92 protein-coding genes and 2 riboswitches are annotated in these 105,125 nt (G+C 37.8%); of the genes, 24 read left to right on the top strand and 68 right to left on the bottom strand.

From position 1 onward, the window contains the following. Positions 1 to 160 precede the first annotated feature (160 nt). Positions 161 to 1,402 (bottom strand): aminopeptidase, encoded by a 1,242-nt coding sequence (locus tag BMX40_RS13950; RefSeq protein WP_090870956.1) that lies wholly within the window; start codon positions 1,400 to 1,402, stop codon positions 161 to 163. A gap of 425 nt (positions 1,403 to 1,827) precedes the next feature. On the opposite strand from BMX40_RS13950, the gene BMX40_RS13945 reads away from it, so the two are divergent. Continuing rightward, positions 1,828 to 2,163 (top strand): winged helix-turn-helix transcriptional regulator, encoded by a 336-nt coding sequence (locus BMX40_RS13945; RefSeq protein ID WP_090870955.1) that lies wholly within the window; start codon positions 1,828 to 1,830, stop codon positions 2,161 to 2,163. A gap of 74 nt (positions 2,164 to 2,237) precedes the next feature. Here the strand turns inward: BMX40_RS13945 and hutG are convergent, their stop codons facing one another. From hutG to cls, 7 genes are all read right to left on the bottom strand, one after another. Beyond that, positions 2,238 to 3,185: a formimidoylglutamase gene (hutG, locus tag BMX40_RS13940; RefSeq protein WP_090870953.1), complete on the bottom strand. Its 948-nt coding sequence runs from the start codon at positions 3,183 to 3,185 to the stop codon at positions 2,238 to 2,240. Continuing rightward, positions 3,182 to 4,435 (bottom strand): imidazolonepropionase, encoded by a 1,254-nt coding sequence (gene hutI, locus BMX40_RS13935; protein WP_090870949.1) that lies wholly within the window; start codon positions 4,433 to 4,435, stop codon positions 3,182 to 3,184. Before hutI ends, hutG begins: the two co-directional genes overlap by 4 nt. A 15-nt stretch (positions 4,436 to 4,450) precedes the next feature. Then, complete coding sequence (gene hutU, locus BMX40_RS13930) at positions 4,451 to 6,103, bottom strand: urocanate hydratase (protein ID WP_090870947.1); 1,653 nt, start codon at positions 6,101 to 6,103, stop codon at positions 4,451 to 4,453. After that, on the bottom strand, positions 6,090 to 7,616 hold the full coding sequence (hutH, locus tag BMX40_RS13925; protein WP_090870945.1) for a histidine ammonia-lyase: 1,527 nt from the start codon (positions 7,614 to 7,616) through the stop codon (positions 6,090 to 6,092). Before hutH ends, hutU begins: the two co-directional genes overlap by 14 nt. 348 nt (positions 7,617 to 7,964) lie before the next feature. After that, positions 7,965 to 9,377: an alanine/glycine:cation symporter family protein gene (locus tag BMX40_RS13920; protein ID WP_090870943.1), complete on the bottom strand. Its 1,413-nt coding sequence runs from the start codon at positions 9,375 to 9,377 to the stop codon at positions 7,965 to 7,967. Between the two features lie 197 nt (positions 9,378 to 9,574). Then, the gene (locus BMX40_RS13915) at positions 9,575 to 10,102 is read right to left on the bottom strand and encodes an acyl-CoA thioesterase (protein WP_090870941.1); all 528 of its coding nucleotides are present in this window, start codon (positions 10,100 to 10,102) and stop codon (positions 9,575 to 9,577) included. A gap of 25 nt (positions 10,103 to 10,127) precedes the next feature. Further along, complete coding sequence (gene cls / locus BMX40_RS13910; protein ID WP_090870939.1) at positions 10,128 to 11,570, bottom strand: cardiolipin synthase; 1,443 nt, start codon at positions 11,568 to 11,570, stop codon at positions 10,128 to 10,130. 135 nt (positions 11,571 to 11,705) lie between these two features. Between cls and BMX40_RS13905 the strand changes: the two genes are divergently transcribed. Further along, a complete protein-coding gene (locus BMX40_RS13905; RefSeq protein WP_170840803.1) occupies positions 11,706 to 12,266 on the top strand; it encodes a short-chain dehydrogenase in 561 nt (186 codons plus the stop codon). Positions 12,267 to 12,275: 9 nt separating this feature from the next. Here BMX40_RS13905 and megL read toward each other — a convergent pair whose 3' ends face one another. After that, positions 12,276 to 13,394 carry a methionine gamma-lyase gene (megL, locus tag BMX40_RS13900; protein WP_425287861.1) on the bottom strand — a complete coding sequence of 373 codons (1,119 nt, stop codon included), beginning with the start codon at positions 13,392 to 13,394 and terminating at the stop codon, positions 12,276 to 12,278. A 329-nt stretch (positions 13,395 to 13,723) separates the two neighbouring features. On the opposite strand from megL, the gene rarD reads away from it, so the two are divergent. The 3 genes from rarD to metX all read left to right on the top strand — a co-directional run bounded on the left by rarD (position 13,724) and on the right by metX (position 17,817). Beyond that, a complete protein-coding gene (gene rarD / locus BMX40_RS13895) occupies positions 13,724 to 14,626 on the top strand; it encodes an EamA family transporter RarD (RefSeq protein WP_090870933.1) in 903 nt (300 codons plus the stop codon). Positions 14,627 to 14,707: 81 nt separating this feature from the next. Beyond that, positions 14,708 to 14,825: riboswitch (SAM riboswitch) on the top strand. Positions 14,826 to 14,915: 90 nt separating this feature from the next. Further along, on the top strand, positions 14,916 to 16,646 hold the full coding sequence (locus tag BMX40_RS13890; protein WP_090870931.1) for a PLP-dependent aspartate aminotransferase family protein: 1,731 nt from the start codon (positions 14,916 to 14,918) through the stop codon (positions 16,644 to 16,646). Between the two features lie 127 nt (positions 16,647 to 16,773). After that, a complete protein-coding gene (gene metX, locus BMX40_RS13885) occupies positions 16,774 to 17,817 on the top strand; it encodes a homoserine O-acetyltransferase MetX (RefSeq protein ID WP_090870929.1) in 1,044 nt (347 codons plus the stop codon). A 205-nt stretch (positions 17,818 to 18,022) separates the two neighbouring features. Here metX and BMX40_RS13880 read toward each other — a convergent pair whose 3' ends face one another. Next, on the bottom strand, positions 18,023 to 18,331 hold the full coding sequence (locus tag BMX40_RS13880; protein ID WP_170840802.1) for a hypothetical protein: 309 nt from the start codon (positions 18,329 to 18,331) through the stop codon (positions 18,023 to 18,025). 518 nt (positions 18,332 to 18,849) lie between these two features. Here BMX40_RS13880 and BMX40_RS13875 point away from each other — a divergent pair. Next, on the top strand, positions 18,850 to 19,752 hold the full coding sequence (locus tag BMX40_RS13875; protein ID WP_090870925.1) for an SGNH/GDSL hydrolase family protein: 903 nt from the start codon (positions 18,850 to 18,852) through the stop codon (positions 19,750 to 19,752). Between the two features lie 5 nt (positions 19,753 to 19,757). After that, complete coding sequence (locus BMX40_RS13870) at positions 19,758 to 20,396, top strand: YpmS family protein (protein WP_090870923.1); 639 nt, start codon at positions 19,758 to 19,760, stop codon at positions 20,394 to 20,396. 74 nt (positions 20,397 to 20,470) lie between these two features. Here BMX40_RS13870 and BMX40_RS13865 read toward each other — a convergent pair whose 3' ends face one another. Then, positions 20,471 to 21,097: a hypothetical protein gene (locus BMX40_RS13865; protein WP_090870921.1), complete on the bottom strand. Its 627-nt coding sequence runs from the start codon at positions 21,095 to 21,097 to the stop codon at positions 20,471 to 20,473. 235 nt (positions 21,098 to 21,332) lie between these two features. Here BMX40_RS13865 and BMX40_RS13860 point away from each other — a divergent pair, with 235 nt between their 5' ends. Continuing rightward, complete coding sequence (locus BMX40_RS13860) at positions 21,333 to 22,952, top strand: ABC-F family ATP-binding cassette domain-containing protein (RefSeq protein WP_090870919.1); 1,620 nt, start codon at positions 21,333 to 21,335, stop codon at positions 22,950 to 22,952. A 158-nt stretch (positions 22,953 to 23,110) separates the two neighbouring features. Here BMX40_RS13860 and BMX40_RS13855 read toward each other — a convergent pair whose 3' ends face one another. Both BMX40_RS13855 and BMX40_RS13850 read right to left on the bottom strand, forming a co-directional pair. Continuing rightward, positions 23,111 to 24,058 (bottom strand): L-threonine 3-dehydrogenase, encoded by a 948-nt coding sequence (locus tag BMX40_RS13855; RefSeq protein WP_090870917.1) that lies wholly within the window; start codon positions 24,056 to 24,058, stop codon positions 23,111 to 23,113. Positions 24,059 to 24,097: 39 nt separating this feature from the next. Further along, complete coding sequence (locus BMX40_RS13850; protein ID WP_090870912.1) at positions 24,098 to 25,288, bottom strand: glycine C-acetyltransferase; 1,191 nt, start codon at positions 25,286 to 25,288, stop codon at positions 24,098 to 24,100. A gap of 302 nt (positions 25,289 to 25,590) precedes the next feature. Here BMX40_RS13850 and BMX40_RS20800 point away from each other — a divergent pair, with 302 nt between their 5' ends. Next, positions 25,591 to 25,716: a hypothetical protein gene (locus tag BMX40_RS20800; protein ID WP_280139680.1), complete on the top strand. Its 126-nt coding sequence runs from the start codon at positions 25,591 to 25,593 to the stop codon at positions 25,714 to 25,716. A gap of 101 nt (positions 25,717 to 25,817) precedes the next feature. On the opposite strand, the gene BMX40_RS13845 is transcribed toward BMX40_RS20800, so the two are convergent. The 17 genes from BMX40_RS13845 to BMX40_RS13765 form a co-directional block, all read right to left on the bottom strand. After that, complete coding sequence (locus tag BMX40_RS13845) at positions 25,818 to 26,531, bottom strand: 3D domain-containing protein (RefSeq protein ID WP_090870910.1); 714 nt, start codon at positions 26,529 to 26,531, stop codon at positions 25,818 to 25,820. Positions 26,532 to 27,169: 638 nt separating this feature from the next. Then, positions 27,170 to 29,029 carry an oligopeptide ABC transporter substrate-binding protein gene (gene opp4A / locus BMX40_RS13840; RefSeq protein ID WP_090870908.1) on the bottom strand — a complete coding sequence of 620 codons (1,860 nt, stop codon included), beginning with the start codon at positions 29,027 to 29,029 and terminating at the stop codon, positions 27,170 to 27,172. Positions 29,030 to 29,219: 190 nt separating this feature from the next. Beyond that, positions 29,220 to 30,128 carry an ABC transporter permease gene (locus BMX40_RS13835; RefSeq protein ID WP_090870906.1) on the bottom strand — a complete coding sequence of 303 codons (909 nt, stop codon included), beginning with the start codon at positions 30,126 to 30,128 and terminating at the stop codon, positions 29,220 to 29,222. 21 nt (positions 30,129 to 30,149) lie between these two features. Then, positions 30,150 to 31,112, bottom strand: coding sequence for an oligopeptide ABC transporter permease (gene opp4B / locus BMX40_RS13830; protein WP_090870904.1), 963 nt, complete (start codon positions 31,110 to 31,112; stop codon positions 30,150 to 30,152). 6 nt (positions 31,113 to 31,118) lie between these two features. Beyond that, complete coding sequence (locus BMX40_RS13825; RefSeq protein WP_090870902.1) at positions 31,119 to 32,048, bottom strand: ABC transporter ATP-binding protein; 930 nt, start codon at positions 32,046 to 32,048, stop codon at positions 31,119 to 31,121. Next, positions 32,035 to 33,051 carry an ABC transporter ATP-binding protein gene (locus BMX40_RS13820; protein ID WP_090870900.1) on the bottom strand — a complete coding sequence of 339 codons (1,017 nt, stop codon included), beginning with the start codon at positions 33,049 to 33,051 and terminating at the stop codon, positions 32,035 to 32,037. Before BMX40_RS13820 ends, BMX40_RS13825 begins: the two co-directional genes overlap by 14 nt. Positions 33,052 to 33,660: 609 nt before the next feature. Beyond that, complete coding sequence (gene opp4A, locus BMX40_RS13815) at positions 33,661 to 35,481, bottom strand: oligopeptide ABC transporter substrate-binding protein (protein WP_090870899.1); 1,821 nt, start codon at positions 35,479 to 35,481, stop codon at positions 33,661 to 33,663. A gap of 200 nt (positions 35,482 to 35,681) precedes the next feature. Beyond that, positions 35,682 to 36,578: an ABC transporter permease gene (locus tag BMX40_RS13810; protein ID WP_090870897.1), complete on the bottom strand. Its 897-nt coding sequence runs from the start codon at positions 36,576 to 36,578 to the stop codon at positions 35,682 to 35,684. A 29-nt stretch (positions 36,579 to 36,607) separates the two neighbouring features. Beyond that, a complete protein-coding gene (opp4B, locus tag BMX40_RS13805) occupies positions 36,608 to 37,570 on the bottom strand; it encodes an oligopeptide ABC transporter permease (RefSeq protein WP_090870895.1) in 963 nt (320 codons plus the stop codon). A 5-nt stretch (positions 37,571 to 37,575) separates the two neighbouring features. Beyond that, positions 37,576 to 38,511: an ABC transporter ATP-binding protein gene (locus BMX40_RS13800; protein WP_090870893.1), complete on the bottom strand. Its 936-nt coding sequence runs from the start codon at positions 38,509 to 38,511 to the stop codon at positions 37,576 to 37,578. Then, positions 38,498 to 39,508 (bottom strand): ABC transporter ATP-binding protein, encoded by a 1,011-nt coding sequence (locus BMX40_RS13795; protein WP_090870891.1) that lies wholly within the window; start codon positions 39,506 to 39,508, stop codon positions 38,498 to 38,500. The genes BMX40_RS13800 and BMX40_RS13795 overlap by 14 nt, the downstream gene beginning before the upstream one ends. A 451-nt stretch (positions 39,509 to 39,959) precedes the next feature. Continuing rightward, a complete protein-coding gene (locus tag BMX40_RS13790) occupies positions 39,960 to 40,946 on the bottom strand; it encodes an ABC transporter ATP-binding protein (RefSeq protein ID WP_090870889.1) in 987 nt (328 codons plus the stop codon). After that, complete coding sequence (locus BMX40_RS13785; RefSeq protein ID WP_090870887.1) at positions 40,939 to 41,967, bottom strand: ABC transporter ATP-binding protein; 1,029 nt, start codon at positions 41,965 to 41,967, stop codon at positions 40,939 to 40,941. Before BMX40_RS13785 ends, BMX40_RS13790 begins: the two co-directional genes overlap by 8 nt. 19 nt (positions 41,968 to 41,986) lie before the next feature. Beyond that, positions 41,987 to 42,910, bottom strand: coding sequence for an ABC transporter permease (locus BMX40_RS13780; RefSeq protein ID WP_090870885.1), 924 nt, complete (start codon positions 42,908 to 42,910; stop codon positions 41,987 to 41,989). Then, positions 42,911 to 43,846: an ABC transporter permease gene (locus BMX40_RS13775; protein ID WP_090870883.1), complete on the bottom strand. Its 936-nt coding sequence runs from the start codon at positions 43,844 to 43,846 to the stop codon at positions 42,911 to 42,913. It abuts the gene before it with no gap. Positions 43,847 to 44,083: 237 nt separating this feature from the next. Further along, a complete protein-coding gene (locus tag BMX40_RS13770) occupies positions 44,084 to 45,799 on the bottom strand; it encodes a peptide ABC transporter substrate-binding protein (RefSeq protein WP_090870882.1) in 1,716 nt (571 codons plus the stop codon). Positions 45,800 to 46,085: 286 nt separating this feature from the next. Next, positions 46,086 to 47,003 carry a DUF1002 domain-containing protein gene (locus BMX40_RS13765; protein WP_090870880.1) on the bottom strand — a complete coding sequence of 306 codons (918 nt, stop codon included), beginning with the start codon at positions 47,001 to 47,003 and terminating at the stop codon, positions 46,086 to 46,088. A gap of 268 nt (positions 47,004 to 47,271) precedes the next feature. Between BMX40_RS13765 and BMX40_RS13760 the strand changes: the two genes are divergently transcribed. The 3 genes from BMX40_RS13760 (at position 47,272) to BMX40_RS13750 (ending at position 50,414) form a co-directional block, all read left to right on the top strand. Then, positions 47,272 to 48,468 (top strand): MFS transporter, encoded by a 1,197-nt coding sequence (locus BMX40_RS13760; protein ID WP_090870878.1) that lies wholly within the window; start codon positions 47,272 to 47,274, stop codon positions 48,466 to 48,468. A 267-nt stretch (positions 48,469 to 48,735) separates the two neighbouring features. Further along, positions 48,736 to 50,091, top strand: coding sequence for an MATE family efflux transporter (locus tag BMX40_RS13755; RefSeq protein ID WP_090870876.1), 1,356 nt, complete (start codon positions 48,736 to 48,738; stop codon positions 50,089 to 50,091). Positions 50,092 to 50,168: 77 nt separating this feature from the next. After that, entirely contained in the window at positions 50,169 to 50,414 is a 246-nt protein-coding gene (locus BMX40_RS13750) for a YuzB family protein (protein WP_090870874.1), read from the top strand. 149 nt (positions 50,415 to 50,563) lie between these two features. On the opposite strand, the gene BMX40_RS13745 is transcribed toward BMX40_RS13750, so the two are convergent. From BMX40_RS13745 to BMX40_RS13730, 4 genes are all read right to left on the bottom strand, one after another. Continuing rightward, positions 50,564 to 51,733, bottom strand: coding sequence for an iron-containing alcohol dehydrogenase (locus BMX40_RS13745; protein WP_090870872.1), 1,170 nt, complete (start codon positions 51,731 to 51,733; stop codon positions 50,564 to 50,566). A gap of 18 nt (positions 51,734 to 51,751) precedes the next feature. Continuing rightward, positions 51,752 to 52,129, bottom strand: a complete 378-nt coding sequence (locus BMX40_RS13740; protein WP_090870870.1) for a RidA family protein — start codon at positions 52,127 to 52,129, stop codon at positions 51,752 to 51,754. A 118-nt stretch (positions 52,130 to 52,247) separates the two neighbouring features. Beyond that, positions 52,248 to 52,865: a lysozyme family protein gene (locus tag BMX40_RS13735; RefSeq protein WP_244513556.1), complete on the bottom strand. Its 618-nt coding sequence runs from the start codon at positions 52,863 to 52,865 to the stop codon at positions 52,248 to 52,250. Positions 52,866 to 53,077: 212 nt separating this feature from the next. After that, entirely contained in the window at positions 53,078 to 54,424 is a 1,347-nt protein-coding gene (locus BMX40_RS13730) for an MATE family efflux transporter (RefSeq protein ID WP_090870868.1), read from the bottom strand. A 181-nt stretch (positions 54,425 to 54,605) separates the two neighbouring features. Between BMX40_RS13730 and BMX40_RS13725 the strand changes: the two genes are divergently transcribed. Beyond that, positions 54,606 to 56,222, top strand: coding sequence for a long-chain fatty acid--CoA ligase (locus BMX40_RS13725; RefSeq protein WP_170840800.1), 1,617 nt, complete (start codon positions 54,606 to 54,608; stop codon positions 56,220 to 56,222). 285 nt (positions 56,223 to 56,507) lie between these two features. Beyond that, the gene (locus BMX40_RS13720) at positions 56,508 to 57,800 is read left to right on the top strand and encodes a hypothetical protein (protein WP_090870866.1); all 1,293 of its coding nucleotides are present in this window, start codon (positions 56,508 to 56,510) and stop codon (positions 57,798 to 57,800) included. A 76-nt stretch (positions 57,801 to 57,876) separates the two neighbouring features. On the opposite strand, the gene BMX40_RS13715 is transcribed toward BMX40_RS13720, so the two are convergent. The 9 genes from BMX40_RS13715 to BMX40_RS13675 form a co-directional block, all read right to left on the bottom strand. Then, a complete protein-coding gene (locus BMX40_RS13715; RefSeq protein WP_090870864.1) occupies positions 57,877 to 58,203 on the bottom strand; it encodes a hypothetical protein in 327 nt (108 codons plus the stop codon). A gap of 237 nt (positions 58,204 to 58,440) precedes the next feature. Beyond that, positions 58,441 to 61,611 (bottom strand): DEAD/DEAH box helicase, encoded by a 3,171-nt coding sequence (locus BMX40_RS13710; RefSeq protein WP_090870862.1) that lies wholly within the window; start codon positions 61,609 to 61,611, stop codon positions 58,441 to 58,443. Between the two features lie 103 nt (positions 61,612 to 61,714). Further along, on the bottom strand, positions 61,715 to 62,902 hold the full coding sequence (locus BMX40_RS13705; RefSeq protein WP_090870860.1) for an MFS transporter: 1,188 nt from the start codon (positions 62,900 to 62,902) through the stop codon (positions 61,715 to 61,717). 701 nt (positions 62,903 to 63,603) lie between these two features. Then, the gene (locus BMX40_RS20685; RefSeq protein WP_280139679.1) at positions 63,604 to 63,711 is read right to left on the bottom strand and encodes a putative holin-like toxin; all 108 of its coding nucleotides are present in this window, start codon (positions 63,709 to 63,711) and stop codon (positions 63,604 to 63,606) included. A gap of 150 nt (positions 63,712 to 63,861) precedes the next feature. Beyond that, on the bottom strand, positions 63,862 to 65,262 hold the full coding sequence (locus tag BMX40_RS13695; protein WP_090870855.1) for a GntP family permease: 1,401 nt from the start codon (positions 65,260 to 65,262) through the stop codon (positions 63,862 to 63,864). Between the two features lie 84 nt (positions 65,263 to 65,346). Beyond that, positions 65,347 to 66,360 carry a 4-hydroxythreonine-4-phosphate dehydrogenase PdxA gene (pdxA, locus tag BMX40_RS13690; RefSeq protein WP_090870853.1) on the bottom strand — a complete coding sequence of 338 codons (1,014 nt, stop codon included), beginning with the start codon at positions 66,358 to 66,360 and terminating at the stop codon, positions 65,347 to 65,349. 1 nt (position 66,361) lies between these two features. After that, entirely contained in the window at positions 66,362 to 67,663 is a 1,302-nt protein-coding gene (locus tag BMX40_RS13685; protein WP_090870851.1) for a four-carbon acid sugar kinase family protein, read from the bottom strand. Between the two features lie 18 nt (positions 67,664 to 67,681). Then, the gene (locus BMX40_RS13680) at positions 67,682 to 68,431 is read right to left on the bottom strand and encodes a DeoR/GlpR family DNA-binding transcription regulator (RefSeq protein ID WP_090870850.1); all 750 of its coding nucleotides are present in this window, start codon (positions 68,429 to 68,431) and stop codon (positions 67,682 to 67,684) included. A gap of 176 nt (positions 68,432 to 68,607) precedes the next feature. Further along, positions 68,608 to 69,201 (bottom strand): superoxide dismutase family protein, encoded by a 594-nt coding sequence (locus BMX40_RS13675; RefSeq protein ID WP_090870849.1) that lies wholly within the window; start codon positions 69,199 to 69,201, stop codon positions 68,608 to 68,610. 295 nt (positions 69,202 to 69,496) lie between these two features. Here BMX40_RS13675 and BMX40_RS13670 point away from each other — a divergent pair, with 295 nt between their 5' ends. After that, the gene (locus BMX40_RS13670) at positions 69,497 to 69,871 is read left to right on the top strand and encodes a PH domain-containing protein (protein ID WP_090870847.1); all 375 of its coding nucleotides are present in this window, start codon (positions 69,497 to 69,499) and stop codon (positions 69,869 to 69,871) included. Between the two features lie 47 nt (positions 69,872 to 69,918). Here the strand turns inward: BMX40_RS13670 and BMX40_RS13665 are convergent, their stop codons facing one another. Continuing rightward, positions 69,919 to 70,428, bottom strand: coding sequence for a DoxX family protein (locus BMX40_RS13665; RefSeq protein ID WP_090870845.1), 510 nt, complete (start codon positions 70,426 to 70,428; stop codon positions 69,919 to 69,921). Between the two features lie 267 nt (positions 70,429 to 70,695). On the opposite strand from BMX40_RS13665, the gene BMX40_RS13660 reads away from it, so the two are divergent. From BMX40_RS13660 to BMX40_RS13630, 7 genes are all read left to right on the top strand, one after another. Further along, a complete protein-coding gene (locus BMX40_RS13660) occupies positions 70,696 to 71,421 on the top strand; it encodes a hypothetical protein (protein ID WP_090870843.1) in 726 nt (241 codons plus the stop codon). A gap of 14 nt (positions 71,422 to 71,435) precedes the next feature. Next, the gene (locus BMX40_RS13655; RefSeq protein WP_090870841.1) at positions 71,436 to 72,167 is read left to right on the top strand and encodes a hypothetical protein; all 732 of its coding nucleotides are present in this window, start codon (positions 71,436 to 71,438) and stop codon (positions 72,165 to 72,167) included. 50 nt (positions 72,168 to 72,217) lie between these two features. Continuing rightward, positions 72,218 to 72,616, top strand: coding sequence for a GntR family transcriptional regulator (locus BMX40_RS13650; RefSeq protein WP_090870839.1), 399 nt, complete (start codon positions 72,218 to 72,220; stop codon positions 72,614 to 72,616). Positions 72,617 to 72,618: 2 nt separating this feature from the next. Then, positions 72,619 to 73,503 carry an ABC transporter ATP-binding protein gene (locus BMX40_RS13645; RefSeq protein WP_090870837.1) on the top strand — a complete coding sequence of 295 codons (885 nt, stop codon included), beginning with the start codon at positions 72,619 to 72,621 and terminating at the stop codon, positions 73,501 to 73,503. A 2-nt stretch (positions 73,504 to 73,505) separates the two neighbouring features. Then, a complete protein-coding gene (locus BMX40_RS13640) occupies positions 73,506 to 74,405 on the top strand; it encodes a M23 family metallopeptidase (protein ID WP_090870835.1) in 900 nt (299 codons plus the stop codon). A gap of 70 nt (positions 74,406 to 74,475) precedes the next feature. Beyond that, on the top strand, positions 74,476 to 75,408 hold the full coding sequence (locus tag BMX40_RS13635; protein ID WP_090870833.1) for an ABC transporter ATP-binding protein: 933 nt from the start codon (positions 74,476 to 74,478) through the stop codon (positions 75,406 to 75,408). Then, a complete protein-coding gene (locus BMX40_RS13630; protein ID WP_090870831.1) occupies positions 75,401 to 76,642 on the top strand; it encodes an ABC transporter permease in 1,242 nt (413 codons plus the stop codon). Before BMX40_RS13635 ends, BMX40_RS13630 begins: the two co-directional genes overlap by 8 nt. Before the next feature lie 281 nt (positions 76,643 to 76,923). On the opposite strand, the gene BMX40_RS13625 is transcribed toward BMX40_RS13630, so the two are convergent. The 8 genes from BMX40_RS13625 to BMX40_RS13590 all read right to left on the bottom strand — a co-directional run bounded on the left by BMX40_RS13625 (position 76,924) and on the right by BMX40_RS13590 (position 84,425). Then, complete coding sequence (locus BMX40_RS13625; RefSeq protein ID WP_090870829.1) at positions 76,924 to 77,718, bottom strand: RDD family protein; 795 nt, start codon at positions 77,716 to 77,718, stop codon at positions 76,924 to 76,926. A 19-nt stretch (positions 77,719 to 77,737) separates the two neighbouring features. Further along, the gene (locus BMX40_RS13620; RefSeq protein WP_090870827.1) at positions 77,738 to 78,712 is read right to left on the bottom strand and encodes a stage II sporulation protein M; all 975 of its coding nucleotides are present in this window, start codon (positions 78,710 to 78,712) and stop codon (positions 77,738 to 77,740) included. Positions 78,713 to 78,740: 28 nt separating this feature from the next. Continuing rightward, positions 78,741 to 80,099 carry a DUF58 domain-containing protein gene (locus BMX40_RS13615; protein ID WP_090870825.1) on the bottom strand — a complete coding sequence of 453 codons (1,359 nt, stop codon included), beginning with the start codon at positions 80,097 to 80,099 and terminating at the stop codon, positions 78,741 to 78,743. After that, the gene (locus tag BMX40_RS13610; protein ID WP_090870823.1) at positions 80,050 to 80,979 is read right to left on the bottom strand and encodes an AAA family ATPase; all 930 of its coding nucleotides are present in this window, start codon (positions 80,977 to 80,979) and stop codon (positions 80,050 to 80,052) included. Before BMX40_RS13610 ends, BMX40_RS13615 begins: the two co-directional genes overlap by 50 nt. Next, positions 80,976 to 82,088, bottom strand: a complete 1,113-nt coding sequence (locus tag BMX40_RS13605) for a DUF4350 domain-containing protein (protein ID WP_244513557.1) — start codon at positions 82,086 to 82,088, stop codon at positions 80,976 to 80,978. Before BMX40_RS13605 ends, BMX40_RS13610 begins: the two co-directional genes overlap by 4 nt. A gap of 15 nt (positions 82,089 to 82,103) precedes the next feature. Beyond that, positions 82,104 to 82,754 carry a DUF4129 domain-containing protein gene (locus tag BMX40_RS13600; RefSeq protein ID WP_090870819.1) on the bottom strand — a complete coding sequence of 217 codons (651 nt, stop codon included), beginning with the start codon at positions 82,752 to 82,754 and terminating at the stop codon, positions 82,104 to 82,106. Between the two features lie 33 nt (positions 82,755 to 82,787). After that, positions 82,788 to 83,684, bottom strand: a complete 897-nt coding sequence (locus BMX40_RS13595; RefSeq protein WP_090870817.1) for a DUF7847 domain-containing protein — start codon at positions 83,682 to 83,684, stop codon at positions 82,788 to 82,790. 204 nt (positions 83,685 to 83,888) lie between these two features. Beyond that, positions 83,889 to 84,425 (bottom strand): ribonuclease FAU-1 family protein, encoded by a 537-nt coding sequence (locus BMX40_RS13590; RefSeq protein WP_090870815.1) that lies wholly within the window; start codon positions 84,423 to 84,425, stop codon positions 83,889 to 83,891. A 394-nt stretch (positions 84,426 to 84,819) separates the two neighbouring features. Between BMX40_RS13590 and BMX40_RS13585 the strand changes: the two genes are divergently transcribed. After that, positions 84,820 to 85,662 carry an N-acetylmuramoyl-L-alanine amidase family protein gene (locus tag BMX40_RS13585; RefSeq protein ID WP_244513554.1) on the top strand — a complete coding sequence of 281 codons (843 nt, stop codon included), beginning with the start codon at positions 84,820 to 84,822 and terminating at the stop codon, positions 85,660 to 85,662. Between the two features lie 201 nt (positions 85,663 to 85,863). Here the strand turns inward: BMX40_RS13585 and BMX40_RS13580 are convergent, their stop codons facing one another. The 5 genes from BMX40_RS13580 to BMX40_RS13560 form a co-directional block, all read right to left on the bottom strand. Next, on the bottom strand, positions 85,864 to 86,406 hold the full coding sequence (locus tag BMX40_RS13580) for a GNAT family N-acetyltransferase (RefSeq protein ID WP_170840799.1): 543 nt from the start codon (positions 86,404 to 86,406) through the stop codon (positions 85,864 to 85,866). Between the two features lie 80 nt (positions 86,407 to 86,486). After that, positions 86,487 to 87,530 (bottom strand): ribonucleotide-diphosphate reductase subunit beta, encoded by a 1,044-nt coding sequence (locus BMX40_RS13575; RefSeq protein WP_090870813.1) that lies wholly within the window; start codon positions 87,528 to 87,530, stop codon positions 86,487 to 86,489. Then, positions 87,511 to 87,945: a flavodoxin gene (locus tag BMX40_RS13570; RefSeq protein ID WP_244513553.1), complete on the bottom strand. Its 435-nt coding sequence runs from the start codon at positions 87,943 to 87,945 to the stop codon at positions 87,511 to 87,513. The genes BMX40_RS13575 and BMX40_RS13570 overlap by 20 nt, the downstream gene beginning before the upstream one ends. After that, positions 87,942 to 90,179, bottom strand: coding sequence for a ribonucleoside-diphosphate reductase subunit alpha (locus tag BMX40_RS13565; protein WP_425287860.1), 2,238 nt, complete (start codon positions 90,177 to 90,179; stop codon positions 87,942 to 87,944). Before BMX40_RS13565 ends, BMX40_RS13570 begins: the two co-directional genes overlap by 4 nt. 113 nt (positions 90,180 to 90,292) lie before the next feature. Then, positions 90,293 to 90,473: riboswitch (cobalamin riboswitch) on the bottom strand. A 179-nt stretch (positions 90,474 to 90,652) separates the two neighbouring features. After that, positions 90,653 to 91,690 carry a methyltransferase domain-containing protein gene (locus BMX40_RS13560; protein ID WP_090870806.1) on the bottom strand — a complete coding sequence of 346 codons (1,038 nt, stop codon included), beginning with the start codon at positions 91,688 to 91,690 and terminating at the stop codon, positions 90,653 to 90,655. A 239-nt stretch (positions 91,691 to 91,929) separates the two neighbouring features. Between BMX40_RS13560 and gdhA the strand changes: the two genes are divergently transcribed. After that, positions 91,930 to 93,306 (top strand): NADP-specific glutamate dehydrogenase, encoded by a 1,377-nt coding sequence (gene gdhA / locus BMX40_RS13555; protein ID WP_090870804.1) that lies wholly within the window; start codon positions 91,930 to 91,932, stop codon positions 93,304 to 93,306. A 562-nt stretch (positions 93,307 to 93,868) separates the two neighbouring features. Here gdhA and BMX40_RS13550 read toward each other — a convergent pair. From BMX40_RS13550 to BMX40_RS13500, 11 genes are all read right to left on the bottom strand, one after another. Further along, positions 93,869 to 94,663, bottom strand: coding sequence for an ABC transporter ATP-binding protein (locus BMX40_RS13550; RefSeq protein ID WP_090870802.1), 795 nt, complete (start codon positions 94,661 to 94,663; stop codon positions 93,869 to 93,871). Positions 94,664 to 94,667: 4 nt separating this feature from the next. Then, positions 94,668 to 95,651 carry an ABC transporter permease gene (locus BMX40_RS13545; RefSeq protein WP_090870800.1) on the bottom strand — a complete coding sequence of 328 codons (984 nt, stop codon included), beginning with the start codon at positions 95,649 to 95,651 and terminating at the stop codon, positions 94,668 to 94,670. Between the two features lie 108 nt (positions 95,652 to 95,759). Then, the gene (locus BMX40_RS13540) at positions 95,760 to 96,740 is read right to left on the bottom strand and encodes an ABC transporter substrate-binding protein (protein ID WP_090870798.1); all 981 of its coding nucleotides are present in this window, start codon (positions 96,738 to 96,740) and stop codon (positions 95,760 to 95,762) included. A gap of 173 nt (positions 96,741 to 96,913) precedes the next feature. Beyond that, positions 96,914 to 97,933, bottom strand: a complete 1,020-nt coding sequence (locus BMX40_RS13535) for an alpha-ketoacid dehydrogenase subunit beta (protein WP_090870796.1) — start codon at positions 97,931 to 97,933, stop codon at positions 96,914 to 96,916. 3 nt (positions 97,934 to 97,936) lie between these two features. Next, positions 97,937 to 98,992 carry a pyruvate dehydrogenase (acetyl-transferring) E1 component subunit alpha gene (pdhA, locus tag BMX40_RS13530; protein ID WP_090870794.1) on the bottom strand — a complete coding sequence of 352 codons (1,056 nt, stop codon included), beginning with the start codon at positions 98,990 to 98,992 and terminating at the stop codon, positions 97,937 to 97,939. 17 nt (positions 98,993 to 99,009) lie between these two features. Beyond that, positions 99,010 to 100,164, bottom strand: a complete 1,155-nt coding sequence (locus BMX40_RS13525) for a Glu/Leu/Phe/Val family dehydrogenase (protein ID WP_090870792.1) — start codon at positions 100,162 to 100,164, stop codon at positions 99,010 to 99,012. Positions 100,165 to 100,196: 32 nt separating this feature from the next. Then, positions 100,197 to 100,592: a thioesterase family protein gene (locus BMX40_RS13520; RefSeq protein ID WP_090870790.1), complete on the bottom strand. Its 396-nt coding sequence runs from the start codon at positions 100,590 to 100,592 to the stop codon at positions 100,197 to 100,199. Between the two features lie 277 nt (positions 100,593 to 100,869). Then, positions 100,870 to 101,838: an NAD(P)H-dependent flavin oxidoreductase gene (locus BMX40_RS13515; RefSeq protein WP_090870788.1), complete on the bottom strand. Its 969-nt coding sequence runs from the start codon at positions 101,836 to 101,838 to the stop codon at positions 100,870 to 100,872. Between the two features lie 42 nt (positions 101,839 to 101,880). Then, positions 101,881 to 102,657: an enoyl-CoA hydratase-related protein gene (locus tag BMX40_RS13510; RefSeq protein ID WP_090870786.1), complete on the bottom strand. Its 777-nt coding sequence runs from the start codon at positions 102,655 to 102,657 to the stop codon at positions 101,881 to 101,883. Between the two features lie 145 nt (positions 102,658 to 102,802). After that, positions 102,803 to 104,008: a thiolase family protein gene (locus tag BMX40_RS13505; protein ID WP_090870784.1), complete on the bottom strand. Its 1,206-nt coding sequence runs from the start codon at positions 104,006 to 104,008 to the stop codon at positions 102,803 to 102,805. Continuing rightward, complete coding sequence (locus BMX40_RS13500) at positions 104,005 to 104,880, bottom strand: 3-hydroxyacyl-CoA dehydrogenase (protein ID WP_090870782.1); 876 nt, start codon at positions 104,878 to 104,880, stop codon at positions 104,005 to 104,007. The genes BMX40_RS13505 and BMX40_RS13500 overlap by 4 nt, the downstream gene beginning before the upstream one ends. Positions 104,881 to 105,125 lie beyond the last annotated feature (245 nt).

Raw genomic sequence — 105,125 nt, 5'->3', positions numbered from 1 at the left:
GTTATCAACCATTAGCTCTAAGTTATCGACGTTCGTTTCCGATTATCAACCGTTATACCCAAGTTATCAGAGTTAACGCTTCAGCAGTGCCAGAAACATTCCTCCAATTGAAAATGCACCACACTCCGAACCGAGTGTGGTGCATTTTAATTTTGTATGATTAACCTTTTATATCTAACGCCCATGTACCGTTGCGGAATACTGGTTCTGTTGTTCCATCCGCTTTGACACCATCGATGTCTAGTTTTTCAGATCCGATCATAAAGTCAACATGTGTTAAACTGTCATTTACTCCATGCTTGTCTAATTCCTCTTCGCTCATTCCTGAGCCATCCTTAATATTTGTTGGATAAGCCTTTCCAAGAGCAATATGACAGGATGCATTTTCATCAAACAAAGTATTATAGAAAATTAAACCTGACTGGGAAACAGGTGATTCATGTGGTACAAGTGCAACCTCACCTAGTCTTTTTGCACCTTCATCTGTTTCTAGTAAATGCTTTAATGTACCTTCCCCTTGTTCTGCTTTAAAATCAACTACTTTTCCGTCTTTAAATGTTAAAGAGAAATTGTCGATTAAGCTTCCGCCGTAGTTTAACGGCTTCGTGCTGGAAACTGTACCATTCACACCATATTTATGTGGCATGGAGAATACTTCTTCTGTCGGCATGTTTGGATTGAATGTAATCCCTTTTTCCGATACAGCAGAACCACCCTTCCAAATATGTCCTTCTGGAAGCTCCATTTCTAACTCTGTTCCTGGTGCTTTAAAGACTAGCTTTTTATAATTTTTCTCATTTAGGATTTCACGTGCCGTAATTAGTGTTTGATTATGCTCATCCCAGGCAGCAACAGGATCTTCTTGATCAACACGAACAATTTTAACAATAGCATCCCAAAGACTTTCGATTGCATCTTCACGAGATTTATCTGGGAAAATTTTTTGAGCCCAATCCCCAGTTGGAATGGAGATGATAGACCAAGTAATTTTATCGTTCATTGTATACTTACGGAAATTCTTCATTGCTTGAGCTGCTGCTTTGTTTGCCTTGGCAACACGTGTTGGATCAATGTCTTTTAATAAATCTGGATTTGTTGAACGAATGTTTAATACAGCTGCTCCATCTTCAGCAAATCTATCATGGAGCTTAACCTTCCATTCTGGATAATCAGCAATAACCTCATCCGGTGCATTTTCATATTTTAACAATGTTAATTCATCGTCTACCCAATTAATATGTACATCTTTTGCTCCAATTTCATATGCTTTACGGACAACCATTTTTGTAAACTCTGCTCCTTCTAGTGGTGCATTGATCATTAGTGCTTGTCCTTTTTGTAAATTAACGCCAGTTCGTAACGCTAGTTCAGCGTATTTTTCTTGTGTTTGTTGAGAAACCATTCCTTAACCTCCATTAAAATAAATGTCTTCTATCGTTATTATTTCACAAACAAATGAATTTTCCAACTAACTTTTCCTAATTGTGCAAAGTTTCTATCCTAATCCCACGATGATAGGTTTTACACGACAAAAAGGATATGCTATGATAAAATTTAAGAGTTACTTTTTGTAAGTTTTTATTGAACAAAAGCGCAAGCGCCCTGTATAGAGACGTACGGACTGGACTGAGCCGTAGGAGATAAAGGAAACACGGCGACCGAAGGAAGCCGATGTTGACTTATCGTACGAAGGCGAGGGAAGTCTCGCTAGTCTCTGGGAGCTGGACGTGGCTGTTGCTGTAGGTAAACTTAACTAAGCCAAATTAATTTTTATAACTTCTTAATATATTAACAAAAGCGATGCTTCATGTTAACGAGGTGAAACGAATGAGTGAATTATGTCCACGATTTGAAAAAGCGATGGAAATCGTAAGTAAACGCTGGGTTGGTCTTATATTGTCTGAACTTCTAAATGGTAAAAAGCGTTTCTCTGAAATGGAAACAGACCTGCCAATTAGTGGAAGGTTACTTTCGGATCGCTTAAAAATGCTCGAAAAAGAAGGCATCGTTGAACGTAATATATATTCCGAATTTCCAGTTCGTATTGAATACTCCTTAACCGAAAAAGGGGAGGGGCTAAAGCCTGTTATTAATGAAATTCAAAATTGGTCTGATGTTTGGATTACACCAGAAGAAGTGCAAGATCAAATCACGGAAAAATGATAATGTAGGCTAGGAAAGCACCGTTGCTTTCCTAGCTATTACTAGCAGGCTCTTTGTAAGGCCTGTTTTTTATGTTAGCAGCTTTTCCCTTTCAATAATTGTAAGATCATATAAGCAGCAATTCGACTTGTCATATTTCGAATATCTACGGTCGGGTCGATCTCGACAATATCCATCGCAATTACTTCTTCCTGTTTAGCTAAGTATGAAATTCCTTCTATTAACATTTCCGTATTCATTCCTCCTGGACCAATCGCTGGGCACCCCGGAGCAAAAGCTTGATCCAATACATCCATGTCTAACGATATATATACCCGATCAACTTGCTTGCTTAATCGTTCTCTTTCTTTTTCTAAAATGTCACGTATCCCATCATTACGTATATTGCCCATTGAATACATCTTTACGCCATGTTCTTTTCCAAAATCATGATAAGCTTTTGCGTTGGAGAAGTCGCGGATCCCAATTTGAACGAGATTATCACCTTGAATAACCCCTTCTTCTAGTAACCGCCTAAATGGTGTACCATTTGTCGGTCCCCCGTCTTCCGTATTGCGAAAATCATGATGTGCATCGAATTGGATAACACCAATTGATTCATATTTTTCTTTAACGGCCTTTATCGATGCATAGCTTACGGAATGATCTCCACCTAACAACACCCATTTACCTGTCGCTTCGGTCGCTAAAATATCGGTCATCCCTTCATATAAACGATTCTGATTTCCTATAATATCTGTCGGGTCCATATATAAATCACCAAAATCGATTATGGGAGTCGTTAACTCCAATTCCGCTTCTCCTGAATATGTTGTATAACCTTGCAATGCGCTTCGAATTGCTCCTGGTGCAAATGATGCCCCAGAGTGACTGATAGACGGTTTTGACAACGGTAAACCAACAAGACCAAACGCTCCTGTTTCTCCAGATTTCCAAGGTCGTAACAGATCTTTCGCTTTCGTCGTATATCGATCTTTAAAGATCGCTTCTCCAGCTCGGCGCAAATGACGAATCTCACTCATCGAATCTCCTGCCTTTGATATAAAACATTTCCATTTTTAATTACGGTATTCACATGATTCACACCATAGTGATACGGAATATACATATAATTCGGAGCATCCCAAATAACGATATCCGCTTTTCGTCCAATGGCAATGGACCCTGCTTCATCCCCTCGACCAATAGCATGGGCAGCATTAACTGTAACGGCATGCCAAATTTCCTCTGGTGACATGTTTAACTTTAACGCCGCAATGGACATGATTAATTGCAGATTCTCTGTTACACAACTACCAGGGTTAAAGTCAGTCGATATGGAAACCGCAGCACCAGCATCAATCATTTTCCGTGCTCTTGCATACGTATCCTTCCCTAGATAGAAACTCGTTCCAGGTAAAATAACTCCAATCGTATCTGAGTTGGCTAGTCGATTAATTCCTTCGTCAGAGCTTACAGCTAAATGGTCCCCACTGATCGCCCCCATTTCAACGGCTAGTTCAGTCCCACCTAGAGGATCAATTTCATCTGCATGCATTTTAACTCTAAATCCTCTATCCTTCGCTTTTTGCAAATACCGCCGCGATTGTTCAACTGTAAATACACCTGTTTCTGTAAAAATATCAACAAATTCAGCAAGCTTTTCTTCCTTGATTTCATCAAACATATCCGCCATTTGATCCAGAAAAGCCTCTGGGTCTTGTTTAAATTCTGGTGGAATAGCATGCGCCCCTAAAAATGTGGATACGATATCAAGCGGATGCTTCCCCTTTACTTCTTTCACTACTTCCAATTGTTTTCGTTCCGTTTCCCGATCTAATCCATAGCCACTTTTTGCTTCTACGGTCGTTATTCCATGCATAGCCATCCGGTCTAAATGGAAGAGTGCTTTATCTACTAATTCTTCATGCGTTGCCTTCTGTGTTGCTTTTACAGTAGATAATATCCCACCGCCTTTTTGAAGGATTTCAAGGTATGGAACCCCTTTTTGCTTCAGGGCCATTTCCCTTTCCCTTGAACCACCAAAAACAAGATGTGTATGAGGTTCAACAAGGCCAGGCGATACTAGTTTTCCCCCTGCATCTATTACATGATTAGCTGTTACTTGATCCGTTTCATCGGTAGACCCAATCCAGACAACCTGATCCTTTTTGATTCCAACGGCAGCATTTTCCCAAACGGTCAGTTCATTCATGGCTATACCTTTTACAGGTCCATTATGATCCATTGGCAATAACTGTCCAATGTTCGTAATCAATGTATCTACTTGCATACTCTCTCCCCCTACTTATTTTTTCATAGGTATCGTAATATCATGATCCCTAGCAAATTGCGTAGCTTTCTCATAACCTGCATCAGCGTGGCGAATAATTCCCATTCCAGGATCTGTTGTTAAAACACGCTGTAACCGTTGTTTAGCTAAATCCGTACCATCTGCAACAGCTACCATTCCTGCATGAAGGGAGTAACCCATTCCGACACCTCCACCATGATGGAAAGAGATCCATGAACCACCTGCAGCCGTATTAATCAGCGCATTTAGTATCGCCCAATCCCCTACTGCATCACTACCATCCTTCATTCCTTCTGTTTCACGATTCGGAGAGGCTACCGAACCACAATCTAAGTGATCTCTACCAATGACAATAGGGGCTTTAAGTTCACCTTTTCGTACTAATTCATTAATCGCTAAGCCCATCTTGACACGCTCCCCATATCCTAACCAGCAAATCCTAGATGGTAGTCCCTGAAAGGATACACGTTCCTGCGCCATATCAATCCAACGGAGCAAAGCTTTATTTTCTGGAAACAATTCTTTAATTAGTTGATCTGTGCGATAGATGTCTTCCGGTTCTCCTGATAATGCAGCCCAGCGGAATGGCCCCTTGCCTTCACAAAACAACGGACGTATATACGCTGGAACAAAGCCAGGAAAATCAAACGCATTGGTTACTCCTTCATCTTGAGCAACTTGTCGAATATTGTTCCCATAATCAAACACAATTGCTCCTCTTTCGCGAAATGCAAGCATCGCCTCAACATGTTTCGCCATGCTTTGTTTTGCCAGTCTTATATACATATCTGGATTATGCTTTCGTAAATCCTCCGCTTCTTCAACAGTGTAATCAACTGGTATATATCCGTTCAATGGGTCATGAGCAGAGGTTTGGTCTGTTACAATATCAATGGATACGTTTCTTCTTAGGAATTCATGGTGAACGTCTGCTGCATTTCCAAGTAAGGCAATAGATAGCGCTTCTCCCTTCTCCTTCGCTTCCATAGCTAGCTTAATCGCTTCATCAATACTTTCGGTCATTACATCACAATACGACGTTTGTAACCGCTTTTCGATTCTGCTCCGATCCACTTCAACTGCAATCACGACGCCTTCATTCATTGTAACTGCGAGTGGTTGTGCTCCTCCCATTCCGCCAAGTCCAGCTGTTAATGTGATCGTACCATTAAGCGATGTACCATAATGTTTTTTTGCAAGCGCTGCGAAGGTTTCATAGGTTCCTTGAAGGATACCTTGCGTTCCAATATAGATCCAACTTCCTGCTGTCATCTGTCCATACATCATTAACCCTTTTTGATCAAGCTCATGGAAGTGCTCCCAATTTGCCCACTTTGGTACTAAGACCGAATTTGATAGCAGCACGCGAGGTGCGTGTTGGTGGGTTTTAAATACTCCAACAGGCTTTCCTGACTGAATCAGCATGGTTTCGTCATTTTCTAAATTCCTTAGTGTCCTTTCTATCGCTCGAAACGATTCCCAGTTTCTTGCCGCTTTCCCAATCCCACCGTAAACAACAAGCTCCTCTGGTTTTTCTGCTACTTCTGGATCTAAATTATTGTAAAGCATTCGTAATGCCGCTTCTTGCTCCCACCCTTTACATTCTATATGAAGTCCTTTTTTCACTCTGACATCAGCCTTGGTCATAGATAACCCCACCTTTATCACGTATTTTGAATTCACTCTTTTCCGTTAGCCATTGTGTAAGTCGCTCGATATCGCTAGCAAAAACACGATCCTGTGTAATACTCGGAACAACTTTGCGCGCTTCTTCGTAGTACTCGCGCGTACGTTTTGCCATTTTTTCAATTCCGCGATATTCCACTGCTTGCATAGCACAGATTAACTCAATCGCAATGACCCTTCTTGTATTCTGCAGCATTTGTCGTGCATGGCGTGCAGCAATTGTCCCCATACTCACATGGTCCTCTTGATTAGCTGAAGATGGAATAGAATCCACACTAGCCGGATGGGCTAATGTTTTGTTTTCCGATACTAATGATGCTGCACTGTACTGCATGATCATCGCACCAGATTCCAGTCCAGGATTAGGACTTAAGAAAGGCGGTAGATCGTTTAATTGCGGATTAACTAATCGCTCAATCCTACGCTCGGAAATATTTGCCGCTTCAGCTATACCCAGCTTTAGAAAATCCATTGCAAAAGCGATTGGCTCCCCATGAAAATTTCCACCCGAAATTACTTTTGACTGCTCCGAAAAAATCAACGGATTATCTGTAACTGCATTAATCTCTACTTCTAGCTTATCCTTGCAGTAGTTTAATGTTTGCCAGCAGGCTCCCAATACTTGAGGGATACACCTTAAGGAATAGGCATCCTGCACTCTTTTCTCCCCTTGGTTCGTTACCAAGCAGCTTCCTTGAACAAGTTGGTTTATTCGCGTCGCCACTTCAATTTGCTCTTGATGACCCCGTGCATAATGAATATCCAGATCAAATGCATCTATAATTCCTTGTAATCCTTCTAGCGACATCGCTGCAACAACTTCACTTTGGAACAATAACTTTCTTCCTTCCAAATACGTCATAACTCCAACAGCTGTCATTGCCTGTGTCCCATTAATTAAGGCTAGCCCCTCTTTAGCCTCTAACGTAATGGGTTGTATACCAACTTCTTTTAAAGCCTGGCCTGTATGCATCCGTTCTCCATCATAGTACACCTCTCCTTCCCCTAAGAGAGCTAATGCCAAATGAGATAATGGAGCTAAGTCACCACTTGCTCCCAATGAACCCTGCTGCGGGATGACCGGATGAATACCAACATTCAAATAGTCGATAAATTGCATTACAAGTTTAGGGCGAACACCAGAATAACCCTTAGCTAATGCATTTGCGCGTAACAGTAACATGGCTCGACTAATCGTCTCCGAAAACGGGTCTCCTACGCCACAAGCATGGGAATGGATAAGGTTTAGCTGCAAGCTTTCTAAGTCCTTTTCTTCAATAATGACATCACTGAACTTCCCAAAACCTGTATTAATACCGTACATCGTTTGTTTGGATGCTAGCATTTCTTCCACTACTTCTCGATTCCTTTGGATTTGACGGACCGAATCAGTAGCCAATGATACTTCCTCCTTAAGAAGTACGACACGTTCAACTTCTTCTAATGTTAATGTTGCCCCAGTAAGAATGACCAATTGGAATACACCTCCGTATTATCGCTTTACTACAATAAAGCAACCAAAGTAAAAGGAGGCTTAGGTTTCATCCAAGCCTCCTTGCAATTCTTTTATAGGTTCTCGCTTATTTTGCAACAAAATCATAGCTCCACCTCTAATAGTTTTAAATTTTCTAACTTCAATTGTAAGCGTTTTCCTAATTAAGGTCAACTCTTTTTCAGTAGGAACTTATTATTTACATTGCAGTACAGTTACCGGATAAGTAGTGACCATATCTTATGCTCTCTCCCACCTGAGGAATACCGTGTTTATCCTGCCACTAAGAAAAACCTCCCCGCTTTATCTAAGCAGAGAGGTTTACTTTTTTTACTTATCTTGTTTTCGTTCCCAATATTCAACCCCATCATCCTCATCTAGTACATCACGATAGAAGACTGGGTCTTTCCCGGCTTTTCGCTGTTCCCGATAATCCATAAGCACCCGGTGAGCAATTTTGTATAATTTCGTTATCGCATACAAGTTTATTAATGCCATTATCGCCATTGTTAAATCCGCAAGTCCCCAAACAAAGTCAAAAGAGGCCACTGCACCGAAGAACACCATCGCAATAACGGCAAGACGGTAAAGAAATAACGAAACTGTATTTTGTCTAATATACCCAATATTACTTTCACCGTAGTAATAGTTCCCTAAAATCGAGCTATACGCAAAGAGAAAGATGGCAATAGCTATGAAGAACTCTGCCCATGTTCCGATATGTGAAGCAAAAGCATTCTGTGTCAGTTGTATACCATCTAAATCACTACCGGCATAGCCACCAGCTGATAAGATAACAAATCCAGTTGCAGTACAAATCAAGATCGTATCAAAGAAGACTCCTAACGCCTGGATGAACCCTTGCTTGGCAGGGTGAGTTACTTCAGCCGTTGCAGCCGCATTGGGAGCACTCCCCATACCTGCTTCATTTGAAAACAAACCACGTTTAATCCCCATCATAATCGCTGCACCAAAGCCACCACCAGCAACCTCCTGAATTCCAAATGCATTAGAAACAATTAAGGAAAACATATCAGGTATGGCAGTAATATTAAGTATCAAAATGATGATAGCAACTACAATATAGATAATTGCCATAAATGGAACGATAATCTGGGTAACATTGGCAATTGTTCGAATACCACCAAAAATTACAATTGCGGTAAGAACAGCTAATACAGCTGCCATTACATATTGATTCACTTCAAATTCACCTGAAAAGGCTAAACTGATTGTGTTTGATTGAACGGAATTGAAAACCAATCCATACGTAAATGTAATCGTAATTGCAAAAACAATTCCAAGTGTACGATTCTTCAGCCCTTTTTCCATATAGTAGGCAGGTCCGCCACGATATTGATTTTTTTCGGGAACTTTATAGACTTGTGCTAGCGTACTTTCTACAAATCCAGAAGCAGCTCCAAATAAAGCAATAATCCACATCCAAAAGATCGCTCCAGGTCCACCTAATGCTACAGCTGATGCTACTCCAGCAAGATTTCCTGTTCCAACCCTCGACGCTGCACTTATTGCAAAGGCTTGGAAAGATGATGTCCCCTTTTTTCCAGTTGCAATTACTGTACGTTTATCAAATAAGGTTCGAAACATATCTGGAAGATTTCGAAACTGCACAAAATTAGTTCGAATGGTAAACCATAACCCTAGGCCAATCAATATGATAATCAGGACATAAGACCACAAAACATTATTAATTTCACCGATAATAGATTCTAGTAAATTCACCTAAACGCTCCTTTCAAATTTCTACGTACTAGTTAGCATAACCAATTTATGAAGAAATGCCCGCAAAAATTCTTTCCTATTATTATTTGAACCAATAGTTGCATGGGTTAATTCTACCAATAGTCCTTCGGCTGTTACAAGACGGGGATATCTTACTATAAAAAGCATGTAGCTCGAGTCTACATGCTCCTTTTACATTACACATTATTTTCATGATGCCATGGATAATTGGTACCAAACTTTGCTGCCAATTCTTTGGAATTCTTTCTTCTTTCTTTACGTTGCTCCGCTCGTTTAGGGGCATCCTTATGAAGCAACTTTTCCAACTCGGTTTCTGGATAAACATCCGGAACTGGTATTGGTCGTCCATTGTCGTCAACTGCTACAAAAGTTAAGAAGGCTGTTGTACACACTTTTCGATCCCCCGTTATTAACTCTTCCGTAACTGCTTTAACAAACACTTCCATCGATGTGTTATGTGTCCAAGTTACGAAAGCCTCTACACAAATGGAATCTCCTTCTTTTACTGGAGCTAAAAAGTCAACAGAATCAGTCGATGCTGTAACTACTGGTTTTCGTGCATGTCTTACTGCAGCAATTGCTGCTACATCATCAATATGTGCCATTAATTTGCCACCAAATAATGTACCGTGCGTGTTGGTGTCTGGCGGCAAAACATGCGATGTCTTAACTGCTAGAGAGTTGGAACAAGGCTTTTTCTCCATTTTATTTCCTCCTAAATATCTACCATTATAAAATAGGTGATAGTAATCTTGATATGGACTCTTTAATTCGTATCCCAATGGAACGCTTTTGATACAGCTTTAACGTTACTTGTGTGGAATGCTGAATATCATCTTTAAAGGCTTCCACTAACCGTTCAGCAAGCGCTTGGTCATATAGAAAGGCATTCACTTCAAAATTTAACCGAAAACTACGTACATCAATATTTGCTGTACCTACTGAAGCAATCTTCCCATCAACAATAAGCGTTTTTGAATGTAAAAATCCATTCTGATAAATAAACACTTCTGCTCCTGCGTTTAACAAGTCCCCTACATAAGAGAGAGTCGCCCAGTATACAAAGGGGTGATCAGGTTTGTTAGGTATCATTATTTTGACATGAACTCCTGAAAGTGCTGCGATACGTAATGCATCTCGCAAGCTTTCGTCTGGTATCAAGTAAGGCGTTTGAATATAAACATATTTTTTGGCTGAAAGAATCATTTTTATGTATCCGTTTTTTATTTGCTCCCAATCAGAGTCTGGACCACTAGAAACAATCTGAATACCCACATCACCAGAAGGCTCTGCTTCATAATACCGCTCATCATACAAAATGTCATTGCGTGAAGCTTGATTCCAATCTAAAATAAATCGTGTTTGCATTTGTTGAACTGCACTTCCTACAATACGTAGATGCGTGTCACGCCAATATCCAAATCGGCTGCTTTTCCCCAAATACTCGTCACCAATATTAAAACCACCGATATAACCTATTTTCCCGTCAATGATCGCTAGTTTTCGATGATTTCGGTAGTTAATTTTAAAGTTAATGTTTGGTATTTTCGGTGGGAAAAAGGATTCAACCTGTACGCCCGATTCGCGCAATCGTTTCAGGTATTTTCTCCCTATCCTTCTAGATCCCATATCATCATAGAGGACACGAACTTCTATTCCTTCTCTCGCCTTTTTCCTCAGTACATGGGCAATTCGTTGACCTAATTCGTCATTTCTCAATATGTAATATAGTAAATGAATATGGTCTGTTGCTGTTTCCATATCTTTGATTAAACGATCAAACTTCTCATGCCCGTCGGTAAAGATCTTAACACGATTATCTTGTGTTAGAATCGCATCATCATTCTTCAAATGTAGATAGTATAATGACTGATAATTTTTTAATTCCTCGTTTTTGAATGGAAACTGATTTGTTTCCATTTCCTTTAATTGGGTTTGAACAGCCTTTTGAACACCGAGCCTTGATTTTGTATCCCATGAAAAAATTCGTTGATTGCTTAAACGACGACCAAAAATTAAATAAAGAAAAAAGCCTGCTACAGGGATAAAAAGCAATACCATTAACCATGCCCATGCAGAGCTTGCATCTTTTCTTTCTAAAAAAACAATGGATACCCCTAATACAATATTAAAAAACATGACCGATCCCAATAAATAGGGCATGAAATCCATATGATAATCCCCTTCTATACATTAATGTCCTACTTATAATATAGCATAAAGTGGTAATACATACATTGCGACTCGCTTCGATTTGTTTCTGTTACCATCTATATACTATACTGTATGAAAAAGGGAGGACATTTGATGAGTGAAAGTGAAAAAGCCTATGCATTGGTAATTGGTGGAACTGGTATGCTAGAACGTGTTTGTCATTGGTTAGTGGAACAAGGATATTTCGTTTTTGTAATCAATCGGAACCGGGAAAAATTTGATACCATGAAAAGCCGAAATCCTAACCCTGAACAACTTCTTCCGCTAACGGTAGATTATCACGAGGAAGAACAGTTACTTCAAAAAGTTAGCAGCGCATTTGAGAAATACGGGGTGCCTGATTTAGTTGTCAGTTGGATCCATTCATCGGCGCCACACGCACTGCCGCTTATACTAAATCAATTCAAATCCCGAAACAAAACTTGGAAGTTATTGCATGTCCAGGGAAGCTCATCATTCTTTGTAAAAGAAAATACGCCTGTACCTGAAAACTGCCAGTACAGACGCATTTACCTTGGTTTTGTTATTGAGGATAATGTTTCCCGATGGCTAACACATGACGAAATTGCCAACGGTGTCATAAAAGTCATACAAAATGATTATCAAGAAACAATTGTTGGGACTTTAAAACCTTGGAACAAGCGACCACAGTAAAGCTGTATTTTATATCTGATCAAGCGCTTGTTTGAGGTCTGCCCAAATATCGTTCCATGCTTCTAAACCGACTGAAAGGCGAATAAGCTGGTCAGTAATACCCATTTCGAGCCTAGACTCTTCTGGAACCACCGCATGTGTCATTGTTGCAGGGTGCTCAATCAACGTTTCTGCATCTCCTAGGCTAACTGCTATTTTTAAAAAGCTAAGTTTGTTCAAAAATTGTTGTGCATCCGCTTTGGTTCCATCTATTTCAAATGAAATAACCCCACCACCGCGTTTCATCTGTTGTTCTTGAATGGATATTTCAGCACCTTCTTCTAGCGGATAGTAGACAGCTGTAACTTTTGAATGATGCTTTAATTCTGATACAATTTTTTCGGCATTGTCACAATGGCGATCCATCCGAATCGGTAATGTTTTTAAACCACGCAATAATAACCAAGCATCAAAAGGTGAAATGACCCCGCCAATATCTTTTTGTGTTGTCATCGCAACAGAATCGAGAAATTCCTTCGTACCTACTACTAACCCAGCAATGACGTCTCCATGACCACCAATATATTTTGTCGCACTATGAATCACAACATCACAGCCAAGCTCCAATGGTCGTTGTAGATATGGTGAAGAGAATGTATTATCAACTACGACAGGAATATTGTATTCTTTCGCTACTTCTGCGACCATTTTCAGATCAATCAATTTAATTGTTGGATTTATTGGTGTCTCTACATAAATGCATGCTGTCTCTGGTTTTATACGTGACCTCAGCGCATCCTTTGATTCCATTGCTGAAAAATCATGCGCAATATTATACTTTTCCTTCATCATGGTCAGCAGCCCAAATGTGCATCCATATAAACCAGAAGAACATAATATATGATCCCCTGCCTTCGTTAAAGCAATAAGAACTGCAGAAACTGCCGCCATTCCTGACCCAAACGCTAGTCCTCGTTCGCCATTTTCTAATGCTGCAATGCGTTCCTCTAATACCGTAACGGTTGGGTTCCCTAATCGCGAATAAATATAGCCTTCCTCTTCTCCGGCAAATCTTCTCTCTCCCTGCTCCGCCGAAGTAAATGTATACGTAGATGTTTGAAATAATGGTGTAGCCAAGCTTCCTAACATATCTTTTGCATCATATCCCTCATGAATGACAGACGTTTCAAATTGATTATATTTACGAGACAATGTAACTCTCCCCCTATTTATATTTTCGTTAGGTCCTTTATTACTATCATATTCTATAATTCTTATTTTTGAAAGCGTTTTCTTTTTTGTTATCTAGAAAGTCTTGTAAACAATTTAATTGCTTTTTTATAACCAAGGTTCTAAAATTACACTACTTATTAAGAAATATGGCTATAAGTGATGAATGAGCAATCTCCAACATATAGTTACGGACAGTATAAATAAATTACGAATAAAATAAGTCTATTTAAAAAGAAGGTCTGACGATGGAAAATAACACGGATAAATTAGGAATTATTTACACAGCAGGAGCATACATTTTATGGGGATTTTTGCCGATTTATTGGAAACTTGTCGATGAGGTTCCTGCAGGTGAGATTCTTGCACATCGAATCATATGGTCGTTTCTTTTTATGTTGATTATTGTTCTGGTCCTTAAAAAATGGCGACCATTTATACAGCAATGTAAAATTATTCTTCAAGATAGAAAAAAACTAATTGGCATTACACTAGCATCTGTTGTAATTAGTCTTAACTGGCTCACTTATATTTGGGCTGTTAATAGCGATCATGTTATCCAAGCAAGTCTTGGTTATTACATCAATCCATTGGTAAGTATATTGCTAGCGATTATTGTTCTTAAAGAAAAGCTATCCAAACAACAAGCGTTTTCTGTTATTTTAGCTGGAATTGGGGTTCTATACTTAACCATAAGTTATGGTGTTTTTCCATGGGTATCTCTAACCTTGGCCCTATCTTTCGCGTTATATGGGCTATTCAAAAAAACGGTAGATATCCCAGCTATGTTTGGGCTAACGATCGAAACAATGATCATCACGCCACTTGCCTTCATTTATCTATATATGATTCCCAAAAATACATTTGGGGCAGTAGATACAATAGCAACTACCAATTTACTGTTGATGGGTGCTGGTGTAGCAACAGCGATTCCGTTATTATTATTTGCTAGTGGAGCAAAACGAATCCCATTAGCAATGGTTGGATTCTTACAATATTTTGCTCCAACCATAATGTTATTCCTAGGAATTTTCGTATACCATGAAACATTTTCGCAAGCACATTTAATCGCTTTTAGTCTTATTTGGATTGCTTTATTTATCTATTTAGGATCGGTGTATAAGCACCCATTTCGAAAACAACGCAGCTAGTTCAAAAGATATAATCTTTTATTAATTTATTGACAATTCAAATTGACATCGATTATAATACTCATCAAGTTAACTTAAAATCTCTTATCAAGAGTGACGGAGGGAATAGGCCCGATGAAGTCCGGCAACCTTAACGCAAGAATATCTTGCATTTAAAGGTGCTAAATCCTACAGATCCATTTGATCTGGAAGATAAGAGGAGGAACGGTATTCCAATACGCGCCCTCTTCTTAGGAAGGGGGTTTTTTATTTCCTCTTCCTCCAGATAACTACTAAAGGAGGAATAAAAATGACAGAATTTCAAATTTCAAGTCCAGAAACAAATCTTTTACACGGGGGTCAGATCCCCGATCCAACTACGGGATCAAGAGCGGTCCCAATCTACCAAACTACTTCCTACGTATTCCGAGATACAGAACATGCCCAAAATCTCTTTGGACTACAAGAACCCGGTAACATATACACGAGAATTGGAAACCCAACCGTGGATGCATTTGAACAACGTATTGCATTACTTGAAGATGGCGTTGCTGCGGTTGCTACATCATCTGGAATGGCTGCTATTACGCTTGCTATTTTAAACATTGCAAGCTCAGGGGACGAAATTATTGCCGATAGTAATTTATATGGCGGTACCTATAATCTGTTTGCAAATACACTTCCCCGATATGGAATTGATGTAAAGTTTGTAGATGGAACAAACGTAGAAGAGATTAAAAATGCTATAACAGATAGAACAAAAGCCGTGTTTGGTGAAACTATTACAAACCCTAGCTTAAATGTTTTCGATATAGAGGCGGTTGCAGACCTTGCACACCAGCATCATATACCACTTATCATAGATAATACTTTCGGGACACCTATTCTTTCCAAACCACTTACATGGGGTGCGGATATCGTTGTCCATTCTGCAACCAAATGGATTGGTGGTCACGGTACATCCATTGGGGGTGTAGTTGTTGATGGTGGACGCTTCGATTGGGATAATGGCAAATTCCCTGGATTTACAGAAGCAGATGAAAGCTATAATGGATTAAAATACATCGATGTTGGTCCTGCCGCTTTTGCAACAAAGCTACGGGTTCAATTGCTACGTGATATTGGTGCCTGCCTAAGCCCACAAAATGCCTTTTTACTTTTACAAGGCTTAGAGACACTTCACTTACGAATGGAACGCCACATCGAAAACGCAGATAAAGTTGCTAGCTTTCTACAGAATCACCCTGCTGTCGAATGGGTTAACTATCCCGGTTTATCTGATCACCCATCCCATGAACTTGCTAAAAAGTACTTAAACGGCGGGTTCGGTTCCATGATTACATTTGGGATAAAAGGCGGACGTGAAGCAGGGAGAAAGCTAATTGACCAAGTGAAGCTTTGGTCCCATGTTGCAAATGTCGGTGATGCAAAATCGCTCATCATTCACCCTGCATCAACAACCCATCAGCAACTAACTGCTGAAGAACTAAAAAGCAGTGGGGTAACCGAAGAATTAGTACGTCTATCGATTGGTATCGAAGCAGCAACAGATATTATAAGAGATCTTGATCAGGCTATTTCCAAAGCAACACGACAAAGCCGTTTATACACTCAGACGGAGGAAGATACAATACGTTGGCTGTTAGCTTCTCCATTTGATCGCAGTAATGGATCGGTACGCCAAAAGGTCATTGCTGTATATTCCAATAAGATAGAGCAACTCCAGTCACTACAAAAACTAGGCTATCATGTTGTCTCAGTTGGATCATCGTTAGAGAACCAATTAGAAAGCTTTCATGAATTGGTTGATATTCCCTATGAAGTGGATGCTGTATTCGTTCATAATCACGATTTACCACCGACAACCATCGAACAATTCATTAATAAACAAGGAAAAATCATTTGGGTAGAGCAGTCCAATCAATCGGATCAGCTATTACAACACGCAAAAGCAGCAGGTATTTCTGTCATTGAAAATCGCTCGATTTCTGAGGAATTGCGCAATTTAAAGGGAGACATTGCATTACATCATCTTGTATGATTTTTATGGGGTAAACATAATGAATAAAATCCTTAGCTGGAGTTGCTACAGGTGATAATGCAGGACTAGGTTTTCTTTAGCGACAGTAATGGCTTGTTGCTAATTATAAATTTAAGGAAGTGGGATCATGGCTTATTTACAATCAGAAATACCGTATCAAACTGGAGAAGTGTCTATTGGTCCCCTCTCCTTATCTTCTGGTGAAACGTTAGAAAATGTAACCTTAACTTATGAGTTGGTTGGAGTTAGCGGAAAACCCATTATTCTTGTTTGCCACGCGTTAACTGGTAACCATATAACCGTCGGGAACGAAATTACTGCCGGCTGGTGGGATGGACTTATTGGTCATGATCGAGCCATTAGCACAATGCATTATCAAGTCCTCACATTTAATGTTCTAGGTGGATGCAATGGGTCGACTGGACCGACATCACTTGACCCGAAAACAGGTACGTCTTACCGCACAACCTTCCCTAAAATTACTGTACGCGATATGGTTCAAGCACAATATCTCGCATTAGAAAAATTACATATTAAATCACTACACGCTATCATTGGTGGATCATTAGGTGGAATGCAAGTTTTAGAATGGGGGTTACTATTCCCTACCTTTATGAACAAACTAATCAGCCTTGCCTCGACTCCCCGTTTTTCTGATTATGGCATTGCTTTTAATCATATTGCTGAAGCTACCATTCGAAACGACCCAAATTGGCAAAATGGAAGGTATTTCGCCAATCAACAAATTCACGGGTTAGAAATCGCTCGGATGGTTGGAATGGTTACCTATCGAAGTGCAGCTCTATTTACGGAGAGATTTGACCGCAAACATAGTAATGATTGCTATGCTGTTTCATCCTACTTAAATTATCAGGGGAAAAAGCTAGCAAACCGTTTTGATGCAAACAGTTATATTTATCTATTACAGGCAATGAACAATCATGATATAGGGAGAAATAGAGGTGGATGGAAAAAAGCTTGTCAATTATACAGGCGTCCATTGTTAGCTATAGGTTATGCTAATGACTTGATATATGAACCAAAGCACATCCAACAGTTTGCTGAAATAGCTCCCAACTGTACCTATCATTATGTCGAAACGATATTTGGTCATGACGGTTTTTTAACTGAATATCAAAAATGGGAAAATTACATAGCAGATTTTATCTAATTGCTTTTCTCAACGACGAGAGCCAGGAGGATATAACTAATTCTCGACTATAATAGGGTGAAGTAGTTAAGGTTGATTTAACCTTTGGATCTAATACGTAGTTGATGTATGATGCGACGTAAATTCATCAATGACAAGGTGGATCCTCATTCCGCTAAATGGACGAAATAATCCTTCTGGAGCGTGGTTTTGGATCCTCATTCCTTTATTTACCTTTTTTGGGTGCAATTTGCGCTGATTTATGGCTAATAGAGGAATGAGGATCCTCATACTCCTTGTTTGGGCGGTATTTTTGCCATTTAACGGAACCACAATCCTCATCAATGACAAGGTGGATCCTCATTCCGCTAAATGGAACAAATAATCCGTCTGAAGCATGGTTTGGGATCCTCATTCCTTTATTTACCTTTTTCGCGTACGATTTACGCTGATTTATGGCTAATAGAGGAATGAGGATCCTCATACTCCTTGTTTGGGCGGTATTTTCGCCATTTAACGGAACCACAATCCTCATCACGAACCCAGTGGATCCTCATTCCGCTAAATGGACGAAATAATCCTTCTGGAGCATGGTTTGGGATCCTCATTCCTTTATTTACCCTGGCCGAGGCAGTACCCGTGGAAAGCGAATGGCTGCAGCGGAAATCAAGTTGCTCTTACGTCACATAATATACATTATGTACATCAACAGTAACATCCGAACGAATTCTACATTTAAGAAATGAATCATTCGTTCGGTTTTTGCGTTGTCAAAAACCTTGTGTTTGATCCTATTATTGGTATTTGGAATCTGATGTTTTTTCCTATAAAATAAAGGGTAAGCTAGGTGTTTTCTAAGCTATTATTTCTCTTTTAAAACCTCTAAAAAATGGGTATATAATAAAAAGAGTAGATATGATTCGCTTTCATTCATATAATGTTAGAAAACTTGGCTTCTGCCTAAACTTTTAGGGCGAATGCCTTAGCTGCACTTATGCAGGTTTGGTTTTCCAATCTGCTAATGAAGAATCTTTGAAGGATAGGCGGGTATACATGAAGCGCAAATTAATTATCTTTACAATCCTACTCGTACTTATTTGTAGTGGAATTTTCTTATATATTCTTAACGATAAACCAAGGTCAACCCTAACCATTAACAAGCCCGATCGTCCTACCGAAAATCGCGAGGATGAAGAAACAATTGCCGAAGAAGCTGAGGAACAAATCGAAGAGTTAAATGAAGAAAGCACTGAGGAATCAAATAACAATTTAGGGGAGTTTATTTCTGAAGCTGTGGAAAGTACGATTGATTTTTTCAAGCATGAGGAAACAAATATTGTTGCTATCGGTGACTCCCTAACTCAAGGTGTCGGGGATGACACAAATCAAGGTGGTTATGTAGGGATTATTGAAGAGAAGCTTCTTCAGGCAAATGAACGGGTTCATTTTGACAATTTTGGAAAACGGGGAAATCGAACGGATCAATTATTAACTCGCCTGGAAGAGCCTGAAATAACAGAATCCATTCAGCAATCCGATCTTGTTCTAATTACAATAGGCGCTAACGACATTATGCAAGTAGTTAAAGAAAATTTTACGAACTTAAATTATGAACAATTCTCTAATGAAATCGTACATTATGAAAATCGCTTAAAAACGATATTAAACCGAATCCATGCATTAAATCCTCATACAGAGATTTATTTAATTGGATTCTATAACCCATTCTCACAATACTTCCCAGAAATTCAGGAATTAGATAGAATTGTTGATGATTGGAATAACGTAGGAAAAGAATTGATTGAAAACGAGGTGAGTGGTACATTTATCCCCACGAAAGACCTCTTTACGGAAACAGAATTAAATGTTTTTGCTGATGATCATTTTCATCCTAATGAAGATGGGTATAAAATGATAGCTGATCGCGTTTTAGAGTACTTAACGGAGGAAAGGTGAGCGACATGGCCGAAAACAAACAGCCAAAAAACAGAAATTGGCGTCAATTATTTTTTATTTTGCTCACATGTAATCTGTTAATCTTTGGCGTGTTGATTACCCTTATTTTTTGGCCAGTAAAGGAAGTTAAGGAATTAGCTGAACCGAAAGAAGAAAATAGTCAAAAAAGCTCCGAATTTATTATACGAACAACGAAGAAGAATTTAAATGAGCTGGTTAATGCCTACTTGGATGAAATGTTAAAAAACACAAATCATCAATATAGTATTGTATTAGAAGATGATGTACATCTTCTTGGAGAATTACCAGCATTTTCAACAACTGTGCCACTATCTGTACATTTAGAACCAATTGTACAAGATAATGGTGATGTCGTTTTAAAACAACGATCCATTTCGATTGGATTATTACAGCTACCCAACCAAAAAATAATGGAATACATGAAAAAATATTTGCCAACACCAGAATGGGTAGTGATCAACCCAAAAGATGAAGAAATATATGTTGCCGTAACAGAAATGGATATTCGAAGTAATTTTCATGTTAGTGTGGAACATATTGATTTAGGAGCAAACAATCTCGCATTTAAATTGAAGGTACCATATGAAACATTAGGAATTGACTTACCACCTGAATTAGAATAACTTCGACAATGTATTTACATGCCTAAGAAGAAGAGCCGCATCTATATGATGATACGGCTCTTCTTTATGTGCGTTTATCGAAAAACATATTGTTTAACCTTTTTAGATACAAGTAATAAAAATGATTGCTTCGGAACTAATGTCTCATCAGACTTAATGTCAGATTCGGCAATTAATTGATCTGGGTAATCACCAAGTTTCCCTTGATAGATTAATTGTAGTCCCAACTGCTCCCGAATATCAGCTGGGGTAACAAAGCAATGTGGCTTTTCTAGACAAAGCTCTTTACAGTCTTTAAGAACTGTTGCAACAAATTGCGAACAAAACAATGCGTTCTTTCGATTTATTTCAATCTGTAGTAGTACACCGATTAATCCGATAAAATTATATTTATAATTGCTTGCTTCCGCTTCTATCTCTTTAATATTCGTCAAAATCTTGTTATAATCAGATTCTGTAATTTGCATGGTGTAGATCTTGCAGTTCGCCCTTTCCAAAAAGTCCCCTCTAATATCTTCCTTAACGAATCCACCGCTAAATGGATTCCTAGGATTAATTCGACCAAAGCTGTATACTTCCTTTAACTCTGAATCAAATCCTATGGATACATGATTTAGAGACTGCTTGGTACAATAATTAATCGCTCTTGATAAATAAGTCCCTGTATCTGAAAAGAGAAGATAGATTGACTTTTCTCTCATTAAAACTCCCCCTCACTCACCCCAATAACAAAAAATTATAAATTATCATACTCAAAACTTTACCGAAAAAATGATAATTAAACAAGTTAATTTTTAGGATTTTAAAGAAATAATTTAATTTGTTACAAAATCCCCCATACAAATCGGTTAGAAATCGCTAAAACATTGACGAAATCCTTGAAATCACGTAAGCTAACGTTGATTGATTATTTATATTGGAGGATATTTTAAATATATGATAAACGTTACTAATGTTAGTTTACGATATGGTGATAAAAAGCTTTTCGAAGATGTTAATCTCAAATTCACTCCCGGAAACTGTTACGGTGTTATAGGTGCTAATGGAGCTGGAAAATCAACATTTCTTAAAATTTTATCCGGTGAAATAGAACCACAAACTGGAAATGTTTCTATGTCTCCAGGAGAACGCCTTGCTGTATTAAAACAGGACCATTTCGCATACGAGGATCATCAAGTGCTTGAAACGGTTTTAATGGGACACGAGAGATTGTTTGCGGTTAAGCAGGAAAAAGATGCGATCTATATGAAAGCTGAGTTTTCCGAAGAAGATGGTATGAGAGCAGCAGAGCTTGAAGGTGAATTTGCTGAAATGAATGGATGGGAAGCAGAATCCGATGCGGCTATTCTATTAAAAGGATTAGGGATTCAAGAATCTTTGCACACGATGAAAATGGCCGACTTAGCTGCTGATCAAAAGGTAAAAGTATTACTTGCACAAAGTTTATTTGGTAATCCCGATATTTTATTGCTGGACGAGCCTACGAACGGTCTAGATATCCAAGCGATTCAATGGCTAGAGGAATTTCTGATTAACTTCGAAAATACAGTAATTGTTGTTTCACACGATAGACACTTTTTAAATAAGGTATGCACCCATATTGCCGATGTTGACTATGGAAAAATTGAAATATACATTGGTAACTATGATTTTTGGTATGAATCGAGCCAACTGGCGTCGAAAATGGCGCAGGAAGCTAATAAGAAGAAAGAAGAGAAAATTAAAGAGTTACAAGCATTTATTGCTCGCTTTAGTGCGAATGCTTCCAAATCTAAGCAGGCGACCTCTCGGAAGAAGCTATTAGACAATATTACGTTGGATGATATCAAACCCTCCTCTCGTAAATACCCTTATATAGCTTTTAGTCCAGAGCGTGAGATCGGCAATGATTTATTACGTGTCGAAGGACTAACCAAGACGGTTGGAGGGAAAAAAGTTCTTGATAACATTAGCTTTACCATGAACAAAGATGACAAAATTGCACTTGTCGGAAAAGATGATATTGCTAAAACAACATTATTCAAAATCCTAATGGGTGAAATGGAACCGGATGCTGGGACTTTCAAATGGGGTGTGACCACATCGCAATCCTATTTTCCAAAGGATAATAGCAAGTTCTTTGAAAACAGTGACTTGACATTAGTCGACTGGCTTCGTCAATTCTCTCCAGAGGATGAAACAGAAACATTTTTACGCGGTTTCCTTGGAAGAATGTTGTTTTCTGGCGAAGAAGCATTGAAAAAAGCTAGCGTATTGTCCGGTGGGGAAAAGGTTCGTTGTATGCTTTCAAAGATGATGCTGAGTAATGCCAATGTATTACTACTAGATGAACCAACCAACCACTTGGACTTAGAATCAATAACAGCCTTAAATAATGGACTAATGAAATTTAAAGGTTCCATTCTCTTTACTTCACACGACCACCAATTCATCGAAAGTATTGCGAATAGACTTATCGAAATTACACCTAAAGGTATAGTTGATAAAGAAATGAGCTATGATGAATATGTATCTGATCGTGAATTACAAAATCAAATAAGCGAAATGTATGCTTAAGGTGAACGCTCCCTATGTAGGGAGCGTTTTTTATTTGGCGGGAAGAAAGGATAGAACTTGGTGCGGTTGGGTGCGGAATTCGGGGTATTGGTTGATTAAATTATGCATATATCAGACGAAAAAACGCCCCTTCATCATAGATAGGGACGCCTCTCTTATTATCTATTCGATTTTTCACTGATTTTCTCTAACATTTCTTTAGTCATTTTATCGAGATCATATTCTGCTTTAAAGCCCCATTCTTTTGCAGCAGCAGAAGAATCTATGCTGTTTGGCCAGCTATCTGCAATTTTTTGCCTTACAGGATCTACATCATAGGATAATTCAAATTCAGGAATGTGCTTTCGAATTGCCTTTGCAAAATCCTCTGGGGCAGCAGATATTGCTGAAATGTTAAATGCATTGCGATGCTCTAGCTTACTTGGATCTGCCTCCATCAATTGAACAATCGCATTTAACGCATCTGGCATATACATCATGTCCATATACGTACCTTCACCAATATAAGATGTGTATGCTTTATTTTTTATGGCTTCGTAGTAAATTTCAACAGCATAGTCAGTTGTCCCACCACCAGGAGGAGCTACATAAGATATTAGTCCTGGATACCGAACACCTCTTGTATCAACCCCAAATCGCTGACAGTAATAGTCACACAATAACTCACCAGAGACCTTATTTACACCATACATCGTAGTTGGACGCTGAAGTGTATCCTGTGGTGTCCCATCTTTAGGAGTCGTTGGTCCAAATGCTCCAATTGAACTTGGCGTAAAAAATTGTAAGTCAAGTTCTCTTGCTACTTCTAGCGCATTCACAAGACCACCCATATTAATATCCCAAGCAAGCTTTGGATTTTTTTCCGCAGTAGCAGATAATAATGCAGCAAGGTGCATTACGGTATCAACTTTATACTCCTTTGCTACTTCATATAAGCGTTTTTCATCAGTAACGTCGATAATTTCAAAAGGACCTTGCTCAACGACATCGCCTTCTTTACGTATATCTGATCCAATAACATTTGATGAGCCATAAAGCTCACGAAGCTTTGAAACAAGCTCTGAACCGATCTGTCCTAAAGCTCCCGTAACAAGAATTTTTTTCATTGTTTTCCCTCTCTAACCTTTGTCTGTGTTCCTTCCAGCTTAGATTAATCCCATTTCCTTACCGACTTTTTCATAAATAGCTATCGCATCATCTAACATCTCTTTTGTATGTGCTGCTGTCGGCATGTTCCGTACTCTTCCTGTTCCCCTTGGTACAGTTGGAAATACAATGGATTTTGCGTAAACACCTTCTTCGTATAAACGTTTACTGAACTTTTGAGCATCTTTTTCATCACCGATAACACATGGTGTTATTGGTGTTTCACTGTCACCAATATCAAAACCTAATTTCTTTAGACCTTCTTTTAAATAATTGCCGTTTTCCCATAGTCTGTCATGCAACTCTGTACTTTCCATTAACAACTCAACAGCCTTTTTACTAGCAGCTGCATCTGCAGGAGAAACTGCCGTAGAGAAAAGAAATGGACGGGAACGAACCTTTAACCAATCGATTAAATTAGCTTTACCAGCTACATACCCACCAATTACACCAATCGCTTTGGATAAAGTACCCATTTGAAAGTCAATTTTGTCCTGTAACCCAAAATGCTTAACAGTTCCTGCACCTTTTCCTAAAACACCAGAACCATGTGCATCATCAACATAGGTTATTAAGTCAAATTCTTCGGCAATTTTAACGATTTCAGGTAAATTCGCTACGTCTCCATCCATTGAAAAGACACCGTCGGTAATGACCATAATTTTATTGTATTGGCCAGATTCAACTGCTTCTTTCGCCTTTTGACGCAGATCATCCATGTCCGAATGATTAAACGGAATGATTTTCGCTTTTGATAAACGGCAGCCATCAATAATGGAAGCGTGATTCAATTGATCTGAGAGAATTGCATCATTTTTGTCCATAACAGCTGAAATTGCAGCCATGTTACAGTTAAATCCAGATTGGAACGAAATAACTGCTTCCGTTCCTTTAAATTCAGCTAACCTTTTTTCTAGTTCAATATGCAGGTCTAAGGTACCATTAATGGTACGAACGGCACCTGAACCTACCCCATGAGAATCAACGGCGTTCTTGGCTACTTCCTTTAATCTCTCATCTGTAGCAAGACCAAGATAATTATTGGAAGAAAGATTAATTAATTCCTTTCCTTCAATATTGATTTTAGGTCCATTTGCTCCTTGTACAGGATCGATTTCATTATATAGCCCTCGGTCCTTTAGGTCTGCAATATTTTCATTTAAAAATTGATCCAACACTTTACTGGACATAGTACATCCTCCTTATTTATGTAAGCGTTTTATAATTATTTGTCTATTTGAGACAAACACTAAACAGGGTTAAACCTTATTTTATACATAGTTTATCATAAAACTAAATAAATGTTTACTATGGGTATACATTGAAGAAATGATTACCTAGTATTAGTATCTTAAATAAATCATGAAACATACTTAAATTGTCTCAATTTATTTGTAAGATTTACCTCTAAAACCATTCATAAAAGGATAGCCATATAGAGAATTTTTTATTATACTATTCTATGTGAATTAATTTCTTGGAGGCATTAGGAATGAAAAAGGTATTAATCGCGTTATTTTTGATGCTGATTATCGGTTTTAGTATTGTCGGTATGACACAAAATAATGATGAGAATGAAATCGTTGACCCTGGTCAATCTATGAATAGACAATTCTAGTTATTAATATGAAAACTATTTTTCTTCACAAAAAAAAGGAAAGCATTTTATTTGATGCTTTCCTTTTACATTATGATTCGTAATCAGTAATAATAGTTCATCTACTCATTCATAATGGTTACATTTACTGTTCTTACTCCCCATTCTAGGGCTTCTTTTTTCGTTGGTAAATGAATATCAATCCTGTTCCCTTTTATCGCACTTCCAATATCTCCTGCTATTGCATATCCATACCCTTCTACATATACTTCAGTTCCCAATGGAATGACACTTGGGTCTACCGCAATCACCTTAGCATTTCGATTCTCATTTAAATTAATCCCTGTATACGTTATTCCACTACACCCATCACACTCTGCTGTATATGCTGTAGCTGATACCGAAATTGTTTTTCCTTCTGGTTCAACGTTTGAAGCAACGCCATCTTCAGATACAGTTGATGCTGCTCTAATTTCAGCTTCATCTGAAGTTGTTACGATGGATAATACTTGTCCAATTACAATTAGATCCGATGATAATTCATTCCATTCCATCAGCTCGTCTACCGATACATCATACTTTTTACCAATCCCGTATAATGTATCTCCCTTCCGGACTTCATATTCCTCATAGATTTGTAATTTTTGCTCTGGAAAAATTACGGTTTCTTCTAAATCGTTTATCTCTATAATTTCGTTAATTGTCGTATCAAATTCTTGAGCAATCTTCCAGAGGCTATCTCCTTTTTCTACTTCATATTCTTCTGCGGAAACATTATTTACAGAAACACCTGCAATCAGGCTAATTAGAGCAATTCCTGCTACTAATTTCTTCATAAGTAGTTCCTCCTTTGTTTTCCAGCATTACATCCTCTAAAATGCAATGCTGTTAAAGACTTTTTAAAAGTCTAGTACAAGGATTGACAGAACTACTAGATTTTATTACTAAAATAATAGATTTTCTTGAAAAATATTTAGATTTGTAATCCAATTGTCATTTTAGTAGTTTGTTACTTAACGTATATAAGGCGTCGTAACATTTTGTTTCGATTTTCCATTACTAATGGATGTAGTTTTAGAATACCGCTACGGCAGAATGCTTCGCTTTCCGCGGGCACGGCCACAGCCAGGGTACTACTTGATTATGCTTCTTTGTTCCTTTGCGCCGAGGAATTCGCTTCGAAGAGTTACTAGTAGACGCAGACGCACATGTTTTACACGAGGAGGCTCACCAACCGCACGCGGAAAAACGAAATGTGTTTCCGAAGCGGTGTAATAGCATGAATCTAAAATTACAAGTCATAACGCATAATACATCAAATACGCATCAAACTTATAACAACAACTAAATTTATAGATTCAATGATAAAAAGACAATTCATCCTACTTCATGACGAATTGCCTTTTATAGAGCTTTAAACATGTCTATTTCTAAGCAAATACAAAAGGAGCCCAACTTGGGCTCCTTTCTGCTATTATTCAGCTACTACTGGTTCTTCTTGAGTAACTGCAATTTCATGACGAATGTACTTATCTGGTGCAATTGAGTAGTTAATTACACGCTCGTTAACAGGAATTACTACAGAACGATATAGTGTAGGGAATACTGGAATATCCTCAACCATAAGCTGTTGCCATTCACTGTAAACTTCTTGACGGTATTCTACATCAAGTGCAGCTTCAGAGTTACCTTCAGCTAGTAAACGATCATTTTCTTCACTAGCATAACGTGGGTAGTTGTAGCTAGCATTTCTACCGTATAATCCAGAAGGGTTTACGTCAGTACCTGTACCCCAAGCGCCTTGGTAAATATCGATATCTGGATCATCCGCTTCAACACGGTCATAGAAAGAGTTGAACTCCATTAATCGACCATCTACTAGTTCAACTTTAAGACCTACATTTTCCCAAGATTGAATGTAGTAGTTTGCAATAGGTTCTGCAGTGTCTCCACCTGACATCGAAGCAAAGTTAATTACTAACTCTTCTCCTTCAGGATTTTCACGGATTCCATCACCATCTACGTCTTCATATCCAGCTTCGTCAAGAAGTCTATTGGCTTCATCTGGATCAAAAGTTGGTGCATCAATTGTATCATCATAGTAGTCTGGGAAGAATGGAATGATTAACGATGTTGCATTCCAACGTAACCCATTATAGAACTCTCTACCTACAGCATCATTATCTACTGCATGCCACATAGCTCTACGTAAATTCACATCAGCCATTTTTGCATCTGGATCCATGACAACTTCACCAGCGTCTGCATCCCAATGACCTAATTTAAATCCAATGTACGTATATGCATTGTCGATCATACCTAGATATTCAACGTTTGACATATCCGCATTATCTGGGAATTGATCTGTTGGGAAGCTGTTAACTAAGTCTACTCCACCAGTTTCTAATTCATTAACAACTGTTTCTGGAGCTACTACTTTAAGAACAACTTCATCTAATTTAGGCTCTCCATTCCAGTAGTCTTCGTTTTTAGAATAAACTACAGACTCACCAGGAACAATGCTTTCTACTTTAAATGGTCCCATACCAATTGGGTTTTCACGTACTAGATCCGATTCTTCCATTTCTGCAACTGGAATTTCACTAAATAAGTGCTTCGGCATTGCATAAGTCCAAATTCCTCCAGTTACCATCGATGGACCAGTTTCATGGTGTGTAATTTTCAATGTTTTCTCATCGACAATTTCAATACCTGAGATTTCATCCGCTTCACCAGCGTGGTATTCTTCCATACCAACTACATTTGTGAAGTCATCATTGTAACGAACACCAGTGTAATCAGGGTGTCCAATTACTTCATAAGAGTAAGCCCAGTCTTCTGCAGTTACAGGCTCACCATCATGCCAATTTACACCGTCTTTAATTGTAAGTGTAAATGTTAACCCATCTTCAGAAACTTCATATGTTGCAGGTCCTTCATTTGTATACGTATAGTTAGCATCTGTATACAATAAAGGTTCGTCAAACCATGAAATTACTTCCCAGTCAGGGTTACCAGAATAGAAGTTAAAGTTTAATGTACCTTCAAATACAGTATCAGAAACCAAACCATAGTTTAGTGTTCCACCTTCAATTGCTTCACCAGCATTTGTTTTATCCATGCTGAAGTCATCAATTGAATACAATCCATCGTCTTCTGCTGGCTCTTCTTCCTCTGCATCATTACCATCATTTTCGTTATTAGATGATTCCTCTGTATTTGGATCATCATTACTAGAATCATCACTGCTTGTGTCGTCGCTACATGCAGCTAATACGAGTACCATCGCAAGCATTAATGCAAATAGCCACTTTGTTATACTTGTTTTTGTCATACTAAATACCCTCCCCTTTAATTTAACCTTACATTTACTGTCAGCTATACTTAGGTAATAATATAACCAACAATTTATACTCAACATCAATTAATAAATTGATGTAGGTAACAATCCTACGTTCCAGAGTTCCTGGCCTCACCTCCTAAAAAGAATAAACAAGCCAATTTTAATACATCATATACTCCATTTACCCTCTACGCTGTCTTGCATCTGTCGCACGTTTTAATGCTTCGCCTACATTTCGAATAGCTAGCATTAATAATAAAATTAGTACGGATGCAGGTACCCAAATCCACCATCTATACTCCAGTGTCTGTGGGTTTCTCGCATAACTAAGGAGTGTTCCCAAACTCGGTGTACTTTCAGGAAATCCAAATCCTAAGAAGGATAATCCAGACTCTAAACCAATATTATTCGCTAAGTTCAATGTCATGGTTACAATAATTAGTGAACTAATATTTGGTAATACTTGCGTAAACATAATTTTAAAGTTTGATGAACCTAATGTCTTGGATGCTTGCACATAATCTAACTCTTTTTCTTGTAATGCCTTAGATCTTATTAACCGGGCCTTCCCCATCCATAAAAATGCCGTCATAATTAGCGAAAATGTAAGTACGCTATAACTCGGGACAATTGCAACAAACACAATTACAATCATTAGGAATGGTAAAATCATGAAAAAGTCAGTGATTCGCATCATGATGTTATCAATATTCCCTCCAAAGTAGCCAGCGACTAATCCAAAAACAATACCAATTACACCTGTCATTAAGGTAACTAAAATTCCAATAGATAATGAGTTTCGAGTTCCTATTATGAGCTGACCGAAAATATCTCTACCACCATAATCCGTTCCTAAAATAAACTCTTCACCTGGTGGTTCATGGATAGAAAATAGATCAACTCTTACAATCTCGTCTTGGTCGAGAATTAGTGCAACACCATATACAAAAACGGTTATTACTATTAGAAAGATCAACGAAACGAGTGCTAACTTATCCCTTACAAGCTCTCGCCATATAATACTAAGCCCGGATGGACTTTTTTGAATTTTTGTATTATCTTCATTTACATTTGCATTGTTTGTTTCCATTTTTTCCACCTCACAATCTACCTATTTTATTCGAATTCGCGGATCAACAAGACTCAAGATGATGTCTGATAGTAGTGCACCTAATATGGCAGCAATTCCAAATAATAAAGTTACTGCTGTTACCACACTATAGTCTCGTAGTGTAATAGACTCTAGGAACAACTGCCCCATCCCCGGGTATCCAAAGATGTTTTCAACAAATATTGTTCCTCCTATTAATCCCGTTATCTCAAATCCGAAAAACGCTGCAAGCGGTAATAGTGAGTTTCGTAAAATATGGCGATTATATACTCTAGATTCAGAAGCGCCTTTTGCTCGAGCAGTAATAATAAAGTCTTTTTGTTTTGTATCTATAATTTCACTTCTCAGATATTGAACCGTATTAACGGTTGTAATTAATGCCATGGCTATTGCCGGCAGTATTAGATGATAGATCTTACTCATTACATACTCGAATGTTCCGGGCTCCAAGCCTGGTGAGACACTACCACTTGTCGGAAACCACCCAAGCATAAACCCAAATACCCAAAGCATGACAAGTGCAAATATGAATAGTGGTGTTGCAAATCCGATATAGGTGTAACTAGTTATTGCTTGATCAAGAAGTGAATCATTATAACGTCCACTTGTAATACCTAAAGGAATTGCAATTAAATAAGTAAATATTAGGGTTGCTAGTGATAGCCAAAATGTATTAATGATACGCTGTCCAACAATTTCTGAAACAGGCATTTTAAATCGAAACGATTGCCCTAAATCACCTTGAACAACTCCACCTACCCAATCACCATATTGAACATACCAAGGGTCATTCCAGCCTAGACTTTCACGTAGCTCTTCTAGCCTTTCAGGACTAACATTAGGATCAACCATACCTGATAATGCATCACCAGGCATCATTTTAGCTAAAATAAAAATTAGAATACTTAACAAAATTATTTGAGGAATCATTATCAATATTCTTCGCACAGAGAATTTCCACATAATTTATCAACCTTTCTCTGGTAAAGCCACTAGGTGAGTATCTGTTACTGGTTGTAATTTATAGGCTAAACCTTCGTCATCAAAGTAATCATTGTAGGATTGTTCGTATTCCGTTTTTACTTCTTGACGGAACTGCGTTTGTTCTTGACGTCGTTTTGGATCAATGTCAGGTATTGCAGCTACCAAACGCTTCGTGTAAATATGCTGTGGATTATTAAATATCTCTTCCGTCGTACCTTCTTCTACATAACGGCCTTTATACATGATTCCAATTTTGTCACACATATGTTTAATAACCCCTAAATCGTGTCCAATAAATAAATACGTAAGATCTAACTCCTGTTGTATGTCTTGCATAAAGTTTAAAACTTGCGCTTGAACGGATACATCTAATGCTGAAACAGGTTCATCTGCAATGATTAGTTTTGGCTTTAATGCAATCGCTCTGGCTATTCCAATCCGCTGACGCTGACCGCCAGAGAATTCATGAGGATATTTTAATATACTCTCAGGGCTTAAACCTACTAACTCAAGCAATTCTTGAACCCGTATTTTTTCTTCTTTCTTTGATAATTTTTCAAAGTTCCGAAGAGGCTCAGCAACAATATCAATTACTCGTTTCTTTGGGTTTAAAGATGAATATGGATCCTGAAAAATCATTTGAACATCTTTTCTTACTTCAGACCTTGATTTCAGGTTGGAAATATCATTTCCATCAAATGTAACTTTTCCTGATGTAATCTTATTCAGCCCGATTATTGCTCTCCCAGTAGTTGTTTTACCGGAACCAGATTCTCCAACAAGACCATAGGTTTTCCCTTTTTCTAATGAGAGAGAAACACCATCAACCGCTCTGACATAATCTACTGTTCTTCCAAAAATTCCACCTTTAATCGGAAAGTGGACTTTCAAATCTTCAACTTCAAGAAATGCCATGCTGTTGTTCCTCCTTACTGCTATCTGGGAAGTTAAAATGTTTATAACATGTGCAACGTACAAAGTGCCCCGGACTAACTTCATGTAACTCAGGATGTTCTTCATGAGCTGATTCTTCCACCCATGGAATTCTTGCACTAAATCGACAACCTTCGCGTGGTAATTTTTGTAATGACGGTACAATACCTTGGATCACGTGAAGCTTTGACTGCGCTTCTGCAGTATTTGGTACTGAGTTAAACAATGATCTAGTATATGGATGCAATGGGCTTTCAAATAATGTATAAACATCAGAAACTTCAACGATCTGACCTGCATACATCACTGCTACCCTGTCAGCCATTTCTGCTACTACACCTAAATCATGTGTAATCATGATAATTCCAGCATCCATGTCATCTTTTAATTCTTTAATAAGATCCAAGATTTGCGATTGAATGGTAACGTCCAAAGCAGTCGTTGGCTCATCTGCTATCAGCAACTCCGGCTCATTAGCGATAGCTGTAGCAATTACCACCCTTTGTCGCATACCTCCTGACAATTCATGTGGGAACTGTTCATACACATGTTCTGGACGAGGGATTCCAACTTTGGTTAATAATTGGATAACCTTGTCCTTTCTCTTCTCTTTAGAAAGGTCCTTATTATGGAGTAATAAGGCCTCACCTATTTGGTCACCAATCTCCATCAGTGGATTTAATGCTGTTAAGGGATCTTGGAAAATCATCCCCATATTATTTCCGCGCAACTTATTTAGCTTTGCTGGAGATATGTTAGCGATATCTTGATTTTTGAACATTATATTTCCTTCTATTTTCGCTCGATTATGTAACCCCATAATGGAGAATGCCAATGCACTTTTTCCACAACCGGATTCACCAACAATCGCTAAAACTTCATTTTTATTGACAGAAAGTGACACGTCATCAACAGCTGCATAATAATCATCTTTAATTCGAAATGATGTTTTTAAGTTTTTTACTTCGAGTAATTTTTCTGACAATGTAACCCCTCCTTGCTTCCTAGTGGCTATATTCACCATCGTATAATTATAAGATTCCGTTTATTTAAAAATTAGCAAAACTTTAAGAACAGATCACCCTAGATGCAATTTACGTATGTTTTGCCTGTCCTTAGTTATGCCTATTATTTTATAATTTTCAAACAATTTAGGTTTTACTATCCTCTGGCAAACAAAAAACAAATTACAATTCTTTATGTAACAAAATTGTTACAATATGATCAATTTTTTAAAGTATATATTATTTTCAGATTTTAAACAAGGGTTTTTTTGTATTTTGCGAAAAAATTTTTAAAAAAATTAGTATCTTACTAAAAATGGGACTTTAAAGTGAATTTAATAAAAAGGTTATTTAGCGTCGTATAAAGGACGCCTATTCATCTCGGCTATGCGTCAGTTAGGATGTCGAATTACCGTTATACTTGTCGAATAATGGAAGGGACTATAAGAGTCTGCAATAGTGAGCACTAACGGGGAACATGGTGACTGCTTAACCCAAATTTATAGTAATAAAACCATACGCTAGGTTTATAAAAAAATTTTATCTTATTCAACAAAAAAAGAAGCCCAAATTAGGGCTTCTTTTACTAGTTATTCAGCAACAATTGGATCTTCCTGAGTTACACCAAGCTCGTTTAGATAGATTCCAGTACCATCACCAATTCCGTAATTTACAACACGGTTATTAACTGGTACAACTACAGAACGATATAGTGTTGGGAATGCAGGAACTTCTTCAACCATTAATTCTTGCCACTCATTATAAACTTCTTGACGATATTCTAAATCAAAGGCAGCATCTGATACACCTTCTGCTAACAAGCGTTCACTTTCTTCACTTGTCCAACGAGTGTAGTTAGATACGGAGTTACCCCATAGTGATCTAGGGTCGATGTCAATTCCAACACCCCATGCACCTTGATAAATATCAATATCTGGGTCGTCCGCTTCAACGCGATCATAGAAAGAGTTGAATTCCATTAAACGACCATCAACTAATTCAACTTTAAGACCTACATTTTCCCAAGATTGAATATAGTAGTTAGCGATTGGTTCTGCAGTGTCTCCACCTGACATAGAAGCAAAGTTAATGACTAGCTCTTCTCCTTCAGGGTTTTCACGCATGCCATCACCATCAACATCTTCATATCCTGCTTCGTCTAATAGTTCATTTGCTTTATCTACATCATACGTACGACCAGGATTTGATTCATCATGGAATTCAGGATGTGATGGTGGAATAAGTGTAGTTGCATTCCAACGTAAACCATGATAGAAATTATCAGCAACAGCATCATTATCAACAGCATGCCACATTGCTTGACGTAAGTTTTTATTTGCCATTTTTGCATTTGGATCTGGAACTACTTCACCAGCATCAGCATCCCAAGTACCTAGTTTGAAGCCCATGTAAGTAAACGCACGGTCTACATTACCAAGGAACTCAACATTCTCTAAGTCTGCATTATCTGGATATTGATCTGTTGGGAATGAACTTACTGTGTCTACCCCACCAGATTCTAGTTCATTAACAACTGTTGTTGGACTTACAACTTTAACCGTAACCTCGTCAAGGTTAGGCTCTCCACGCCAATAATCTTCATTCTTCGTAAATGTTACAGACTCACCAGGAACAATTTCATCAACTTCAAACGGACCAAAACCGATCGGGTTTTTACGGACCGCATCAGAAGAAGACATTTCTGCTACTGGAATATCTTCAAAGATATGTTTTGCTAAAGGATATGTCCATAAGCTACCACTTAAAAGAGACGGAGTTACTTCTTTGTACGTAATAGCAATTGTTTTTTCATCGATTACTTCAATACCTGAGATAGAATCAGCTTCACCTTCATGATATGCTTCCATACCTTCGATGTTTGTGAAGTCAGTACCATAACGAATACCATCGTAATCTGGGTGACCGATTACTTCATGAGCAAAAGCAAAGTCTTCTGCTGTAACAGGCTCACCATCATGCCAATTTACATTGTCACGAATTGTAAATGTTACCGTGTTACCATCTAATTCATATGTTGCAGCACCATCTTGAGTATAAACATAAGTTTCATCCCAAGTTAGTAATGGTTCATCAAACCATTGAATAATTTCTGCATCTGGGTTACCAGAATAGAAGTTCCAGTTTAGAGTACCTTCAAATGCAGTGTCAGATACTAAACCATATGTGAAAGATCCGCCGTCAATTGCTTCACCTTCATTTGTCTTAATATTGCTGAAGTCGTCAATTGAGAATAGACCTTCTTCATCAGCACCTGACTCTTCATTTGTAGAGTCATTATTACCTGAATCAGCGTTTTCTGATTCACTATCATCACCACCACACGCAGCAAGCGCCAGTAGCATTACAAGCATGATTGCAAAAAGCAGTTTAGATAAACTTGTTTTTGTCATGTTGTGTGATCCTCCCTTTTATGTTCAAGTTGTGTGTTGGCCATCCCTTTTTTCCGCGGCCAACCTATATACTTAACATCTGTTGATGTTAGTAACTTATTCATAGATTTACCCTTTAAAAGTTACGCGAGTTAGACACTGGCGAAAATTCTGTCAATACTAGGTAAAGGAAAAGGCTAGAGGGGAAAAAACACCCTATATTAGCCTCTTCGTTGTCTTGCATCAGTAGCACGCTTCAATGCTTCCCCGACGTTTCGGATGGCAAGCATTAATAATAAGATTAAAATGGATGCAGGAACCCAGATCCACCATCTATACTCCAATGTTTGTGGATTGGTAGCATAGCTTAACAATGTTCCAAGACTTGGAGTGCTTTCTGGGAAACCAAAGCCAAGGAAAGATAAACCAGACTCTAAGCCAATATTAGCTGCAAGGTTTAATGTCATTGTTACAATAATTAAAGATGTTATATTTGGTAAAACTTGTGTAAACATGATCTTCACATTTGATGACCCAAGCGTTTTCGATGCTTGTACATAATCCAACTCTTTCTCTTGTAAAGCTTTTGACCTTATTAATCGGGCTATCCCCATCCATAGGAATGCCGTCATAATTAAAGAGAAGGATAAGACACTGTATGTTGGAACAATTGCTACGAAAACAATTACTACCATTAAGAATGGTAAGATAAGGAAAAAGTCCAAAATACGCATCATAATATTATCGATTTGGCCACCAAAGTAGCCAGCGACCAACCCATAAATTACACCAATAACACCAGTCATAATCGTTACAAGAATTCCGATTGAAAGGGAGTTTCTTGTACCAATAATTAATTGTCCAAATATATCACGACCACCATAGTCAGTACCTAATATAAACTCTTCACCTGGTGGTTCATGAATTGAGAATAAATCTACTCTAACAATTTCATCCTGATCAAGGATGAGTGATACACCATATACAAATACGGTAATTAATATTAGAAAAATCAATGAAATCAATGCTAGCTTATCTCTAACCAACTCACGCCAAATGATTGAAAAACCAGATGGACTTTTGGCAATTTGCTGTGTTTCATTACTCTTTGTTTCCATTTTTCCTCACCTCACTGTTTACCTAATTGTTATTTAATACGAATACGTGGATCTACGAGACTTAAGATAATATCTGACAATAACGCACCTAATATAGACGCAATACCAAACAATAGTACTACAGATGTTACAACACTATAGTCACGTAATGTAATGGACTCTAAGAATAGTTGTCCCATTCCTGGATAACCGAAGATGTTCTCAACAAAAACGGTACCCCCAATTAATCCCGTAATCTCAAATCCGAAGAAAGCAGCAATCGGTAATAGCGAGTTTCTAAGAATGTGACGGTTATAAACTCTTGATTCTGAAGCTCCTTTTGCTCTTGCCGTAAGAATAAAGTCCTTCTGTTTCGTGTCAATAATTTCACTTCTTAAATACTGAACTGTATTAACCGTCGTTATTAACGCCATTGAAAACGCAGGTAATATTAGATGATAAATTTTACTCATTACATACTCAAATGTTCCTGGCTCTAATCCTGGGGCTACACTACCACTTGTAGGGAACCACCCAAGCATAAATCCAAATACCCATAGCATTACGAGTGCGAAAATAAATAACGGTGTTGCAAATCCGATATACGTATAACTCGTAATAGCTTGATCAAGTAAAGAATCGTTATATCGACCACTAGTAATTCCAAGTGGAATAGATATCAAATACGTAAATACTAATGTTGCAACAGATAACCAAAACGTGTTTACAATACGTTGCCCAATAATTTCGGTTACTGGCATTTTAAAACGGAATGACTGTCCGAGGTCACCTTGGAAAACTCCGCCAACCCAGTCCGCATATTGTATATGCCATGGGTCATTCCAACCTAAATTTTCACGAATTTCATCTAATCTTTCTGGATCTACGTTTGGATCTACCATTCCAGAGAGTGCATCACCTGGCATCATTTTTGCCATGATAAATACTAAAACACTTAACAAAATTATTTGAGGAATCATTATTAAAATTCTTCGTACAGTAAATTTCCACATATCAATCAACCTTTCTCAGGTAAAGCCACACGATGTGTATCAGATACAGGTTGTAACGGATAGGCTAAACCTTCGTCATCAAAGTAATCGTTATAGGATTGCTCGTATTCCGCTTTTACTTCTTGACGGAACTCATGTTGTTCTTGACGTTTTCTCGGATCAATATCCGGAATTGCCGCAACTAAACGCTTCGTATAAATATGTTGTGGGTTCGAGAATATATCATCCGCAGTACCTTCTTCTACATAGCGACCTTTATACATTATCCCAATATTGTCACACATGTGTTTAATAACACCTAAATCGTGCCCAATAAATAGATACGTTAAATCTAATTCTTTTTGAATATCTTGCATAAAGTTTAATACCTGTGCTTGTACCGATACATCAAGTGCTGAAACTGGTTCATCCGCTATAATTAGTTTAGGTTTTAACGCTATCGCTCGTGCGATACCAATACGCTGACGTTGACCACCAGAGAATTCATGTGGATACTTAAGAATACTTTCTGGACTTAGTCCAACTAATTCGAGTAATTCTTGAACACGTATTTTCTCTTCTTTTTTCGATAATTTTTCATAATTTCGCAATGGCTCTGCTACTATATCTATAACTCGCTTTTTGGGATTTAAAGAAGAATACGGATCCTGAAAAATCATTTGTACGTCTTTTCTGAATTCCGACCGTCCACGACTTATATTATTCGTAATGTCTTTACCTTCAAACATCACTTTCCCAGACGTAATTTTGTTTAAGCCTATAATTGCGCGGCCAGTTGTTGTTTTCCCTGATCCAGATTCACCAACAAGGCCATATGTGGTCCCCTTTTCAAGTGATAAGGAAACACCGTCAACTGCTTTCACATGATCTACCGTGCGTCCGAAAATACCACCTTTAATAGGGAAATGTACTTTTAAGTCTTCTACATTAAGAAATGCCATGTTGCTCCTCCTTACTTTCAGGGAAATCAAAGTGCTTATAACATGTACAACGCACAAAATGCCCCGGCGTTACTTCATGTAGCTCTGGGTTTTCCTCGTGTTCCGAATCATCCACCCACGGAATTCTTGCTTTAAAGCGACACCCTTCTCTTGGAAGGTTTTGCAAAGCAGGTACGATCCCTTGTATAACATGCAATTTATCTTGTGCCTTATCGGCATTTGGTACAGAGTTTAATAATGATCTTGTATATGGATGTTTAGGACTTTCAAATAATGTGTGAACATCCGCGATTTCAACAATTTGTCCTGCGTACATAACTGCAACGCGGTCAGCCATTTCCGCAACAACACCAAGGTCGTGTGTAATCAACACGATCCCTGCGTTCATATCTTCCTTCAGTTCATTAATAAGTTCTAGAATCTGAGATTGGATCGTCACATCTAATGCCGTTGTTGGTTCATCTGCTATTAATAATTCTGGCTCATTTGCAATAGCCATTGCGATCATTACACGCTGTCTCATTCCACCAGATAACTCATGTGGAAATTGCTTATAAACACGTTCTGGACGAGGAATTCCAACTTTATCTAATAATCCAATAATTTTTTCTTTACGTTTTTCGGCCGATAAATCCTTATTATGCAAAATTAACGTTTCGCCAATTTGGTCACCAATTTCCATTAGTGGATTAAGTGATGTAAGTGGATCCTGGAAAATCATACCCATTTCGTTTCCACGTAAATTATTTAAGTCATTTGATGAAATATTAGCAATGTCATGGTCTTTAAATAAAATATTCCCTTCTATCTTCGCACGGGTATGAAGGCCCATTACAGAGAATGCTAAAGCACTTTTCCCACAACCTGACTCACCTACCACAGCTAGTACTTCGTTTTTGTTAACACTTAGGGATAAATTATCCACCGCTGCATAATAATCATCTTTGATACGAAATGATGTCTTTAAATTTTTTATTTCCAAAAGTTTTTCAGACATTTCAATATCCCCCTATTACTTAATGATATAAAAAGGTGCAACAACCTTCTCTAGGGTGTACCTTCTCTTATTATTAATAAATTCGTTACTTATTATTATTGTTTAAATTATTCTGATAATTTTGCGTTATTAATTTTTACTGCATGTTGAATATTATACTACCTATCTAGTAAAAATGCACCCCATTTTTAGAAAAATTTTTATTTTAGTAGAAATCGCTCGAATTTTGTCGGAAAAAATTTACCTTCAAATCATTGTCATTAAAGGGTTTAAAGGTGTGCTTATCTTATATTTACAAAACTTAAAAAAATTTATCTACCCGTTAACTGATAGGCTCACAATGAAAATTCTTAATTTTCTGCGTCGTTAAATAACTGATTTTTTTAAATTCAACAAAAAAAGAACTCATCCAAATTTATAAAGGACAAGTTCTTTTTTCTATTTACTTCAATTAATTCTGGTGATCTTTATCATATAAATGACAAGCCACCCAATGACCATTTTTATACTCTTTAAATTCTGGAACTGCTTTAGCACACACATCCATAGCAAGTGGACACCTTGTTCTAAAGCGACATCCACTCGGTGGATTTACAGGACTTGGCACATCCCCCTCAATTATTATCCTTTCCCTAGAACGTTCAACTTCAGGGTTTGCTACTGGTATTGCACTTAATAGTGCACGAGTATAGGGGTGTAAGGGATCTTCATATAATTCATCGCTCGGTGCGACTTCTACCATATTACCTAAATACATAACCCCAATACGATCACTGATATGTTTAACCATAGAAAGATCATGGGCAATAAATAGATAGGTTAAATTACGCTCTTTCTGTAGCCTCTTTAATAAATTAACAACCTGTGCTTGAATAGAAACATCAAGTGCAGAAATTGGTTCATCCGCAACAATAAACTCTGGGTCAACAGCCAGTGCTCTTGCAATTCCAATCCGTTGACGTTGACCACCACTAAATTCATGAGGGTAGCGATTTCCATGTTCGGAATTCAGTCCAACCGTTTCTAATAACTCGTTAACCCTATTTGTACGTTCCTTTTTATCTTTTATGATTCCATGAATATCAATACCTTCAGCTATGATATCCTTGACTGTCATTCTAGGGTTTAATGATGCATACGGATCTTGGAAAATCATTTGCATTTTACGGTTGAAATTCTTTAATTCTTTCTTCGACTTTTTCGAGTGTACATTCTTACCCTGAAATTCTACTTTACCAGCAGTGGCTTCATACAGCCTTAGTATAGTTCTTCCCGCAGTAGATTTTCCACACCCTGATTCTCCAACTAGACCAAATGTCTCCCCTTTAAAGATATCAAAGGTTATACCATCAACTGCTTTTAATACATTCTTTCGATCAACTTTAAAGTGTCTTTTTAATTCTTTGATTTCTAATAATTTTTCCTTTGTGTTATCCATGTATTTTTGCACCTCCTACAACCGCTGACTTAGGAATTTCAACTTTTGGTGCACGTTCATCTGTTAACCAACATGCTGTCTTCTGCGTATTAGATACATCCGTATATTCCGGCATATGATTTTTACAAACTTCCATTGCATAGGGACAACGCGATACAAAAGGACACCCTTTTGGAGGATCTGATAAATCTGGTGGCGAACCAGGAATTGATTGTAACTCTTCATCCTTATTTTCGATTTTCGGCATGGAACCTAATAGTCCCCATGTGTATGGATGTTTTGGATTATAAAAAATTTCATCTACTTTACCTGTTTCTACTATTTTCCCTCCATACATTACAACGACCCTACTTGCAGCATTTGCCACAACACCTAAATCATGTGTAATTAAAATAATGGCTGTATTCGTCTTATCTTGTAAATCTCTCATTAAGTCCATGATTTGTGCTTGAATGGTAACATCTAAAGCTGTGGTTGGTTCATCAGCGATCAAAACTTTAGGATTACAAGCCAATGCAATGGCAATCATTGCACGTTGGCGCATTCCACCCGAAAACTGATGAGGATATTGTTTAACTCGAGCCTCTGGATTAGGTATTCCTACGAGCTCTAGTAGTTCAATAGCACGATTATGTGCTTCTTTTTTGGATAAGTTTTGATGTTTGATAAGCCCCTCACCTATTTGATTCCCAATCGTCATTGTAGGATTTAGAGAGGTCATTGGATCTTGGAAAATCATACTTATTTCTTTTCCTCGAATGCGCTGCATTTGTTTTTCTGATTTTCCTGTTAGATCTTCACCTTCAAACATTATGGATCCGCCAACAAATTTCCCCGGCGGCATGGGTATTAGTTGCATGAGCGATTGGGCAGTAACACTTTTTCCTGACCCTGATTCCCCTACAATTGCTAATGTTTCTTTTTCATTTAATTCAAACGAAACACCTCGAACTGCTTGTACTTCCCCACCGTAGGTATCAAAGGATACAGAAAGATCATTAACTTCTAATAGTTTTTTCATAATGTATTATCTCCTTCCATCACTTACGCTCTTTAGGGTCTAGTGCATCTCGTAAACCGTCTCCAATAACATTAAACGCTAACATCGTTAAACAGATAAAAAATGCCGGGAAGAAAAGCTGGTATGGATAATATTGAAATGCACCTAATGCATCGTTTGTCATCGTTCCCCAGCTTGCAAGCGGTGCTGGAACCCCTAGGCCTAAAAAGCTTAAAAAGGCTTCTGTGAAAATAGCATTTGGTACAGTTAATGTTAAGGTAACAAGAATTGGCCCTAGTGTATTTGGAATTAAATGTTTAGACAATAGTCTAAAATTACCCGCACCAAGTGATTTCGCTGCCATTACATACTCCTCAGCTCGAAGCTGCATGACTTGCCCACGTACTATCCTTGCCATATTAATCCATCCTGTGACCGTCATTGCAATGATCATTGTCCATAGTCCTTGATCCATGACAACCATTAATAAAATTACAACAAGTAAATATGGAACACCATACAAAATATCAGCGATTCGCATCATTGATTCATCTGTTTTACCACCAAAAAAGCCAGCAATAGATCCCCAAATAATACCAATAATTAGATCTAAAAGTGCGGCCATCAGACCAATGAAAAGAGAAATCTTTGCACCTTCCCATGTTCTCGCAAATATATCTCTTCCTAAATTATCTGTTCCAAACCAGTGATCTGCTGAGGGGGGCTGGTTAGCACTTAGCAAATCATTGGATCGATAATCTTCGCCTGATATCGGTTGACCAATAAACGCCATTATACCTAATAAAATAATGACTATAATACCAGCTAGCGCCAGTTTATTCTTTTTAAATCGACGCCATGCATCCTTCCAATAGGACGTACTTTCACCAGCTATTTTTTCTGCATCACCTTGAAAATCCTGAATAGGTCTAAAATCTTTATCTTTCAACTGTGTTTGTTCCATCTACTTTTCACCACCACTTCTAGCCACTTTTATACGAGGGTCTACTAAGCCGTAGATAAGGTCGACAATTAATATAGAAAATAAAAGAAGCAAACTAAAGAAAACCGTGGTTCCCATAATTATTGTATAGTCACGGTTGGTAACACTTTCAACAAACTCACTACCTAACCCTGGAATACCGAATATTTTCTCGATAACAAAGCTCCCTGTTAAAATCGAAACAACAAGTGGGCCAAGGTATGAAATGACAGGTAAAATCGCATTTCGTATTCCATGTTTATATGTAACCACTCTTTGACTTAATCCTTTTGACTTTGCTGTTTTAATGTAATCTGAATTCAACACCTCTAACATACTTGATCGCATTAATCGTGCAATAAAAGCTAAAGGTGTTGTTGCCAAAGCAACTGCCGGCAATATACTATGTGCAAATGATTCAAATCTAGCAACTGGTAATACACTCAACTGTATCGAAAATATATACTGTAAAATAGTTGCCATAATAAAGCTTGGCACGGAAATACCTAACACCGCAATAACCATTGCTGTATAATCACCAAATCTATTATGTTTAAGTGCAGCAATAACTCCTAATAAAACCCCAATAGATAATGCGATAAATATTGCTTCTAACCCAAGAATTAGTGAGTAAGGAAAACTCCTTTTTATAATATCTGTAACTTCCTGGCCAGCATATTTAAACGATGGTCCAAAATCAAAAGTTATCGCACTTAAAAGGTAGTCAAAATATTGAACATGTAAAGGATCATTCAAACCGTAGGCTTCGTTCATCTGTTCTTCAATAGCAGGAGGCAATGCACGTTCAGATGCAAACGGACCTCCTGGAGCTGCTTGCATAAGGAAAAACGTAATTGTAATTATTAAAAATAGCGAAACAATTATAAACCCTATTCGTTTTACTAGGTATTTAGCCAACCCTTAACACCTCCATAATCTATTCGATATATCCAAAACACTTTAAATACTTGTCTTCCAATGCTAAATGGATTAAATATAAAATATTTAGAATAGTACCTAAAATGATCTATAAAATTGAAAAAATAGGGGTGAAATCAATCACCCCTATAACTGTTATTCAACTGAAAATACAGTTTTATAGAGAAACGTTGGTGATAAGTCCCTTCGTTTCTACAAAGTGTAGTTTAATAGGTTTTACTCTTCTTTCGCATCAGAAATGTAACCCCATTTATATTGAACTCCACCAAGTCCTGATACGGCAACATCTTTCACATAATCTTTGTTAACCCATGCGTTTGTGTAGAAATACACAGGGGAAATTGGCATAGCATCCATAAAGATTCCTTCCGCTTCACGTAAAATCTCTTTGCGAGCTGCATCATCTGTCTCAGTTCTTGATTGCTCTAGTAAATCGGAGTATTCTTCATCCTCCCAATTTGTATAGTTATTTCCACCAACAGATTGGAAAATTTCTAGGAAGTTAATAGCATCATTAAAGTCTGCTAACCATCCCATTCGGCCAACTTGGAAGTTTCCTTCACCCATAGTATCAAGGTAAACATTCCATTCTTCGTTGTTTAATTCTACATCGACTCCAAGATTTTCTCTCCACATATCTTGAACAGCTTGAGCTATAGCAGCATGTGCTTCATCTGTATTGTATGAAAGTTGAATAGGTGGCAACTCGTCTAATCCTAATTCTTCTAATCCAGCTTCCAAATATTCTTTTGCTTGATCTGCATCGTTATCAGCAAAGTAACCTTCCGCGTTTTCTTCCCAAATTGACGGAGGAACTAAGGCCATTGCTGGTTGTTCTTCACGTTGGGTAATGCTTTGAACAATACCTTCACGGTTAACCGCTGAAGCAAAGGCTTTTCTGATATTCACGTTATCAAATGGCGCTTCTTCCGTATTAAATGCATAGTAATATACGCCTGCCAAAGATGAAATATTTAATGAACCTTCTTCTTTTAATGCAGGTATTGCTGATAAAGGAAGTGAGTCAGTAGGATCTCCAACCCAATCTAACTCCCCATTATTAAACATTTGGAATGCTGTATTTTCATCATCTACCATATACATGTTGATTGTTTCAAGATTTACGGTATCAGCATCCCAATATTCAGGATTTTTCTTAAGTACGATTTGATCTTTATGTTCCCATGATTCCAATAGGAATGGACCATTTGTTACATATGTCTCTGTAACATCCTGCGCCCAATCATCAACACCATCAACGACATTATGATTTACTGGGTAATAAGTATAAAAAGCAGTTAAGTCTAAGAAATACGGTGTTGGTTGTTGAAGTTCAACTACCAATGTCTTATCATCTTCAGCTGTAATTCCTACATCATCTAATGATCCACCATTTTCTTTAGCATCCTGTGCTCCTTTAATCACATACAGCTGGTAAGCATAATCTGTATCAGCATTTTCAGGATCTAAAACCCATTTCCAAGCATATTCAAAGTCTTGAGCTGTTACAGGATCACCATTCGACCAAGTGGCATCTTCGCGTATAGTAAACGTATACGTAGTAAGATCATCAGACACCTCAGGCTGATCTTCTGCCATAGCTGGTTCTACTTCACCATCCTGATTTATACGCATAAGACCTTCAAACACCTGATCAAGAACTGCTCCTGAAGTTGTGTCCGTTGCTAATCCTGGATGTAACGAAGGTGGTTCTGTTTTAATATTCACATTTAGTGTTTGATCGGCAGCAAGACCGGATTCACCTTCTCCTTCTCCCTCTGAGTTACCATTATCTTCTCCAGAATCTGTTTCCTCAGTTCCCGGATCCTGTCCATCATCTCCACCTGCTTCTTCATCATCACCACAAGCAGCTAGGAAAATTCCCATTGTTAAAACTAAAGCCAAAAATAATGACCATCTCTTCCAATTCATTCAAAGACCCTCCTTGAAGTTTGTTTTGATTTTTCTGAAATATGAGGTTTATTTGACCTCTTAAAATATTATACTATTAATTATATTTAATTTCATTAAATTTTTACAAAAAATTAATAAATTCTTTTGATTTAAAAGATTTGTTTTAACAAATTATTAGCATTATTGCTTCTATAAACGTGTTAATACTGTTATTTAAGCCTATGTCTTAAGTTGTATAAAAATACTACATAAAAAAAAGAGCCACCTTTAAAAGGAGCCCTTCTAATTATTATATTATGACGTTTTAGCCTGCGAATAATCCATTAAAGAAATCACTCAACAATTCAAAGAATTTGTTAAAGAAATCTCCTACCTTTTCCCAAAAGCCTTCATCATTTATTATTTCATTCAACTGATCTTGAACTTTCGAAGCAATATCATTCAATTGATTTTTAACTTGATCGAAGTCTATATTAAGATCTCTCATTTTATCAAATAAATTGATTAACATTTGACGATCTTCGTCGCTTAACGTTATCTCCATTTTCTCTAACTGCTCTTGAACAATCCGTTCGATATCTTCAACAGAGGCAGGATTTTGATCAGCAATTGCTTTTTTAATCTCCGTCAGTAACTCACTTACCTTTTCTTGGCTCATCCCTTCCTTTTCAGCAAGGTCTGTTGCTACTCCAAGTTCTTCGTTAGCTAGTTCCATTCGTTCCTTATCTAACTCAATACCTTCTACATCATAAGCCTTGTATATTCCAGTTAATGCGGAATGACCACTTACTTTTACCGGTGATGCAACATCGACTGTAGCATTCTCCACTCCCGCAGTTAAAAGTGCATTTGCATACATTTCATTCGTTACCTCTGTAATATTCTCAGGGGTCACGATATTTACTGTTAATCCTTGACCTTCTTCCTCCATGGTAATTTTGGCAGAAGAAAACATTCTCGCATTCGGATTCCCATCGATATAATTTACTAAATCCTCTGCTGTCACGGTGTACTCATCAACCATTTCTGGATCAGATACTTCTAATAATTGTCTTGTTTCTGATTTTTGTTCATCCGTTAACGTATCACCATAAACAACAATTGGAACACCTAGCTTTTCATCAATACTGTCAGACTCATTCGCATGAACTGGAAGACCAATGCCTACAACAACTCCCAGCATTAACATCCATACAACTGATAATTTAAAGAATCTTTTCATCTTATCTTTCCCCTTTTCAAATTGCTAATCCTTCATTAAACTTATGCATGTCCATTTGAAAATATAATGAAAATGAATTCTGGTTGTTTGTTCCTTCTATTATACTGTTTAATTCCTTTTTGAACAATAAACACCAAATTTTTCTAAAGCAAAAAGCTTTAAAATACAAGAAAATTAATATATAATTCGAGTGTCGAATTAATTTTACAGAAGGAAGGGCATATCCATCAGTAGTCAAGATTCAACTATTAACAAAAATGTATTCATCATGTGGTTTGCTAATTTTTTTATAGCTGGGAGTATGACGATGGTGCTTCCATTTATTTCGTTGTACATCGACTCTTTTGGAAATTTCTCTGATGCGTATGTTCAAAATTGGTCTGGATGGATCTTTGGGATCACATTCGTAGCCGCGTTTATCTTTTCTCCAGTTTGGGGGCGGGTTGGAGATAAGTACGGTAGAAAGAAACTACTAATCTTCTTTGCTATTGGTTTAGGCTTATCTGTATTCCTTATGGGTTTTGCCACAAACGTATGGCAATTATTTTTCTTACGATTACTCTCAGGAATGTTTACAGGGTTTATTCCAATGTCACAAGCATTAATTTCTACACAAACCCCTCAGAATATTGCTGGCAAAGTACTCGGCACCCTACAAACCGGTAGTATTACAGGATCATTAATGGGACCGTTACTTGGCGGGGCATTTGCGGATGCAGTTGGTTTTTCAACAACCTTTCAATGGGTATCCGTAACGATCTTTATCTCAGCAATTATTGTAGCACTAGGCATTAAAGAGGTTAAAATAGAGTATGCAGAAGACAAGGATCATAAAGCATATTCCAGAAAGGAAGTAATTATGCATATCGTAAGGCATCCAGTCTTACTTGTAGTAATGCTTATTTCAACCCTTGTTCAAGTTGCTCACTTTAGTATACAACCGATTCTTTCCTTATATGTTGAAGAAATACATGGCCCAGTTAGCATCGCCTTTTTCTCAGGTATGGCCTTTTCAGCGGCTGGCTTAGGAAATCTACTAATGACGAGAAATTGGGGTAAACTTGGGGATCGTGTTGGTTACATCAAAATATTAATCGGATTACTATTTATGGCAGGAATTGTCTATCTACCAGGGGCATTCGTAACAAATATTTGGCAATTGATCATTCTTCGTTTCTTACTAGGTATATCCATTGGAGGTATTATTCCACTACGAATTGCCTACATTCGTCAGGAAGCACCATTATCCATGCAAGGTGAAGTGCTTGGTTATAATACTAGCTTACGTTTTTTAGGTAATATTATTGGACCCGCGTTAGGTGGAATGTTAGCAGGATTTTATGGGTTTTCTGCGGTATTCTTCGTAACGAGTGGATTGCTACTATTATGCGGAGTCATTATGTTAGTTGCTTGGTATAAGCATGAGTATGCGGATACAAAACATCGACAATCAGCAGTATCATAGAATCAAAGAAAGAACGTCCACTTAGGGCGTTCTTTCTTTGGCAGTGAAAGAATAAACGAATCAGGATAAATATACACTCATTTGGGGTATATAAATATCAAGTTCTTATTTTGTTCGAAGGTAAGGATATCACTCGGATTATAGGAAAATCATTTTGGGGTTTCATTCTCTCTTACTACTGTTCAAAATAATGGTAATAACTAATCCTTTCTATTTTACGCAAACCATTGTAAACTATTTCTATTGTTATGAAAGAAGGATTAGATAATGAGTGAAAATAAAACGAAAAATTTAACATTATTCGCCTTAACTTGGCCAATATTTATAGAGATATTACTTCATATGTTGATGGGAAATGCAGATACATTGATGCTAAGTCAGTATTCTGATAATGCAGTTGCTGCAGTTGGAGTTTCCAATCAAATTTTATCTGTCGTAATTGTAATGTTTGGTTTTGTTGCACAAGGAGCTGCAATATTAATTGCACAAAATCTTGGGGCAAAGAATAACCAAATCGCCGGAAAAATTGCGGTCATGTCGATCAGTTTAAATTTACTTTTCTCACTCGCTTTAAGTGCCGCACTCTTCATTTGGGCGAGACAGGTTTTAAATGTAATGGATTTGCCAACTGAACTCATGGGAGAAGCAGCTTCCTATATGCAAATAGTCGGTGGTTTAATCTTCGTCCAAGCGCTTATTATGACAACTGGAGCTATTTTACGAAGCTATGGTCACACCAAGGATACGATGATGGTCACAATTGGAATGAACATCCTAAACGTGATCGGAAACTTCTTTGTAATCTTCGGACCTTTTGGTTTCCCTGTTCTTGGCGTTATCGGAGTTGCGTATTCCACTGCCATTAGTAGATTTATTGGATTTTTAGTGCTAGTTTTACTTCTGATTAAACGTAGTGAGGGTCAATTAGACTATATGAGCTTTTTCCGTTATCAAAAACGTCATGTAAAAAGCCTATTAAAAATTGGAGTCCCGTCTGCAGGAGAACAACTTTCCTATAATTCGAGTCAAATGGTTATTACCTACTTTATTGCACAGCTAGGAACGATTGCAATTACGACAAAGGTTTATACACAAAACATTATGATGTTTATTTTCCTCTTCTCTATTGCCATCGGTCAAGGAACACAAATTTTGATTGGACATATGATCGGAGCACGCAAAATTGAAGATGCTTATGAACGAGCGATTAAGAGTTTACGTATATCAATCATTATTTCTCTCATCATGGCCAGCATCGTTTATTTGATCGCAAAACCCCTATTGGGAATTTTCACAGATAACGTGACCATTTTAGAACAAGGAGCATTCCTTCTACTTATGACAGTAGCATTAGAGCCTGGGCGAGCTTTCAATTTAGTAATGATTAGCTCGTTACGTGCAGCAGGTGATGTTAAATTCCCTGTCTATATTGGAATTATCGTTATGTGGGGAATTGGTGTTACTACCGCATGGTTCTTTGCCATTTACTTAGGTTTGGGCCTAGTCGGTATTTGGATATCATTCATTGCCGATGAGTGGATTCGTGGTACCCTCATGTTACGAAGATGGAAAAAACGCTATTGGGTCGATATGAATTTTATTGAAGAGAAGGAAAAAGCATAACAAGTCAGGATTATTGATTTCGATTTATGGTTATGTTAAAACTAACACAGTCGATATATAGAAAGTAAGGGATAGTTATGGGTATCGTTGTAGTCGAAATTTGTGACGGCAATACAATTACTACCATTAATATAGAAGAAATACTTGAAGAAGAATTTCCAGAAGTTGCCGTGCTAACAAGTGATTGCTTGTCGTTCTGCGGATTATGTCGTGTTAAACCGTATGCACTGGTTAATAACAAACGTGTTTTTGGCTCGACGCCGGAAGAATGTTTAGATAAAATTAGAGCGCAAATAAAAGAGGAACTAGCCATCTATCAATAGTGGCTAGTTCCTCTTTTTATCTTATCATTCGACAATAATCATTTCCCAGGAAATATTCTGTCGGATTTTATAAACTGACTCTTCCATTCCAAACTGATTTATCTCATAGGTTTGAAGTGGAGGCTTTCAACTGTTTATATCCAGCAAAACTATAGACTTGCTTTAAAAATTTCCAGGGAATCTTGTTTGGTTAGCACTTTGAAGTTGCCATATTCCGGACGGGCAGTTACGGTTTTTTCTGCCATTACTTCGACACTGCTTTCGTCGATATCGTAATCAGCCAATTTAGAAGGCGCACCAATTTCAGTCCAAAATGCACGTAATGCTGCAATTCCTTCTAGTGCAACTTCTTTATCCGTTTTCCCTTCTGGATTAACATCAAAGACACGTACTGCCATTTGCTTAAACCGTCCAACATTCTCGTCATCCATGACATGTTTCATCCAATTCGGGAATAAAATTGCTAATCCTCCACCGTGTGGGATATCATGTACTGCTGAGACAGCATGCTCCAAATTATGTGATGCCCAGTCACCTCTGTAACCCATGTTCAGCATGTTGTTTAGGGCAAGCGTTCCACTAAGCATAATTGTCTCACGGTATTCATAATTCTCCAGGTCGTTTAATAACTTTGGCGCAGTTTCCATGACAGTTTTCAAAACAGACTCACAAAATCGATCTTGAACTGGCGTATTTGGTGTTTGATGAAAATAATGTTCAAACACATGCGACATCATATCAACGATACCATAAATGGTTTGGTCTCGTGGAACAGAGAATGTATGTGTTGGATCAAGTATTGAAAATTTCGGATAAGAAAATGGTGATCCCCATCCATACTTTTCATTTGTTTCCCAATTTGTAATAACAGATCCAGCATTCATTTCAGATCCCGTCGCAGCAAGCGTTAGCACAGTCCCAAATGGTAACGCGCCTTGGGCTTGTTCTTTTTTCGTAACAACATCCCACATATCCACATCCGTTTTCGCTCCAACTGCGATCGCTTTTGTACAATCAATCGTACTTCCGCCACCAATTGCCAAAATGAAATCAATACCCTCTTCCTTACAAATCTGCACACCTTTTCGAACTGTTGAAATTCGCGGATTCGGCTCCACTCCTGCTAGTTCGAACACTTCGGCATTTATTTCCGCCAACTTAGCTAAGACATTATCATAAATACCGTTTCTTTTAATACTTCCGCCACCGTAAACAATCAATACCTTCTTACCGTATTGTTCCACTTCATTTGGTAAAGTATCTAATTGACCTTTTCCAAAGATAAGCTTTGTAGGATTATGATAAATAAAATTATCCATTATGTAAGCACTCCTTCATTATCTTGTGTATACTACAGCATCTATTTCCACTAATACATCCTTTGGTAAACGACTAACCTCTACTGTCGCTCTAGCTGGATATGGTTTTTCTAAATAGCCACCATATATTTCATTCACTTTAGCGAAGTCATCCATAGAAGCTAGATAAATCGTAAATTTAACGACGTGCGTAAAATTCGCATTAGCCTTTGTTAAAATAGCTTGCAAATTTTCCATTACTCGCTTGGTTTGTTTTTCAATACCTTCAACAATATTCCCGTTATCCGGATCAATTCCAATCTGACCAGATATATACAAAAAATCTCCAGCCTGGATCGCCTGCGAATAGGGTCCAATTGCATCTGGTGCGTTTTCAGTATGGATTTCTTTGACCATTCCTATTCACCACCCTTAAATAATTGAACTTCTTTTTCTATGTTAACATTTATTCCTATACAATTTCTTGTAAAAGGATTTCGTTAATTCATTTAGATTAACTTAGTTCTTATATACCTTAATTTGACGAAATTGCCTCCTTATATTTCATCACGGATTGAACATATTGTATATCTCCGTAACAAGCATTATACTGCTTTGCTTCTTCTCTTAGGCACGTATATATCGTTGGATCGGAAGCATTCTCATACATTTCTTTGGAAAAATCAATAGCAAGCTCTTGGGAATAGCTTCCATTCTGCTCTATTACATAATTTATAAAACCCTCGCCAAAATTATACGATTGAACAGCTAATTCTACATCCCCATGCGCTTTTTCCAATGTTTGCGAAAAATAATAGACACCTTGCTTAATAGATTGTTCCGGGTCTTCAATACATCCAACTTGTCCACAATAGCTTTCAGACGACTGCATGGGATCATTTCCTCGTCCTCCAGATTCCTGCATCATCATTGCTAGCAATACATCGACATAGTTTTCAACCTCATACTGAATGGCATACGTTTCAACGAGGTGTTGATAACGGAAGACATTTTCACTAATTGACTCCTTATTGTCATTATTAGGACTTGTTGGCTTTTCATACTGAATTAGTGACATAACTATAAATACAAACATTAATAAAAGAAATACAAGCATCGAATCTCGCACTGCTTTTTTCGTTCTTTTCCTCACCTACTCCCCCCTTATCTTGTGCCTATACGTGGATAAGGAAAGATTTACTTTCGTATTTTTTGAAATCCATCTCTCAAAATAAGTTGTACACAAAGTTATCCCCACTCATCCACATATTTTCCATGTAGAAAAATACAATATTTTGTAGATAATTATGGATGTCAACCAAAATATTGGGTTTATCCTCATGTTATCCACAGATTGTTAATAACTTAGGATCGCTTTTTTGTGAATAGTTCTTTGTTGCGCCATTTGCCAAATCGATAATAGAAGAATGCAAACATGCTACTAATTAGAAAGCTACTACCCATTCCAATTGCTATTCCTGTATCACCAAACCAACCGGAGAATAGGGCTGTTAGTGGATAACGCAATACCCAAAACGAAATGATATTAAGTGCCAACACTTGATACATCGCACCGGCTGCACGAACAATACCATTTAATATAAAGTTTATACCTAAAAATGGATAACAGAGCGCAATGATTTGCAAGTACTTTGTACCAAAAGCGACCGCTTCTTCATCTTGTATAAATAATTGAATTCCAAAATGAGCAAAACCTAGAACAAATAAACCGATTGCTACCATAATCGCAAAATTATACAAGACACCATATTTTGCAATTCGGTTTACGCGCGACCAATCTTTTATTCCAATGTTTTGACCTGCCATACTGTTCACAGCCGTACCCAAGGCATGGGCAGGTAGCATTAATAAACTATCTAAACGCTGGGCTGCACTAAATCCTCCTACAACACCTTCACCAAATGTAGTAACAACACTCATAATCGCTGCGGATCCTGCAGATATAACAGCCATTTGTAATCCAGACGGAATTCCTAGATTTAGGATTAAGCCTACTTCCTGTTTAGACGGTAATTTGGGCAGCATAAATGGAGCAAGCTTCTTATATAATACATAGATCAATCCATATAAAAATGCACTCCCTTGCGACACTACAGTAGCAAATGCGGCCCCTTCGATTCCTAGATTAAACCCTGCAATAAATAATGGGTCTAGAATGATATTTAAAGCAACAGCGATCATTACAAAACGAAGTGGTGTTTTACTATCTCCTAGTGAACGAAGAACCGTACTAATAAAGTTATAACCAAATAGAAATAAAATCCCTAGGAAATTAATTTGTAAGTAGGACTTTGCACTAGACATCATTCCTTCAGGAGTTCCAAGTAATGATAGGAGTTGTTCCGAGAAAGCAAACCCTACGGCACCTAGAAAAATGGATAATCCAGCTAAAATTACTACGAAAGCATTTAAATATCGCTTCAAACCTGCTTCATTTGAACGTCCTTTTTGTTGAGATAGGATTGTTAAAGCAGCATTATTTAATCCAATAATAAATGACAATACTGTAAAAATGATTGCGCTCGAAATGGCAACAGAGCCTAACGCACTCGCTCCTAATAAATTCCCTACCCACAAGCTATCTGCAAACTGATACGAAGTTTGCAATAAGTTAGTAAGCATTATAGGACCCGAGAATATAATTAACTGTTTTAAAATACTCCCCTGAGTAAAATCATGCTGTTTTTTCATATACCAAGCAAACCCTTCTATTTTAACTATTTACATTCTAGCACTTGTGGCGCTAGAATTCCTCTAACTGAATTCTACAAAATAGTTTAACTTAAATATTTATAGAAATTTAAAAATTATTATAATAATATGATATTATAGGAACAAGGTATTTATAAAACTAAAGGAGTTGGTTTGGATTATGATGCAAGTTCCATTAACTGTTGGCTCCATCTTAGAACACGCGGAGAAATTTTTCCCTAAAAAGAAAGTCATTTCACAAACACATGATAAAGTACATCACCTAAACTATCGAGAAATCGGGCAAAGAACGAGGAGGTTGATGAGTGTATTAGATGAATTAGGGATTCAAAAAGGGGACCGAGTTGGTACGCTTGCTTGGAATCACCACCGTCATCTAGAAATTTATTTTGCCGCTCCGGGAATGGGTGCAGTCCTCCACACAATTAATATTCGACTATCTGCCGAACATATCATTTACATTATTAATCACGCAGAAGATAAAGTATTATTTATTGATGAAGATATTTTACCCCTCATTGAAAAAGTCAAAGATCAACTCACTACAGTGAAGGAATTCATCGTCATGACAGATAAAAAGGAACTTCCTAATTCGAACCTTGCACCACTTTACTCCTATGAAGAGCTATTAACAACAGGAGATCCCAGCTTTTCTTTTATAACCGACTTAGATGAAAATGAACCCGCAGGAATGTGCTATACATCCGCAACAACAGGAAATCCAAAAGGGGTTGTTTATTCTCATCGTGGTATTGTCCTACACAGCTATGCACTTGGCTTAGCAGATACCGCAGCTATTTCAGAATCAGACGTTTCCATGCCGGTAGTACCACAATTTCATGTAAATGCTTGGGGTACTCCATTTGCCTGTACTTGGTTTGGTACTACTCAAGTGATGCCAGGACCCAGATTTACACCAAAGCGACTAGCGGAATTCATTGAAAAATTTGGCGTTACCATCACAGCTGGCGTCCCCACTATTTGGTTGGGCTTATTAAGGGAAATGGAACAAGGAGACTATGATTTCTCAAGCCTTCGTGCGGTTCTATGTGGAGGCTCGGCAGCTCCACTTGGTCTGATTAAGGCTTTTGAACAAAAACATAACATTCCATTTTTTCATGCATATGGAGCAACTGAAACAACTCCACTAGTGACACTATCGCGTTTAAAAAGCTACCAACAAAAGCTTTCAGAAGAAGAAAAGCTGCAAGAACGTACAAGACAAGGAATTCTAGTTCCAGGCCTACAAATGAAAGTCATTGGTGAAAATGGAGAAATTGAATGGAACGGGAAGGACATGGGAGAACTACTTCTTCGTGGACCTTGGATTGCTAGCGAGTACTACCAAGATGATCGTACCGAACAATCCTTTGTTGATGGCTGGTTCCATACTGGTGATGTCGTTACGGTAGATGAAGAAGGTACGATTCAAATTATTGATCGGACGAAGGATTTGATTAAAAGTGGCGGGGAGTGGATTTCATCGGTAGAAATTGAAAACGCTATCATGAGTCATGATGCAGTTTTCGAAGCTTCTGTCGTATCCATTCCTGACCCAGAATGGCAAGAACGTCCTATTGCATGTGTTGTACTACATGAAGGTTTTGCAGATAAGGTTAAGAAAGAGGATATACTCGAGTTTTTAGAGCCTCAATTTGCGAAATGGTGGTTACCTGATGATGTACTGTTTATAGATGAAATACCAAAAACATCTGTTGGGAAATTTTTAAAACGGCAATTGCGCGAACAGGTTAAGGAACACTATAGTTTACAATAAGAACAAAACGATGGATGTTAGGTTAATAAAGCCATATTTTCTTCCTTAGCAGTTAAAAAGCATTTAGACCAACGGATCCTATTCGTTGGTCTTGATTTCTTGTGGATTGTACATTTTTATATTTCCCCTCTTGACAATATTATGAAAATTCCGTACTATAAATAGAAATTAAGCAAATATATTTCGTATATCTTCAACAAATTTACCGTAAAATTACTGAAAATTCTGCAATACAGATACAATAATTGTAAATCATTTAGTTACGTATAATAAAGGGGGATTGCAATGAAGATTAAACTGGCTGTTTTCGGGCAAAACGCGTTAATACAGAGGTTTGAAAACTGTATCAAAAAACATGAGGATATTGAGATCATCCCTTTTACATATCGAAATGCAAAAGAAGCATTAAATTTAATTGAGAAAGCATTCATGTGTGATACCTATTTATTCTTGGAATCCCTTCCCTATCTGTACGCTAAGCCAATAATTGATAAAAAACGTTTACCTACAGTACAGGTTGCATTTGATGAACTAATGCTTCTCACCAATCTTTATCATTTAAACAACACGCATAATAAGCCACTTAATCGCCTTTCAATGGATGCGTTAAATAAAGATCTAGTAGATGAAGTCATGTCAGAACTAGAACTAAGCAATCGAGATATTTATAGTTATTGTTATGGACAAGATAAGGTTGTAGATATTGATAATGTGGTTTCATTTCATAAAAAGCTTTGGGATGAAGGAAAAATTGATTATGTATTAACTTCACTTGACGAAGTTGAACAAAAACTCAAACTTCATGATATTCCAACCAATTGCATGATGATTCCTCAAATCAATATGGAAAAGGCAATTGAGAAAGTAAAATCCATTACGCTTTTTAATAAGAATAAAAGCGCTCAAATTGTAGCTGGTTACGTGAAAATAAAAGAGCTAGATCGACTAAAAAATGAAAAAGACGAAGCTGTTATCCAGCAGACCCAGCAAAACCTCCATCAAATTCTATTAAAGTTAGGAGAAAAAACGCTTTCATCTGTATTCACCAATCAGGAGAACCACTTTGTTATAGTTGGAACACGTGGAATATTAGATCACATCACCAATCATTTTCGCGATTTCCCACTGCTTCAGGAAATAGAAGCTACCTTAAATACAACGGTAGATATTGGATTTGGGCTAGGATTAACTGCTAGTCAAGCAGAGGATCATGCAAAGCTTGCATTAGACACATGTGCTCTATCAAAAAAAAGCAGCTGTTATATTGTTAATGATCGGAAGGAAACCATTGGTCCACTAGGTATTCAAAAGCATTTTGACACATCAAAGCTTTATCATGCACTCATTCATAAAGCTAGGTTAAATAATGAGCTTTCGTATAATTTTATCGACTTTATTAAAATACGAAACAATGAGCCTTTTTCCTCCAATGATATCGCATCATTCTATAGTGTAACAAAGCGAAGCGCTGAACGAACTGTTAATAAGCTCTTAACAGGTAAAGTAATTAAAGTAGTCGGCGAAGAAAAGCCGTATGTTAAAGGACGTCCACGAAAATTATTTCAAATTAACATGTGAAAGAACAAAAGCGCATATGATCCTAGTACGAATTAGACTAATTTTAATTAGATTGGTGCCACAAAATGGTGGCACCTTATCTGATATCCTCACTTCTTTCAAATCCATTATTCTTTTTCAAAATATTCAACGCCGCTTCAAAATCGGCGTCTTCTACCTGCCCTTCGATAACATGCATTCCGCCTTGATCCCCATCATTATTACCAGCTGTATTTAACACTGCAGCATATCCAAAGTTAGATGTTGTTTGATTAAGGGCAACTGCTGGAGTAAAAGCTCCTCCACCATCATCCTCTGGAATCTGATCAATCGTTACATTGTGTGTACGTAGAGTCTGTAAGCTTGCATGCGCGGATAAGAGATCATCCTCGGTTTTAAAATAGGATATGAACTTTTTGGCCATAATAACTCACCTTTCCGTAAATACTGAGACCCACTTATTCGTGTTTGATTTCTAACTCACTAGAAACGTCATTTTCTTCTCCACATTCTTTTCTATTCTATATTAGTATTTACGAATTCAGTTGAAGTATGTGAGCCATGTACACCGAGCAAAAAATACTTCCAATATATCGAAGAACTCATTTCACGTATAAATTTTTTTAAAAAAGAAGACACCACTTCACATGGCGTCTCCTTCTTATATACTCAACAATTCTCGAACATCTTCTTCACTCAAACTAGAGAGCATTGTCTCTCCTGGCTGGATGACTTGATCAATTAACTCCCGTTTCTTCTGTTGTAGATCATAAATCTTTTCTTCGATTGTTCCTTCTGTTATTAATCGAATTACTTGAACTACATTCTTTTGCCCAAATCGATGAGCACGGCCAGTAGCTTGATCTTCCACTGCAGGGTTCCACCATAAATCATATAATATTACCGTATCAGCACCTGTAAGATTTAGACCAGTACCTCCAGCTTTTAGCGAAATAAGAAAAATATTTTTTTCGCCGTTATTAAAGCGTTCACTCATTTGAACACGTTCACTGGATGGTGTCTGCCCAGATAAATAAAAGTAATCAATACCTTCTTGTTGCAATTTTGTCATGATAATCTCATGCATGCTGGTAAATTGAGAAAATATTAACATTCGCTTCCCATTTGCAAGTGCATTTTGGATTGTTTCCATAAGAAGTGTTAATTTTCCAGAAGTACCTTCATAATTTTCAATAAACATCGCTGGATGGCAACAAATCTGTCTCAAACGAGTTAAGCCAGCTAATATTTTCATCCGGTTTTGCTGAAATCCATTCTCCTTCATCGATTGCGCTGCTTCTTGTTGAACCTGTCTTAAATAACCAATATATAATTCTTTTTGCTGATTGGTTAGTTCCGATACACTGACAGATTCGATTTTTTCTGGCAGCTCCTTTAGCACATCTTTTTTCAAACGACGTAAAATAAATGGTTTTGTGATCGACACAATTTTGTCATGTTCCAATTGTTTAAAGGTTTTCTGATTTGGCATTAGTCCTGGTAATACTACTTGGAAAATTGCCCATAATTCATCGATAGAGTTTTCTATTGGTGTACCACTTAATGCAAATCTCTTCCCAGCTTTCAATTGACGAATGGCGATCGATGTTTTGGTTGCATAATTTTTAATGTACTGCGCTTCATCTAGTATTAACGTTTCGAATGATAAGTCACGGTAATACTCGATATCTTGCCTTAATGTCGCATAGGATGTAATCCAAACATCCATATTTGTAAGGCTTTTAATTTTTTCATGTCGTTCTGATGGTGTTCCAGTTAGCACAGCTACATTTAAATCTGGTGTAAATTTTTCAAACTCATTTTTCCAATTGTACACAACAGATGAAGGTGCAATAATTAAATGTGGATTCTCATTTATTTCGGATGCAATGTATGCGATGCTTTGCAACGTTTTCCCTAAGCCCATATCATCTGCCAAAATTCCACCCAGATGGTAATTGCTTAACGATTTAAACCATCTATACCCAGTCATTTGATAATTTCTTAATTCCGCATTCAGAGATTTTGGTAAATCGTAATGCTGTTCCTCGGGTGACTTAAGTTCATATAACAACTGCCTAAATTTAGGGTCGTAATTTTTTTTCGTATCAATCAGTTCATCTACCTGTGTCCCTCGAAAGACAGGCACATGTATGCTGCCATCCTCTACATCGGTCTTTTGGATTTCCATATCTCGGAAGAATTTTTGGATCGATTCAAATTCATCCCCTTCCAAGGAAAGCATTTGACCACTTTGAAGTCGGTAATAGCGTTTCTTCTCAATAACTGCATCTAATATTTTATTTATCTCCTCATCCGCCACACCGTCTATGTCAAAGCCAATTTCTAATAAATTGGAAGACGACTCCATACGCACACTTGTGCTCGGCATCGGTTCATTTTCAACCATTATATGGCGTAACTCAGAAGTTAGGAATAACTCTACATATTGATCGAGAATTGGCAAGACTTTATAGAGGAATTCATATAATTCTTCCTCATCCGCTTCAATGTATAATGTCTTACCATTATAATGAAAGTTGGCATATTCAATGAGTTGCATGATTTGCTGTTCTTTTTCGACATCACGAATAATAATGACATCAGATTGTTCCCGTTCTCCAAATGGATTAATAACTTCTTCGCCATAATGGTACTCTAGCTTCCCTACAATCCAATCTGCTTGCAGTTCGAGATACAATTTCGCCCGTAACGGAAGCTGTATGATCTCCTTTTGTATCTTCTCTTCTATTTCTACATCTCCAACCTTTTTCAAAGAAGGTAGAACCTCCGAAAGAAACGTATCTGCTTGATTTTTAGCAATTGGAAGCTGTTGATCAATCATGCCAAATTGGCTTACGTTTTCTATAATTGGAATTTGTTCTTTTGATGGAAAATAGAATACACCATTAGCGAACAGCATTTCATAAGGCTTGAAAAATACTCCTTTTTCGACATCATGCATTGTCAATAACAAATCATCCCGCTCATTTTTGGTTAAGGCAAAATGGTATGGTAGACTATCTTTCTCTATAGTTAAATGCCGATAAGCCTTTTTTCCAGTATCTACTGATACATCTCGATCCATCAAGGACTCCAATACTTCCTTAGCTGCTAGTGGAGGAATGATAATCGTTCGTTTATCACTGATATTTCCTTGATAATGATAATATCGATACCCATTATATATTTTCTCGTTTCGCAATATGGAATATAGCTGCTCAAAAATAGCTAAGTCCTGCTGCAACACGTAATATTGTTCAGGCGAATAAGTAAATGTTTTCGTAAAAGGGTGTTCGTTTCCCTGAATAACGTCTTTTATAAACTCCGATGCATCTTTCACCACGAAGGTGCGTTTTTCTCCAGCCTTTAATTCAACTAACAAGTTTTTATCATACGACCATTTAATAATATATTCCACTCGTAACGGAACCTTATCCGGCAATATTTCGACTGTATTTTCTTGTTGTGGAAGTGAACTAATTGCTTGGATAAAACGATTTGTTGTTTGATAATCAAAAGTTGCAAACTGTGGTGTGTTTTTCGTTTCCTTATTCTTTATACTAATTAATGTTGCTGCAACGTGCTTACAAGATTTATACGTATCAAAAGCAGGGCAGTCACAATACGTATCAATGGAACCGTTAGCTAAATCTTCCATATTTATTTCCACAAAATAGTCCTCGGTACCATGAACGGTTGCAGTCCATACCTGATAATTTATATCGTATAATAGATCACTAACTTGACCCTGTTTATAATAGTCCAACCCACGTTTATAGACGATCGACGGAAAAAGCTTTTGTATATTAACATCGCTCAATTTTTTCAAGACTCTATTAACCTGCCTTTACACATTCTCTCTATATTGTAAACGAGATGTACATGTTTTAAAAGTGCCTGGCACTTGTTGAATTTCGACAAGTGCCAGGCACCTATTTCGCTTTGTATAATAAGTAGATGTAAATTAGAATTGAAGTTAATACAGAGCCTGCTGCTGTCACATAGATAGCACCGTAACTAAATAGAAACGCAATTTGACCAAACAGGATCGCCCCTGTTCCGACTCCCATATCAAAGGAAGAGAAAAAAGTGGCATTTGCCATTCCCTTCCGATTGTTTGGTGCCTTTTCAACTGCCCATGCTTGAAGAGCAGGCTGAACACCACCAAAACCTAACCCATACATAGCAGCCGCGATAAGCATGACCGTTGTATTGGGTAACCAAGATAAAAGCAGCATTGCAAAAAGTATTAGTACAGACCCTGGAAGAAAGACATATAAATGTCCTTTTTTATCATAAATTTGCCCAGCAAACGTTCTAGATAACATTAAAAACAGCGCAAATACAAAAAAGTATAAACTAATTCCCCCGACATTTTTTTCAATGGCATGAAGTGGAAGAAACGTTGCAATTCCTCCAAATGTAAACGTAATAAACAATAATAAAACGGAAGGCTGTAAGGCTGTTTTTTCAAAAATATCAAATTTAGCAGTAACGGTTTTCTCTGGAGATTCTTCTACTTTTTTATATTGAATTCTGGATGACAGTAAAAATGCAACCAATCCTAATGATCCACAAATTAAAAATAATTGCGTAAATGAAATAACATCAACGAGCGCCAGACCTAATGCCGGTCCAAAGGACAGCGCTATATTACCTGAAAGACCAAAGTACCCCATCCCTTCGCCCCGTCGTTTCGGCGGGATGATATCCGTAGCAATCGTACCGGTAGCAGTGGTGGATAGCCCCCACCCAATTCCTTGGACGATGCGCATCATTAACAGTAAGAAGATACTACCAATAAATGCATAAGATCCGACTGACAGCACAAAGATTACTAAACCAGACATATAAACGATTTGTCGTCCCTTCGATTCTAAGGCATGCCCAGCAAATGGCCGGATGATTAACGCAGAAAATGTAAAAATACCTACAATAATTCCTACTAATTTATCACTGCCCCCAAGTTCTTTCACGAATAAGGGAAGCGTTGGTAAAGTCATTTGAAACCCTAAGAAAATAAAAAAATTAGCCAAACAAATAAACACGAAGTCTCGTGACCATATTCTGTCGGCTTTTAAAACGGTTGATTGCGTTTGTGTATCGGCTGATATACTCATCCATTTCGCCTCTTTCCTTCGATACTCGAAATATATTATACATGAGTTGGCGCCTTATTGGAATGTTTATTTTGAATTTTAACTAACATTCGATTATTTCATTTATGACAACATAATTTGTATATAAAGCGACGTAACAGCACTGTGATTTCCGCTGCTGGTATTCATTTACCTTGGGTACGGCTTTACCTAAGGTAATAAAGGAGTGAAGTTCCACTTCGTTTTTGACGAGGATCGTGGTTCCGCTAAATGACAATAAAATCACCCAAACAAGGGGTATGAGGATCCTCATTCCTCTATTAGGGGTAAATCAGCACAAATCGCAATCGAAAAAGGTAAATAAAGGAATGAGGATCAAAAACCATGTCCCAAACGATTTATTTCAACCATTTAACGGAATGAGGTTCTACTTAGCTTGTGATGAGGATCTTCTTTCCGCTATTCGGAACCAATGATTGTTAGATAAATCTTGTTTTTTCTTTCACACAAAAGGATTACGTATTCCACAATCAGCCGATTACTAGATACCAAATTTTTGTTATATCGCATACATTAACGGTTCATCAATTGCTTAAAAAAACAGACCAAAAACAAAGGGTTCAGCTATAACTGAACCCGGCTGATAAGCGGCTCTTCGTGAGGGCTAAGTAGTTAATTAAAATAGACTGCCTTAATTGATTCCTACACAGCGGGGAGAAGGTCTATTTTTTATTGTTAATCATCGTAACGATCAAGGCTAATAGCGCGATTAATAATGTGCCAAAGCTAGCTAGGACCATCATTACTTCGTACAAGCTCAGTAATACCACCTCTTTTCCCTCGAGGAATTCCGCGTAATTCCCCCTGTAGAGCGTTATCTTGTCTGAGTATATCACAGCTAAAACAAAAATGCGAACATGTGTTCTATTTTAGTTCCAAAGAAATAGTAGGTCTGATCATTCAGACCTACTTGTTCATGATTAAAACAGGCGAACAACAACATCCGCTACTACTAGCATCACGAGTGCAACACCCCATGCAATTGTTGTTGGTACAGACCAAACCATGATTTGTTCTTTCACATTTTTTATTCCAAGCATTCTGTTAACAACCCAGAATAAGCTATCATTGAAGTAAGAGAATATCATCGCCCCTAATGCAGCTGCCTGCGCAGCCAAAACGAGGTTAACATCTAAACTTGCAACAATCGGAGCAGATATAGAAGCAGCTGTTATCATGGCTACAGTTCCACTTCCTTGAACCAATCGTACGAATGTCGCGATGAAAAACGGTACTAATATTGCCGGAATAGACCATTGTGCTACTTGCTCTGCAATTAAATCTCCCGTTCCACTAGCTCGTAGTACTTCACCTAGCGCACCACCTGCACCTGTTACAAGCAGTATAATTCCGGCTGTTTTAATTCCTTCTTCCATACGATCCAATGTCTCTGATTTACGTAGATTATTTGTTAGTGTGTAAATAGCAACAATTAATCCTAACCCTACCGCAATAACCGGATTACCGATAAACTGGATATACGAAAGCAATGTTTCGTTTATCGTTAATGCTCCTAAATCATGTAACGCACCAAATGTTGTATTAACAAATATTAAAATAATCGGTATTAATATTGGCATAATCGCTTTGGAGAATGAAGGTAAATCTTTTTCCTTTTCATCTACTGCATTTAAAAACTCTTTATAGACTTCCCCTTCATTTAACCTTACAAAGTTTTCTCCATCTTCTGAAGGAACTTGGTTAATCTTCTTCCCAATCCATTTCGCATACAAAACACCAACGATGATAATTGGAACAGAAAATAGTAAACCTACTAAGATCATCAATCCAACATCTGCTCCGAAGATTCCAGCAACCCCTAGTGGTCCTGGTGTTGGTGGAACAGCATGGTGGGTAACTGCTAAACCTACTGCTAGAGCAACTCCTAAACCAATTACTGATTTACCCGTTTTTCTTGATAACGCTTTTACTAATGGTTGTAAAATGACAAATGCTGAGTCAACAAATATAGGGATGGCAACAATATAACCAGCGATAGCCATTGCCCATTCTTCTTTTTTCTCTCCTAGCTTTTTAACAAGGGTGTAGGCAAGCTTTTCTGCCGCACCAGAAACTTCCAATATTCTTCCCATCATCACTCCTAACCCAATGATGATACCGATAGAACCTAACGTACTACCAAAACCAGAAGTGATGGTGTCTACTACATCTGTTGGACTCATCCCTCCTACGATTCCTGTTACAGAAGCCGCAATAAGTAACGCAATAAATGCATGAACCTTTGTTTTCAAAACGAATAATATTAATAATGCAATTCCTAAAATCAATCCGATAATCATTTGTGTTCCTGAAACTTCCATTATTACTCTCTCCCCTCGTGAAATGGCTTTCATAATCTTTCTAAATGAACTGAGGCCCTACTTGAGCCCCAGTTAATGTTGCTACTACAATGTTTCGCTCGTAAATTTCGGTGCATATTCTGCAGCTAATTTAATACACTCTTCCATGCTGACACTGGAAGCGATATTTTCACCTGCAATATCAAATGCTGTTCCATGATCAACTGATGTTCTTAAAAATGGTAATCCATTTGTAATGGAAATGGTGCGATGGAAATCAGTCATTTTCGCTGCGATGTGACCCTGGTCATGATACAACGATAGAACAGCATCGTACTTACCATTTAGTGCTTGGAAAAACACGGAATCTGCAGGCACAGGACCAACTGCATCAATTCCATACTGTACTGCCGCTTCAATTCCTGGCCCAATTTCGTTTACTTCTTCCATTCCGAAAAGACCACCTTCTCCACTATGAGGATTAAGGCCTGCAACAGCGAATTTTCGATTTTCCACTCCTAAACGCTGAAGTGCTTTATCACAGCGAGTCAAATAATCTCTTACACGTTCTTTCGTCATCTGTGCAATCGCATCTTTCAATGACAAGTGACGAGTTAAGAAGAAGATTCGCATATTATTTACTTGAAACATTGTTAATGGATCTTTCGTATCTGCTAAGTCCTCCAGCATTTCTGTATGGCCAATATAAGGAACCTTCGCGGCTTTTAACGATTCTTTATTAATTGGAGTAGTTGCTAAAGCTTTTACGGTTCCTTCTTTTGCAAGGTTGACAGATGTTTTAATATATTCAAAGGCAGCATTTCCACATTGCGCTTGAACCTCACCATATTGTAATTCATCCATGTTAATATTTTTTAAATCAATAAGGTCTACCTTACCGTATTCAAATAACCCTTCTTCTGGATTATCGATTACATTTACTTCCAGGTTAGCTTCTACAATTTCAATAGCCTTCTTAAATACGTTGGCATCTCCAACTACTACTGGTTTACACATGCTATAAATCTCTTGATTGACTAAGGACTTCGCGGTAATTTCTGGACCAATACCTGCGGGGTCTCCCATTGGAATTGCAATAATTGCTCTTTCGTTCGCCATGTTACTTTTCCCTCCTGTTTGTTTTTGTACGTAAATATTTCACACTTGCATAAATCGCCTTTTTATCTCCTACCATTCCGCCTTTTGTGACGATTGGTAATCCTGGAAAGTGACCACCTATTAGCGTTCCATAAGCAGCGAGTGGTAGCACTTCATCTTCTAACTTAATTCCAGATGCCATGCTCAACGCACATAAGGAAGCCGTTACGTCGCCCCCACTAGTGAAACAACCTTGAATTTGGTAATCCGTTTTCTCTAGAACACGTCTAGTTATTTTAGCCAAGCCATCTGTAATGCGCTTCGCTAAGGCATCTTGCGTTGTATCTTCTTGTTCCGCAATAGCTTTGAAGTTTACTAGACCAGCACCTTCTTCATGAGTGGTAATAATAAGCACATCGTCCTGCTCGATTCGTTCTAATGCTACCTCAATTGCTCGATCAACCTCATCTTCCCAACTAGACTTTAAGGTAGCTAGTTTTTCTGCAGAAACATATACAGGAGTTGAGTTTGTCTTCTCCTTAAGATAATGCAGTTGACGACCAGATAACGATGTAACACTTCCTACTGTCACAATGACTTTGCTTTGTTCTACTAATTGATGCGAATACGCTTTGGCATAAGCTGCGGTTAATGGCCCTGGGTCGACCGGAACAAGCTGTACGTTTTGTATATCCACCATCGACTCAGCTATGGTTTCAATATCTTCGTCCGTAACAGCATCAATCACGATAATTCGTTTTCCATTGTCTATATGTTGGATTATTGCAGTACGCAGCTTTTCTCCACCTGCTAAAATTTGATCCAAACCAATATGACCAACATTGAATTTACTTTGGTCTGCTATTAACCCTGGTATATGTGACTGTGTAATTGGCATAACAGGATCTTTTGCCACATCCGTATCTTGAACAGGTATTCCATCGACCAACAAATAGCCACCAGATGAAATCCTCCCCGAGTCTGGAAAAGATGCCACAACAATTGCTACACTATTTGAATCCACAGAATCAAGAACAGTATCAATTTCTAACCCAATTTTTCCTCTTACCGTACTATCAATTCGTTTACAGATGATTTTTGCTTCCCAGTCTTGAAAACTCTTAATTGCTTCATTCACTCGGTTAATAACAATCTCATCCGGTGCGTAACGGGAATCTGTATCAATACACACCGCGTTTAACCCTTGTGTATTTGGTATTTCATCTCCAAAAACTACAGTAGCAGAGGAGAATCCTTGTTTACTCAAACGTACCCCAGTAGCATTTGCTCCTGTTAAGTCATCAGCTATTACCCCGACTTTCATGATGTCTCACCTCATTTGTTAAATAATCTCAATTAACTCAGACAACTTATTCTTTGATTCAGTTGATATCTCATCATCCGTAATAAAACCAGTTAAATCCTTTAAATCAATTACTTTGGAAAATGCTTTTTGATTAACTTTACTAGAGTCAGCTACCAGCCATATACTTTCTGCAGCTTCAATCATTAATTTCTTCACTAGTGACTTTTCAAAAGTTGGGGATGTCACGCCTGCTTTTACATCAATCGCATGTGCTCCTAAGAAGAATAGATCAACATGAATTGTTTTTAATAATTGATGAGTCTGTGGTCCAAATAAGGCTCCAACATCATTTTGCAGCTCCCCACCAGTAACAATTACTTTTAATGGGCTATCAACTAATTCAGCTGCAATTTTTATGTCATTCGTTATTACGGTGATATTGACTCGCTCCCGTAATAATCTAGCTAATTCTAAAGTAGTAGTTCCTGAATCCAGCAAAATAGTTTGACCTTCTTTTATATAAGAAATAGCCTTTTTCGCTATCGCTTTCTTTTGCTCCATTCTTCTACTTTCTTTCGTTAAAAAAGGGGTTTCCGTAATGAGTGGTTTCGGTAAAACAGCACCACCGTGTATTCGAATTACCTGACCACTTTCTTCTAACTGATCCAAGTCTCTACGAATGGTCATCGGTGAAACATTTAGTTCCTCTGAAAGAACGTCGATTTCTACCTTTCCATCTTCCTTCACCTTTTGCAACACCCAATCTCTACGCTCGGTTGGTTGCATTGGAACACCCCTCCCTTTGTTTTAAAAATATGCTTAATGTTATTTTCTAACACCATTATGTTACCTTTTAACATAAATGTCAAGATAATTTGTTAATTTCTATCAAAATTCATTTCGTACTTTCTTTTTTATGCAATAAATAAAAAGACCCTCAGTTTATGAAGGTCTTTGGTTATTTACTCAGCAATCACACCACACGCGACTCGCTCTCCAGCATCGCCTGCCGGTTGGGATTTGTAGTCATCTGCCCCGGAATGAATCATTAATGCCGTGCCACCATCTTTTCGTAGGGAGTTTTCTTTTCCCTCTTCCAGTGTCACTTTCTCCGCTAACACTTCTGCTTTTACGGTTCCATCCTCTGCTACTTTAATATTTGGAAGGTCACCTGCATGGGGCCCTTCTGGATGGTCAAATCCATGACTGGCTTCCATTGGATTGAAATGTCCTTCTGCCGATCCAAAAGTTGGAGGTTGACACTTCCCTACTTCATGAACATGGAATCCATGTATACCTGGAGTTAGCTCTGTTGCTTCCAGTGTTATATAAACCCCTTCCTGTCTTTGTTCTAGCACCGCATCACCGATTCGATCTCCACTCGTATTTACCAACGACACGATTAACGATTCATCTGAATCTTCCTGAGCACTCATAGTTTCAATGCCTGGATCTTCTTCATCATGACCTTGAATATCTTCTTGATTATCTGTATTCCCACATGCAGTCATAATAAATAACATTGTGACTGTGTACAACAACTTTCTAAATTTCATGTCACTACCTCCATGTAAAGAGTTGTATTCACCTTCCATTCTTTACAGGTTTAAATTGGAATAAACATCACTTTTTTCTGATTTCCATATCAGGAATCTTCAATAAACTGAGGATCTCTTCCATTCTCACTTATTGTTAGATGAAGGAAATGGACAATGACGGGCACACCTAAAATTAATTTAATTTACTCATAAGAACCCCAGGGTAGAAAGCTTACTGCCCTAGTTTTATGTGGGATAAATACCTTCTGTAATGCTATAATAAATAGTGTACGAAACTAAGGAGGGATTTTTCATGGGGCTATTTGATGGTATGATGGGAAATGCATCCGAGATAGACAATAAGACCGCAGAGAAAGAACTAAAGGAATTGATTGCACCAACCGAAAATGTGGAGCACGCCTACAAGCTGATTCGAGATCTATTTGTTTTTACGAACAAACGGCTCATATTAGTGGATAAGCAAGGAGTAACAGGTAAGAAAACGGAGTATCATTCCATACCTTACAAAAATATAACACATTTTTCAGTAGAAACAGCAGGCACCTTTGATCTAGATGCCGAGTTAAAATTATATGTATCTGGAAGTGCTACACCTATTGAAAAAACTTTTAATAAACAGTTAAACATCTATAAAGTACAAAGTGTACTAGCCGAATATGTTTGTTGATCATAAAAAACGGACCTTCATCTTTTGGATGAGGATCCGTTTTTTATTTACGCGATAGCTATTTGTTTTTTCTCCCGTTTATTTATAGGTGTATTGTTTTTCAATAATGGAATTACCCAACGATCTAAGCCATAACGTCCTGCATTAAACCCTGCTACGATTAAGAAGACAGTTAACAATACCATTTGTGCGTTCGTGCTTACTGTTCCACTGAACAGGAATGCGAAGTTCATCGTGATTCCCATTAATGCTGCAAAGTTCGTAAAGATTCCTAAGATTAATGCTGCACCTACTAGAAGTTCGCCCCACATTACCAAAAAGCTAAATAATTCTGCATTTGGAATTGCGACAGCTTCTAGGAAAGCCGCCCACCAGCCTTGTACTGCTGGATGTTCCCCACTTGCACTGGCTACTGCTCCGTGTAAAAATCCGCTTGCATCAAATCCTCCGCCTGTTACCTTGCCCCAGCCACTTGTAAACCAGCTATAACCGATGTATATACGAATGATTGCTAATAATCCTGCAAAGTACTTGTTTGTTCGAATGAAATTCATCATTAATTCCATCTCCTTTGATTGATGTAATTTTTGTATAGTTTGTTCAACATTTCACAATATATTGTAAGTGTGTTTCCTTATTACAATTAGATCTTACCATCTAATTAAACATTCGTAAATACCTTTTGCTCATTATTTCACAATATATTTTAGTTTGTGACAAAAAATTGAACAAACCCTGCGAATTGACCCTTGACAACCTAGCCCGATATTATATACTGTTTATATAGATATACACAGTATAACAGTTATAAGGAGGAGAGAATCTTGTTACATACATGGAAACAGGCATTTTCATTGGCTTTTTTTGAGATTAAAGCCCTTAAATATAAGACCTATTTAGCTTTCTTGAGCTATTTACTTATTTCGTTAGTCATATGCGTTTTCTTAATGAAATGGTTCATCTCAAATAATGAACTCAGACATGAAGCACTATTTTTACTAATTTATCTATTAGGTTTGTCATGGATTAAACCAAAAGAACTACAAAATAAAATCATTAATGATAACGTAATGGCTTCACCTATATTTGTCATGAACTTACATTTACCAATTAATCAGGATATTCTTATAAAAAGTAGATTTATCATTTATTTTATGTACACGATACCCTTTCAGTTATTTCTACTAGTTGGGATCTGTCTCTTTTCTCCATTACAAAAATTACTAACGATTGAGATGCTTACTCCTTTTCTTTTGTTTTGGATTTCGTTTGGAATCCTCGTTGATGGTGTTCTTGTAAAGATAGATATCCGAATAAACCCTTCCAAGTATCGGCACTTTTTAATAGGATTATTCACTTATTTTATCGTAACGATTCTGTTAAGGGTACTTCATGAATCTACTGGATATAGCTTGATAGACGGTTCGATTTTCTTGGCACAAGAATGGCCATTAATAACAACATGTGTAACTATTTTCATCACTGCGTTAACAACCATGCTCTCAAATAGAAAAATGTTACGTTTAGTAAGAGATACTGATTACTTATAAAGGAGAAAATAAGAATGAAAGACTGGAAACAAGCTATTTGGATTGCTAGCTTTGAATTGAAAAGGTCGTGGCGAGGTGTTCTTTCTTTACTTACCATTTTTATATTCTATACGTATTTAATACTTGCAATGCCTTTCTGGGTAGACAAACCAGGATCGGGTGTATCCGATGTCCTATTTATATTATTGTTTACATTTGTCCCTAGCTGGTGCAAACCGAAATCCTTTCAATTTCAAATGATAAATGGTAGCTTTCAAGCTTCACCTTCCATGGTTATGCTGACACAGCTTCCTATACGTGAGAAAACAATTATAAGGAGTAGGATGATTGTACACTTTCTGTTTTCCTTTCCAATTCAATTTGTCTCATTGCTTACCATGTACCTTATATCATCCAGGTTTTCATGGTTCAATATATCGCCATTCACGTATTTACTTTTTATGGTCACATGGCTATCATTTGGAGTTTATGTTGGTTTAGGGATTAATTCGATTGAAGTTGGTAGGATGGCAAAAGATAAAAACAAAATACATACTTTAATTGGAATATGTTTTCTTATTGTAGTAGCAGTTAGCATTGTCTCATTCCCACTTCTTTTTCCGTATAGCATTGTAGGGGGCTCCATGATTCTTATCGAGCAATACCCTTTAATTGTTACCATGACATCTATTTTTCTTGCAATCCTTGGGATAAATTATTGGCAGAAAAAAATGGAAAAATCTTTGAAACGAATGGATTATTATTAAAGCATGTTTATACACGATTCATACCATACCAATAGAAAGGAGTGGGTACTGTGGAATTGCCAATCCGACTCTCCCAGGATTCTCGGGAACCGATTTATCACCAAATTGAACATCAATTAAAAGCTTTAATTGCCGGCGGAAACTTACGAGCAGGAACATCACTCCCTTCTATCCGGTCCTTATCGAAGGACTTGGAGGTCAGCGTCATTACAACAAGGCGGGCGTATCAAAACCTGGAAGCACAAGGTTTCATTAAAACTCTACAAGGAAAAGGGACCTTCGTTGCAGAAATTGAAGATTCCTTAAAAAAACAAGTAAAAGAATCTACTGTCCGTAACACTTTAGAAAGGGCCGTAGAAACAGCTCTTAGCTACGAGTATACCGCTTCCCAAGTGGAAGAGTTATTCCAAGAAATCATGAACAACCATCGTAAAGAGAAAGGAGATTAACCATGGAGTACATTGCAGAGATTACGCACATTAAAAAACAAATCGATGATTTCCATTTAGGCCCGATTGATTTAAGGGTAGAACCAGGAACTATTACTGCCATTGTAGGTAACAATGGCTCTGGAAAAAGTACCCTTCTTAAGTTAATCATGAATTTAGTAAATCCAGATTTAGGTAATGTAAAGCTGTTCGGTACTTTGGTCTATGGCGAAGATGAAAGTTGGAAAAAACACATTGCCTATCAGCCCCAAACGGTGATTGGGTGGGACGCATTTAATGGAAAAACACTAAAAGATTTTATTGCATCCCTATATCCAGATTGGGATGAAGACCTATTCCATAATATGGTTTCTACTTTCCAAATCCCTTTAAACAAAAAGTTTAATAAGCTCTCACAAGGGATGCAGCAAAAGCTTAATCTAGCGTTAACCATTCCTAGGAATGCTCCTTTATTAATACTAGATGAACCTACATCCTTTATGGATATTCCATCTAAAAAACATCTTATTGATATATTGGTCCATTGGATGGATCAAGGAGATCGTTCTATTATATTTTCAAGCCATCAAATGGAAGATATTAAGAAACTTTCCGATTACTTATTCGTATTACATAACGGTAATATGATTGGCAACTATGAGAAAGATGCCTTACTTGAAAAGTATAAAAGCTATTGGATACAGAATACGACCCCTCTTCCAAATCACACGATACCTGGGGAGATTTCACGTACGGATCAACAGCTTATTTCAAATCAAGCGGACCGAACAGAAGCTTTTCTAATGGATGAGGGCATGCAATGGACAAAACGAACTTCCCTCGACTTAGAAGATATTGTTTCTCTCTTATTAAAGCCAATTGAAACTACAAATGATGAGGTGACATAAGAATGACCTTTTCGATCATTCAAGTATTTGTAATTAATTTATTGCTTCCAATCGGGTTTCTTATAATCCTTTGGAAAGCAAAGGTTCAAAGCAAATTAGAGTGGGTTACATTTCTTCTAACTGCTTGGACCGTATTTATATGGCTATTCCTTTCTGGGCCATGGGATTGGTTGAGTTATTATTTACGAATTATTTTTCCACTGCTACTAATCATTGTTACTTTTTTATCTTGGAGAAAGATAAAGCATCAAGAAGTTAAAATCGAATCAAAATCCAAGCATAGGCTTTCAGTCGGGATAAACCTTGTTTTGGCTTTCCTATTTGGAATGTATAGTACGTTATCGATCAGCGGGTTATTTACGAGTGATGATGCGATCGAATTAAATTTTCCATTACAAGATGGCGTTTACTATGTCGGCCAAGGTGGTAGTCACGAGATGATAAACTATCATCATGCCTATGAACCGCAACAATATGCACTTGATGTAGTCAAACTGAATTCACTTGGTACACGAGCATCTGGAATTTATCCGGATGAGCTCGAAAAATATGCGATATTCGGTGATAATTTATACAGCCCATGTGAAGGAAATGTTGTGGAAACAAGGGATGGTCTTTCCGATCTCATACCACCTGATTCAAATCCTGAACAACCAGAAGGAAACTATGTCGCACTTCAGTGTGAGCAAAGTGAAGCAATCCTTTATATTGCACATATGCAGAAAGGGAGTATTTCTGTCGAAGTGGACGACGCAGTAACAGAGGAAACCGTCATTGGCAAGGTTGGGAACTCTGGAAACACCTCAGAACCACATCTTCATATACACGCTGAAAAGGACGGTGTTGGTATCCCATTAAAATTCAATAAGCGCTTCCTTACTAGGAATGGTATAATATGGTAGGTTTTATACAAACAAAGATAGATTTACATTTATTAAAAACAAAGATCAATAACGGAAAGGGTGAATACGGTTGGAGAAATTACTTACCGTAGAAGGACTTAATAAATCCTTTAAAGACAAACAAGCAATTCGAAATATCTCCTTTGATGTACGAAAAGGCGAAATCATGGCCATTTTAGGACCAAATGGAGCAGGTAAATCTACAACAATACGTAATATCATGGGAATTATGTACCCTGATGAAGGGTCAATCACCTTCCATAATAATAACGGCAAAGAAATCCCTCGACATAAAATTGGTTATTTACCGGAGGAACGTGGCCTTTATAAAAATGTTAAAGTTATGGATATTTTGCTTTATTTAGCAGATTTAAAAGATTACCCGCTTGATAAAGCAAAAGAACGGGCCAAACAATATCTTCAAAAATTTGATTTAGAAGGTACAGAAAATGTTGCCGTAGAAGAACTTTCAAAAGGAATGGGACAAAAAGTACAGTTTATTGGTTCGATTCTACATGAGCCAGAATTATTAATTTTAGATGAACCATTCTCAGGGCTTGATCCTGTTAGTCAAGAGTTATTTAAAGATGAAATTCGTCATTTAGCAGATAATGGAACAGCTATTTTGTTATCCTCGCACCAAATGAATTTAGTAGAAGAAATGTGTGATCGACTTTTTATGATTCAAAACGGGCAAAAAGTTATCTACGGAACACTGGACGATGTCAAAACGGAATATGCTAACTTTAAATGTACGATCCACGGGAATAATGATGCTGCTATGTTAGAAAAAATCTCTCAAGTACAGAGGGTAGAACAAAAAGATGATACATCCATTCTCTTTTTAGAAAAAGATATCCAACCAACAAAATGGATTAAAGAGTTGCCAGAAAATGTGGTCATTAATGAACTAAAATTAAACCGAATCTCGTTACACGAGATCTTCATTGATATTGCAACAAATAAGAATTTATTAAAGGAAGCGGGTGAAGAAAATGCGTAATTCGATGAAAGTAGCCAAATGGGAAATTAAGCGAAATTTAAAAAATAAGACCTTTGTCATTGGATTGTTTTTAACACCTGTTATTTTCCTTGTTTTCTTCTTAATAGGAAACCTGTTGGATGGCGACTCTGAGAATGAGACCGACTCAACAACCGTTTTTGTTCATGATCAAATTGAAGCATTTTCTAGCCTACAAGACACGGCAGACATGTATGAGTTAAATTGGGATCTTCATTTAACAGATTTAACCGAGGATGAAGTTCAAAATGAACTAGAAAATAATGAAGATACTGCTTATATCTTCTTAACCGAAAGCGTTTTGGACGATGGTATTGTACCTGTATATACGACGGATGAGATTGATCCATACTTTTCAATGCAAGTACAACAGCTTAGCGAGCCGCTTCAAGGAATGCGAATCGCACAGTTAGGTTTAACAGAAGAAGAGTTAGCTACCATATCACAAGGAGTTGTATTTGAGGATCAGACAAGTGTCGAAGAAGATGCAACGACCCGAGAGTCTGAAGAGGAAGTGGCAGCTGGAGACGAATTGGAGCGTATTGTTCCAGGGATCTTTGCAGGTGTTATACTATTTGCAATCGTTATTACTGGTATGATGATTTTCCAAAGTGCCTCCCTTGAAAAGAAAGATAAAATTGCTGAAATCATCTTGTCTTCTCTAACACCAGGAGAGTTAATGCAAGGAAAAATTATCGGCTATTTTGTACTTGGAATGATTCAGGTTGTCGTTTTATTACTGTTTGCTGTTCCATTAGCATTATGGCAGTTGGATATGCCAATTGTTGAATATCTACTTGTTCCTGAAACATTATTATTGGTTGGTATCGCTATCTTAGGTTACCTCCTTTTCTCCGCGATCTTCGTTGGGTTAGGAGCAACAATGGCTGATATGAGTACTTCAAGCAATTTCCAAGGAATGGTTATGATGCTACCATTTATCTCCTTCATTATTGCTGGACCAGTCATCGGTGATCCTAGTGGTATGATCGCTAAAGTTGGTACGTATATCCCATTCACTGCTCCAGGGGTTCTCATTATGCGACTAACAACCCTTGAGGAATGGCCATGGGTGGAAATAATTATTGCATTGGTTGTATTAATTATTAGTATCTGGTTGTTTATGAAACTGGCAGGTAAGATATTTAAAGTGGGAATCTTAATGTATGGAAAGAACGCCACACCAGGAGAAATATGGAAGTGGATCCGTTCTTAATGGATTAAATTTGGTTTAGTTTTCGTAATCGAAAAGCAATTTTATGAAGCTATACAAAAGAATACGAAGTAAGGGAGATCTGAATGATGATTCAAATTCCAATAAAAATTGAATCAATTCGGGTCTCTTTTTTTGTCCTGCTTAGACTGGTAGGCCGACACAAACGCGACGTCCTGTACGTGTTAGACTTCCACTATAATCCTACGAGGTAGATCCTCGTTCCATTCAACGACAACTAACGGGACGAGGATCCACTAAATAGAAAGATAACAACAGGTTGGTTATAACTCAAACTCCCACTCTTCCTTCATATGAAGATATAGGACAAGCAATACATCTTCTAGCTTTCTGTCTGTCAAAATACCATGAACTTCTATATTCACTTTTGGTAGTAGGATCTCTGCCATTTCTTTTGTTAATTTTCTTCTAGATACCTCATTTAATTCGATTAGATTAATGCTATATGTCCGAACTAAATTCCATTCCTTCTCACCAAGAGATCGGATAACTGTTTCTTCGATTGGATAACTATCTTTTGTAAGTCCCCTTTTTTCAATTTCCTTTTCTATAGGACTTTTCTTATTTGCTTTTGCTTTCCTTTCATGAACCACAATGGTACCAGCAGCCATATCACCCAATCGTTGATGCTTCGAATGAAAGAACACTAAAATAATACCTAGGAAATAACTTGTCGGTAGCATATCAATAATACGTAATAGGTTTCGAATAATAGCTGACAGTAAGGTCACACTATGGCCATTTTCTTGAATAACACGAATTCCGATGAGATGCTTACCAATTGTTTTCCCACCGAAAAAGTACTCACTTACAAAGAAATAACCCCAATAAAGTCCAAACACAATAATAATGGCTACAGCAACAAACACACCCGGTTCCAGCACTAGCATGAAGTCATTTGTTGTTGTAAACATTGCGATCAATACGATAATCACATTAACGATAGATAAAATAACCTGATCGATAATCATTGCTGAAGCCCTTGAACCAAGTCCAGCTAACTTAAACTGGAGGGAAACATATTCCGGTGTTTTAATATCAATTTGCTCCTGTACCATTAGGATCCCTCTTTTTCTCTTAATCTATTTTCACACGCCTATTTCGTTCTAATGACAACTTTCCATAAATGATATACACAATTAGTCCAATGACCGTAAGGAACGCTACCAAATACTTCATTTCTAACGATAATGATGATGGTGTAATAAAACCTTCGATTATACCAGCGATAATAAATAATGGTATGGTACCAAGAAATAGTTGTACGGATCTTTTTGCTTGTACTTTTAATTGATACCTACGTGAGTACAAGCCTGGCACAAATAATTTATGTCCCATTAATAAGCCAGCACCACCAGCAATAAATATAGCTACCAATTCGATCATACCGTGCGGAACAATATATGCCCAAAATTCATAACTCATTCCAGCATGCCAAAATACTGCAGCTAGTGCACCTATTAATATACCATTGTAAATGAGGAGATAAACGGTTAACAATCCAAAAGTTATCCCACTGGCAAATGCAAGTATTGCCACTTGTATATTATTTGTCATAATCTCCGCAGACATCAAGGAGGAATCGATCGAATCATGTCCAGCTCCCAGCCTTTCTGGATCGACACCATATGCCATATCACTAGAAATTATCGAATATAAATGAAGGGGGTCATTCATAACCGATAAAAAGCTCGCTAATCCACCAACAATAAAAAGCATCATTGCAACTACGACATATTTCCATTGTTCCAGTAGCAAACCGATGAACTTGGACCGAAAGAAATAGCGTACTTGTTGAAAACTAGTCATTTGATCCTTATACAGGATATTATGCGATTTGGAAACGAGGCCATTTAAATAAGCTGTTACGTCATCTGTTGGAAAATAGGTTTGACTGTAGGAAAGATGTTGAGCTGCTTTTTGATAAAGCTGATGAAACGAATCAATATCCTGGCCGCTAACCTTTTTTCTTTTCTTATGAAGCATTGTGATATATGCTTCTAGTCGCTTCCAATCCTCGCGGTGCTGCTTAACAAATTGCTTTAAATTCATTATTCCACCTACTTCTTTCCATATCCTTCTAAATGAGTCCTTGATTCATGACACGGATATAATAAGAAACCGCCTCTACTGCAAGCTTTTCTTCCTTTGCTTCAATCATAACTAATCCTTGAGATTCCCATTTTGCCTTTTCTCTTTTTTTGAATAGGACTTGCTGTTGCGCCATACTTTTCGTCATGGCCCTGTGAACATCAGCTGGTAACTGTTGGGCTTCGGATAATAAAGCTTCATCCTCTACTCCAATCATGAAAAATAAATGTCGCCTTCGAATTCGTTTCAAATATAGCAGTGTTGTTTCATCGTGTAAAAAAGTATGAATATCACTAAATAATAAAATAAGACTACGTTTCTTTTGAACCATTTGTAGATAGTTCATTACCGCTGCATAATTGGATTCACTTGCATCCACTTTCACATTATAGATAGCCTGTAATATTTTTTGTAACTGATCCATTCCTTTAGCAGGCGGAACATATACATCGATCCCCTTAGAAAACACAATCACTCCGACATAATCCCCATTTTTTAATGCAGCTGCAACAACCGTTAAGGATGCTTCCATCGCCTTTTCTAAGCGATTCCCTATTTTTAATTCGACACCCATCATCCTGCCACAATCTATTAATATCGTAATATACTTGCCATGCTCTGGTTCATATTCATTTGTCATAACTTCTTGTAGCTTCGCCGTTTGTCGCCAATTAATTTTACGTGGATCATCACCAATAACATAGTTGCGAATTCTAGTAAATTCACCCGTGCCCTTTTTTTGCTTCCGAATTTTATCACCATCGTACATTAAATAACGCTGTGCATCCTCCAAATATCGCTTTGTTTCGGATAAATCTGGAATCACTTTTACGGCATTTTTTTGCTCTACCACGATTTGTTTTTCCCATAGCCCCATTAAACTAGAAAACCTAACATATATTTTATTGACAGGATAGTCTCCTCGTACCGACGCTCTCGTTTTATAGCTAATACTACTGCGCGTTTTACTATTTATCTCCCCTTCTATGGGAAACTGACTTTGAAATGACTGTGGAATCCCATCAACAAGTCGGTACTTACATGAATAAAGAGCGTTATTTTCAAAATGGATCGTAACTTGATAACATTTACCTCGCTCCATCTCATTTGGCATGTGACGTGTAATGCTAATATATTTCTTCCTTGGTGAACGAAGTAAGTCCATTAAACTAGTTAAAATAAATAAAACGTTACCTATAAACACCGTTTGCCAAGACACTCCGAAAAATGCTAAACCAACTAAACAAATTGAACCAATTAAATAGATTAATAGAAACTTTTTTGTTGGTAAAATACCTTTATCTTGGAACAGGAATCGCGCCAATAAGTTCTTGAATAACTTGGTCAAGACTCACTCCCTCCAATTCCATATGTGGAGCTAACTGTATCCGGTGGCGTAGGGCCGGCTTCGCAACCATTTTTACATCGTCTGGAGTTACATAATTCCGCTCTGCTAGATATGCCCAGGCCTTTGCAGCTTTACCAATTGAAATTGCAGCCCTAGTGCTAGCACCGAATCGAATTGACTCAGATTCTCTCGTTTTCCTTACAAGCTTCATTACATAATCTAAAATATCATCGCTTAGCGTTATATCATTGATAGCCAACTGAATTTCTTGAAACGTCTTCATGTCGAGAACAGCACTGTCTAATGCGTCTTCATCATGGCTTTTCATTACATTCCGCAACACATTTGTCTCATCTTCCAAGGAAGGAAAATCAATGTGTAGCTTGAATAAAAATCGATCCTGCTGAGCTTCTGGCAGTGGATAAGTACCTTCAAATTCTATTGGATTTTGTGTTGCAACAACAAAAAACACTTCTGGCAATTGATATGTTTCTCCCTGGATTGTTACTTGCTTTTCCTCCATAGCTTCGAGCAATGCTGCCTGCGTTTTAGCAGGAGTGCGGTTAATTTCATCTGCTAGCAATATGTTTGAAAAAATGGGCCCTTTTATGGTTTCAAACGTATTTTCCTTTAAGTTAAATATTGCACTTCCTGTAATATCACTAGGAAGTAAATCAGGAGTAAACTGAATACGATTAAAGTTGCCACCCAATAGATTTGATAATGTACGAACCATTTGCGTTTTACCAGTACCCGGAACACCCTCTAAAAGAACATGCCCTCCTGCTAGAATGGCAGATAGCATAAGTCTCAAATTCGTCGTTTGACCAAGTATCCGTTTCTCATATGTAGTTATTAAGGACGATAACTGGTGATTCATCCTTCCTCCACCTCTCTCCGTAGTTGATCTAATTTTTTGGAACAATGTACGTATTCTTGTTTAGTTATTGATTCGCTACCTAAAAGCTTTGTTATACTATTAATATCTTTTTCTGACACATGAACGCTTTTTTGTTTTAACAAATCCGTAACTTCTGTCCAATCTTTCCTGTATGGGATTGCCCATTTTTCTTGTAATAGAACCTTTACGTAATCCGCTTGAATTGCGAAAGAATCTCTATAATTACTTCCACGCTTATACCATGCTGCCAATGCTCGAATACGTTCATTCCCAAAACGAACGACGCTTTCTCTTGGTGTGATAATCGGACCAAAACGCTTTCCTTGATACCATAGCCAAAACGTTGTTAATAAGAGTGCTTGTAGTCCTATAACCAATAGCCATTTCGGATAAAGCGTTGTAATGGTAGGTGCATGACCAGTACCATGAATATACTCATCAAACAAAATGGTATTCCAATCTCCTTGGACTAGATTGAAAAATAACTGTAAATGGTCCTCATCCAAGATAAATTCATTTGTTAGCCAATTTGGCGCATTAGCTACAATTAAACTTCCTTCTCCAATCGATTTCCTTAATGCTATGATACCTTCACTATCCTTTAATAAAACCGCATCATCTGGTTCCTCTCTTATTCGAACGGAAGAATTAAGTGTAGCATCATATTCATTTCCATTACTGTCTCGGATAACTGATCCACCATCAGCTTCCTTCATGATAGGATCTGTTTTCATTCCAAACATCCCATCTGGATTATAAGTCAACAGCAAGACGGTATTTCCAGCTTCCATAAAAGAAGTATACGCATCCATTTCATCTCGTTCTGGTACAAAAAACGGCTCTACCATCACGAGCAATTGTCCTTCATTTTGTTTCGCTAAGAGGTTCGGTGGATGAGACCATCTGTCCAGTGAATCTGCTTTTTCCTCCAAATATGTATATAACGCTTTAGTACCAGTTGGTGAAGGGGAGTTTGAAACATAGCTAGGATATTCCTCCGGCTGCTTAGATACAAGGAAATAACTAAGGAGCATGAATATGAGCAGCAAAAGAATTAGCCAAACTACTGTCTTTTTGCTTGTTATCATTTTCGACAATTGTTTCTATCCCTCCTTTTGGACACAATCCGTACTTTGCCCCTGTATCCATTGGTCTACTTCTTTTCGATATCCAACATACTCTGATTCTCCAATAGGTCGTTTACCATAGACGACTTCGTCAAACAAATGGGCATGCTGGAAAAATACTTCTGCACGGTTTTTGTCTTTTCTTTGTAGTTCATCAAAATACTCCCAATTTGTTTTCCATGGTTTGGCAACAAGCCATTTTCCTTCATGAAAATTTAGAAGTAATGCAAGGAACATATGACGTAAAGCAAGCGTATAGTTCTTTGCTTCCTCTTGTTTTCGCGCTTCCAAAAGATGACGTTCCACAGACCAATCCATTTGATTCATTACTTTTAACGGTTGATGATCCCGTAAAGCTCTTTTTCGCCTAATAGAACGGATTGAAAGTAGGAGAACCATTCCGACCAAAACAAGAACAACGATAACAATCATAAAAAGAACAAAGCTTGCAAATCCATTCGCAGGATTTAATGATGAGAACCAATTAGAAAATAGATCACCAATCCAAGAAGTAACGTTATCCCAGAGTATTTCTAAAAAATTTCTATTATCCTCATAATAAACTCGGTATTCTTGATCACTTAAAATTTCTTCTAGCTCTTCTCTAGCCTTTTCTACACGATCCATTATCCACCACCTAACAATAAAGGCATTTCTTTCCTATTGATGTTTATAATCATCAATTAATTCCTGTAAATCTTCTCCGTCTTCTCTAAACTTCAAATCAAAGTAAATAACCGCATAAGCTACAGCAAAAATCATCGAAGTTAGGATAGACACTACGTTCACAATAATGGTAAATAATACACTGTTTCCAAGGATAAATGTAAATACTCCTTCAATCGCAACTCCAATTACAGCTGTAATCAATCCAATAACGATATATAGTCCAAATACCTTCCATGTGTTTTCACGAGTTAATCGCCAACTTCTTGCTAATCCTGGCATATCCTCTTCTAAAACAGTTGCAGCCAGATAAAAACTCCACCTTGTTAGGAGTAGTGCCAAAACAAGACCGATGCCTAAAAAGAATACAGCTCCAAAAATAAAACCTAAAACAGGATGGATTAATCCAACAATAAAGCCTGGAATCGTAATAATCATAAACAAGCCAAAAATTAAACTAAATACGATGACTCCAAATAAAAGGCTACTTCCAAAGATGGGCCAAAATTTCGAAAAGGCTTTTTTAATAACCTGACTTGGCGTAAAATCTTTTTTATATTTTAGTAAGTTTAAAGAAATCAAAACAGCAGCATAGGCTACTGGCGCCAAGACTAACATAGCTAGCCCAAGAAAAACATCTTGGCCAACTGTCGAATTATACAGTGTCTCATCATAACCAGATATGACTTGTTCAAACAAATTGCTCCCAGTTCCCATATGCCGAAAGAAGCTGGTTCCTGACATAAATAATAGTAATGCTTCCAATAAATATAATGGACCGATAATGATAAGAAAAATTAAAAATAATTTAGAGAAATGATGTTTACACAGGCGAAAGGTGTGATCCAGTATTTCACCAAACCCCTTCGACCGATTAAATTGTTCATCCACAATTAGTCCCCCTATTATGTAAGATTCATATAATGTTTATTTTATCATTATTCCGATTATTATTGCGAAAACATTTTTCGGTGAAGAATTAACTAAGTTTCTACTACCATATCTAAGCGTGTTGTTTATTAGCAAATGACTTCCTCATTCAGTAATACGAATTTTGTTATATTAACGTTTCAAAAATAGCTAGAACATCCTGCCTTACATCTGCAGTAACTCCATACGATGCTTCTTCGTTAATTCTAGTAATGCAAAGTTTCCTTCTTTTATTATTTTCATCAAAGATCTAGCTTCTCTCCAAGCCAACTGGTATAGCCTATCATTAATTACTCCTTTCTTATAGGCTTCCTCCAGCTCCTCTTCATCTAGCAAAATTACTTCTCCAGTTGGCAACACGACAATATCCAAATACAAATCATCGAACCAAAGTCGATCGTCTTCTATGCCACTTTCTCTTATGATATCAATGTACCACTGAACAATTTCTCCTTCTTCATCAAATGCTGTTGTTATGGAATAATATTTTTCTTCAGGAAAATGCTGTAGCCAACTATATCCATTGTCGACAATACAAACATTTTTCTTCCCGTAGCAAAACGTTAATGGATGTGTAACACTGTGCATTGTTAATAGACTAACATACCCTTTATACGCTTTCGTATCCATGTGAGTTTGAACGTAATCCCGTTGTATAATTCGACTCCAATCTTTGTGATCTGTATATTTACGCTTGAGCATCGATTAAACAGCTCCTCTACTTTTGTAGGAAAAACGGCACAATTCGTCGTAATTCTAATAAGTTTTTTTACCTATTCGACAATCCTCCTTTCTTTCCCTGCAAAAATTTCCTTTTTAAACGGTGTTTAAAAATAGTTGATTAAGGACAATCTTAAGTATTGGTACTGTTTTTTAAACTTTAAAGTAAATCTTCAATCAGTGGGGTTTTCTTCATCCACCACTGATTGTTGGATGAACAAACATACATTTACTCGCAGCTTCCACCCCACTTAACCTCGTAGGTTTGAAGTGGAGGTCTTCCAACGCACAGAACGTGCTAGTGCCGACAATGCGACAGGACGTCGCATTTATGTCGGCCTGCCAGTTATATGCGGGATAAAGTAAGGAGATAAACATGAAAGTCTTACAGAGGATTGCAGCCTTATTTATTTTTTTTCTTATGATTTATTTGTTAACCCTTTCTACCTATGCCAAGAACGAAGAAACGTATGAGGTGATTGCCAACACACTAAATGTGAGAGTTACCCCATCTACTAATGGCGAAATAGTCGGTGCACTACATAAAGGAGAAAAAATCAACGTAATCGATGAAGCGTCCGGTTGGTTCCTAACCGAGTTCAATGGGGGTTTTGCATGGGTTTCTGCAGCGTATTTAGTCCCACAGGAATTGCAGCAAAGTGAGGTAACCGATAAGGTTTTAAAGGGTTTCACTATTGTCATTGATCCTGGACACGGAGGAAAAGATCCCGGTGCAATTGGCCAGAATGGTGTGAGAGAGAAAGATTTAATCATGTCAACAGCAAATAAGCTAGCAGAACAATTGCGATTAACTGGAGCCAAGGTGATTCTAACAAGATCAGAAGATTATTTTGTTTCTTTAAACAAACGAATTCATATTAGTAACACAAGTAATGCAGACGCATTTGTTAGTATTCATTTTAACTCTTTTTCCATGGATACTGTAGGAGGATTTAACACCTATTTTCACTCCTATGGGGATGATTTAAAATTAGCTCAAGAAATACATTCAGCGCTGGACACGGAAATTACGCTTAGAAACCGCGGTATGATTCAAGATGATTACCGAGTTTTACGAAAAAACAACATTCCTGCTGTTTTAGTTGAATTAGGCTTTATTACAAACACCAATGAACTACAAGTACTTCAAACAGACGACTTTCAAAGTAGTGTTGCAAAAGCAATTAAAAATGGTGTACAGAACTATTTATTACAATAATTGGGTTGGAAGAGAATCTCGCGAAATCACAGACTTCAATTCCAAATTGTTTTAATTATTTCGTTCGGGTAATTAGTAGAAGGAGGAGCTACTTCAGCTTTGAAATAGCTCCTCCTTCTGTTATATGTCTTTAGTTCTTGACATTGTTTGTCATTGGACTGCCTAAATGTAATGTTTTTACATATCCGATACATTCATGTACTATTGTTCTTTTATACTATCCTTTTCTTTTCCAGTGTAGTGAGCAAATGCCTGAACTGGATATAAAGAAGGTATTTCACTTTTTAAGCTATCTTTGAGTTCTTGGCTCCCCTCCATATATACATGAAGGTAAGAATCGATTTTATGAAAATTATTTTTCTCGTACCAATTGTTGACCCACTCGTCATTGCGAGTCCATGCTTCCAGACGGTTTAACCCCTTCCGTTTGGCAACTTCCTCTGCAGCGAATAATAACTCACTACCAATCCCTTGTCTCCCATAGTCTGGATGAACAGCGATATGCCAAATCATTCCGCCTAGTCCAACACCTTGTGAGCAAACAGTACGTTCTTCTTGTTCATATTCAATATCTATTAAACCAACAACCATCCCATCCTCAATGGTCACTAGTTCGATCGAAGGATTTTCATAGGTCTCTTTTTGGGTAAGAACATTATCATAATAAGCTGTATCGAGAAATGATAGAACCCGACATCGCAGCCATCCTTTTTCATCTGTAGATTGATATTCCCTAATTCTCATCCAACTCCCCCCTTTATCAGCATTTTAGCATATAAGGCGGAAGCTTAACGGGTAATTTTCAGAAAAGTATATTTTTATTGCTACAAATCATCAAAGCCATTTAAATCACTTGTCTTCGTATATTGACGTGACTTCTGCTCAAAGAAATCTGTTTTTGTTCCATCAAAATTATCGACATAGGCCCGTATCCACTTCATTGGATTATCAACATGCTCTGGATACAATTCACTTAGTCCCATCATTCGTAGCATTTTATTGGCTCGATACTTGATATAACCTTCCATTTCCTCTAAATCAATACCTTCCACTTCATCTAAGGCATACGTTGACCATTTCATTTCCAATTCAACAGACGTCTCAAAGTGAGTATACACCCAATCGGTAAATTCACTCGTATTATATTCAGGGTTTTCTGCGAGCGTTGCTCGAAATAACTCTGCTATAAATCGCCCATGCTCAAGCTCATCACGATTGATATAACTAATCATTGTTGATGTACCAACCATTTTATTATGACGAGCTAAATGATAGAAAAATGCGAATCCTGAATAGAAGAACATTCCTTCTAGCAAGGATGTATACACCATCGTCTTTAAGATATTTTCCATGCTAGGCTCCTCGACAAATGCATTATACTGTTCTACTAGATTCTTATTTCTTTCTAGTAAAACAGAATCTTGTCTGCCAAGCTGAAAGGTTTTATTTTGTTGATCAAGGGACACAACAGACGACAACACATAGGAATAACTTTCATTGTGCACAGCCTCTTGCTGGGCGATCACGGCCATTATCGACTGAACCGATGGATCTGTCGCATATAATGACAAAAGTAAAGCTGTTCTTGTTTGCGGTGCATCCAATGTGGATAATAAACCGATAATTTTCAAATAAGCGTCTTGCTCCTCCCTTGTTAACTGAGAAAATTGTTTAATATCACTAGACATATTAATTTCATCAGCTTGCCAATAATTTCCGATAAGTCGCTTATACATTTTGTACCAATGAGGATAAGCAATATCATTCCAGTTTAGAATGCCACTTGATTTTCCACCAAACAGTCCTGTTGATTTATTTGGATATAATGGCTCTAACGTTTTCGCTTTGCTAAGCAAGGATTCCGACATGTTGTATAACTCCTTCCACCCATTGTTCTATGATTGTTTCCTGAGATCCTCTTGGAGATTGCTCCAATTTTAAGCCTTCCCATCTGCTTTGATAGAAGGACACTAATTTATCAACTGCCTTACAGAATAGATCGTCTCCGCCAAATTGTGTATCTCCTGTCCCAAACAGAGCAACATGATCTGGCTTATAGCCAATTTCAAGTACGAAATCTTTTACTTCATCAGGGGTACTTCCCATATCCCATGTAAAAGTACCAATAAAAATAACATCATAAGCTTTTGCATCAATCGGTGGGTCAATTCCAATACGATGCATGTCAACATGGAAATACGCTGACTCGAGTTGAAGCATGATTAATTCAGCCGCTTCTTTTGTGTTCCCACTATAAGATAGATACGCAACTAAAGCCCTCAACTTGCACACCACTCACATTCTTCAATATCACTAGAAGTAGAACGAACATAATAGGTTGTTTTTAACCCTTCCTTCCAAGCCTGCAGATGAAGATCTAATAAAACGGATGCACGGATGGTATTTGGGACATAAAAATTAAACGATATGCTTTGGTCAATATGTTTTTGTCTGGCGGCATTTTGTCGGATCGACCACCGTTGATCTACAATGTAGGCAGATCGGCGGTAAATATCATAGGTTTGATGATTTAAATCCGGCGGTGTTGTAGGGATTTTAAAATCCTTTTTCTCCTCGTTATAAAATACGTTAAATATCGGATCTATACTTGCCGTAGATCCCGCTATCATCGCTGTTGTTGAGTTAGGTGCTACTGCCATTAAATAACCATTTCGAATTCCATGCTCCTGAACATCTTGTTGAAGTTGTAGCCACTTCTGGTCGGTATAACCCTTTTCGTTAAAGTATGCACCTGTACTCCATTTACTTCCCTCGAATACAGGATAACTCCCTTTTTCCTTACTTATTTCCATGCTACTTTTTATTGTTAAATAAGCAATTTTTTCATACAAATCATCGGCAAAGTTAACCGCTTCTTTGGATTCCCATTTGATATTTTTCACTGCTAATAGATGGTGCCATCCGAATGTTCCAAGACCAATTGCTCGGTATTTCTGATTCGTTAACTGGGTTTGTTTGATTGGCAACGTATTAATATCAATAACATTATCAAGCATTCGAACCTGAATCTTGATTAGACGTTCAAGAACTTGTTCTGGAACAGCTTTCCCTAGATTAATAGAGCTTAAATTGCATACGACATAATCACCAGCTTTATACTTCTGAACAATCGTATTTTCATTCTCCACATACTCCTCAAGAAATTCTGTTGGAGATTGATTTTGTGTGATTTCCGTACATAAATTCGAGCAGTAAATCATGCCACTCTGTGGATTACTATTCCTGCGATTTACTTCATCGCGATAAAACATAAATGGTGTGCCTGACTCTAACTGCGATTTCATAATTCGCTTCATGATTTCAATAGCAGGGACTTTCTTTTTGGTTAATAATTCTGAAGCAATACATTCCTCATATTTCGTTCGCCATTGGCCACGACCATTTGCTTCATCATAAAAGTCTTCTAGCGAATACCCCATAACTTGGCGAACTTCATGTGGATCAAATAAATACCAATCTCCACGGTTCTCTACTTGCTCCATGAAATAATCTGGTAGACATACTCCAGTGAAAATGTCATGGGCACGCATTCGCTCATCTCCATTATTTAGCTTCAAGTCAAGGAAAGACTCAATATCCACATGCCAAACATCTAGGTAGATCGCAATAGCACCTTTTCTTGTACCGAGCTGATCAACGTTAACTGCGGTATTATTTAACTGTTTTATCCACGGAACCACACCACTTGACATTCCTTTAAACCCTTTAATAGAGCTCCCTCTGCCCCTAATTTTCCCCATGTAAACACCAATGCCACCGCCATTTTTCGAAAGCTTCGCGATATCGGTATTACTGTCATAAATGGATTGCAGGCTATCATCTACCGTGTCGATAAAACAACTAGATAATTGACCATGCGTTTTTCCTGCATTCGTTAAGGTTGGCGTTGCTACCGTCATATACAGATTACTTAACGCCCAGTAGGCTTCTTGAGCCAATTCCACTCTCTTGTCAGGGGCTTCATTCTGCATAAGGTGCATGGCAATCACCATCCAACGCTCCTGTGGTAATTCATACGTATTTTTGTTGTGATCAGTAGCTAAGTACCTGGTAGTTAAGGTATATAAGCCTAAGTAATTAAATAGTAGATCTCTACTCGGCTCAATAATTTTTTCTAATTGTTGAATCTCTTGTTTTGTGTATTTATGTAATAATGCCTCCGTATATATTCCTTCCTCTGTTAGCTTCTTTATTAATTGATAAAAGCTTCCATACTTATCCTTCTGTTCATAATTCCGGTTCGTAGCTGCTCTCTTATATAGCTGTTGCAAATAGAGACGACTAGCAAGATAGGTCCAATCTGGATTCGCTTCATCTATATTCTCTAATGCATGTTTGATTAATAGATCTATTGTCTTATCCATTGATGCTTCTGGTTTAATTCCCCGAAAAACCCTTTCTTTATATGCCGTAATGTCTAATGATAGCCCCTTTGACGTCTCACGAATTAATTGGTCTAGCTCATTCTCCATTGATGAAATTTGTGTTGTCATCATATAACCTCCTCTTTTTTGCATATAAAAAGCCGTCCACTCTACTTAGAGGAACGGCTTTAAACGACAGAAAATTATCAGATCTCTATCGCCTCACCTTCTCTTTCCCCGGAGAAATGAAACTACAAGTTATGGCAGGTCTCCTGACTTGTGTATCTACCTACTAAAGACCTTCCCATACCATCCTCAGGTACAGTGGATATCTCGTTCGTCCACACTTACAGTTGCGGGGACAGTTCTAGCTTTTAACTAGATTCCCTTTTAAGACAAAATGTCACCTTAACTCGTCGATACTATATATAGTATATTATTTTTATTATCTTTCAATATATTGTATATAAATCCTATCATAGGTTAGTAGAAGTTGCAATAGTCTTATCTTAATAAAGTGAACCTGTAATTAGTGGATTTATTCTTCCTCCCTCACAGATTGCTAGATAACATTTATTTTAAGTGTCTGGGATAAATTCTACTACCTATGATGTAAGTTCCGCATAAATTAATCCTAAAATTGGATTGAGTTGACGACTTTCAACATGAAAACCATGATTGGTGAGCCAATCGACAAGTAAGGATCGATCTGCATAGTACTCATCCTCAATCACATCAATTGCAATATGATTTCCTTCGTTTCGATAATTTGAAATTACCGCTTCCCGATGTTCCCTATCACGAAACATTAAATCTGCAATGCAAATTTGTCCATTTGGCTTTAAAACGCGAACCATTTCTTTTAAAGCCAATAATTTCTCATCATCCGGAAGATGGTGAAGTGCATAACTTGTGACCACCGCTTCTACCGACTGGTCTAGTATAGGGAGAGCAAGGAAATGTCCCTTACGTGTTTCAATCTGTTTATGCTTTTCTTTACACATCTCCAGCATCTTTTCTGACTGATCAACACCAATTACGTGAATTCCTTTATCTAAAAACTTGACACCTAGATTCCCTGTACCAATTCCAACATCCAAACAAATATCTCCAGGTTGAAGTTTGGTATGTTCCACGACTTGCATCAGTGCTTGATCATACCCTTCATGTACGTTAAATGAGAATCCCGATTTTTTTAAACTCTCATCATAGTATGATGCTTGTTCATCAAAATTCCAACGATCTTCCCACTTTTTTCGAATGGTTTTTAGATTTTTCAAATGCTGTGCTAATGTATAAAAGTCTTTCGGGAATTCTCCATCCGTTGTCTTTTCCACCATGACATCGATTGTTTCAATCATATCCCTCATTTCCATCCATTTCTCATATAATGCAGAACGTTGGATATCAAGATATTGCTTTACATTCATATCTGTTTTTTCTAGTATACCTTTTATCTCGGTTACAGGAATTCCAATTTCCCTTAAAGCTAGGATCGTACTCAATCGAATTAGGTCCTCTTCTGTAAACAACCGATAGTCATTTTCTGTATCTTTTCTTGGAAAAATTAATCCCTTTTCTTCATAAAATCGAATCGTTCTAGTAGTTGTATTCAACCGATTTGCTACTTCCTTAATTTGCATACCCCTTCAACTCCTTTCTTATTACTTTACATGTTAACGTAACGGAAAGGTAAAGCACTTTTACTGATTAAATTTCGAGTTCTATCACAAATTATATAGTAGAATATGATTTCTTTGGGCTTGTAACAAAATTTTAACAAGTTATTTACTTCTTTTTCACGCAACTTCTTGTTATAATTTATAACTAACTATTAGTACCTAGTACTTAAAATGGTTTACTTGAATATTAGGAGGACATCATGAGCTTACTAACAAAGAATGACGCATCTATTGATGTGCAGAATTATATTGACCGTGTATATGAAAAAATGAAACAGAAAGACCCTAACCAAGATGAATTTCATCAGGCTGTCTATGTCATATTTAAATCCATTAAACCCGTTTTAATTAAGAATCCACATTATATAAAACATAATATCCTGGAACGAATCGTAGAACCGGAAAGACTTATTACCTTTCGCGTCCCTTGGATAGATGACCAAGGAAATATTCAGGTAAATCGTGGCTATCGCGTTCAATTTAACAGTGCAATAGGACCATATAAAGGCGGATTACGCTTTCATCCTTCGGTAAATACGAGTATCATAAAATTTCTTGGGTTTGAACAAATCTTTAAAAATGCGCTCACAGGTCAGCCTATCGGTGGTGGGAAAGGCGGAGCAGATTTTGATCCAAAAGGAAAATCGGATAACGAGATCATGCGGTTCTGTCAAAGCTATATGACCGAATTAGCAAACCATATTGGTCCAGATACAGACGTACCTGCAGGAGATATAGGTGTAGGCGCTCGTGAAATTGGTTATCTTTTTGGCCAGTATAAGAGAATGCGTAAGAGCTTTGAAGCAGGCGTTTTGACAGGAAAGGGGCTTCTGTATGGAGGTAGTTTAGCACGTAAGGAGGCTACTGGATATGGAGCTATTTACTTTGTAAAAGAAATGCTAAATAACCAGGGCCAAACCTTCGCAGGAAAAAAAGTGGTTATCTCTGGTTCTGGTAATGTATCTATTTACGCTATGGAAAAGGCGATCGAGCTTGGAGCAACTGTTATCGCATGCAGTGATTCAAACGGCTATATATATGATGATTCCGGTTTAAATGTACAAACTGTAAAACAATTAAAAGAAGTAGAACGAAGAAGAATCAGCGAATATGCATTGATTCATCCAAGTGCAACTTTTGTAGAGGGTAGTTCTGGAATTTGGTCCATTCCATGTGATATTGCTCTACCTTGTGCTACACAAAATGAACTTGATAAACAGGCTGCTCAAAAATTAGTTGATAACGGCGTAAAAATTGTAGCCGAAGGGGCAAATATGCCGTCTACTGCTGATGCCATAGCTATATTCCAAGACCATAAAGTTCAATTTGGACCAGCAAAAGCAGTTAATGCTGGTGGAGTTGCTGTTTCTGCGTTAGAAATGGGGCAAAATAGTTCTCGTATGTCTTGGTCATTTGAAGAAGTTGATCAAAAGCTACAACAAATTATGAAGGATATATATCAAAACAGTATCAATGCAGCCGAAGCGTACAGAAAGAAAGGAAATTTAATATCTGGTGCAAGTATTGCAGGCTTTACAAAGGTAGCCGATGCGATGATCGAACAAGGAGTAATCTAAGAAACAAGTTTTTCCTATTTGGGAAAGCCTGTTCAATTGGGTTAAATTCAGGTTAGGAGTTGGCGTATAAAATGTTATTCTTTTATTCGACTGATTGTGGAATACGTAATTCGTCAGTAAGAAAATAAGATCCATCTAACCACCTTTGGGTCCAAAAGCGTAACGAGGTTCCTCATCAATAAACGAAGTGGTTCCTCATTCCGCTAAATGGTCGAAATCACCCATCTGGAGCATAGTTTCGGTTCCTCATTCCTTTATTCACCTATTTTTAGTCAATTTTCACTAATCTATGTCTAATAGAGGAATGAGGATCCTCATACCCCTTGTTTTGGCAGTGTTTTGGTCATTTAACGGAATCACAATCCTCATCAATGACGAAGTGGTTCCTCATTCCCTTATTACCTTGGCTGAGTCCGAACCCGAGGATAGCGTTTGGCCGCAACGGGAATCAAGTTGCGTTACGTCACATTATAATCATCAAGCGAAGTTCACTAAGTAAATGCTAAAGGTTCCAATTAACAACAAAGACGCCATCATTAGATGACGTCCAACATTATGATTACTATCCCAGAACTGCTCGGTCGCTTTCGAATTGCTCGCCACGAATCCGTTTAAATTCTTGTAATAAATCTTCAATTGTTAATTCACGTTTTTTATCCCCATTGATATCTAAAATAATTTGTCCCTTATCCATCATAATCAGTCTACTTCCTAGGTCCAAAGCCTGCTGCATATTATGGGTTACCATTAATGTGGTCAAGCCAAATTTTTTCACAACATCCTCTGTAATTTGAATGATTAATTCTGCTCTAGACGGATCAAGAGCGGCCGTATGCTCATCTAGCAACAAGATGTTCGGTTCCGTAAACGTAGCCATCAATAGTGATAAAGCCTGCCGTTCACCACCAGATAATAACCCTACTTTTGCTGTCAGTCGATCCTCAAGACCTAAATTTAAAGTCGTTAAATATTCTTGGAAGAAATCTTTTCGCTTTTTGGTTACACCTCGTTTTAATCTTCTTTTTTTATTCCGCGAAAATGCCATCGCCAAGTTTTCTTCAATCGTCATTGACGGTGCTGTTCCTGCCATTGGATCTTGGAAAACACGACCAATCATAGTTGATCGTTTATATTCAGGTAGAAAGGTCACCTTCTTATCATCAATAAAAACGTCTCCAACGTCAGGGGATAAATTTCCTGAAATCACATTCATTAAAGTTGATTTACCAGCACCATTACTACCAATAACCGTAACGAATTCCCCTTTTTGAAGATCTAAGTTAATCCTTTGTAACGCATTTTTTTGATCAGGTGTCCCCTCATTAAACGTAATGGATACATTATTTAGATTTAGCATAATGCTACGCCTCCTCTACTTGCGCGCTAAGCTCTGCCCGTTTACGTAAACGCCGCTTCTGTTCTTTTCGAGCCTGAATCATTTTTGGTGCAATTAAGGCAATAATAACTAAAATTGCTGTAATTAACTTCATGTCACCCGACTCTAAGAAATCCACCTGTAGAGCCAGCGTTACAACAATTCGGTAAACTACTGCGCCACCTATTACCGCAATTGTTGCAATAGCAATTGTTCTTTTACCAAAAATAGCCTCACCAACAATAACTGATGCCAGACCAATAACAATCATACCTATCCCCATATTCACATTAGCAAAGCCACCGTGTTGAGCAATCAATGCCCCAGATAATGCGACTAATCCATTCGATATCCCAATTCCAACAATAATTAAAGAATCCGTATTTGCCGATAGACTGCGGATCATTTTTTGATTGTCACCGGTTGCCCTTAAAGCTAAACCTACTTCTGTTTTTAAATAATAATCTGTTAAAAACTTTATTCCTAGCGTTACGATAATCATTACGATTACAATAACCCATGTTGTTGGGACTCGATCTGCACCAAGCGCAGTTAGTATCCCATTAAAAAATGCGTCAATTCCAAGTCTCGACCATATTGCTTCCAGTTGTTGAAAGATGGTGGATTCATTCAACATAGATACGGTCGGTTGCCCCATTATTCGTAAATTAATCGAATATAATGCAATCATCATAAGTATTCCTGATAATAATGCATTAATTTTTCCTTTCGTGTGTAGGACACCCGTTATACAACCAGCTATAAAACCAGCCATTGCCCCTAATACCGTAGCAAGTACTGGTGGTACACCATTTACAATTGAAATTGCCGTTAATCCTGCACCCGTTACAAAGCTACCATCAACCGTCAAATCGGGAAAGTCTAACACGCGGAAGGATAAATAAACCCCCAAGGCCATGATTGCATATATTACTCCTGATTCAACTGCACCAAATAATGAAATAAGCATATTGTCCTCCTCCACGCACATCGATAATCTATTCCATTGTCTTTAGAGTAACAAAGCAGGCCAATAAGCCTGCTTCATTGGATACATTCTACTTTTATATACTATTTATCACTCTTCTGTTTCAACAAATTCAGCTTCATCGTCCCACTCGTCTTGCCATTCGATCCCTTGCTCTTCAGCCGCTCCTTTGTTAATGAATAATTGAATTTCTGAAGGATATTCTGGAGCAATATCGTTCGGTGATTTTTCTCCTGTTAAAATGTCTGCAGCCATTTCACCGGAGCGATAACCAATTGTGTAGTAATCAATACCAAATGTCACAAAACCACCCTTCGCCAAGGAATCTGGTTCCCCAACAACTAAAGGAATATCATGTTCATTCGCAACTCCTACCACACTGTCTAATGCTTCTACAACGGTATTATCCGTTACGATATAAAATACATCAATATCGCTAACAAGTGTTGTTGCAGCCTGCTGTACCTCAGAGGCATTCGCGACTGTACGATCTTCAATACTTAAGCTAGTTCCATCCACTGCCGCTTCTACTGCTTCTATTTGTGTAACAGAGTTTGGTTCCCCAGCATTATAGATCAAGCCAACTGTTGCACCTTGGAAATACGTATCAATGAAGTTCACCGTTTCTTCAATTGCATTTGGATGTAGATCTACCACGCCAGTGATATTTTCACCAGCTTCATCCATGGATGGTACTAGATCTGCATCTACAGCATCCGTAACAGAAGTAAATACAATCGGAATATCGTTTGTTTCGTTCAATGCACCTTGTGCACTAGGAGTTGAGTTTGCAAATATTAAATCAACACCATCTGCTACAAACCCTTCAGAAATTGGCTTTATATTGTTTGGATCACCTTGTGCACTTTGAAAATCATAGTCGACATCTAACTCTGCATCTTCAAGAGCAGCTTGAAATCCTTCATATGCCCTGTCTAATGATGGGTGCTCAACGATCTGGGTAGCACCTACGCTATAAGCACTTCCATCCCCTCCTGTACTATCGCCACACGCAGCTAATACTAGAATGCTAATCATTGCTAAAACCATTAATTGAAGCCACTTCTTCATTACGTATTCCCCCTTATTTTCATTTAATATTCAAAATATATTTGACAAATTATATCACATCACAAATTTCAGTCAACCTATTCTGAACTATCTAATAATTATGTAAACGCTTTATCCCTTTATGTCAAAAGGTTTACGTTTTTTAAAAATTCTAGACCTTTTTTCCTAGCATACTAAAATTGATACGTATCCTGAATTGCTTTTAACACTCGTTCAACGGTTGGAAGATAATGTTCTTCCAAGGCAAAAAACGGAACTGGTACATCAAATCCTGTTACCCGATTTATTGGTGCTTTCATATAAAGGAATGCTTGGTCATTTATTGTTGTAGCAACATCATTTCCTAAGCCACCAGTAGCATGTGCTTCATGTACAATGACAGCTCTTCCTGTTTTCTTTACAGATTCAGCTATTACGTCCTTATCTAATGGATAGAGCGTACGCAAATCAATTACTTCACAGTTAATTCCTTGTTCCTCCGCCTTTTGAGCAGCTTTTTCAATAATTGGTACCATAGCTCCCCAAGCAATTAACGTTACATCCTCGCCCTCTTTTCTTACGTTTCCTTCACCAATGCTTACATGGTATTCTTCGACTGGAACTTCCTCCCGTGAAGATCGATAGCTCCGCATAGGTTCTAAGTAAAGTACTGGATCTGGATCTTTCACTGCTGCAATTAATAACCCTTTCGCGTCATATGGAGTTGCCGGACACACAACCTTTATTCCTGGCATATGAGTAAACAATGCTTCAGTTGAATCCGAGTGTACTTCCGGAGCACGCACCCCTGCACCATATGGGGCTCTTATTACCATTGGTACGGAAAAATGACCCATTGTTTTCATTCGCAAACGGGAGACGTGGGTCATAATTTGATCATAAGCTGGATAAATAAATCCCATAAACTGAATCTCCGCAATTGGTTTAAAACCATTTACCGCAAGCCCCACTGATGTACCAATGATGCCCGATTCTGAAAGAGGAGTATCCACAACTCGATCATTTCCGAATTGCTCTTGAAGTCCATCAGTCGCCCGAAACACCCCACCATTTTTCCCAACATCTTCCCCAAGGACTAGCGTTGTTTCGTCCTCTGCTAACATGGTTTTCATTCCATCATTAATCGCTTGGATTAACGTCATTTTTTGAGTAACAGACGATGGGTTCCCTACTTTCTTTAACTCCGTAGTCATTACTTACTCCCCCTTTATATGTTCTAAATAAGATTCTTTTTGAGCCAATAATTGCTGAGGAGGGTTTGCAAATACATGATCAAATAAATCTTCCACTTTTGCCTTTGGATATTTTTCCATTTCCTGTACGGCTCTTTCCACTTCATCTTCTATTAATACGTGCATCTCCTCCATTTCCTTCTCATCCCAAAATTCGTAATTTTTCATGAACCGTTCCAATCGTATTATTGGTTCAACAACATCGATTCCTTGGTTATCTGGCCGATATTTCGTTGGATCATCAGCAGTCGTATGAGCTCCGGTTCTCCAAGTAACAGCCTCTATTAATGTTGGCCCATCACCATTCCTCGCCCGCTCAGCTGCTGACAACGTTTCAAAGTACACCGAGAAACAATCATTCCCGTCGATTCTGACACTAGGTATTCCATAAGCAATCCCCTTTTGTGCAATTGTTTCTGAATTCATTTGTTTCTCGATTGGTACCGAAATAGCATAACGATTATTCTGATTAAAGAAGATTGTCGGTGTTTGGAATACACTTGCGAAATTCAGTCCTTCATGGAAATCTCCCTCTGAAGTCGCACCATCTCCGAAATAAGCAATGGCAAGATTTCTCGTTCCTTTTTTCTTCTCCGCCCACGCTACGCCTGCTGCATGAGGAATTTGTGTCGCAATTGGAACCGCGGCTGGAAAAATATTCTTCCCATCTGGAGGAACACATCCTTCTACCCTTCCATTCCAGTATAAAAAGGTTCGACTCATATCTGCCCCAAATGTTAGCATTGCACCATGATCTCGGTAGGTTGGAAACATCCAATCACCTGGCCCTAGAGCTAGTGCACTCCCTACCTGTGCAGCCTCTTGCCCCTCAAATGGTGGATATGTCCCAATTCGACCTTGACGTTGTAAATTTTTGGCCTTTCTATCAAACGTTCGGATTCTGTACATATGGTAATAAAAGCGCTTGACAAATTGATCATTCAGTTGATCCTTAAAGGACTCCTCTAGCAAGTTCCCTTGATCATCTATGATTCTCTTGATTGGAAATTTATCTTCCATGCTGATAACCTCCGATTCTAATAAGACGATTGATTTCGTATATCCCATTTAGGCCGAACCGACCTAGTATAAAAACTATTTCTTCGGGCCTTTTCCGCTATTAATTTTTCACATATTCGATTAGCTGCTTCCAGTGTTGTTATTTGGTGAGAATTTGCTTGTTGATAGACATCGAGGATGATATGATAGATTTCTTTTGTTTTGGAAAGTACTCGTTCTTTGTTTGCCCCATATAATTCATCTGCTACTTGAATGAGACCACCTGCATTGACAATATAATCAGGAGCATATAGAATTCCTTTTTCTGCTAACCTGTTTCCATGCTCTTCTAGTTTCAATTGATTGTTTGCTGATCCAACAACCGCTTTTACTTTTAAAAGATCAATCGTTTCGTCATTAATCACTCCACCCACTGCACATGGGATGAATAGATCCACATTCTGTGAATATATTTCATGGGGCTCCACAACGGAAACCGCTCCTGACGTTGTTGCAGCTTTACGTTGGATTGATCTTATATTTTCATCACAAACATCTGTTACAGTAATATGTGCACCTTGCTCCAATAAGTACTCTGCGACTTTATAACCTACTTTCCCAAGTCCTTGGATGGAATAAGTAGCTCTACTTAATGTATTAGAACCGAATAACGTTTGATTGGTTGCCCGGATGCCATAGATTACACCCATCGCAGTCGGAATGGAGGAATCACCTCCACCTCCATATGCTTCCGGTACTCCCACAATATTCTTTGTCTCTCGCATCGAATGGATAAAGTCATCCATTGTCGTACCCATATCTGTACCTGTGTAGAATCTACCTCCTAGCGATTCTACAAATTGTCCAAATGCGCGAAACAACTCTGCTGTTTTATCCGTTTGAGGATCACCGATAATAACTGCTTTTCCTCCGCCAAAATCCACATCAGCTGCTGCACATTTATAACTCATCCCTTTTGATAGCCGGAGGACATCATCCAAAGCATGGTCTAAACTGGGGTACGGATGCATTCTACACCCACCAAGGGCCGGCCCCAATGTCGTATTATGTATTGCTATTATTGCACGTAAACCAGAGGAAGGATCATTACAAAATACAACTTGTTCATGTTCGGACATCTTATCTAAAAGTTTGAATTCTTCATCTACAGATAACCCTTTGGTCAATCCCATCGAATCCTCCTAAGCGTAATTACGTTTTTAAATTACTTTGAAGATATAGATAGCTTTTCTTGAATCACTTTCTTCGGTAAAATAACCTGCTTAACCTCTCCCTTACCTATTAACCCTTTTTCATTAAAGGCTTCTACAGCTGTAAATACTTGTTGGCCGTCAAATGCTGTTAAGGTTGCTGTAAGTATAACGTTGGAATGTAATGGAGAAGCATTTATATGTTTAATTTCTACTGCCGCTCCCATCCCTTCTTCATGTTCTTCTAAAAAGGGGAGTATTATTTTTCGAGAAACCCATTCCATGTGATAAACCATTGCCACCGTGGAATAGACCGGGTGTACGACTTTACCTTCAAAGCTCGCAAACATATCTTCCGTCACTTTAATTTCAATTGTCTCTTGTCGACCAATTTCCATACCGGGCTTCAAGGTACCACTCCTCTTTTAGCCTAATTACTTTTACTACTGTACTTAACGTGTTAACTAGAAACATTTAGAATTCCATATTAAAACGCTTACATAATAACGGGTTGATTCACATTAAATAATATGACGTTATTTAAACGTTATTTTATCACTGCGTAATAATGCAGTCAATATTATATTTTGAAAAGTCGTTATTTTTTGTTATTTTGTGTATTGCTCTGACCGTAAGACCCTACAACTTAGGAACGAAAAAGATGTTTGTGGGATAACTAACAATCTTTTACCTTGCTTTTATTGAGCGTTCCAACAGATTGCTAGTGTCTTCTATTTGCTGGACCGCCCCCTGAAAGATCCGATTGAAGAGTTCCTTCACACTTGGAATATCATTAATGAGCCCAGCAACCTGGCCACCATTCATGAATCCATTTTCTTGATCCCCTTTTATCGCTCCAACTACATGTTGTTGTTCTGAAGTATATTCCCAGTATTGCTCCTGTGTCATTTCGCCTTTTTCTAGCATGTGTAGTTTTTTCGCATAGTTATTTTTTATAATTCGCCTTGTTTGACCAACAGAACGACCAACAACAATAGCATCCTCCCCAGTTGCTTTAAGTAAACTTTGCTTATACGCATCATGAAAAGGCGCTTCCTTTGTAGCGATTAATCGAGTACCGAGTTGAACACCGCTTGCCCCTAACATAAATGCAGCCGCTAGCCCTTTCCCATCACCAATTCCCCCAGCTGCGATTACTGGGATTTGAACGTGCTGGGTGATTTGAGGAATTAATGTGAATGTCGTTAGTTCTAAGTTCGAATTAATACCTGCAGCCTCAAATCCTTCTGCCACGAGCATATCTGCACCCGCTGCTTCTGCTTTTTGGGCATGTTTAACCGTTGCTACGATAGCTATCACCTTAATCTGATGCTCTTGTAATAAAGATATATATGGGGCAGGGTTGCCAGCTGATAATGAAACAGCCGGGATCTGATGTTTAATTGCGAGTGTAATTAATGTTTCTGTATGTGGAGTTACGTTGATTGCAATATTAAGAGCAAATGGTTTATCTGTCTGTTTTTTCGTTGCAATAATTATTTCTTCCACTTGTTCAGGTGGCATGGTACCACAACCAATTGTCCCCAGTCCACCAGCTTCGGAAACTGCAGCAGTTAATTGGGCATTACTAATGTTTCCCATACCACCTTGGATTATTGGAAAATCAATTTTTAATAGATTACATATTTCATGCATCAATACCCCTCCCTATTTGCTGTTGTACCAGTAATATAAACTCTATCTCCCCTTAAAATTAGGAGCTCGCTTTTCACTAAATGCTAACAATGCTTCCATTCGATCTTCTGTAGGTATCGTTTGTTCATAGGCTATTGCTTCTATTTCAAGTCCTGTATGAAGATCCGTATTCATTCCCTGGGAAATGGCAAATTTAGCTTGTTTAATTGCGATAGGACCGTTTTTTATTATTTTAAATGCAAGCTCCTCACAAGTTTCCATCAATTCGTCCTGCTCTACTACCTTAAGTAATATCCCAAGCTCCATCGCTTCGACAGCAGTAAGTTTCTTTGCAGTAAAAATTAATTCCTTCGCTCTCATTTCTCCTACTAATCGTGGTAAGCGTTGAGTTCCACCAGCTCCAGGAATGATCGCCCAACTCGTTTCGGTTAACCCCATCTTTGCCTCGGTTACTGCAATAGCAAAATCACAAGCTAACATTAATTCAAATCCACCACCAAAAGCATAACCGTTTACCGCAGCAATTGTTGGTTGAGGAAGCTTCGCTATCTTGTTAAACGATTCTTGAATAGCCTTCACGTTTCTTCGCACTTCTGTATCTGTTAGTGTCTTTCTTTCTTTAAGATCAGCACCAGCACTGAATGCCTTTGTCCCAGCCCCTGTTATAATTACTACTTGAATATCAGAATCTAGGTGAATTTCCTCTGTAACTTGTTGGAGTTGTATTAACGTTTCATAATTAAAACAGTTTAACACTTGTTCACGGCTTATTGTGATATAAGCAATGTGGTTTTTCTTACGGTAAATAATATTTTTCACCGGTTAACTCCTTTCGTTGAGAAATTATGTTTATGAGCGTTACTTTGTCGTTTTTGAGCGAGTAGCTTTTTTTATGAGCGCAACTTTGTCGTTTTTGCGCTAAATTCCCGCGGTTATGAGCAAATCCACGATGCACCTACATCCTTTAATCAGCTATATTCTCGACAATCATTGCAATCCCCTGACCAACACCAATACACATCGTCGCTAAACCAACCTCGGTACCTCGTCTTTTCATCTCATGGACAAGCGTCGTTAGGATTCGAGCGCCACTAGCTCCAAGTGGATGACCAAAAGCAATTGCACCTCCATTAACATTTACTTTCTCTGGATTCAGCTCTAACTGTTGAATACAAGCTAATGACTGGGAAGCAAAAGCCTCATTTAACTCTATTAGCCCGATCTCATCAACTCTGAGTCCCGCTCGGTCTAATGCTTTTTTTGATGCATGGATTGGACCAAGCCCCATTACAGAAGGCTCTAATCCCGCAGTAGCACTTACAACATATTTAACAAGCGGCTTTACTCCTAATTCGTTTGCTTTTTCAGCACTCATTAGTAAAAGAGCCGAAGCACCATCATTGACGCCAGATGCATTTCCTGCTGTAATTGTCCCACCATCAAAGAGGGGGCGTAACTTCGCTAGCTTATCAAGTGTTGTGTCTGGCCTTGGGTGTTCATCCTGATTTACTTCTACAACTTCACCTTTACGAGATTTGTAAACAACTGGTATGATTTCGTCAGCAAACCGGTTCTCTGCTATTGCCTTTTCAGCTCGTTGCTGACTTTCAAAAGCAAAGCGGTCCTGCTCCTCTCGTGAGATGTCACATTGCTCGGCAACATTTTCAGCCGTTTCTGGCATCGAGTCTGTTCCATATACTTCCTCTAGCTTTCTATTAATAAAGCGCCAACCAATGGTCGTATCAAATAATTCCCTGTTCCCTCGAGCAAAATCTTGATCAGGCTTTGCCATTACGTAAGGAGCGCGCGTCATACTTTCTGTACCTCCCGCAATAAATATATCTCCTTCCCCTACAGAGATAGCCCTAGCAGCATACATCACTGCATCTAGACCGGAACCACACAACCGGTTAATTGTTGTTCCACTAACTGTAACAGGCAGCCCAGCCAGTAATGCAGACATTCTTGCAACATTGCGATTATCCTCACCAGCCTGGTTGGCATTACCTAAGACAACCTCCTCAATTTTGTCAGGAGAAATTGCATTATTACGTTCTAATAATGCCTTAATCACAGTTGCACCAAGGTCATCTGGTCGTACATGTTTTAAACTACCTTTATATCTCCCAATTGGGGTACGAACAGCATCTACGATTACCACTTCTCTCATTTTTTCACCATCTCACCGTCAGCAGTATAGTCATATACTCCTTTACCAGCTTTCCTTCCAATTCGACCTGCTTTTACATATTGCTCCAGTAAGGGTGCTGGTCGATATTTTTCCCCTAATGTTTCATGGAGGTATCTTAGATTGTTTAAGCGAGCATCCAACCCTACTAAATCCCCTAATTCCAAAGGTCCCATCGGATAGTTCAACCCAAGACGAATGGCTTTATCTATATCCTCCGCCGAGGCAACACCTTCCTGTAGCATATGGAATGCTTCATTTCCTACAAGTGCACTAATTCGACTTGTAACAAATCCAGGGAATTCATTTACTTCTACTGTCTCTTTCCCCATTTTTTCTGCAGTTTCCCCAATCATACGAACCGTTTCATCACTCGTCTCAAGCCCTCTTACAATTTCAACGAGTCTCATTTTATGGACCGGATTAAAAAAATGCATTACCGCTAGTTGGTCTGGTCGTTTCGTATACGATCCAAGCTCGGTTGGACTTATCGTTGATGTATTAGACGCTAGAATCGCATGCTTTGGTGCATGAGTATCTGCTACTTCGAGTATCTGTTGTTTTAAGTTTCTCTTTTCCGGTACTGCTTCAATAATTAAATCTGCATCCACTACTGCCGTTTCAAGATTACTAGATGTATGTAAGTGATTTAATAGATTCAATGATTCTTCTACTGATAACTTCCCTCGGTCTACTCCTTTTTCTGCAGTTTCTTTTGCATGCTGATATGCTTGTTGAAGAATTTGCTCTGACACATCTACAACTATTGTGTGAAAACCAGCAAGGGCCGAGACATAGGCAATGCCTCGCCCCATTACACCAGCCCCCACGACCACAATCTGACTAATAGTCATGGTACACCCCTTTCTACTGATTTATTAAGGACTTTTCAATCATCGTTCTATAAGGCACATAACGTATATAATGCGATGTAACTTTTGGTTTCACCTAATGGAAATATTGTTGATAGCCGCTACGGCAGAACGCTTCGCTTTCCGCGGGCACGGCCTCAGCTTCCTCAGAAGCAAAAACCGCTTCTTCCGGGATCTTCGGACTCGTGCTGTTCCCGCAGGAGTCTACGCATTCTGCCTCCGCTGTT

The organism is Oceanobacillus limi (genome assembly GCF_900111445.1).
GTDB classification, from domain to species: domain Bacteria; phylum Bacillota; class Bacilli; order Bacillales; family Amphibacillaceae; genus Ornithinibacillus; species Ornithinibacillus limi.
This window is presented reverse-complemented; position numbering and strand designations above follow the sequence as displayed.

Excerpts from the sequence above, each read along its gene's own strand:
- hutU (WP_090870947.1), bottom strand. The coding sequence starts at position 6,103 with ATGACCAAGGCTGATGTCAGAGTGAAAAAAGGACTTCATATAGAATGT.
- BMX40_RS13770 (WP_090870882.1), bottom strand. The coding sequence starts at position 45,799 with ATGAATTGGAAGAGATGGTCATTATTTTTGGCTTTAGTTTTAACAATG.
- opp4A (WP_090870908.1), bottom strand. The coding sequence starts at position 29,029 with ATGACAAAAACAAGTATAACAAAGTGGCTATTTGCATTAATGCTTGCG.
- metX (WP_090870929.1), top strand. The coding sequence starts at position 16,774 with ATGGCTTATTTACAATCAGAAATACCGTATCAAACTGGAGAAGTGTCT.
- BMX40_RS13625 (WP_090870829.1), bottom strand. The coding sequence starts at position 77,718 with ATGGTACAGGAGCAAATTGATATTAAAACACCGGAATATGTTTCCCTC.
- BMX40_RS13860 (WP_090870919.1), top strand. The coding sequence starts at position 21,333 with ATGATAAACGTTACTAATGTTAGTTTACGATATGGTGATAAAAAGCTT.
- BMX40_RS13645 (WP_090870837.1), top strand. The coding sequence starts at position 72,619 with ATGGAGTACATTGCAGAGATTACGCACATTAAAAAACAAATCGATGAT.
- opp4B (WP_090870904.1), bottom strand. The coding sequence starts at position 31,112 with ATGTGGAAATTCTCTGTGCGAAGAATATTGATAATGATTCCTCAAATA.
- BMX40_RS13725 (WP_170840800.1), top strand. The coding sequence starts at position 54,606 with ATGATGCAAGTTCCATTAACTGTTGGCTCCATCTTAGAACACGCGGAG.
- rarD (WP_090870933.1), top strand. The coding sequence starts at position 13,724 with ATGGAAAATAACACGGATAAATTAGGAATTATTTACACAGCAGGAGCA.
- opp4A (WP_090870899.1), bottom strand. The coding sequence starts at position 35,481 with ATGACAAAAACAAGTTTATCTAAACTGCTTTTTGCAATCATGCTTGTA.
- BMX40_RS13905 (WP_170840803.1), top strand. The coding sequence starts at position 11,706 with ATGAGTGAAAGTGAAAAAGCCTATGCATTGGTAATTGGTGGAACTGGT.
- BMX40_RS13835 (WP_090870906.1), bottom strand. The coding sequence starts at position 30,128 with ATGGAAACAAACAATGCAAATGTAAATGAAGATAATACAAAAATTCAA.
- BMX40_RS13785 (WP_090870887.1), bottom strand. The coding sequence starts at position 41,967 with ATGAAAAAACTATTAGAAGTTAATGATCTTTCTGTATCCTTTGATACC.
- BMX40_RS13695 (WP_090870855.1), bottom strand. The coding sequence starts at position 65,262 with ATGGAAGTTTCAGGAACACAAATGATTATCGGATTGATTTTAGGAATT.
- BMX40_RS13780 (WP_090870885.1), bottom strand. The coding sequence starts at position 42,910 with ATGGAACAAACACAGTTGAAAGATAAAGATTTTAGACCTATTCAGGAT.
- BMX40_RS13565 (WP_425287860.1), bottom strand. The coding sequence starts at position 90,179 with ATGATGACAACACAAATTTCATCAATGGAGAATGAGCTAGACCAATTA.
- BMX40_RS13950 (WP_090870956.1), bottom strand. The coding sequence starts at position 1,402 with ATGGTTTCTCAACAAACACAAGAAAAATACGCTGAACTAGCGTTACGA.
- pdhA (WP_090870794.1), bottom strand. The coding sequence starts at position 98,992 with ATGGAAGATAAATTTCCAATCAAGAGAATCATAGATGATCAAGGGAAC.
- hutG (WP_090870953.1), bottom strand. The coding sequence starts at position 3,185 with ATGAGTGAGATTCGTCATTTGCGCCGAGCTGGAGAAGCGATCTTTAAA.
- pdxA (WP_090870853.1), bottom strand. The coding sequence starts at position 66,360 with ATGGCGAACGAAAGAGCAATTATTGCAATTCCAATGGGAGACCCCGCA.
- BMX40_RS13810 (WP_090870897.1), bottom strand. The coding sequence starts at position 36,578 with ATGGAAACAAAGAGTAATGAAACACAGCAAATTGCCAAAAGTCCATCT.
- BMX40_RS20800 (WP_280139680.1), top strand. The coding sequence starts at position 25,591 with ATGAAAAAGGTATTAATCGCGTTATTTTTGATGCTGATTATCGGTTTT.
- BMX40_RS13755 (WP_090870876.1), top strand. The coding sequence starts at position 48,736 with ATGAGTGAAAATAAAACGAAAAATTTAACATTATTCGCCTTAACTTGG.
- BMX40_RS13545 (WP_090870800.1), bottom strand. The coding sequence starts at position 95,651 with ATGCTTATTTCATTATTTGGTGCAGTTGAATCAGGAGTAATATATGCA.
- BMX40_RS13500 (WP_090870782.1), bottom strand. The coding sequence starts at position 104,880 with ATGACTATTAGTCAGATTGTGGTCGTGGGGGCTGGTGTAATGGGGCGA.
- BMX40_RS13825 (WP_090870902.1), bottom strand. The coding sequence starts at position 32,048 with ATGGCATTTCTTGAAGTTGAAGATTTGAAAGTCCACTTTCCGATTAAA.
- BMX40_RS13610 (WP_090870823.1), bottom strand. The coding sequence starts at position 80,979 with ATGAATCACCAGTTATCGTCCTTAATAACTACATATGAGAAACGGATA.
- BMX40_RS13535 (WP_090870796.1), bottom strand. The coding sequence starts at position 97,933 with ATGACTACGGAGTTAAAGAAAGTAGGGAACCCATCGTCTGTTACTCAA.
- BMX40_RS13870 (WP_090870923.1), top strand. The coding sequence starts at position 19,758 with ATGGCCGAAAACAAACAGCCAAAAAACAGAAATTGGCGTCAATTATTT.
- BMX40_RS13845 (WP_090870910.1), bottom strand. The coding sequence starts at position 26,531 with ATGAAGAAATTAGTAGCAGGAATTGCTCTAATTAGCCTGATTGCAGGT.
- BMX40_RS13585 (WP_244513554.1), top strand. The coding sequence starts at position 84,820 with ATGAAAGTCTTACAGAGGATTGCAGCCTTATTTATTTTTTTTCTTATG.
- BMX40_RS13865 (WP_090870921.1), bottom strand. The coding sequence starts at position 21,097 with ATGAGAGAAAAGTCAATCTATCTTCTCTTTTCAGATACAGGGACTTAT.
- BMX40_RS13605 (WP_244513557.1), bottom strand. The coding sequence starts at position 82,088 with ATGATAACAAGCAAAAAGACAGTAGTTTGGCTAATTCTTTTGCTGCTC.
- BMX40_RS13525 (WP_090870792.1), bottom strand. The coding sequence starts at position 100,164 with ATGGGATTGACCAAAGGGTTATCTGTAGATGAAGAATTCAAACTTTTA.
- BMX40_RS13765 (WP_090870880.1), bottom strand. The coding sequence starts at position 47,003 with ATGAAAAGATTCTTTAAATTATCAGTTGTATGGATGTTAATGCTGGGA.
- cls (WP_090870939.1), bottom strand. The coding sequence starts at position 11,570 with ATGGATTTCATGCCCTATTTATTGGGATCGGTCATGTTTTTTAATATT.
- BMX40_RS13685 (WP_090870851.1), bottom strand. The coding sequence starts at position 67,663 with ATGAAAGTCGGGGTAATAGCTGATGACTTAACAGGAGCAAATGCTACT.
- BMX40_RS13540 (WP_090870798.1), bottom strand. The coding sequence starts at position 96,740 with ATGAAGAAGTGGCTTCAATTAATGGTTTTAGCAATGATTAGCATTCTA.
- BMX40_RS13505 (WP_090870784.1), bottom strand. The coding sequence starts at position 104,008 with ATGAGAGAAGTGGTAATCGTAGATGCTGTTCGTACCCCAATTGGGAGA.
- BMX40_RS13560 (WP_090870806.1), bottom strand. The coding sequence starts at position 91,690 with ATGCAAATTAAGGAAGTAGCAAATCGGTTGAATACAACTACTAGAACG.
- BMX40_RS13680 (WP_090870850.1), bottom strand. The coding sequence starts at position 68,431 with ATGCAACCAACCGAGCGTAGAGATTGGGTGTTGCAAAAGGTGAAGGAA.
- BMX40_RS13795 (WP_090870891.1), bottom strand. The coding sequence starts at position 39,508 with ATGTCTGAAAAACTTTTGGAAATAAAAAATTTAAAGACATCATTTCGT.
- BMX40_RS13730 (WP_090870868.1), bottom strand. The coding sequence starts at position 54,424 with ATGAAAAAACAGCATGATTTTACTCAGGGGAGTATTTTAAAACAGTTA.
- BMX40_RS13670 (WP_090870847.1), top strand. The coding sequence starts at position 69,497 with ATGGGGCTATTTGATGGTATGATGGGAAATGCATCCGAGATAGACAAT.
- BMX40_RS13715 (WP_090870864.1), bottom strand. The coding sequence starts at position 58,203 with ATGGCCAAAAAGTTCATATCCTATTTTAAAACCGAGGATGATCTCTTA.
- BMX40_RS13855 (WP_090870917.1), bottom strand. The coding sequence starts at position 24,058 with ATGAAAAAAATTCTTGTTACGGGAGCTTTAGGACAGATCGGTTCAGAG.
- BMX40_RS13760 (WP_090870878.1), top strand. The coding sequence starts at position 47,272 with ATGTGGTTTGCTAATTTTTTTATAGCTGGGAGTATGACGATGGTGCTT.
- BMX40_RS13880 (WP_170840802.1), bottom strand. The coding sequence starts at position 18,331 with ATGAGGATTGTGGTTCCGTTAAATGGCGAAAATACCGCCCAAACAAGG.
- BMX40_RS13575 (WP_090870813.1), bottom strand. The coding sequence starts at position 87,530 with ATGTCGGAATCCTTGCTTAGCAAAGCGAAAACGTTAGAGCCATTATAT.
- BMX40_RS13875 (WP_090870925.1), top strand. The coding sequence starts at position 18,850 with ATGAAGCGCAAATTAATTATCTTTACAATCCTACTCGTACTTATTTGT.
- BMX40_RS13750 (WP_090870874.1), top strand. The coding sequence starts at position 50,169 with ATGGGTATCGTTGTAGTCGAAATTTGTGACGGCAATACAATTACTACC.
- BMX40_RS13675 (WP_090870849.1), bottom strand. The coding sequence starts at position 69,201 with ATGAAATTTAGAAAGTTGTTGTACACAGTCACAATGTTATTTATTATG.
- BMX40_RS13580 (WP_170840799.1), bottom strand. The coding sequence starts at position 86,406 with ATGAGAATTAGGGAATATCAATCTACAGATGAAAAAGGATGGCTGCGA.
- BMX40_RS13620 (WP_090870827.1), bottom strand. The coding sequence starts at position 78,712 with ATGAATTTAAAGCAATTTGTTAAGCAGCACCGCGAGGATTGGAAGCGA.
- BMX40_RS13600 (WP_090870819.1), bottom strand. The coding sequence starts at position 82,754 with ATGGATCGTGTAGAAAAGGCTAGAGAAGAGCTAGAAGAAATTTTAAGT.
- BMX40_RS13515 (WP_090870788.1), bottom strand. The coding sequence starts at position 101,838 with ATGCATGAAATATGTAATCTATTAAAAATTGATTTTCCAATAATCCAA.
- BMX40_RS13790 (WP_090870889.1), bottom strand. The coding sequence starts at position 40,946 with ATGGATAACACAAAGGAAAAATTATTAGAAATCAAAGAATTAAAAAGA.
- BMX40_RS13945 (WP_090870955.1), top strand. The coding sequence starts at position 1,828 with ATGAGTGAATTATGTCCACGATTTGAAAAAGCGATGGAAATCGTAAGT.
- BMX40_RS13550 (WP_090870802.1), bottom strand. The coding sequence starts at position 94,663 with ATGCTAAATCTAAATAATGTATCCATTACGTTTAATGAGGGGACACCT.
- gdhA (WP_090870804.1), top strand. The coding sequence starts at position 91,930 with ATGAGCTTACTAACAAAGAATGACGCATCTATTGATGTGCAGAATTAT.
- BMX40_RS13665 (WP_090870845.1), bottom strand. The coding sequence starts at position 70,428 with ATGATGAATTTCATTCGAACAAACAAGTACTTTGCAGGATTATTAGCA.
- BMX40_RS13705 (WP_090870860.1), bottom strand. The coding sequence starts at position 62,902 with ATGAGTATATCAGCCGATACACAAACGCAATCAACCGTTTTAAAAGCC.
- BMX40_RS13640 (WP_090870835.1), top strand. The coding sequence starts at position 73,506 with ATGACCTTTTCGATCATTCAAGTATTTGTAATTAATTTATTGCTTCCA.
- BMX40_RS13915 (WP_090870941.1), bottom strand. The coding sequence starts at position 10,102 with ATGGAGAAAAAGCCTTGTTCCAACTCTCTAGCAGTTAAGACATCGCAT.
- BMX40_RS13630 (WP_090870831.1), top strand. The coding sequence starts at position 75,401 with ATGCGTAATTCGATGAAAGTAGCCAAATGGGAAATTAAGCGAAATTTA.
- BMX40_RS13745 (WP_090870872.1), bottom strand. The coding sequence starts at position 51,733 with ATGGATAATTTTATTTATCATAATCCTACAAAGCTTATCTTTGGAAAA.
- BMX40_RS13800 (WP_090870893.1), bottom strand. The coding sequence starts at position 38,511 with ATGGCATTTCTTAATGTAGAAGACTTAAAAGTACATTTCCCTATTAAA.
- BMX40_RS13740 (WP_090870870.1), bottom strand. The coding sequence starts at position 52,129 with ATGGTCAAAGAAATCCATACTGAAAACGCACCAGATGCAATTGGACCC.
- megL (WP_425287861.1), bottom strand. The coding sequence starts at position 13,394 with ATGTTAGGAAGCTTGGCTACACCATTATTTCAAACATCTACGTATACA.
- opp4B (WP_090870895.1), bottom strand. The coding sequence starts at position 37,570 with ATGTGGAAATTTACTGTACGAAGAATTTTAATAATGATTCCTCAAATA.
- BMX40_RS13655 (WP_090870841.1), top strand. The coding sequence starts at position 71,436 with ATGAAAGACTGGAAACAAGCTATTTGGATTGCTAGCTTTGAATTGAAA.
- BMX40_RS13890 (WP_090870931.1), top strand. The coding sequence starts at position 14,916 with ATGACAGAATTTCAAATTTCAAGTCCAGAAACAAATCTTTTACACGGG.
- hutI (WP_090870949.1), bottom strand. The coding sequence starts at position 4,435 with ATGCAAGTAGATACATTGATTACGAACATTGGACAGTTATTGCCAATG.
- BMX40_RS13590 (WP_090870815.1), bottom strand. The coding sequence starts at position 84,425 with ATGCTCAAGCGTAAATATACAGATCACAAAGATTGGAGTCGAATTATA.
- BMX40_RS13850 (WP_090870912.1), bottom strand. The coding sequence starts at position 25,288 with ATGTCCAGTAAAGTGTTGGATCAATTTTTAAATGAAAATATTGCAGAC.
- BMX40_RS13720 (WP_090870866.1), top strand. The coding sequence starts at position 56,508 with ATGAAGATTAAACTGGCTGTTTTCGGGCAAAACGCGTTAATACAGAGG.